Below are 115,343 nucleotides of genomic sequence, written 5' to 3'. Positions count from 1 at the left end.
TGAGCTCCACCAGTTCGCGCAGCGGCGCCGCATCTCCGTCCATGGAAAAGACGGCATCGGTGACGATCAGGGCGCGGCGGTGTCCGGCGTGCTTTTTCAACAGGTGCTCCAGGTGCTCCGGATCGTTGTGGCGGTAGCGGTAATGGCGGGCGCGGCTGAGAATGATGCCGTCGACGATGCTCGCGTGGTTCAGCCGGTCGCTGAACACCGCGTCCTCCCGCCCGACCAGCGCGGCGATTACCCCCAGATTGGCCATGTAGCCGTTGGCGAAGACCAGGGCCGCTTCCCGCTTCTTCCATTCGGCCAGACGTTCTTCCAGATCGGCATACCAGCGGTGATTGCCGCAAATCAACCGGGAGGCGGCCGCTCCCGCTCCCCATTGTTCCGCCGCCTGACGGGCGGCATCGGCGATCCGGGGATCGCCCGCCAGGCCCAGGTAGTCGTTGGAGGAGAGGTTCAACAGCCTCCTGCCGCCAACCGTCAGCCATTTGCCCCCTTCCTCCCCGCGGTCGTCCACGATGCGCAGGCACCGGTTCAGGGACTGCTGCCGGAGCGCGTCCAGCTCCGCTTCCATCCAGTCGCAACGGCCGGTTCTGTTCATCCGCCTCACTCCTGCAGCGCGCAGCGCTCAATCTCGAAGCCGAGATCTTCTATCATCTGATGGTCGGTCGTAATCTCCTGGCCGGGCGTGGTCAGGTAATCGCCGACGAAAATGGAGTTGGCCGCGTACAGGGCCAGCGGCTGCAGGGTCCGCAGGTTGACCTCGCGCCCGCCGGCGACGCGGATTTCCTTGGTCGGACAGACAAACCGGAACAGCGCCAGCACCTTGAGCGCACGCAGGGCCGGCGTTCGCCCGTATCCTTCCAGCGGCGTGCCGGGGATCGCGTTGAGGAAATTGACCGGGATGGAATCGGCGTCCAGCTCGCGCAGCGCATACGCCATCTCGACGATCTCCTCGTCGCTTTCTCCCATCCCGATGATCACCCCGGAGCAGGGGGACATCCCCGACTGCTTCACGGTTTCCACCGTTTCCACGCGCTGATCGTAGGTATGGGTCGACGTGATGTTGCTATAGTTGGCGCGGCTGGTATTCAGGTTGTGGTTGTAGCGGTGGACGCCCGCCTCCGCCAGCCGGGCCGCCTGTTCCCCGCTCAACAGGCCGAGACACGCGCAGATTTTCAGCGGCATGGTGGCGCGAATCTCCCTGACGGCCTCGATCACCTGCTCCAGTTCCTTGTCCGTGGGGCCCCGTCCGGAGGCGACGATGCAGTAGGTGCCGGCCTTGCGGTTCAGCGCCTCACGCGCTCCCGCCAGGAGGGTCTCCTTGTCCAGCAGCGTGTACTTTTGGATCGGCGCGCTGGAGACGATCGACTGCGAACAGTAGCCGCAGTCTTCGGGACACAGCCCGCTCTTGGCGTTGATAATCATGTTCAGCTTTACCTTTTTCCCGTAGTAGCGCTTTCGAACGCGAAAAGCGGCGTGCATGAGCGGCAGGATGTCGTCATCGTCCGCCCGCAGCACGGACAGCGCCTCCTCCCGCGACAGCCCCTCCCCGGCCAGCGCTTTTTCCGCGTAATCCGTCCAGTTGACGGCCGTCCCCACTCGATTCATCGGCAACCCTCTCCTTTTTGCAGCATGCTTTTCTCCACCCAGCCGCGAATGCGCTCCACATCTGCGTGGCGGCGTATCGCCTCGATCACACCGGCCCGGGTAACGTTCCCTTCCAACCAGGGAATCTGCCCGAGCACGGGCACATCGCCGAATCGTTCAATCATGGCCGCGTTGCTTTCCACGCTCCGGTCGCCGTCGCCCGTGCGGCAGCCGTTCAGGATGACCCCCGCCACCGTGATGCCCCGCTGTCTGGCGTACTCCACCGACAGCAGCGTGTGGTTGATCGTCCCCAGACCGGCGCGGCCCACGAGCAAAAGCGGCATGCCGAGGCGGGCGGCCAGATCAATCATCATTTCGTTCCTCGTCAAGGGAACCGCCAATCCGCCCGCGCCTTCCACCAGCAGCGCATCGTGCCGACGTTTGAGCGGCTGACCGGACGAGATGATCCGCTCCAGGGAAAGGCTGACGCCCGCCGCCTCGGCGGCAAGCAGCGGGGTCAGCGGCGCGGGAAAGGAAAACGGGGCGATCTCGTCACAGGCGTCGGCTACGCCCGAAAGCGTGCGCAGGCGGTACGAATCCCGCTCTTCTTCCGTTTCTCCCCCCGATTGGACCGGCTTCCATACCCCCAGATCCAGGCCGTCCTCGCGCAGGGCGGCGGCCAGTCCGCCCGTCACAACGGTTTTCCCCACCTCGGTGTCGGTGCCGGCGACGAACAAGCCGGCGAAGCATCCGTCTACCATCCGTGTCACGCTCCTTTGACCGCGGCTGCCGCGGTTACGTCCTCGATCGATTCCGCCAGAATGCCCACCATCTCCGCCAGTTCGTCCTCCGTGCTGACCAGCGGCGGGATCAGCACGACGACGTTCCCCAGCGGCCGGGTCAGCAGCCCGTTTTCCCGCGCCCGTCGGCAGACCCGGACGCCGATCCGCTCATCCCAGTGATACGGCTCTTTGGTCTGTTTGTCCCGCACCAGTTCGATGCCGACCATAAATCCTTTTTGCCGCACCTCTCCCACGTGGGCAAAATCGGACAGCGGTGCCAGCAGCTTCGCCAGGCGGCGCGATTTTTCCGCCACCCCCTCGACGATCCGCCGCTCTTCCATCAGACGCAAGTTGGCCAGGGCGACAGCGCAGCCGAGCGGATTGCCGGTGTAGGAGTGACCGTGGAAAAACGTCTTCTGCTCCTCGTAGTCGGCGTAAAAGGCGTCGTACACCCGGTCCGTGGTCAGCGTCGCGGCAACCGGCAGATAGCCGCCGGTAATCCCTTTCGCTACCGCCATGATGTCCGGCGTCACGCCTTCGTGCTCGCAGGCGAACATCCTGCCGGTGCGGCCGAAACCGGTAGCCACTTCGTCGGCGATCAGCAGCACGCCGTAAGCCCGGGCCATATCGGCCATCTGCTTCAGGCAGCCGTCGGGCATGATGATCATCCCGCTCGCCCCCTGGACGATCGGCTCCACGATCAGCGCGGCGATCTCGTCCGCCTTCTCGTCCAGCAGCCGCTCCAGACAGGCAAGCGTCTCTTCGGCGGCGGACCGCTCTCCCTCGTGACGATACGGATAGGGGTACGGGATCGTATACGAGGAAAAGAGCAGCGGCCGGTACACCTCGTGGTACAGCGGAATCGCCCCGACGCTGACGGCGCCGATCGTATCCCCGTGATAGGCGTTGTTCATGGTGATAAAGGAACGCTTGCCGGTGACGCCGATGTTCTGCCAGTACTGAAACGCCATTTTCAAGGCGATCTCCACGGCGGTCGCCCCGCTGTCGGAGTAGAACACCTTGGTCAAGCCGTCGGGCGCGATGCGGACAAGCTGCTCCGCCAGCAAGATGGACGGCACATTGGCCATGCCCAGCAGGGTGGAGTGCGCCACCTGCTCCAACTGCTCGACAATCGCCCGGTTCAGCTCCGGCACGTTGTGGCCGTGAACGTTCAGCCAGACGGACGAAAACCCGTCGTAATAGGCCTTGCCGTTCACGTCAATCAGCTTGATCCCCTCGCCCCGCGCGATGATCAGCGGGTCTTCCGCCACGTAGTCCTTCATTTGCGTGAACGGATGCCAGAGGTACTGCTTGTTTTTTCGGGCCAATTCTTCGTAGGTATGCGTATGCGACAACCCGGTCCCCTCCTTCGGCACAAATATTCGGAAAACGATTTGTTAACCACAATTGTATTTTAGTTAACAAATTTCCGCAAAGGATTTTTGGGGACCCCCCCAAAAACAGGACAAAAGACCGGGCTTCTTCCCTCGGGAAGAACTCGGTCTTTCGTCGAAATTCGAACTTTTATTTTTTCTGCAGAATCCGGTACAGCGCCACGACGCAAACCGCACGGGTGGTCGGCTTGTTCGGCTCAAACCTGCTGCCGACCGGGTCGATCAGCCCCAGCCCGACGATGTTGGTAATCGACGAAGCAGCCCAGGCGGGCCATGCCTGCTTGTCGGAGAGCGCCTTGGCCGTCGTCCCCTTTTGTTTCAGCACGCGGTCGAGGATCACGGCCGCTTCCGCCCGGGTCACCGGTTGGTCGGGACGGAACGTCTTGTCCGGGTACCCTTTGACCAGCCCTTTGGAGAGCGCCACCTGCACCGCCCCCTGCGCGTACGCCGGGATTTTGTCCTTGAAGGTGAGCTTCGGCGAGGACGGCAGCTCCCACTCGAACGTCCGGGCCAGCAGCGTGACAAACTGGGCGCGGGTCAGCGGGACCTCGGGGCCGAACGTGGTTTCCGTCAGCCCCTTGACCAAGCCTTTTTGCGCCATGTAGGTGATTTCCGCCTTTGCCGGGTGGTTGGCGATGTCCGTGAAGGCGACGCCGCCTCCGTCCAGGTAGTACGGGATGTACGTGCCGTAGGCGTTCACTTCGTACACCCACTGCCCCTTCGCGTTGACGGTGCCGGGGATCTGGTCAAACGTCTTGTTTGCCTCGTTCACGTACAGCAGGCCCACGCCTTTGCCCGGCAGCCACTGCTTCGGCGTCAGCGTCAGCGTCACCGGCGACGTGGAGATTTGGTCCTGCTGGCCTTCCTTCAAAGCGCCCGGCTTGATGGTAAACGAGTAGTCGGCCGGCACGTAACCGGGGAGCGGCTGCTGCACGATCGAATTGACCTTGATCGAGGCCGACTGCAGGAATGACGCCGTACGCACGAACGAATAGCCGAGGTCCAATTCGGCGCCCAGGGAAAGGGTTCCTGGCGTCTCCGGCGCCACGTCCCTGCCGGACGGCTGACTGCCGGCCGTGCTCGGCAGGAGCAGGGAGACCTCGTCGAAGTAAAGCGTTCCCTTGTCGTGCCGGTTGCCGTCATCGGGGCGGTCAACGACGTAGATGCTCTTCAACTTCAGCGGGTAGGCCGCATTGGCCGGGAAGTACCCCTTGACCTGCTTCCATCCGCTCCAGTCGATCGCCTGGGCCAGGTCGACGTAGACGGTCTTGCCGTTGGCGTCGATGACCTCCGCGCGCAGCCAGTGCTTGCTGTTGTCTCCGTACACCCACAGTCCCATGCCGATCGGTTTGCCCGGAATGGTCACCGGTTGGGACCCGACGCGGCCGTAGGCGATGCGCAGTTCGGTCGCCGGAGCGCCGGAGAAGTTGTAGACCAGCTTGGCTGCCTTGCGGGTGCGGAAGACCGGATCGGATACCGCCGTAAACGATCCGCTGTTGCTGATCGAAGCCGGCACGGCCGCATGGTGCATGCCCGTCTGGTTGTCAAAGGTAAGCCACGGCTGCTCAAACTGCCCGACGACGAACGGCACGCTGGTGGTGACGCCGTCGTACGATACGGTCAGCGTCCCGCTGCCCGGCTCTTGTCCCGCGACGAGCTGCAGCTTGTCGTTTACCGTCGCGGCTGCCGAATTGACGCTGGTCTGGACGCTGAGCGGGGTCGCCTGGAGAAGCTGTCCCTTTTTCGTCTTGATCTTCACGTCCAGGGTAAGCGCCTGTCCGGGCGCGATGGTGATCGGATTGGGCGAGACGACGATCTGCTGCACCTCGCTGCCGGAGATGACGTGCACCTCTTTGCTCGACGCCACGCTGCCCACGCGCGCCGTAACCGACACCTGTCCCGAACGGGTCGGGGTGAAGCGCTGGCCGTTAAACGATCCCGCGTCCCCGGCCTCCCAGACGATGGTGGACGGGTTGACTGCGTACGGCTGGTAGTGGGTGTCGTACGCCTTGGTCGTAAACTCCGCCGTTTGGCCGATCAGCATCTCTGCCGGGCCGAAGATCCGGAAGCCGGCCAGTTCTCCCGGCGGCGCCGTGTTGTACACGGCCAGTCCGGTCGGAACCCGCCGTTCCGCGCCGTCTTTTGGCTGGTTGGCCAGGCTGGCGTGCGTTTCACCCAACATGCGCACGGCCATCGTGGTCGAACCGCCGCCATCGAAGTTCACCGCACGCCAGGACCCCAGTTCGGCCATGATTTTGGCCAGTTCATCCAGATAGACGCCTTTGCTCGCGTCCACGGTCACCATGTACAGCGTCTTGCCGTCGCGGGAGACGCCGACAGCGGTGCGGGCGTTGATCGAGAGAATCGATTTGTCGGCCGGGAACGAGGACAGCGCTTTGCCCTGATCGACCAACAGCACGTTTCCGCCCACTGCTTGCACCCAGTCCTGATTGAGCGGTGTCGTCTGGTACTCGACGGTCGCCCTTGACCCCACCGGGAAGTTTTGCTTCAGGAAGTTGGCCGCCGCGCCGTGTCCCCACAGCACGTAGCCGTTGTACGGTATGTAAAAGCCGGGTTGGTTGACGCGCACTTCCTTGGCCACGTTGTCCACAAACAGCACTTCGACGACGTCCTTGTAGCCGGGAATGGCGCCGAGGCTGGTCTTGCCGAACGCCGGCGTATACAGGTTCAACTGGTTCTCGTGACTTTTCCGCCCTTCGCTGGGATTGTATTCTTCCTTGTTGAGCCCCTGCAGCGGAAACGAATTGCCGTTTTGTGCCGTCACTTTTCCGGTAAAGCCGAATTTTTCGATGGCCGCGTTTTTGTCGCTGGTAATCCCCAGACTGTACCAGTAGGAGATGTGCCCCATCGACGAGATCAACTGCTTGTCCTTCATGACAATGCCAAACGGCGCGCCCCGTTTGGTCATGTTGAAGAAGTCGGCGTTGATGGCCGCAATGGCGCCGGTCTCCCGGGCCATCTGGGTAACCGTCTGCCGCTCGGTCAGCTTGCCGTTGGTGCCGTAGACCGGCTTGACCTCCACGTAGGGATTGTTCAGGTCCACCTTGGTCACCATAACGGTGATCTGCTGGCCTCCGAACGACTTCGTATATTTCTGCAACGTGGTCCCTTCCCCGATCGGGGTCTCCCACATCATCTGCAAGGCGCTTGTTTCCGCCCTCGCCTGTGCCACTTGGACCGCAACCGGCGCAAACGGAACAAAAGCTCCCCACGCTACCGCAGCAGCCGTGAGAAGCGAGACAACCTTCCGCCCTCTCATGTTGGTAACTCCTCTCCTATCTCTCTTGTTTCATACTGTCTCAGCTACATAATAGACGCGCGAGAAAGCGGATAGTTTCATATTTTGGGGCACATTCTTTGCTGGAAATACTGACCATCGGGGAAACCTGCCGCACCGCCCGTTTTAGCGGACAGCAAAAAGGAGGCGTTTCATCAACGCCTCCTTTGCGATCGCGAAAACGGTGTGTGGGTGAGCAGTCCCCCGGCGTCAGGAGCCAGGACGGAACGGTGCCGGCCGCTCCGCTCTGCGTCCGAAGTGGTGCAAAATCGCCTCGACGATCCGGCGGGAAGCCTCCCCGTCTCCGTACGGATTGGCGGCGCGGGCCATGGCGTCGTACGCGTCGGCATCGCGCAGCAGATGATCGGCCATGGCGTACACCTGGTCCTCGTCGGTTCCGGCCAGCTTCAGCGTGCCGGCCGCGATTCCTTCCGGCCGCTCCGTCGTGTCGCGCAGCACCAGCACCGGCACGCCCAGCGAAGGCGCCTCCTCCTGGACGCCGCCGGAATCGGTCAGAATCAGGTGGGCGCGGCGGGCAAAGTTGTGGAAGTCAAAGGCGTCGAGCGGTTCGATCAGGTGAATGCGCTCGTGTCCCCCCAGCACGTCCTGCGCCACTTCCTGCACAGCCGGGTTGAGGTGGACCGGATAGACGACGGCAATGTCGCCATGTTCATCGACCAGCCGTCTGACCGCGCGGAAAATCCGGCGCATCGGCTCGCCCAGGTTCTCCCGCCGATGGGCGGTCATCAGCACCATTTTCCGGCCGGCCACGCGCTCCAACACGGGATGGGTGTAATCGTCGCGGACGGTTGTTTTCAGCGCGTCAATGGCCGTGTTGCCGGTGATGTAAATCGCCTCTTCCGGCTTGTTTTCACGCCGCAGGTTCTCCGCCGCCCCCTCGGTCGGCGCAAAGTGCAGGTCGGCCATCACGCCCGTGAGCTGCCGGTTCATCTCCTCCGGGAAGGGGGAGTACTTGTCCCACGTGCGCAGGCCCGCTTCCACGTGGCCGATCGCCACCTGGTTGTAAAACGCCGCCAGGCTGGCGACAAAGGTGGTGGTCGTATCGCCGTGCACCAGAACGATGTCCGGCTTGACTTCCTTCATCACGCCATCCAGCTCTTCCAGGGCGCGGGTGGTAATCTGCACCAGCGTTTGCCGGTCTTTCATGATATTCAAGTCGATGTCCGGCCGGATGTCAAAGATCTCCAGCACCTGGTCCAGCATCTGCCGGTGCTGGGCGGTCACGCAGACAATCGACTCGATCTGGTCCCCATGCTTGTTCAGTTCGTGCACGAGCGGCGCCATCTTGATGGCTTCCGGCCGCGTGCCGAATACGGTCATCACTTTCAGCTTCTTCATCGGATTCCCTCTCCTACTTCGTCCCAAACAGGCGGTCGCCTGCGTCGCCCAGGCCCGGCACGATATAGCCGTGATCGTTCAGATACTCGTCGATGGCGGCGACGTAGATGTCCACGTCCGGATGCTCGTCCTGCACCAGCTTGATGCCCTCCGGCGCGGCGATCAGACACATCAGCTTCATGTTTTTCGCCCCGCGCTTTTTCAGGGCGGTAATGGCCGCTGCGGCGGACCCCCCTGTCGCCAGCATCGGGTCGATGACAATCAGTTCACGCTCGGCGATGTCGGACGGAAGTTTCACGTAGTATTCCACCGGCTGCAGCGTTTCCGGGTCGCGGTACAGGCCGACGTGGCCCACCTTGGCGGCGGGAATCAGTTTCAGCAAACCGTCCACCATGCCCAGACCGGCCCGCAAAATCGGCACCAGCCCCACCTTTTTGCCGGAAATGACGCGAGCTTTACAGGTCGCCACCGGCGTTTCGATGGTCGTCTCCTCCAAGGGCATGTCGCGGGTAATCTCATATCCCATCAAGGTTGCCACTTCGTCTACCAGTTCGCGAAATTCCTTGGTCCCCGTGTTCTTGTCACGGATATAGGTCAGCTTATGCTGGATCAGCGGGTGGTCAAACACGTATACGCGGCTCATGCATGTTCCTCCGTTTCCCTATCAATACATCCTTATCATCATAGCGAAGGAGCGTGTCCACGTCAATTTGCCCAATCTTCACGATCTTCCCCCTCTTCACGGCCATCCCCCGGCCGGCCGCGGCGTTCCCGCCAAGCGAACAAAAACAGACCTCACGGATCGCTCCATGAGGTCTGCTTCCATTTTTTAATCCCGCCGCCGACGGGGCTGTCAGATCGTCAGCCCTTCGTACATCGGAAAGCGCTGGCACAGGGCAGCGACGCGTTGGCGCGCCTCTTCGTGCTTGGCCGCGTCTTCCGGATGCTTCAGGGTGAGCGCGATAATCGACGCCACTTCCTTCATCGCCTCTTCGTCGAAGCCGCGGCTGGTGACCGCCGGCGTTCCCATGCGGACGCCGCTGGTGACGAACGGGCTTTCCGGATCGTACGGAATCGTGTTTTTGTTGGTGGTGATGTTCACTTCGTCCAGCAGGTGCTCCGCCACTTTTCCGGTCAAGCCGAGGTTGCGCACGTCAACCAGCACCAGGTGGTTGTCCGTGCCGCCGGAGACCAGCGTCAGCCCTTCCGCTTTCAGCGCTTCGGCAAAAGCCTGGGCGTTGTTGATGATCTGCTGCGCGTACGCTTTGAATTCAGGCTGCAGCGCTTCGCCGAATGCGACTGCCTTGGCCGCGATCACGTGCATCAGCGGACCGCCCTGCACGCCCGGGAATACCGATTTGTCGATCGCCTTGGCAAACTCTTCCTTGCAGAGAATCAGGCCGCCGCGGGGACCGCGCAGGGTTTTGTGGGTCGTGGAGGTGACAAAGTGCGCATACGGCACCGGATTGGGGTGGAGTCCCGCCGCCACGAGACCGGCGATGTGGGCCATGTCCACCATGAAATACGCGCCGACCTCGTCGGCAATTTCGCGGAACTTGGCAAAGTCGATCGTGCGCGGGTACGCGCTGGCGCCGGCGACGATCAGCTTCGGCTTGTGCTCCAGTGCCTTGGCGCGGACGTCGTCGTAGTTGATCAGGTGGGTATCCTTGTCCACGCCGTACTCCACGAAGTTGTACAGCGTGCCGGAGAAGTTGACCGGGCTGCCGTGCGTCAGGTGTCCGCCGTGGGAGAGGTTCATGCCGAGCACGGTGTCGCCCGGTTTCAGGATGGTAAAGTAGACCGCCATGTTGGCCTGCGCCCCGGAGTGAGGCTGCACGTTGGCGTGCTCCGCCCCGAACAGCTCCTTGACGCGGTCACGGGCGATGTTTTCCGCGATGTCCACATACTCGCAGCCGCCGTAGTAGCGGCGGCCCGGGTAGCCTTCCGCGTACTTGTTGGTCAGAACCGTGCCCATCGCTTCCATCACGGCGCGGCTGACAAAGTTTTCGGACGCGATCAGTTCAATCTTGTCGCGCTGCCTGCCCAGCTCCAGTCGAATCGCTTCCGCCACCTGCGGATCCTGCTTGCGCAAAAACTCTAGCATGGTTTGTCTCCTCCTCTTTACACTCAGGGATATTGGTAGGAATACCGCTTGCCCGACCTAGGTACAGCTCTCCGACGACGGTGTTCGTTTGTAGACCGCCCGCGCTCCGCCGATCAGCTTGGGCCGCGTCCGCGCTGCGGTGACATGGGCTTCGCCCACCGTCCGGCAGGAGGGGCGAATGGGGACGGCCACGTGTCTCAGGTGCATCCCGATCAGCGTGTCGCCAATGTCGATGCCGGCGTGGGCGCGAACGTGCTCCACCACGACGGGATCGGCCATGTGGGCGTACGCGTGCGCCGCCATCGAACCGCCCGCCTGCGGCACGGGGACGACCGTCACTTCTTCCAGACCGTAGCGCTCCTGCGTCTCCCGCTCCACGACCAGCGCTCTGTTCAAATGTTCACAACATTGAAAAGCCAGCGCAAAACCGCGTTTTTCCTGAACGGCGCGAATGCCCCGGTAAATGGCGTCCGCCACCTCCCGGCTGCCCGCTTTGCCGATCTGCTTGCCCAGCACCTCACTGGTGCTGCAGCCGATGACGAGAAGCTGGCCCGGCCGCAGCTCGGCCAACTCCGCCACTTCAGAGACGAGCGCGCTCACCTGCCGTTCGATTGCGAGCATGTCCACCTTACTTCACTCCCGCATGTTTGGCTTCAATCGCTGCAATTTTTTCCACGCGGCGCGCGTGACGCCCTCCCTGGAACTCCGTCTCCAGCCAGATTTTGACGATGTCCAGCGCCAGCCCCGGACCAATCACCCGTTCGCCCAAGGCCAGTACGTTGGAGTCGTTGTGCTCGCGGGTCGCCCGCGCGGAAAACGTGTCGTGCACCAGTGCGCAGCGGATGCCGGGCACCTTGTTGGCTGCGATCGACATGCCAATGCCTGTCCCGCATACCAGGATGCCGCGGTCAAATTCCCCGGCCGCCACTTTTTCCGCCACCGGCAGCGCGTAGTCGGGATAATCGACCGAATCTCCGCAGGTGCAGCCGAAGTCTTCAAAGGAAATGTTCATCGAGGTCAGCAGCCCCTTGATTTCCTCCTTCAGTTTGTACCCGCCGTGATCGGCGCCAATCGCCACTTTCATCCTGCCATCCCTCGCTTGTGTCGTGATCTTCTGCCATTATACATCAGAATCCGCATCGTAAAAAGTGAACATTTTTTAGTGGGAAACAAAAAATGTTCGCCCTATCATGCAAAAGAAGGCCCTGGCCCACTGCCAGCACCTCATCCCTTCACAATATGCGCCGCAACGTCAGCCTGTGAACTTGTCAAACAGCCGGTCCAGCGACTCTTCGATTTCCTCCGCGCATCGGCGGTAGTCCTCCACCGTACCGCCAAACGGGTCGGCGATGTCGCTCATCCCTTCCACGCCGACAAATTCCCGCAGTGTGAACACTTTTTCCGCGGCACCGGGAAACATGCCCTGAATCATCGCCTTGTGGCCCTGCGTCATGGTCAGGATCAGATCGGCCCAGACCACCATTTCATCGTTCAACCGACGGGCCTGATGATCGTGTTCGATGCCCCGTTCCGCCAGCACCTGCAGGACCTGCGGAGAAGCAGGCTGACCGTCGAACGCGGCCACTCCCGCCGAACGGACTTCCCACTGGCCGTCCGCCGCCTTGGCCCTGAACAGCGCCTCCGCCATCGGACTGCGGCAGGTGTTTCCCGTACAGACAAACAAAATTCTCTTCACGTGTCTCTCCCCCTTTCCGGCGGCGCTGCTGCCTGAACAACCTTCCCGGCGAGCGATTTCAGGATGGCCCGGGAGTTTCCGCGCACCCGCCCGTTTGCCGCTGCCGCCGGCGACCGGCGTCACAGCATGAATTTCAGACCAAAACCAAGCAAAATCAGTCCACCTAATACTTCGCTGTACTCGCCCAGCCATCCTCCCATCCTTCGCCCGATCATCAGGCCGCAGTACGCCATCATGCCGCCCATGACGCCAAACAAGGTGACCGCGAGCAGTTTGTTTACCTCCATCAAGCCAAAGGAAAAGCCGACCGTCATCGCGTCCAGGCTGACGCTTATGGCAAACAGCAGCAGTCCCAGTCCTTTCGTGCGCAGAATGCTCTTTTCCTCGCCCTGCACAAACCCGTTCCACAGCATATGCGCGCCGATGGCCATCAGTACCGCACCGCCGATAAACACCGCAATATCCCCGACCAACTCGGACAAATACACCCCGACGGCGATCCCCACGAGGGGCATGGCTACGTGGAACAACCCGATGGTGATGCTGACTTTGACGATTTCTCTGAGGCGCATGCCCACCATCCCCACGCCCACCCCCAGCGAAAACGCGTCCATGCTCAGGGCAAAGGCAATCACCAGCAGGGTTAAAAATTGTCCCCAATGAAATATGGTCAGGTCCACGCCGCTCCCCCTCCTGTCTCTTCACCTTATGCGGACAAGAGGGAGTTTAGACGTTTACACGGACAGAATTCGTCCGCCCGCCGCTTTTTCCAGACGGTTCATGACCGCCATTCCCAAGCCGGAGCGGGAAAACGTTTCCCCGACGATAAACTGTACCTGCCGCTCGTCGAACTGCCGCAGCACCGCGTACAGCCGTTGCGCCACTTCACCCGGTTCCGCCCGCGATCCGACGGAGAGAACGACGTCGGCTTCGGGACATTCCCGCCAATACGGAGCCGCCTCCGCGCTGGCCAGCACTCCGGTGCGCAGCCCGCGGCGCTTGGCCTCGGCGAGCATATCGCTCATTTTTTCCCGGACGCGCGGCTCTTCTCCTTCGACAAGCCACATCTCGCCCTCCGGTGCGTAGTGGGCGTACTTCATGCCGGGCGAGCGCGGCGTTTCCGCCGAACCGGCGGAGAAGGCAGGGTCCAGCTTCACGGGGCCGATCACCGCTTCCAACTGCTCGCGGGTGACGCCTCCCGGACGCAGGATGATCGGCGGCTCCACCGTAACGTCGATGACCGTCGATTCCACCCCGACACCGGTGGGACCGCCGTCCAGCACGCCGGCGATGCGGCCGTCCAGGTCGGCCAGGACGTGCGCGGCCGTCGTGGGGCTGGGGCGGCCCGAACGGTTGGCGCTGGGCGCGGCCACCGGCACGCCGGCCTGGCGGATGAGCGCCAGCGCGGCGGGATGGTTCGGCATCCGCACGCCGACCGTGTCCAGCCCGGCAGTCACCAGCGAGGCCACCCGGTCCGTCTTGGGCAGGATCAGCGTCAACGGTCCGGGCCAAAACGCGTCCATCAGCCGGCGGGCCTTCTCCGGCACCGCTTCGGCAACCGTCTGCAGTTGTGCTTCGTCGGCAATGTGGACAATCAGCGGGTTGTCGCCGGGTCTCCCTTTTGCCAGAAATATTTTTTCCACAGCGTCGTCCGACAATGCATTCGCCCCCAACCCGTACACGGTTTCCGTGGGAAAGGCGACGACCTCCCCGTCGCGGAGCAGGTGGGCGGCATCCACAATCTGTGAACAACCCTGCCAATTTTCCACAGCGTTCTCCACATGGTTATTCACAGTCCATAGCTTTGTTACCCGATGCTGTTCCATCTTGGCGAATATCCTTTCCTTATGCTCGTTTCACAACAATTTGTGCCTTTAGTATAGAGGTGATGATACAAGTTTTCAACAGGCTGTGGGTAACCTGTGAATAAGTTTCTCTTTTTTCAGAACGTTTCATCGCCGATATGCAAAACGACACCGCGGCGTGACCGGGTGTCGTTTTCTCGTGATCAGGAGAAGAGGGCCGTCAGTTTTTCCCAGAGGAAAAAGCGCACTTCCACGTTCGGCTGAGCGGCCGTCGTCTCCCTGTCGTCTGTCGTCTGCCTTTCTTCGCCGGCCGGCTGCCGCTCCGTTTTCGCGACGTGACCTGCGGCTTCGTACGGATTCGCCGCTTGATCCGCTGCCGGTTGATCCGTTCGGCCGGGCGTTTCCGCATCGCCGAACCAGCGGGCTTCCAGGCGAGCCTGACGCCGTTCCTCGAAGGCGTCCCGTACGGCGTCGACGTCAGCGATCACAGCCGGTAGCGTCGGCTGCTCTGCCGCCGCCTCCGCTCGTCCGTCGGCTTGTCCTGACGGAGCGGGCTCGGTTGGGGACGCGGCGGACGCCGCCTGGACCGCGTCGCCGTTGGACATGTCGATGAAACAAAGCGGCGGAAACAGGACGCACCACCAGTTTTGCCCCTTCGCTTCGCCGATGCGGACGCGGAGCGCCTCGTAGTCCCCGGCGGGGTACACGTACGACCCGTACAGTTTGGTCGGGAACGGAACGCGGCCGAAATCAACCACGGCCGGGTAGGCAAAGCCCCGCTCCCGGATCGTCTTGTCCACAAGCTGCTGCAGTTCCGGCAGCCGGGCCGCCACCACCTGGCGGGCCTCCTCGTAGGAGCGGATCTCCGTGACCCACTCGTTCATCTGTGCGACAATCGCGTCGCGCACTTCCCGTTTCAGCCATTGATCCTGCAGGGAATCGCTGTTGGCGATAATCCGCAGCCGGATCGACTCCTGAGGGATCGGCCCGTTGTCCAGCACATTGGCCGCCGTAAGCTGTCCCTCCCAGCTCATCATCAACATCAAAACACTGAATGCCGCCAACCAGAACCGCTTCATGTTCATCCTACTCCCTTTCTCATACGGATGCTGCGAATCTCTTTTTCTAGCAACCAGTATGGACGGAATCTAGCGAAAACATACGCGGTTCTAACGAAACACATCGCGGTTCGCGACGGTTGCGAAACGAACGGCAACAACAATCGTGCTGCGCAAGTGACACGCGTCTCAGCGCTGAGAGACGGATGAACCCGCCCGCCCGACCACGACCCGCTCGATCCCCGCCAGATCGGGGACGATCTCCACCTCGTCGATCACGCCGGAAGCCTTCATCAGGCCAGCGACGTCACGGGACTGATGAATGCCCACTTCAAACGCGACGAGACCCGGCCGTTTCAGCACCGCAGGCAGCGCCTCGCACAGGCGGCGGTAGCAGTCCAGTCCGTCCGCCCCTCCATCCAGCGCCAGCCGGGGTTCGTACGCCCGCACTTCCGCGTCCAGCGTGTCGACCACGGCAGTCGGAATATAAGGAGGATTGGAGACCAGAATGTCCACCTGCAGCCCCTCCGCCACCAGCGGCTGGACGAGGTCTCCCTGCAAAAAGCGGACGTGGGCGCCCAACTGTTCCGCGTTTTCGCGGGCGATGGCGGTCGCGTCGGGTGAAAGATCCACCGTGCTCACCCGCCAGTGCGGCCGTTCGCAGGCGAGCGTGACACAAATGGCCCCGCTGCCCGTGCCGATGTCCGCAACGGCGAGCGGCTGCTCCGCCGGCCAGATGTCATCGGCCCGCCGCAACACCTGTTCCACCAGAATCTCCGTCTCCGGCCGGGGAATCAGCACACCGGGACGGACGCGAAAGGGACGGCCGTAGAACTCCTGCGTGCCGATCATGTACTGGATCGGTTCGCGGCGCGCCCGGCGCCGGCACAGGCCGATCAGGCGCTCCAGGGCGTCGGCGGGCATCGGTTCGCCCAGGGAAATCAAGTAGCGGGTGCGGTCCCACCCGAGGCAGTGGCGGAGCAGCAGCTCCGCTTCAAACGGCGGATCCGCCACGCCCGCCTCGCGTAAAAAGGAAGAAGCCCGTGCCAGGGCTTCCCGTACTGTCGTCACATCCGGCCACTCACGCTGTGCTTGCATGGCTCTTCAACAGCTCCGTCTGTTCGTGCATGATCAGGTTGTCGATGACTTCGTCCAGTTCGCCTTCCAGAATCGATTCCAGACGGTGCAGCGTCAGACCGATGCGGTGATCGGTGACGCGGCTCTGCGGAAAGTTGTAGGTGCGAATCCGCTCGCTGCGGTCGCCCGTCCCCACCAGGCTCTTGCGGGTGGCGTCCTGCTCCGCCATCTGCTGCTGCTGATAGTAGTCCAGCAGGCGGGCGCGCAGTACGCGCAGCGCCTTTTCCTTGTTGGAGTTCTGCGACTTTTCGTCCTGACAGGAGACCACGATGCCGGTCGGAATGTGGGTCACCCGCACCGCCGACTTTGTGGTGTTGACGCTCTGCCCGCCAGCGCCGCTGGAACAGAACGTGTCGATGCGGATGTCTTTTTCGTTCAGCTCTACTTCCACTTCTTCCGCTTCCGGCAGCACCAGGACCGTCGACGTGGAGGTGTGAATCCGCCCGCCCGACTCTGTGGCCGGAATGCGCTGCACGCGGTGCGCGCCGCTTTCAAACTTCAGCTTGCTGTAAGCCCCGCGCCCGCTGACGGAAAAGACGATTTCCTTGTAGCCGCCGATGTCCGTCGGGTTGGCTTCCAGCACTTCCACCTTGAAGCCGTGCCGCTCCGCGTAGCGGGTGTACATGCGGAACAAATCGGCCGCAAACAGCGCCGCTTCGTCGCCTCCCGCCGCCCCGCGGATCTCCATGATGACGTTTTTCTCGTCGTTCGGATCTTTCGGCAGCAGCAGGATTTTCAAACGGCCCTCAAGCTGTTCCTTGCGCTTGCTCAGATCGGAAATTTCCATCTTTACCATTTCGCGCATCTCGTCGTCCAGCTTTTCCTCCAGCATCGCCTTGGCATCCTCAAGCTGGCTTACGACCGATTTATATTCACGGTAGACGACCACGGTCTCTTCCAAAGAGGACTGCTCCTTGGACAGTTCGCGCAGTCGTTTCGTATCGTTGATGACGTCGGGGTCACAAAGGAGATTGGTCACTTCTTCATAACGCTCTTCAACCGCAGATAAGCGCTCGAACACTGCATTTCACCCCACCGTTAAAAATACTGTCTATTATAACAGATAAATTATAGAGGCAGATGTGGAAAAAGTCAAAACGGCTTCTTTCCAAGGTGATGATTGGAAAAAGCGTGCCGCAGCAGCACGAAAGAAACGGCAAAAGCAGGCAAACAGGCCCGGCATGGCCGAGCCTCCAGACTGAAGAAAGCGATTGCATCGAAGGAGAAGCATGTTTCCAGGCAGAGAAGTTGGTGAGCCCTGCCGGACGGAGCAGCGAGCTGCGGGAAAGAGAAGCGCCACCCTGGCATGGGCTGCGAAACGATGCGGCTGTGGCGATCCCCCGCAACCCGGTGCGGAGCAGGCCGGGCTGGTATCAGGTCCAGCCCGTGACCGGCGCAGCCTCGGACGGGGAATCAGCGATGGTATCCGTCGTTTGAGGTGATGTGAAAATCGTAGCGCGGCACTTTTTGACGCAGGGCGGCGATCACCTGCTGTTCGATGGACCGGGCCTGGGCGGCCGTCACGTTGGGGATCAGATCCAACGTAACATATGCGTTTCCGCCGCTCAGGGTGATTCGCGCGTTTTCCACGCCCGGCACCGATTTGGCCATGGCTTCCATGTTGTCCATATCGATCTGCGTGGAACGCACGTTGGAGTGGCCGATGATCACGTTGGGGTTTTGGTTGCGCCCCATCAAGCCGTCCCGGTCTTCCAGCGGAGACGCTCCGCGGTCGATGATGTCCCCGTCCCGGTCGCTTTTGATGGTCGCGTGCTGCTGTGGATCGTAACTTTGCGCGCCGTAGCTCCGCTCCTGCGGCATCGTCCGGCCGCACCCGGCGGTCAGGGGGGATGCCAACAAAACTGCGGCCAGCACGCCCAGGGTACTTTTCCAAAAGGACTGGCATCGCATAAAAAAGCCACCTCCTGTTTGCCTTATTGTGCGCATCGCAGGCGACGGCCATTCACAGGCAAACAGGGGAGGCCTTCACGACGAGAGCCCTCCAGTGGGGGCCATCCTCAGTACGCAGCCGGCGGGTGGTAGTAGTGGCGGCGGCAGACGCTGCTGTAGGTGTCGTTTCCGCCGATCTCGATCGTCTCTCCGGTGTAAACGGGCCGGCCGTCCTTGAACTTGAGGATGTGGGTCGCTTTTTTGTTGCAGTAGACGCACACGGTCTTGATCTCCTCGATCTTGTCCGCTTCGCACAGCAAATGGGAACTGCCCGGGAACAACTGGTTCTTGAAGTCTTTCAACAGCCCGTACACGATCACCGGGATGTCCAGCTCATCCACGATTTTGACCAACTGCTCCACATGCTGTTTGCCGAGAAACTGGCCTTCGTCCACCAGGACGCAGTGCGGCCGGCTCTCCTCCCCGGCGACGATCGCAAAGATGTCCGTATCGTCGCTGATCGGAATGGCTTCCCGGCTGATTCCCACACGCGAAGCCACCTTGCCGACACCGTACCGGTCGTCGATGGCCGGGGTAAACACCAGCACTTTTTTGCCTGACTGCTCGTAGTTGTGAGCCACCGTCAATAACTGGATTGATTTGGAAGCATTCATCGCCCCATAGCGAAAATAGAGTTGTGCCACCTGTCTGTCTCCCTTTGCGTTCATTTTCCCTTCCGGCGATGCCGCGCGGGCTCCCCCGTCTGCGTCATTCGTCCGGGCTTCTGGCTCTATTGTAGGGGTACATGCCGCAGAACGGAACGTTTTTTGCCGAAAAAGCAAAAACCAGGCAGCGATCCTGCCTGGTTCTTCTTCCCGATTAGGAAAGATTGTATTTGCGTTTGAAGCGGTCTACACGGCCGCCGGCATCTACGAATTTTTGCTTACCGGTGAAGAACGGGTGGCAGTTGGAGCAGATCTCCACGCGCAGCGCTTGCTTCACGGAGCCGGATTCGAATTCGTTGCCGCAGGCACACGTTACTTTCACAATGTTGTAGTTCGGGTGAATGCCTTGTTTCATCCTAATTACACCTCTTTTCCGCCCTGAATCGTTTGCCGAAACAGAGTTATATACAAACACACATACAAGATAGTAGCACGGTTCGGACCGAAATGCAACAGATTCGCGGTTACGCCATGTTTTTCCGGCGGCGCAGCTCCGCCGGCGGCACGTGCGTAAACGAGCCGATCACCACGTCTGGCAGCTCCTGCTGATAGATCTCGATCGCCTGCTTCATCCCGAACACTTCCCCCTTGGCCGGCGGAATCATCGCCAGGTAGCTCTCCGGATCGATGTTGAGATTGCGCAGTTGGATCAGCTTGATGCCGGTCCGGCGGATGAAGTTGATCATCGCCTCCATCTCCTCTTCGCGGTCAAAGACCCCCGGGAAACAGAGGTAGTTGATCGACGTGTACACGCCCTTGGAAGCGGCGTACTCCGCCGAGCGGGCCACGTTTTCCAGCGTGTAGTGGCGCGGCCGGTAGTAGGCGTTGTAGTGTTCGTCGATGGCGCTGATGATGCTGATCCGCATCAGGTCCAGTCCGGCGTCCACGATGCCTTTGATGTGGTCGGTCAGCCCGGCGTTGGTGTTGATGTTGATGTAGCCCATGTCGGTCTGCTCGCGGACGCGGCGCATCGCCGGAATGATGATGGAGGCCATCGTGGACGGCTCCCCTTCGCAGCCTTGGCCAAAGCTGATGATGCTCTCCGGCGTCCGCAGGTGATGGAGCATCACCTCCACCAGCTCGTCCTCCGTCGGCTTGAAGTTCATTCGCGTCTGCGGAGACGGGAAGCCGCTGTCCTCCGGCTGTTCGGAAATGCAGCCGTAACAGCCGGCGTTACAGGTGTAGGAGACCGGCAGACTGCCCTCCCAGCGGTTGAAAAAGTTGTTGGAGGCGGTCAGACACTCGTATTCCAGCGCACAGTGGGAGAGGTGGCGCAAAATCCGGTTGTTCGGAAACAGCTCCAGTGTCCGTTCCACCCGCTGGCGAAGCTCGTCCATCGGAAAGTTGAGCGGGTTCCATTGGTACGGATCATCGCTCTGCCGGCCGGCCACCCAGAAGCCGCCGTCTTTCCACACCACGGCCGTATAACCGAACAGAGGGAGCTTGCTGTTTTTGTCGGTCTTGATGTAGCCCGGCAGAAGCAGCCGGGTAAACCCCTGGGGAATCAAGGCGCCAACCGCCGTGTACCCGTCCAGCTTCACCATCTCGCCCGTGTCCGGGTCCATGCCGATCGGCACCGTGTCCGGCAGGCTGACCAGCGTCGCTCCCTCCGGCAGGGGAATCAGTTCGTCTTCCAAAATCTCCGTCAGGATATCGCCGTTACGTGCCACCGCGAGCAGTCCCGGGTGGTCGTAGACGTTGCCGTTTTCGTCTGCGTATACCAAATACATCGAAAAATCGCCTCGCTTTGTTCGCTCAGCCCATTGTAACGCAACGGCACGTCAAAGTAAATGTGAAGGGTTACCTGCTCAAGTAGCGCAGCGGATTGATCGGCACATCGTCCTGCCGCACCTCGAAGTGCAGATGGTACCCGGTGGAATCGCCGGTTCGCCCCATGTAGCCGAGAACCTCTCCCCGCTCCACATACTGGCCCGGCGACACGAGAATTTTGCGCATGTGGGCGTAGTAGGTTTGCAGCCCGTCTCCGTGATCGAGAATGACCATAAAGCCGTAGCCAGGATGGCCGCCCCCGGCTTCCACGACGACGCCTTCCTTGGCGGCGTGAATGGGGGTCCGTCCCTCGTCCTGGTTCCACATGTCGATTCCCTTGTGCATCTTCCCCCAGCGTGTGCCGAAGCCGCTGGTGACGGTCGCCTGCTTGACCGGCCAATCCAGCGCGCGGGAACGGCTTGACTGGCGGCTGGCCGCCTGCACCACGCCGCGCCGCTTCTGCCACTCCTTCGCCGTCACCGATTGCGAGTCGGTGACAGGGATCTGGATGGTTTGGCCGATGTAGAGGTTGTCCGACATCAGCCGAAGCAGCGGATTGCGCTCCAGCAGCAGTTCCTTGCTTACGCCGTACCGGCGGGCAATATTGTCCAAGGTCTCGCCGCGGCGGACGGAATGGGTCACGTCGCCCTGGCTGAGTTTCAGCTTCATGCCGATTCCCACGAGGTTGGGGTTGGCCATCCTGTTCAGTTCCACCAGTTGTTTCAGGGACAGGCCGTACCGGTGAGCAATGCCGGACAGCGTGTCGCCCGGCTGAACCGTATAGGTCATCACATCGCTCCGGTTGGCCGGGGTCGGCTTGGTCAGAGAGGCGTAGGGATTAAACGCCTGAAACAGCACCTGTTCCGCCACCGCCTGCTTGATCTCTTCCCTTCCGCCCCAATCGGCGGACATCTGCGCGAACTCCACAGCCGCTCCTCCTTTCTGCGGTTCCGCCTTTGCCATGGGCGCGGCGGCCGCCGCACGTTCCAGAAACTCTGCTTTTACCGTATGCCTGGTCCCGAAAAAAAATGACGGCGAGTTGGTTACCCCGCCGTCACGTTTGCTTGTTTTCCGCGAATTTTATTGGGTTCAAACGTCTGCAAAAATTCTTCGTTGGTCTTGGTCTCCGCCAGTCGTTTGAGGAACGAATCGACGAATTCCGGCGTTTCGTTCATGCTTTTGCGAATCGCCCACAGCTTTTCCAGCTCTTCTTTGGAAAGCAGCAGTTCTTCGCGGCGGGTGCCCGAGCGGCGAATGTCGATCGCCGGGAAGATGCGCCGTTCCGCCAGTTTGCGGTCCAGGTGCAGCTCCATGTTGCCCGTCCCTTTGAACTCTTCGTAAATCACGTCGTCCATGCGGGAGCCGGTCTCTACCAGCGCGGTCGCCAGGATGGTCAGGCTGCCGCCCTCCTCGATATTGCGGGCCGATCCGAAAAACCGCTTGGGCCGGTGAAACGCGGCCGGGTCGATCCCGCCGGACAGCGTCCGTCCGCTGGGCGGAATCACCAGGTTGTAGGCGCGCGCCAGACGGGTGATGGAGTCGAGCAGGATGACGACGTCCTTTTTGTGTTCCACCAATCGTTTTGCCCTCTCCAACACCAGTTCCGCCACTTTGATGTGGTTTTCCGGCAGCTCGTCAAACGTGGAGGCAACGACCTCCCCCTTGACGGAGCGCTGCATGTCGGTTACCTCTTCCGGCCGTTCGTCGATCAACAGGACAAACAGGTGAATGTCCGGCCGATTTTCCGTAATGCTGTTGGCGATCTCTTTGAGCAGCATGGTTTTTCCCGCTTTGGGCGGCGCCACGATCAAGCCGCGCTGGCCAAGCCCGACAGGGGCGATGAGGTCCATCAGGCGTGCGGAAATGCGCTCCGGGACGGTTTCCAAAACGAGTTTGTTTTGAGGGTATAACGGTGTCAAGGCGGGGAAGTGAAGGCGTTCGGCGGCTAATTCGGGGTCTTCTCCGTTTACGGCTTCCACCTGCAGCAGCCCGAAATACCGTTCGTTTTCCTTGGGCGGCCGCACCTTGCCGGATACCAGGTCCCCCATCCGCAGATCAAACCGGCGAATCTGCGACTGGGAGATGTAAATGTCCTCCGAGCTGGGGAGGTAGTTGATGGGGCGCAGGAATCCGTAGCCCTCGGGGAGGATTTCCAGCACCCCTTCCATAAACATCAGACCGTCCCGTTCCGCCCTGGCTCGCAGGATGGCAAAGATCAGTTCCTTTTTCTTCAGTTGGGAATAGTACGGGATCTGGTATTCCTTTGCCAGCTTGTACAGTTCGGTCAGCTTCTTTTCTTCTAGTTCGGAAAGTAACATGATTCCACCACTCTTTGTTTTCTCATCATCTATTCTCGTCCGATCGCCGCCTTACAATACCAGGCGGGGTTTGCGCTCCAAGCGGTGGTTTCCTTCGATAAAGCGGACGGTTCCCGTTTTGGCCCGCATGACGACGGAATGGGTCGTGGCGCGCATGCCTTGGAAACGCACGCCCCTGAGCAGCTCACCGTCGGTAACGCCGGTGGCGGCGAAGATGGCGTCATCCCCCTTCACCAGGTCGTCCATGTACAGGACCTGATGGGGATTGGCCAGTCCCATCCGCTTGCAGCGTTCGATCTCTTCTTCGTTTTGCGGCAGCAGCTTGCCCTGAATCTCGCCGCCGAGGCATTTGAGCGCAACGGCTGCCAATACGCCTTCGGGAGCGCCCCCGGATCCAAACAGGATGTCCACACCGGTATCGGGAAACGCCGTGTTGATCGCCGCGGCCACGTCCCCGTCGGAAATCAGCCGAATGCGCGCCCCGGCTTCCCTGATCTCGTGGATGATCCGTTGATGGCGGTCGCGATCCAGCACGATCGCCACCAGGTCGCTGATGTCCTTGCCCTGGGCCTGGGCCACCGCCTTCAGGTTGTCCCTGATCGGGGCGTTGATGTCCACTTTGCCCACCGCTTTCGGGCCGACGGCGATCTTCTCCATGTACATGTCCGGCGCGTGCAGCAGGTTGCCGCGGTCGGCGATGGCGATGACCGAGATGGCTCCCCAGGTCCCTTTGGCGACGATGTTGGTGCCCTCCAGCGGGTCGACGGCCACGTCTACGGCCGGTGCGACCCCCTGGCCCAACCGCTCTCCGATGTACAGCATCGGCGCTTCGTCCATTTCCCCTTCGCCGATGACGACGATCCCGTCCATCGGCACATTTTCAAACTCTTTGCGCATCGCCGTCGTCGCCGCGTCATCGGCCTCGTCTTTTTTGCCGAGGCCCATCCAGCGGGCGGACGCCAGCGCTGCCGCCTCCGTAACACGTACCAGTTCAAGCGTAAGACTGCGTTCCATTCTGGAAGACTCCTCTCCTGGCAATTGGTGAACGTGCGGTTACCGTGGGTGGCGCTCCATGCGGGGCAGACCGATCCGTTTCACATCGGCTCCCAGGCTTTGCAGCTTGCCCACCAGATTTTCGTAACCGCGATCGATGTGTTCCAATCCTTCCAGCTCCGTCGTGCCCTGCGTAGCCAGGCCGGCAATGACCAGCGCCGCGCCCGCGCGCAGGTCCGAGGCGACCACTTTGGCCCCGTTCAGCCGGCTGCCGCCCTCGATGACCGCCGAGCGCCCTTCCACTTTCAGATTGGCCCCCATGCGGCGCAGTTCGTCCACGTGGCGGAAACGGGCGCTGTAAATGTTGTCCGTCACGACGCTGGTGCCTGCGGCCAGCGTCAGCAGGGTCGTGATCGGCTGCTGCAAATCGGTCGGAAAACCGGGATACGGGCTGGTTTTCACGTCGATGGCGCGATAGAACTCCCGCCCGTTCACCTGAATACAGTCGTCCATTTCCAGCACTTCCGCCCCGATCTCCCGCAGCTTGGCGGTGACGGACTCCAGGTGTTTGGGGATGACGTTTTCCAAGGTAACGCTTCCCCGCGTCGCGGCAGCCGCGATCATGTAGGTGCCCGCCTCGATCCGGTCCGGGATGATCGTGTGGCGGCAGCCCCGCAGACGCTCCACTCCCTCGATCCGGATGATGTCGGTGCCGGCCCCCTTGATTTTGGCGCCCATGTTGTTCAGCAATGTGGCGACGTCGACGATTTCCGGCTCGCGGGCAGCGTTTTCAATAATCGTCACGCCCTCCGCCTTGGACGCAGCCAGCATGATGTTGATCGTCGCTCCGACGCTGACCAGGTCCAGGTAGATGCGCGCGCCTTTGAGGCGGCCGTTTTTGGCGCGAATGGTCATGACGCCGTTTTGGTTTTCCACCCGGGCTCCCAGCGCTTCAAAGCCCTTGATGTGCAAATCGACCGGACGCGGGCCGAGGTCGCAGCCGCCCGGCAAACCGACGCGGGCCTCGCCGAATTTGGCCAGAAGCGCTCCCCACAGGTAGTAGGAAGCCCGCAGCTTCTTGATGCGTCCGTTGGGCATCAGCATCAGCTTCATCGGACGGCCGTCCACTTCCATCCAGTCGTCCTCGAACAGCACGTCCGCACCCATTTCCTTCAGCAGCTCACAGTAGATTTCCACGTCCTGAATATGCGGCAGATTTTCAATCACCACCGGCCCGTCTGCCAGGAGCGCGGCAGGAATCAGGGCAACGGCGCTGTTTTTGGCTCCGCTGATGGAAACCGAACCCTCGAGTCGCTTCCCACCGTTGATGATCAGCTTTTCCATGCTTAGCTCTCCTCAGGCGTAATCGGGAAAGAAGCACCTTCCCCAACGGAAAAGGTGCTTAGGCCTTTTACACATTCGTTCTTACTTTTGCATGCTCGCCCAGTCCGCGAGAAACTTCTCCAGACCGCTGTCGGTCAGCGGATGAGCAATCAGTTGTTTGAACACTTTGTAGGGGATTGTGGCGAAATGAGCGCCGCGGCGCGCCGCTTCCGTCACGTGAACGGGGTGGCGAACAGAGGCGGCGATAATTTCCGTCTCCAGACCGTGAACGGAAAAGATTTCGGCAATGTCTTCGATCAACTGCATGCCGTCGTGGCCGATGTCGTCCAGACGGCCCAGGAACGGGGAAACGTAGGTAGCGCCGGCCCGTGCCGCCAGCAGCGCCTGGTTGGCGGAGAACACCAGCGTGACGTTGGTGCGGATCTTCCGCTTGGCGAAGTGCTTGACAGCCTTCAGGCCTTCCGCCGTCATCGGGACCTTGATCACGATGTTCTTGGACAGGGAAGCCAGCTTCTCCCCTTCCTCGATCATGCCCTTGGCGTCCGTGCTGATCACTTCCGCGCTGATCGGGCCGTCCACGATGTCGATGATTTCCTTCAGCGTTTCGATGAAATCGCGCCCTTCCTTGGCAACGAGCGACGGGTTGGTCGTCACGCCGGACACCACGCCCCACTCGTGAATCTCGCGTATTTCTTCGACGTTAGCCGTATCAATCAAAAAGCGCATGATGTGTACCTCCTTGGTTACGCGCGGTTGCTGCTTCCGAACAGGCGCATTTTCCCTTTGACGACTTCCTTGATCGCTTCGCGGGCCGGTCCCAGGTATTTGCGCGGGTCAATTTCGTTCGGCTTGGCAGCGAGGATTTTGCGTACCGTTTCGGTGCATGCGACTTGGCTTTCGGTATTCACGTTGATTTTGCCGACGCCCAGGCTGATCGATTTCTTGATCGCTTCGTCCGGTACGCCGGAGCCGCCGTGCAGCACGATCGGAGCGCCGATGTTGCTTGCCACTTTTTCGATGATGTCAAAGCGGATTTTCGGCTCCCCTTTGTACATGCCGTGTGCCGTTCCGACAGCAATGGCCAGATAGTCTACTTTGGTTTCTTCCCAGAAGCGGATCGCTTCTTCCGGATTTGCCAGGGTAGCGTCTTCTTCATCCACGGACAGGTCGTCCTCTACCCCGCCGATGGTACCCAGCTCGCCTTCCACGGAAACGCCGACCGCATGGGCAGCTTCGACAACCTGTTTGGTCAGGCGAATGTTCTCTTCGTACGGATGGTGGGACCCGTCGAACATCACGGAAGAAAAACCGGCACGGATACATTTCATCACGATGTCAAAGTTGCTGCCGTGGTCCAGGTGCAGGGCAACCGGAACACCTGCGCGCTCCGCCGCCGCCTTGGCCATCGCCACGGTAAACTCGAGCCCCATGTACTTCAGCGCGCCTTCGGATACGCCGAAAATCACCGGGGATTTCTCTTCGATCGCTGCCTCCGTAATCGCTTGCGTGAACTCCAGGTTGTTGAGGTTGAACTGTCCGACAGCGTATTTATGCTTCTTGACGTCTTCGGTAAAAGCGGTCATAGGTACCAGTGGCATTGATAATCCTCCTTAGCAGACTCTGTAACGTGGCCTATTATACCACATGAATCCGCGCGTTAACAGGTACGCTTGTCCGGGGTGTCGATCCCGGGTGTCTCTAACAAGCCAACTGCTGGTGCACGGCCATGCGCAGCTCGTCGATGTCAAACGGCTTCGTGAAGTGAGTCAACGCTCCCAGCTGTGTCGCTTCTTTGATCATGTCCAGCTCGCCGTAAGCGGTCATCATGATCACCTTGATGTCCTGGTTGATCTTTTTGATGTGCTTCAAAATCTCAATGCCGTCCATGCCGGGGATTTTCATATCGAGGATCACCAGATCAGGCGACTCCTTTTCCACGATCTCCAGGGCCATTTTGCCGTTGGCGGCCTGGAACGTTTTGTAGCCTTCCTTGCCAAGCACCTCGTACAGCAGGATGCGAATGCCGTACTGATCGTCCACAACCAACACTTTTTTCTCCCGTTTATCCTGCATGGTTTCCTATCCCCCTGCTCAAAAGACCGTTTTACTTAAATAACCTTGATTCGCCTAAAATCAGGAAAATCCTGCAACGGCAGGTGGAAAATTTCCCGCGCAGCCGCTTTCGAGTATAATGGAGAATGACCATTTTCGACGCATGCAAGGGGACTGAACCCGTATGAATACGGTTTGGCTGATTTGCCTGTTTACGTTTGTAATCCACGCCACGGAGACGCTTTCGTTCGCCATTCGCCTGGCCGGCGTGCAGACGGCGCGGCTGGCCGTCGCGCTGTCTCTGACCGGCATGGTTCTGCTCGTCTCCCGCACCGCCAACCTGATGCAGAGTCCGTTTACCGGCGGACTGATTGACCGGGCGGCCGTCAGTCATGCGGACGTGGCCCCCGACCTTCACATGATCATCGGTGCCGCGTCGCTGGGCACGCTGGCGGCCATTCTCTTGTTTCCCACCTGCATCCAGCTCTCGAAGCGGCTGATCGCCCACCTGGAACTGGCCGGTTCCATCCCGCAGATGCTGCGGACGTCCGTCACGGTCCACAGCATTCGCCACGTCCGGCATCACATCCGCTTCCCCCGCTGGCGGGCGCTGTTGCGGTTTCGCTTCCGGGGCATTCCCAAACGGCTGCTGCTGCTCAACTGCGTCGTCACCGGCATCTACACTTCCAGCATCCTGTCCGTCCTGTACGCGTCGCTGCTCGCGCCCGCCTTCAAGGCGACGGTGCTGATGTCCTCGGGCCTGATCAACGGCTTTGCCACCATCATCATGGCCGTTCTGGTCGACCCGCAGGTGGCGCTGCTGACGGACAAGGCCCTGCAGGGACAAGCCCCGACCGAGTCGATCCGGGACACGTATCTGTGGCTGATGGTGTCCCGTTTCTTCGGCACGATCCTGGCCCAGTTCCTGCTCGTGCCGGCGGCCCACTGGGTGGCCTGGCTGGCCCCGCTGTTCCATTAGCGGTCGCCTGACCGGCGGGACGGGACTGGCGCCGGGCGAAACCGCCCAACGGAAGAACGGTTCGGGCCCAACCGAGACAGCGCTCCCGCCCTTTTTCGGTCCTGGACAAAAAGACGCACCCACGGAGAAGTCTGGTATTATCCCCTTTGAGTAGACAGTAAAAAGCAAGTCCCTTACTGTTAACTCGGAGGGGATTTTCTATGGGGAAAATACGCAAGACGTATCCAATTGAAATAAAGAGAAAAGCGGTACATTTATACCTTGATGGCGACAAAAGTTATAAAACCATCGCAAAGGAACTTGGCATCTCAGATAAAAACATTGTGATGAGATGGGTCAAGCATTTTGAGAATGAAGGGATGAAGGGACTCGAAGAAAAACGAGGGAAAGCGGTTGGACCGAGGAAAGGAAGGCCGAGAAAATGTCTTTTCACCCTAGAAGAGGAAAACTTGAGATTGCGAGCTGAGAATGAATATCTAAAAAAGTGGCTCGGACTCGAAAGGCGGTGAAGAAGCAAAAAGAACAATCAAAATCTTACTCCATCATCCATGAAATGATGGGAACATACTCCGTTTCCTTGCTGTGCTCGGTATCCGGTGTATCACGGAGTGGCTTTTACAAGTGGGTAAAACAGCAGCAGAATCCGTCTCGAAAAATGGTGGAAGACGAGAAATTGAAAGAAATGATTAGGGAATGCCATCAAGAAGTAAACGGCATTTACGGGTACCCGCGAGTAACGGTTTGGCTAACTCAAAGATATGGTATACACGTAAATCGTAAGCGTGTGTATCGACTCATGAAGGAAATGGGGATCCAGGCACGTATTCGCAGGAAACGGAAATTCTTTGGCCGCAAAGAGCAAGTTGTCATTTCCGAAAACAAACTGAACCGTGATTTTATCGCTTCCCGTCCTAACGAAAAATGGGTTACAGATATTACCTATCTGATCTTCAATGGACGTCGACTCTATCTCTCCGTCATTTACGACCTTTTCAACAACGAAGTCGTCGCCTACAGGATAAGTAAACGGAATGACATACGGCTTGTCATGGACACGGTAAAGGCAGCCATAAAAAAAGGAGATGTGAGTGGAGTCCTGTTGCATAGCGACCAAGGATTCCAGTACACATCCCGACAATATCATAACCTACTCAAACAATATAACATTACCGCAAGTATGTCCAGAAAGGGAAATTGTCTGGACAACGCTTGTATGGAGAGTTTTTTCAGCCATCTGAAATCAGAATGCATGTATTTGCACAACTTCAAGACGGATGAAGAAGTACATCACGCTGTTGATCGCTATATTCGTTTTTACAATCACAAACGTTTTCAATCCCGGTTACATAACCTGAGCCCGGTACAATACCGAGCTCAGGCATCTTGAACTAGGGCTTGTTTAAAGTCTGTCTACTTGACAGGGGTAATACCAGTCCGCAGGTGCGTCTTTTTTGTTTGGGTCCGGCCCGCGCCGCTTAGCGCTTGTGAGCCAGCGAAGCCTTCACAAATTCGCGGAACAGCGGCTGCGGACGGTTCGGACGGGAGGTAAATTCCGGATGGAACTGCGTGGCCAGGAACCACGGATGGTCCGGAATCTCCACGATCTCCACCAGACGGCCGTCCGGGGAGGTGCCCGCAAAGCGCATGCCCAACTGGGCCAACTGATCGCGGTACTCGTTGTTCACTTCGTAGCGGTGACGGTGGCGTTCGTACACCAGCGTGCTCTGGTACGCCTTTTCGGCCAGGCTACCCGGCTCCACTTTGGTCGGTCCCAGGCCGAGACGCATGGTGCCGCCTTTGTCCTCGATCTCTTTCTGTTCCGGCAGGAGGTCGATCACCGGGTATTTCGTATCCGGATTGATCTCCGAACTGTTGGCGCCGTCCAAACCGGCCACGTGGCGGGCAAATTCGATGACGGCGATCTGCATGCCCAGACAGATGCCCAAAAACGGCACCTTGTTTTCGCGGGCGTAGCGGGTAGCGGTAATCTTTCCTTCGATGCCGCGGTCGCCGAATCCGCCCGGCACGAGAATGCCGTTTACGTCGCCCAGCAGTTCATGCACGTTTTCCGGCGTCACTTCTTCGGCGCTCACCCACTTGATCTCCACGTTGCTGTCGTTGGCATAGCCGCCGTGGTAGAGCGCCTCCGCGACGGAGAGGTATGCGTCGTGCAGCTCCACGTACTTGCCGACGATAGCGATGCGGGTGGTGTGCGACAGGTTTTTGATCTTGTTGACCAGCGCTTTCCACTCGGTCATGTCCGCTTCCTTGCAGGTGAGTCCCAGGTGGCGGCAGACGTAGTCGTCCAGACCCTGTGCCTGAAGCTGCAGCGGCACGTCGTACAGGGTTTCGGCGTCTACGCATTCGATCACCGCGTTTTTGTCGATGTCACAGAACAGCGCCAGCTTGTCCTTCATCTCCTGGGACAGCGGGTGTTCGGTGCGGGTGACGATGACATTGGGCTGGATGCCCAGGCTGCGCAGTTCCTTGACGCTGTGCTGCGTCGGCTTGGTTTTCATCTCGCCGGCAGCCTTGATATACGGGATCAGGGTGACGTGAATGTACATGACATTTTCGCGGCCGATGTCGCTCTTGATCTGGCGGATCGCCTCCAGGAACGGCAGGCTCTCGATGTCGCCCACGGTGCCGCCGATCTCGGTGATGACCACGTCGGCGCCGGTTTCACGTCCCGCACGGAAGACGCGCTCCTTGATCTCGTTGGTAATGTGCGGAATGACCTGAACGGTGCCGCCCAGATAGTCGCCGCGGCGCTCCTTGGCGATGACGGCGGAGTAGATTTTCCCGGTGGTCACGTTGGAGTTGGCGCTCAGGTTGATGTCAATGAAGCGCTCGTAGTGCCCCAGGTCGAGGTCCGTTTCCGCCCCGTCGTCGGTGACGAACACTTCGCCGTGCTGGTACGGGCTCATCGTCCCCGGGTCGACGTTGATGTATGGGTCAAATTTTTGGATGGTTACCTTCAAGCCTCTGTTTTTCAGGAGTCGGCCCAGAGAAGCCGCAGTAATCCCTTTTCCCAACGAGGATACAACCCCGCCTGTCACAAAAATGTACTTCGTCATGATTTACGTCCCCTCTTTCCCCTGTTCCTTGATGGATGTACTGATAAACAACGATGAAGACGGCTCCAAAAAAAGAAAAAACAAAAGCGGTTCCCACCCCGATACGGCTCGGGCAGGGGGCACTTTTGTTTTGTAGTTTCCCATATTTAATCCTTCTTCATGTGAAGCCCAAGGAGTATTTTATCTGTCTCTCAAGCGGAAGTCAAGATTCTAAAAATCCTCCGCGTCCTCGTCCACTTCCGCGATGGCATCCTCGCTGTCCACGTCTTCGTCTTCAAACAGGTCTTCGTCTTCCACGATCTCTTCTTCATCGTCCAGTTCGGGGTCGAGATCGTCATCCAGCGCCTCGTCGTCCAGGAACTCTTCGTCGTCTTCGAAGATGGCGATTTCGTCCTCTTCGAACTCTTCGACGATGTCTTCCTCGATCTCGTAATCGTCGAAGTCGTCGTCGAGGAGCACCTTCTTCTTCTTGCCGCCCTCCTGGGTTTCTTCCACGGCGTCTGTCGGGTACCACCGTTTCAATCCCCAGGTGTTGTCGCCCAGGCAGACAAACCGGCCGTCGATGTTGATTTCGGTATATACTTGTGCAATAATGGCCATCTTTTGCTCTTCGGTCATTCCGCGCAGGGCAGCCAATTCGTCCATCAGCTCGCGGAAGTTGTACGGGCGATTGGTTTCGCGCAAAATCTCGTACGCGATGTCAACCAATGCCATTTCACTCATTTTTTCACGGTCCATATGTGCAAGCAATTGACTCACCCAGGGCACGTCCTTTCATTGGAAAACTTGGCGTTCAGTCAAGGCTCTCGCCGTACGGCCGAGACCTTGGTCTCGTTCAACGGTAAATAGGCTATCTTACAGTATTCATTATTTTAGACAAAAATGCAAGGAATTCAAACGGTTTTTCTGACGCCCCGAGACGTCACGTCATCATCCGGAAGGACAGGAAGCAGAGGAAAAATCCTGCATAATCATCCAATATGTGGGACATACCTAACATCGTAACTCGCAGGAGCGGAGGGGTGGCAGTGAAAGACGACAGACAGTTGGCCGGCAGCTTCTTCCTGGTGATGGTTTTGGGCGCCCTGATGATTGTCGGGTGGGTCAGCATTTTTGAACTGTATCTCAGTCGGCAGTAGGAAGGAGACAGGACGGTGCAGGGAATTGATTTGCCTCGTTACGAAAAGATCTGGTTGTGGTTCGGCGTCATCACCCTCATCATTTTTCTGCTCGTCACCGGGATCATGGCTTTCGCGATGGACAGGCACCCGGCTGACGGTCACGAGCGGACGGTCGCCCCGGACCAGGTATTAAGCACGGCGCCGTTTGACAAACCGGGCGTCTATCCTGTCGGGGACAAGGAGTATCAGATCGTCATGGTGGCCCGGGCCTTCAACTACCTGCCGGCCGCCCCGACCGTTCCGGCGGGATCCACCGTTCATTTTCGCGTGACCAGCCCCGATGTCATTCACGGCGTTGCCATACCGGGAACCAACGTAAACCTGATGGTCGTCCCGGGGCATGTCACGGAATTTACCTATACCTTCAAGAAGCCGGGAGAGTATTTGCTTTTGTGCAACGAATACTGCGGCATCGGCCATCAGGTCATGATGGCCAAAATGGTGGTTCAATAAAACACGGGTGGAGTTGTTGAAGATGAGTGACTTGCAAACCACCGGCTTTGGCGGTGCCACAGTCGGCAAAAGCGATTTTCGCTTTCAGCGCAATGACCAACTGCTGATTCAGGCCCATATCGGCTTTGCCTATCTGGCCCTGCTGCTTGGAGCAGTGGCCGGCGTGCTGCAGACCCTGCAGCGGACCGGCGTGATTACCTTGCCGTCGGCGCTGGGCTACTATCAACTGCTCACCCTGCACGGGGTAAGCCTGGCCCTTGTCTTCACCACCTTTTTCATCATCGGGTTTCTCTTTTCGGGGGTGGCCAAAACAACGGGAGGGGAGCTGAGACCACGGGAACGGGCATGGGGATGGACAGGCTTCGTCCTGATGGCGGCGGGTACCGTTCTTGCGCTCATTCCCATCCTCACGAATGACGCGTCCGTGCTCTACACCTTTTACGCACCGCTCAAAGCCTCCCCGCTGTTCTACTTCGGCCTGACCGCCGTCGTGGTCGGAAGCTGGAGCAGCAGCGTCACCGTCTTTTCCGCCTTCCGCAGATGGAGGCGCGCTCATCCCGGCGAATCGTCCCCGCTGTTTGCCTACATGGCTGTCGCGACGATGATCTTGTGGGTCATCTGCACCCTCGGCGTCGCGATCGAAATGCTGTTCCAGCTGATTCCCTGGTCGATGGGGTGGACAGAACGGGTGGATGTCAGCCTGAGCCGGACGCTGTTCTGGTATTTCGGTCACGCCCTGGTCTACTTCTGGCTGCTGCCGGCCTACATCTATTGGTACGTCAACATCCCCCGGCTGGTAAAAGGGCACATCTTCAGCAATTCGCTGCCCCGGTTGACGTTTATCCTGTTTATCCTCTACTCCATACCGGTCGGGCTGCATCACCAGTTCAACGAGCCGGGCATTGATTCCGTCTGGAAGTTTGTGCAGACCGTTCTCACCTTTTTCGTGGTCATCCCCTCGTTTTTAACGGCATTTTCCCTTTTGGCCACGTTCGAATTGGCCGGCCGCTCTCAAGGGGGAAAAGGGCTGCTGGGGTGGTTCACCAAACTGCCGTACAAGGACGTTCGCTTTCTCGCGCCGTTTCTCGGCATGATCCTGTTCGTTCCGGCCGGAATCGGCGGGATTATCAATGCCAGCTATCAATTAAACCAGGTGGTTCACAACACGTTATGGGTAACCGGCCACTTTCATCTTACCCTGGCCTCCAGTGTCGTCCTGACGTTTTTTGGCATATCCTACATGCTGATTCCGGTACTTCGCGGCCGGACGCTGACCCGGGCGATGAATCATCTGGGGATCGTCCAGGCGTTTACCTGGGTGATCGGGATGGCGCTCATGTCGGGCGGGATGCACGCTGTCGGGCTCTTGGGGGAACCGAGGCGAATCAGTTACACGACGTACGGCGACCATCCTGTTGCCCAGATGTGGATCCCTTACCGTCAGGCGATGGCGCTGGGCGGGGGCATCCTGTTCACGGGGATTGTGCTGTTTCTGATTATCGCCACATACCTGTGGTTCTTTGCGCCGAAAACGGAAACCCCCAACGAATATCCCATCGGTGAGGTCACCCCTGATCAACCCAAACCGCCGTTCTTTCTGGAACGCTGGTCCATCTGGATCGGTGTGGCCGTCGGCTTGATCCTGTTTGCCTACACGATGCCCTTTGTGCAGTTGTTCATCCACCCCGCTCCCGGCGCGCTGCCGATGCGGACGTGGTAGCAGCTTGGCCCGGCTTTTTACCGGCCGGGCCTGCATCCACGCCGACACTCCCCGGCAGCGGAACGAAAAAAGGCCCGCCGCGCGGAAGCAGCTTGCTTTCGCACAGCGGGCCCACGTTTACATATTCCGCCGATACTGTCCGCCCACTTCGTACAGCGCGGCGCTGATCTGTCCCAGCGAAGCCACCTTCACCGTCTCCATCAGCTCGGCGAAGATATTGCCGCCGGACATCGCCACTTCCTGAAGCCGCTTGAGCGCGGCCGGCGCCTGCTCGCGATGCCGCTCGTGGAAGGCGCGCAGGTTGCGGATCTGCTGTTCTTTTTCCTCTTCTGTCGCGCGCGCCAGCTCGATCTCGTAGTCCTCTTCGGAAGCGTTCGGGTTGATAAAGGTGTTCACCCCGATGATCGGCAGCTCGCCGCTGTGCTTCTTCATCTCGTAGTACATCGATTCGTCCTGGATCTTGCCCCGCTGGTACTGCGTCTCCATCGCGCCGAGCACGCCGCCGCGCGCGTTCAGCCGCTCAAATTCCTGCAGCACCGCTTCCTCCACCAGATCGGTCAGCTCCTCGATGATAAACGAGCCCTGCAGCGGATTCTCGTTTTTCGCCAGCCCCATCTCCTTGTTGATGATCATCTGGATCGCCATGGCGCGGCGAACGGAGTTTTCCGTCGGCGTGGTGATCGCCTCGTCGTAGGCGTTGGTGTGCAGCGAATTGCAGTTGTCGTAGATGGCGATCAGCGCCTGCAGCGTGGTGCGGATGTCGTTGAAGTCCATCTCCTGCGCGTGGAGGGAGCGTCCCGACGTCTGGATGTGATACTTCAGCTTTTGGCTGCGCTCGTTGGCGCCGTAGCGGTTTTTCATCACCGTCGCCCAGATGCGGCGCGCCACCCGGCCGATCACCGTGTACTCGGGATCCAGTCCGTTGGAAAAGAAGAACGACAGATTGGGCGCAAAGTCGTCAATGTGCATGCCCCGGCTCAGGTAGTATTCCACGTAGGTAAAGCCGTTGGCCAGCGTAAACGCCAACTGCGTGATCGGGTTGGCCCCCGCCTCGGCGATGTGGTACCCGGAGATGGAGACGGAGTAGTAGTTGCGTACCTTGTGGTCGATGAAGTACTGCTGGATGTCGCCCATCATCCGCAGCGCGAACTCGGTGGAGAAGATGCAGGTGTTCTGCCCCTGGTCTTCCTTCAGGATGTCCGCCTGCACCGTGCCGCGCACCGTGGACAGCGTGTACGCCTTGATCTGCTCGTACTCGTCCGGCGTCGGCTGCCGTCCCTCCCGCTCCGCGAATTTCTCCACCTGCTGGTCGATCGCCGCGTTCATGAACATGGCGAGAATGATCGGCGCCGGACCGTTGATGGTCATGGAAACGGAGGTGGTCGGCGCGCACAGGTCAAAGCCGGCGTACAGCTTTTTCATGTCGTCGAGCGTACAGACGCTGACGCCGCTGTTGCCGATCTTGCCGTAAATGTCCGGGCGGTAATCGGGGTCTTCGCCGTACAGGGTCACCGAGTCAAACGCCGTGCTGAGCCGCTTCGCCTCGTCGTTTTGCGAAAGGAAGTGAAAGCGCCGGTTGGTTCGCTCCGGCGTGCCTTCCCCGGCAAACTGCCGCTTCGGGTCCTCTCCCTCCCGCTTGAACGGAAAAACGCCCGCCGTATAGGGAAATTGGCCCGGCACGTTCTCTTTGAGCGACCATTTCAAAATTTCGCCCCAGTCTTCAAATTCAGGCAGGCATACTTTCGGGATGCGGGTGCCGGAGAGCGACTCCGTGTACAGCCTGGTGACGATCTCCTTGTCGCGCACCTTGGTGACAAACTGATCCTGCCGGTACAGTTCCTTCAGCTTCGGCCAGTTGTCCAGGATGCGGCGGCACTCGGGATGCAGCTTGGCTTCAAAATGCGCGATCTGCTTATCCAGCACGCGGGCCGCCTCGGCCGCATCCGGTTCGCCCGACGCCAGCAGCGTCTCCTTGGCCCCGTGCAGTTGATACAGCTTGCGCGCGATCGACGACTGCTCCGCGGCGAACGCCCGGTACGCCCGCACCGTGTTGGCGATCTCCTGCAGATAGTTGACGCGCTCCGCCGGGATCAGCGCCGTCTTGTGCGTCTTGACCGGCGTCGCGTCAAGATGTTCCACCGGCCAGTCGACGCCTGTTTTTTCCACAATCTTGCGCATCAGGGCGGCAAACAGCACATTGGTGCCCGGATCGTTGAACTGGCTGGCGATCGTGCCGTACACGGGAATCTGTTCATCCGGCACGTCAAACAGGTTGTGGTTGCGCCGGTACTGCTTGCGCACCTCCCGCAGCGCGTCCTCCGAGCCTTTCCGTTCGAACTTGTTGATCGCCACCAGGTCGGCAAAGTCGAGCATGTCGATCTTTTCCAACTGGGAGGGGGCGCCAAACTCGCTGGTCATCACGTACAGCGCGACGTCGCACACGTCCGTCACCTGGGCGTCTCCCTGCCCGATGCCGCTGGTTTCCACGATGATCAGGTCAAAGTTGGCGGCCCGGGCCACCCGGATCGCGTCCTTGACGGCGGCCGACAGCTCCGAGCCGGACCGGCGCGTGGCCAGGCTGCGCATGTAGACGCGCGGCGTGTTGTTGGCGTTCATGCGGATGCGGTCGCCGAGCAGCGCCCCGCCCGTCTTTTGCTTGGACGGGTCGACGGACAGGATCGCGACGGTCTTGTCGGCATAGGTGCGCAAAAAGCGGCGGACCAATTCATCGGTCAGCGAACTTTTTCCGGCGCCGCCCGTGCCGGTGATCCCCAGCACCGGCACCGTGCGCTCCGGCTCCGGCAACCCGTCCGTGAGCCGCCCCTGCCACTCCGGCTTTTCCACGGCGTACTCCGCCACGGAAATCAGCCGCCCGATCGCCTGGTGCTGCTGCCGGCGCAGCTCCTCCACCTCGCCCGTCAGTTCCTTTACCGTGGGGAAATCGGTCTCCCGCAGCATGTGGTTGATCATCCCCTGCAGCCCGAGGCGGCGGCCGTCGTCAGGGGAAAAGATCTTGCAGACGCCGTACGCCTCCAGCTCGCGGATTTCCCGTGGAACGATGACCCCGCCTCCGCCGCCGAAGACGCGGATGTGTCCCGCTCCCCGCTCGCGCAGCAGATCCACCATGTATTTGAAAAACTCGACGTGACCGCCTTGATAGGAACTGACGGCGATCCCCTGCACATCTTCCTGGATGGCGGCGGTGACAATCTCGTCGACGGAGCGGTTGTGCCCCAGATGGATCACTTCCGCCCCCGACGCCTGCAGGATGCGGCGCATGATGTTGATCGACGCGTCGTGTCCGTCGAAGAGGCTGGCAGCCGTGACAAAGCGAACCTTGTGTTGCGGACGATACACTTCCGTTTCCATCGTTCCACTCTCCCCGAATATCAAGTTAACCATCCTCGTTTACTCGGAGACGCTGACTTCCCTCAAAAGCAAAGCCGTCTGTTTCTCGGTGAACTCCTCCAGCGTGTAGTGCCGCTTCAACGCCCAGCGGCGGAACACCCACATTTCGCCCAGCACCATGATGTTGTCGGCCATCAGCTTGACGTGCTTCTCGTCGATGCCGATGGACCCGTCGGCAATGCCTTTGCGCAGAATCTCCTCGAAAATTTGCGTGATTTCTTCCTCGCGCTGCAGCACGTAGCGCAGCGTCTCTTTCGGCAGCGACTTGGACTCCTGGTAGATCAGCAGGACGCGGTCGCTCATCTGGTCCATCACGCGGAAAAAGCTCTTCAGCGCCAGCTTCAGGATTTTCAGGCCGGTGCCGTTGAACGTGATCGCCTCGCGCAGGCGGCTCTCCACTTCCGCATGGATGGCGTCGCACACCAGATAGAGGACGTCTTCCTTGGATTCGATGTATTCGTACAGGGTGCCGATGCTGAACCCGGACGCACGGGCGATCTCCCGCGTGGTCGTCTTGTGAAACCCTTTGTTGATGAACAGTTCGACGGCCGCTTCAATAATCTGCTCCCGCCGCTTTTCGATCAGCTTGGGGTCCTTTACCAGGGACGGAATGGTTTTTCGTTTCTCAGACACGATTCCTTCCACCTTTCCAACCGACTGAGCGTTTGGTCAGACAACATTTGGAAAAAGAAAGACCGCAGCGCTCTCTTCGTATCATATCCCGTATATTATACGTCGAGAGAACGCCGGACGCCAATCTTTCTTTTCCTCCCGCTCAGGGGGTTGGTCCCCACCACTCACGGACGATGCGGTCGGCTGCGGAGTACGGGTCGGCTTCCCGCGCCGCCACCCGCTCCAGTTCGTCCCGGTACCGGCCTGTCTTGATGCCGCCCAGCAGCCGCTGGTAGAGGGAATCGCGGACGATGTCCAGCACCTCCTCCTGCAGGTGGCGGGAGCGGCGTACCTGCCCCTCTCCGCTCTCCTGCAAAAAGCGCTGGTGCTGCCCCACCTGCTCCCACAGCTCAGCCATTCCCTGGCCGGTCGTGGAGACCGTCTGGACGATCGGCGGACGCCAAAGCGCGTCATGCTTGGCCAGATCCAGCATCTGTTCCACTTCGATCCGCAGCTTTTCCACGCCCGGCAGATCGGCTTTGTTGATCACGAACAGATCGGCAATCTCCATGATGCCCGCCTTGAACGCCTGGACCGAATCGCCTCCCCCGGGGGTGAGCACCACCACGGTCGTATCGGCGATGGTCATCACGTCCAGCTCCGACTGCCCCACCCCGACCGTCTCGATCAGGATGACGTCACAGCCGTACGCGTCCAGCACCCGCACGGCGTCCCGCGTGTTGCGGGAAAGGCCGCCGAGGCTGCCGCGCGTCCCCATGCTGCGGATAAACACGCCGCTGTCCAGCGCGTGGTTCTGCATCCGCACGCGGTCGCCCAGAAGCGCGCCGCCGGTAAACGGGCTGGTCGGATCAACCGCCACCACGCCGATTTTCAACCCCAGTTTGCGCAGGTAGCCGATCAGGCAGTCCACCAGCGAGCTTTTGCCCGCGCCCGGTGTGCCGGTAATGCCGATCAGCTTCGCCCGGCCGGTGTGGGGAAACAGTTCCCGCAGGATCCGCGACCGCTCCGGATAGTCGTTTTCGATGCAGGTGATGGCGCGGGCTGCCCCGCGCGCGTCGCCCGCCAGGATGCGCCGTGTGATCTCGTGCATGAAAAGCCCTCTTCTCGCCCTGTACTTTGCCGCCTCTTACTCTTTCAGCAGGTAGTTGCTGATGACGACCCGCTGAATCTCGTTGGTGCCTTCGTATATCTGGGTGATCTTGGCGTCGCGCATGAAGCGTTCCACCGGATACTCGCGGGTGTACCCGTAGCCGCCGAAGACCTGCACCGCCTCCGTCGTCACTTCCATCGCGATGTCGCCGGCAAACACCTTGGACATCGCCGATGCCTTGCCGTAGGGCAGCCCCTGGTCTTCCAGCCATGCCGCCTGGTAGGTCAGCAGCCGCGCCGCCTCGATTTTCGTCGCCATGTCGGCCAGTTTGAACTGAATCGCCTGCAGCGACGCGATCGGTTTGCCGAACTGGTGCCGTTCCTTGGCGTACGCCAGCGCGTGATCAAACGCCCCCTGCGCGATGCCCAGCGCCTGGGCGGCAATGCCGTTGCGCCCGCCATCCAGCGTCATCATCGCGATCTTGAATCCCTGTCCTTCTTCCCCGAGCACGTTTTCCACGGGGACGCGGACATCTTCAAAGTTGACGGCGAGCGTCAGCGACGAGCGAATCCCCAGTTTCTTCTCCTTTTTGCCCATCGTGAAGCCGGGCGTGCCTTTTTCCACGATAAAGGCGGTGATCCCCTTGTGCTTCAGCTCCGGATTGGTCAGGGCAAAGACGATGTAAATCTCCGCCTCGCCCGCGTTGGTGATGAAAATCTTGGTGCCGTTCAGCACGTAGTGATCGCCGTCGCGCACGGCGGTGGTACGCATCCCGGCGGCGTCGGACCCGGAGCCGGGCTCGGTCAGGCAGTAGGCGCCCAGCTTTTTGCCTTCCGCCAGCGGCCGCAGGTACTTCTGCTTCTGCTCCTCCGTACCGAACTTGTAAATCGGCCAGCTCGCCAGCGAGACGTGGGCGGACAGCGTGACGCCGATGGATGCGTCAACGCGGGACAGCTCCTCCACGGCAAGTACGTAGCTGAGGTAGTCGGCTCCCGCGCCGCCGTACTTCTCCGGCCAGGGAATGCCGGTCAGCCCCAGCTCCGCCATCTGTTCAAAAATGGACCGGTCAAACCGCTCTTCCTCATCGCGCTCCGCCGCTGTCGGCGCCACCTGGTTCTCCGCGAAGTCGCGAATCATTTTGCGGAGCATTTCCTGCTCTTCCGTCAGTTGAAAGTTCATGTTCCCCACTCCCCTGCGTCATGGTTTTTCGTGCGTCCCGTTCCTCATGTGGACAGCAGATGTTTGGCGATCACGATGTGCTGAATCTGGGTGGTTCCCTCGTAGATTTGCGTCACCTTGGCGTCACGGAACAGCCGCTCCACCGGATACTCCCGGGTGTAGCCGTATCCGCCGAAGATCTGCACCGCCTCCGTGGCGTTTTTCATCGCCGCGTCGGAGGCGAACTTTTTGGCCATGGACGCTTCCATGCCGCAGGCAAGCCCGCGGCTGCGCAGGAAGGCGGCCCGGTAGACCAGCAGCCGCGCCGCTTCCGCCAGCGTCGCCATGTCGGCCAGCTTGAAGGCGACCGCCTGCTGCTTGATGATCGCCTGGCCGAATTGCTGCCGTTCCTTGGCGTATTCGGTCGCGTACTGGACGGCCGCTTCGGCGATGCCCAGCGCCTGCGCGGCGATGCCGATCCGGCCGGAATCCAGGTTGGCCATGGCAATCTTGAAACCGCTGCCTTCCTGCCCGAGCAGGTTTTCGGCCGGCACCCGCGCGTTGTCGAAAATCAGCTCCGTCGTATTGGAGCCGAACAGCCCCATCTTCTTTTCCTTTTTGCCGACGATAAAGCCTGGCGTATCCTTTTCCACGATAAACGCGGAGATGCCCTTTCGGCCCTGGGCCGGGTCGGTCACGGCAAACGTGATGTACAAGTCGGCCTCGCCGCCGTTGGTGATGAACACCTTGTTGCCGTTGAGGATGTAGTCATCCCCTTTGCGGACGGCCGTCGTGCGGATATTGCCCGCATCCGATCCCGCCTGCGGCTCGGTCAACGCAAACGCGCCGAGGTATTCGCCGCTGGCCAGCTTGGGCAGGTATCTGCGCTTCTGCTCGTCGCTGCCGAAATACAGGATCGGATTGGTGCCGACAGAGGTGTGCACGGAGAGAATCACGCCCACGGTGGCGCTTACTTTGGAAATCTCGTGAATCGCCAGAATGTACGAGATAAAGTCGGCCCCCGCACCGCCCCACTCTTCCGGAACCGGTATGCCCGTCAGGCCGGTTTCCCCCATCTTTTTCACGATGTGGCGGGGGAACTGTTCCGTCTCTTCCATGACGGGAACGAACGGAGCGATCTCCTTTTGGGCAAAATCGCGCACCATCCGGCGCATCATCTCATGCTCGTCGCTGAAACGGAAATCCATCGCCGTCCTCCCTTTCTGCCGCGTTCGGATTCTAGTTGTAAACGTAAAAGCCTCGTCCCGATTTTCGGCCGAGCCAGCCCGCCTTGACGTACTTTCGCAAAAGCGGACACGGCCTGTATTTGGAGTCGCCGAAGCCCTCGTACAGCACTTCCATGATGTACAGGCAGGTATCCAGCCCGATGAAGTCGGCCAGCGTCAACGGCCCCATCGGATGGTTCATGCCCAGCTTCATCACCTCGTCAATCGCTTCCGGCTCGGCCACGCCTTCGTACACGCAGTAGATCGCCTCGTTGATCATCGGCATCAGCACGCGGTTGGAGACGAATCCGGGAAAATCGTTGACGCTGACCGGCACTTTGCCCATCTGTCTGGCCAGGTCCTCCGTCAACTGGTACACCTCGTCCGCCGTCTGCAGGCCGCGGATGATCTCCACCAGCTTCATCACCGGCACCGGGTTCATGAAATGCATGCCGATCACTTTTTCCGGCCGTTTGGTCACCGCGGCGATTTCCGTAATCGGCAGCGAGGAGGTGTTGCTGGCCAGCACCGTGTGCGCCGGACAGATCCCGTCCAGCTTGCGGAAGATTTCCGCTTTTACGTCCATGTTTTCCGTAACCGCTTCCACGACAAAGTCGGCGTCACGTCCGTCCGCCAGATCGACGGAGAGCGTCAGGCGGGAGAGCACCGCTTCTTTGTCTTCCGCACTCATTTTGCCTTTTTCCACGCTGCGGGAGAGATTTTTCTCGATCGTCTGCCGGCCGCGGTCCACAAATTCCCGCTGGATGTCGTTGAGAATCACCCGGAACCCGGCCTGCGCCGCCACCTGGGCGATGCCGCTGCCCATCTGTCCCGCGCCCACGACCATGATGGTTTGCATGTTCATAAACAGGTCCCCTTCCTCGTGGCAATGCCTTCGTCGATTTTCTTCACGCGCCTAACACATCCGGGTCCCCGCATGGGGCTAGAACACCTTGATCAGAATCGCGTCTCCCTGGGCCGCTCCGCTGCAAATGGCGGCAATGCCCAATCCGCCGCCGCGGCGCCGCAGTTCGTACACGAGGTGCATGACGATTCGCGCCCCGCTTGCCCCGATCGGATGGCCGAGCGCGATCGCCCCGCCGTTGACGTTTACCTTTTCCTCGTCCCAGCCGACGATCTTGCCGCTGGTCAGGATGACGGCGGCGAACGCTTCGTTTACTTCGAACAGATCGATCTCGTCCAGCCGCGTGCCGGTCTTCTCCAGCAGCTTTTGAATCGCCAGACCCGGCGTGGTGGCGATGTACGGCGCCTCCGCGCCCACCTGCGCGTGTCCCAGAATGACAGCCAGCGGGTGAATCCCCAGCTCGGCCGCCTTTTCCTCCGCCATCAGCACCATCGCTGCCGCGCCGTCGTTGATGCCGGGCGCGTTGCCGGCGGTAATCGTGCCGTCCTTTTTGTACACCGGCGGCAGTTTGGCCAGACCCTCCAACGTCGTGTCGGGACGCGGCGCCTCGTCTTTGGCTACGATGACCGGTTCGCCCTTTTTCTGCGGAACCGGCACCGGCACGATCTCTTCATCGAACAGTCCGGCCGCCGCCGCCCTGGCCGCCCGCTGCTGGCTGCGCATCGCCCAGCGGTCCTGCTCCTCGCGGGTGATGCCGTACTCCTCCGCCACGTTGCTGCCGTGGACCGCCATCGGCACCTGGTCAAACGGGCAGGTCAGCCCGTCGTGCATCATCAGGTCGCGCACTGCCGCGTCGCCCATGCGCAGGCCGTACCGCGCGTTCGGCAGCGCATACGGCGCGCCGCTCATGCTCTCCATGCCGCCGGCCACGATGATCTGCCCGTCTCCGGCGCGGATGATCTGGTCGGCCATGGTGACCGCCCTCATCCCGGAGGCGCACACCTTGTTGATTGTCTGGCTGGCCACGTTCCACGGCAGTCCCGCCTTGCGGGCCGCCTGACGGGAGGGCACCTGCCCCGCTCCGGCCTGTACGACCATGCCCATGATCACTTCGTCCACCTGCTCGCCGGACACGCCGGCCCGCCGCAGCGCTTCCTTGATCGCAATGGCACCCAGATCAACCGCGGAAACGTCTTTCAGCGCGCCGCCAAACTTGCCAAACGGGGTGCGTGCCGCCCCCGCAATTACCGTTTTCATGTCGGCTCCTCCTCGCTGCATGGCATTCATTTTAAAATGATCGAGCGATCGCTCACTTTTGCTTACCTTCATTTTGCCGTCTCCCGTCAGAATAGTCAATGAAATACGAAAAAAAGGACGCCTGACTTTTCTTGTCAGTCAGGCAACCATTCGTCACTGGACGGGTATCCTGCTTACCTTTCTGACGATGTATGGGAGCGCAAAACCCAAGGGGCTGTTTGTTCCTTAATGCATTGCATTCAATCAGAAATGAGTTTTTGACGAAGTTGCTGTAAAAACTTTGTTTTACAAACATTGACCCGTTTCTGTGAAATGTTAAGTTGCTTCGCCACTTCTCTTTCAGGTATGCCTTCAATCACCACCTTTTGAAGGATAAAACGTCCTCGATCAGGAAGGCTACTGAGTAACTCCTTAACAAAAAGGTCTGAATCTACGTACCCCATTTGTTCTTTTGTCCATACATCCTCAAACACGCTTTCATGACGAGCAACTTTTTTTGCTTGGTACTGCAATCTCCATGCAATCCGTTTTAACATTTGACGATAGTTATGAATCATAGACTGATTTTCCATCGAATCCCCCCTACTCTCTAGGTAAATTTCCTGTCAGTAAAACATCCGTTTTTGTGAATGTTTCCGCATGATAGATGTGCGTTTTTCCAAATATGAAACTTATTGGAATTTTGCTCGTCCAATATAGTATCTAAACAAAGGCCGATGGAAAGGTGTGCCGCATACATGAAAAAATGTATTCTTTTACTCATTTTGCTCGGGATCGCAAGTGGGTGCAGTGCCGTTTCTTCCCAGGGAGAACATCATCATGAACAGGTACCGGCACCACAGTCTGAGGATTCACAAGCCGCTGAAGTGGAAAAGCTTGTGGTGCAAAGAGGGCATGATCGTTTTGTTTTCGAGAAACCTTGGCGCTGCATGGGAATTCTTGTAAATGCCGAAGATTTCTACAGGTTTGCTTATCGAAGAGTCGGCGAGGAATTGGGGGTAACAAACGAGCGAGAACTGCCATTCCTTCAAGAAAAACTGGAAGAAGGAACAAGTCAATATGACGATACGTACATAAGAATTGTCCAGAAGCCCTTCATTCCGGAAAGTGGAGTCAATGAATTTCCTAGAAAGGATATCGTGATTTATCTTGATCCGCAAAATCCAACCGACGCCTTTGTCGGTGTGCAAGATCCGCATAATCTGGATGAATGGAAGATTTATCAGGTAAAAGATTATGGCGACTGGGTAAAAAAGGATATTGATTTATATTTAGCTCTACACACGGGACTATAACAAAGAAGCACCATATATGGTATTACCCCTGTCAAGTAGACAGACTTTAAACAAGCCCTAGTTCAAGATGCCTGAGCTCGGTATTGTACCGGGCTCAGGTTATGTAACCGGGATTGAAAACGTTTGTGATTGTAAAAACGAATATAGCGATCAACAGCGTGATGTACTTCTTCATCCGTCTTGAAGTTGTGCAAATACATGCATTCTGATTTCAGATGGCTGAAAAAACTCTCCATACAAGCGTTGTCCAGACAATTTCCCTTTCTGGACATACTTGCGGTAATGTTATATTGTTTGAGTAGGTTATGATATTGTCGGGATGTGTACTGGAATCCTTGGTCGCTATGCAACAGAACTCCACTCACATCTCCTTTTTTTATGGCTGCCTTTACCGTGTCCATGACAAGCCGTATGTCATTCCGTTTACTTATCCTGTAGGCGACGACTTCGTTGTTGAAAAGGTCGTAAATGACGGAGAGATAGAGTCGACGTCCATTGAAGATCAGATAGGTAATATCTGTAACCCATTTTTCGTTAGGACGGGAAGCGATAAAATCACGGTTCAGTTTGTTTTCGGAAATGACAACTTGCTCTTTGCGGCCAAAGAATTTCCGTTTCCTGCGAATACGTGCCTGGATCCCCATTTCCTTCATGAGTCGATACACACGCTTACGATTTACGTGTATACCATATCTTTGAGTTAGCCAAACCGTTACTCGCGGGTACCCGTAAATGCCGTTTACTTCTTGATGGCATTCCCTAATCATTTCTTTCAATTTCTCGTCTTCCACCATTTTTCGAGACGGATTTTGCTGCTGTTTTACCCACTTGTAAAAGCCACTCCGTGATACACCGGATACCGAGCACAGCAAGGAAACGGAGTATGTTCCCATCATTTCATGGATGATGGAGTAAGATTTTGATTGTTCTTTTTGCTTCTTCACCGCCTTTCGAGTCCGAGCCACTTTTTTAGATATTCATTCTCAGCTCGCAATCTCAAGTTTTCCTCTTCTAGGGTGAAAAGACATTTTCTCGGCCTTCCTTTCCTCGGTCCAACCGCTTTCCCTCGTTTTTCTTCGAGTCCCTTCATCCCTTCATTCTCAAAATGCTTGACCCATCTCATCACAATGTTTTTATCTGAGATGCCAAGTTCCTTTGCGATGGTTTTATAACTTTTGTCGCCATCAAGGTATAAATGTACCGCTTTTCTCTTTATTTCAATTGGATACGTCTTGCGTATTTTCCCCATAGAAAATCCCCTCCGAGTTAACAGTAAGGGACTTGCTTTTTACTGTCTACTCAAAGGGGATAATACCATACATGGTGCTTCTTTCCAAACTACAGATTGCTTCGTCTGCGGAGTGTTTCCAGATAACCCATTACTTCATGTCAACGCCGACTTTATTTTGACCCACCATCGCTGAACTGCTCCCCAAATGGTAGACAGAGGAAATTGACCCATTTGGTCGAATTTCGACTTAAAGGGGAGTGAGCGATAATGACTTATGAAAATCATACGATTGAATGTAAGCTGGAAGTTGTAAAATCTATATTGGAAGAAGGTTTGTCCTATCGAGAGGCAGCCAAACGGTTTGGCTTTAAAACTCACTCTAACGTGAAAAATTGGGTACATGCATACAAAATCCATGGAGTAGAAGGATTGAAAGACCGGAGAGGACAGGGGCTTAAAAAGGCTTTGTCAAAAATCCCTTCTAATCTCACTTTGGAACAGGAAAACAAGTGGCTACGAGCTCAAAATGCATTTTTAAAAAAGTTATTGAAAACCGAAAGGAGAGATGCTCCAGACACGGAAAATACGCCGTTATTCAAGCACTAAGCAGCCAATTCCCCGTATCTTTGCTGTGCGCTGCCGCAGGAATTGCCAGGAGCAGCTATTATAAATGGCTTAAAACTGGGATAAAGCAAAAAGATGCTGCTGTTTGTGAAATCATATCCTTTGAGCATCGAAGACTGGGCGGCATTTATGGTTATCGTCGTATGAAGGCTATACTGCTCACAAAATACGGTTTGCATCTCAATCGTAAGCGTGTGTATCGGCTGATGAAGCAAATGAACATGCAGGCGATCATACGGCGTAGACGTTATCCACGGATTCAATACAAAAGACATACCCTGGCGCCCAATCTTCTGGATCGGCATTTTCAAGCAGCTCATCCCAATCAAAAGTGGGTTACTGACATCACGTATTTGCAAGCTGGAAAAAAACGATATTTTCTTTCCGTCATCTTGGACCTTTTCAACAATGAAGTGGTCTCATACCGCTTAAGTGACAGTCTTGACGTCCAGTTTGTGCTAGAGACGGTACAAGAGGCCGTCCAAAACCGTTCGACGCATCAACTGCTGATTCACAGTGATCAAGGAATGCATTACACAACAAAAGCATATTACCGCTTGCTGCGAAAGCATGGGATTATTCAGAGTATGTCTCGAAAAGGGAATTGTCTGGATAATGCCTGCATCGAATCCTTTTTCGGCCACTTGAAAGCAGAACTGCGCCCGCATTTGTTTGATGAAGCCGTCGATGTGGGAACAGCAATCAAGAAGTATATTGAATTTTATAACCACGAAAGGCCACAAATGCGATTGAACGGCATGTCGCCAAGCGAATTCCGAAACCTTTTCCTCCAAAGTGCCTGATGGGTCAAAATCAATCAGTCCACAAAATGGGGGTCAGATCACGCCGGTTTAGAATTGACCCACCCGGCGATTTTTTGTTGGTTAGGTGGTAGAGGGGGAGCCGTAGGCTCCAGTCCTCATCTTCTCACGAAGTCGGTAACTATTCCCCCTAATATTGACGATGTGGGAATGGTGTAAGAGCCGATCCAGGATAGCCGTAGCAAGTATCGGATCGCCCATCAGTTCCCCCCATTCACCGAAACTCTTGTTGCTGGTCAACAGAATACTCCCTCTCTCGTATCTTGCACTTACTACCTGGAAAAAGAGGTTAGCTGCCAAACTGTCAAACGGTAAGTAACCAATTTCGTCAATAATCAGGAGCTTTGGTCGAATATAGATGCGTAGGCGTTTATCCAGCCTGTTTTCCGTGTAAGCTTTTCGCAGATCTTCGATGAGTTGCGAGAGACTGACAAAGTAAACGGATATCCCTTGCGAGATGGCTTCTACAGCCAACGCCACCGCCAGATGACTTTTTCCTACTCCGGGAGGCCCTAAGAACAAGACATTCTCGTGTCGGGTTACAAAAGTCATCGTGGCCAGCTCTCGAATCAACCGTTCGTCAATGCTGGGTTGGAAAGCAAAATCGAACTCCTCCAGCGTTTTTCGGTAAGGCAAGTGTGCGAGTTTGGTGCGTACCTCCATATTCCGTTTTTGACGTTCCGCTATCTCTGCATCTAGAAGCATGTTGAGAAAGGACAGATAGGTGGGCTGTCCATGACTTGCCGCTTCCAAATGGGCATCCAAGAGTAGAGCCGCTTGCTGAAGCCCAAGTTCCTCAAGACGTAGCCGTGCCTGTTCCAGTTCGATCATGCTCCCACCCCCGTCAGCTGCTCATAGACATCCAGCGAACGCACTTCCACTTGCTGCGATGAAATCTGTCGGGCTTGCGGACGTGGATAGGCATATCCTTGAGCAGTCGTAAGACCTGCATACTGGTTTTCACAAAAAACAGTTGCACGGGATCGATAGACCTTTTGGTGTCGAGCAATACATGTGCCGTCGGCCCAGATTTCCACCCACCCATTCACTTCTCGCACGGTACCCTCACGTCCACTGTACCTCCATGGAACCCCATATCGTACACCATCGTAGCTAACAAATCCGTCTCGGCTGACCTGTCTCGGTTCATGCAAGTATTTTTCCCATCGTTCAGCTGAAGGGATAGGCGACAGATTTTCCTCACGGAGTCGGTCGATGGGACGTTCGCCGGTTGTTCCATGAATACGGCGGTTAATCCGCTCGCACCAGTGTAGGGCTTGTTGATTGAGATCCTGTAAATCAACGAAGCGTTTGCCAGGAAGAAAGTTGTTTTTTACGTATTGAACGCCTCGTTCCACTTTTCCCTTTGTTTCGGGGCGTCGAACTTTGCATACTTTTGGAACAAGCCCAATCGCTGCAGCAAAGTCGGCAAAAAGCGGATGCCAGCGAGGTTTTCGATCATCTCCCATGCCCAGTACGACGGTTTTCATCTGGTCGGTCAGCATTACCTTTGGGATGCCCCCAAAATATTCAAAAGCATGAATCAAGCAACGAAGAAAGCTGTGAATGTCACAACGCTTAGTGAACTCTATATAGGTGGAACGAGAGTACCCCAATACCATGACAAATACCGGCACTTTTCGGACTGTACCGTCCAAATCTACGTAATCACACAGTCCCCAGTCGACCTGTGCGTATTCACCAGGGGTCGTCTCGTAACGAAGAACAGCGGGAACTTGTTTGGGAGGACGGAACTCCTTCACATAGTCTTTCAAGATGGTACGTCCCCCGGTATACCCCTTTTCTCGTAGAAGATCGAATAAAACCTCGCAGTTATAGATACCTTCTTGAAGACGTTCCTGCAGGAACGGTTTATACGGATCAAGCTTGGAACCACGAGATTTACGGGTTCCCTTTTCGGGGGAGAATTCACCCCGGAGATATCGGCGAACTGTATTTCGAGAATGCCCCGTTAGACGGGCAATTTCACGAATACTCTTGCCTTCTGCCCTCATGGTATGTAACGATATCACTATCCCACTCCTTAGCATGTGTCTCCCTCCGAAGATTAACTTGGCCGTTAATTACGAAGGGGATATATTCGCTATGGGTGGGTCATTTTCTTTCCGGCGAACCTGGGTCAATTATATCCCGGCGGTGACACTTCATCATAGTATTGATCATGGTCGGAGCCGCCATACCCGGCATCCGCGATGTATCGTATGCATTTTTCTGAACTGGGGTTGTTTGTGCTTTTCAAATAATTGATTAACGCAGAGTATCGGTTATTTTCTTTAAAGAACCGCCCAAAGGAGTTAGCATGGGTACTGCGACCGATAAAAGCAGCCCATCCGCCTTCTCCTTTGCCATAGTTTCCAGGTGGATTGGAACTACTTACATATTTCATGTTTGACCAATTTTGATTGTTTCGTTGTGTTTTACTAGTACCCCATCCTGATTCTCCCCCCCACATAGCGAGGATTACCTCAACAGGCAAGCCATAGCATTCATCGCTAGCATCTTCGGCAACTCGTTTGAACGCATCAACGAAAGCTTGTACTTTATCATTGGGATCGGTATTTGGATTCAAGTCTACATACGTATCTCGAACACCATCAACTTTAACAGGTTCTGTTGGAATTGGTATCAACGCCATAATATTCTCTCCTTTAGCAAGTAGATAAACGACTTTAGACCGGTCATTGTCGTTTTCACTTACTAGGTAAAAAAGAGGAACGAATGATACCCCCAATTATTGCGTTTTATGATCGAGTAGGAGGGGGCGACTAACCCCCGTCCTCTCACACCACCGTACATACCGTCCGGTATACGGCGGTTCATCAAGCTTGACGAAGTGCGAAATATCGCTGCACCAAACTCATGAGCCCTTGTTGTTGCCAGTAGGTAATACCAAGGGCTTTGTGAATGTGCGGAGATTTGCTTGTTCGCCATGCACCCTTGCGGGTATTTGCAATCTCCAGTGCTTTGCTGTGGGGAAGACCGAGGGAACGAAGTTCGCGGTATCGCGTACGGATTCGTTTCCATTGCGTCCACAGGCAGAGACGGAGCCTTCGGCGAATCCATTCCTCAATCCGCAGGAGGTGGGTTTTCGCCTCAGCCAACGCAAAATATCCGATCCATCCCATGAGGTATTGGTTGAGTTTTTGAATTCGCTCCTGTATAGGGATGCTCCAATGCGGGTTGGTCAGTTGGCGAATTCGTTCTTTTAACCGGATGATCGATTTGGGATGCAGGCGTATCCGTGCCTCTTTTCCCGGAGCAAAGCTAAAGCCGAGGAACTTTCGATTGCACGGCCGATCTACCGCACTTTTCTGTTGGTTTATCTTGAGTTTGAGCACCCTGGTCAAGTATCGCTCCACGCTCGCCTTTACCCGTTCCCCCGCGCGTTTGGTGCGGACATAGATGTTGCAGTCGTCCGCATAGCGGCAGAAACGGTGTCCCCTCCTTTCCAGTTCCTTGTCCAAGTCGTCCAGCAGAATGTTGGCCAACAACGGACTCAGGGGGCCACCTTGCGGTGTACCCTCTTCCGTTGAGACGCACACTCCGTTGACCATAACTCCGGATTGCAGGTAAGCGCGGATTAGTTTAAGGAGACGCTTGTCCTTCACCTTGCGGGCTACCCGGCTCATCAGGATGTCATGGTTGACCCGGTCGAAGAACTTCTCCAGGTCGATGTCGACCACATACCGGAATCCTTCCTTGATGTACTGTTGCGCTCTCTGCACAGCATTGTGAGCGCGGCGACCCGGGCGGAATCCGAGGCTTGAATCGGAGAATTCTGGGTCAAAGATGGGAGTCAATACCTGCAGGATGGCCTGCTGGATGAAGCGATCTACCACGGTAGGGATGCCTAGCAACCGTATTCCCCCGTCAGGTTTCGGGATTTCGACCCTGCGAACAGGAGTCGGTTTGTAGGTTTCCGTCTCGATTTGCGACCGGATGGTCGCCCAGTGCAGGCGAAGGTAGTCGCGCAGTTGTTCAGTTGAAACACCGTCGACTCCCGCAGCGCCTTTGTTGGCTTCCACTCGTTTGAGGGCGGCCGTGAGGTTGTCCCGAGACAGAACCTTCTCCAGCAGATCCATAACGATACTCCTTCCTCCGCGCACATGTCGCCAAGCTTGCCGTACGATGCTCAGCCCTTCTCTGTACCCTCGGGGCTTCACCCCTACTCTCCAGAGGAAGTTCCAGTTCTGAATTCTGCTTCGACACACCGTATCGAAAGAGGTTGGGACATATGCTGACTTGATGTTCGGCCCTTCCCCCTCAGGCGTCCCCGATTGGGGTACTATGGCCTCTGCTGACTTCTGCATGTTCAACGCCCCCTCACGGAGGCGGTTGCCAACGATAGTAGGCGTACCATGCAGACCTCCCCGGGTAAGAGCGGTAGCCTTCGTCCCATGTACCTGCCCAATTTACTGTTGTACCCTTTGGCTGTATGGGGCTTCACCTTGTGCGGCAGGCTCGCCCAAGTACAACAGCCTCAAATCGGGTTCGTGTACCTCAGGTCGGGACTTTGCCGCCGGCTTCCTTCAGATTCCGCCTCGCGGCGGACACCCTTGCCTTAGGCTAACGGTTGGTACAGCCAACCCCCGTTCGGGACTTTCACCCTATAGCTACCGCCCATGCCGGGCGCACCACAAAAAATCCCCGCCCTTTTGACAGGGCAGGGATTGGCATACCAAAAACTCTTCCCTTCGAAATCACAAGGCATCGGCGAGAATCTCCGCAATGTCGCGGGTTTTGACCTGATCCTCCATCTCTTTCATCTTGACGCCGTCGCTCATCATCGTCAAACAGTACGGACACGCGCTGGCAATGGCCGTCGGATTTACTTCCAGCGCCTGCTCGGTGCGGGCCACGTTGATGCGGGTGCCTTCGTGCTCCTCCATCCACATCAGGCCGCCGCCGGCACCGCAGCACATGCTGTCGCAGCCGCTGCGCTTCATTTCCACGATCTCCACGCCCGGGATCGCCGTCAGGATCTGACGCGGCTTGTCGTAGATCTCGTTGTAGCGGCCCAGGTAACAGGAGTCGTGGTAGGTGATGCGCTCCTTCACTTCCTTGGTCGGCTTCAGGCGCCCTTCCTTGACCCACTGGGCGAGCAGCTCGGAGTGGTGATACACTTCCGCCTCCAGGCCGAACTCGGGGTACTCGTTTTTAAAGGTGTTGTAGGCGTGCGGGTCGCAGGTGACGATCTTCTTCACGCCGTAAGCCTGGAACAGTGCGATGTTCTCCTGCGCGAGCTGCTGGAACAGAAACTCGTTGCCGATGCGGCGGGCTGTGTCGCCGGAGTTTTTCTCCTCGCTGCCGAGAATGGCAAAGGTCACCCCGGCTTCGTGCATCAGCTTGACAAACGCCTGCGTAATCTTCTGGCTGCGGTTGTCAAACGAGCCCATCGAGCCGACCCAGAACAGGTACTCGAATTCCTCCACCTGCTGCACGGTCGGCACGTCGTACTGGCCGTTCAGCCCTTCGATCCACTTCAGGCGGTCCTTGCGGTTGATGCCCCACGGGTTGCCCTGCCGCTCGATGTTGTTCAGCGCCCGCTGCGCCTCCTGCGGCATGCTGCCCTCGGTCATCACCAGGTAGCGGCGCATGTCGATGATTTTGTCCACATGCTCGTTCATCACCGGGCACTGGTCCTCACAGTTTCGGCAAGTGGTGCAGGCCCACAGCTCCTGCTCGGTAATCACGTCGCCGATCAGGTTTTTCTCGTAGGCGACCGCCGCCGCTCCCTCGGCCGCCGCCGCCACTTCCGACGCCTGCAGCGCCAGTTGGTTGGCGGTCGTGCCGGCAAAGGCGAAGCTCGGCATCCACGGTGTGCGGGACGTGATCGCCGCCCCTTTTTCTGTCAAATGATCGCGCATCTTGGTGATCAAATCCATCGGGGAGAGCATCTTGCCGGTGCCGGAGGCGGGACACATGTTTGTGCAGCGGCCGCACTCCACACAGGCGTACAGGTCGATCAACTGCGTCTGGGTGAAATCCTCGATCCGGCCGACGCCGAACACTTCCTGCGTCTCGTCTTCAAAGTCGATGCTGGACAGCTTGCCGGGCGGGTCCAGTTTTTTGAACCAGACGTTGACGGGCGCAAAAATCAGGTGAGCGTGCTTGGACTGCGGCACGTACACGGCGAATGCCAGCAGGATCAGCAGGTGCAGCCACCAGAACACGTAGAACAGCGCGGCCGCCGCCGTGTCGGAGATGCCGGCGAACGCCATCGCGATCAACGACGAAATCGGCGCGTAGCCGGACGGCTCGTGCCCCAGCCAGAGCTGCTCAAACGCGAGCGACAGCAAAACGGTCGCCATCAGCGTGGAGATGAACAGCAGCACCAGTCCCGATTTGAAGCCGCGCTTCAGCCGCTTCAGCTTTTCGATGTACCGGCGGTAGAACGCGAAGCCGACCGCCACGAGAATCAGAAAGACGGTGATCTCCTGCATCAGGCTGAAGTACTTGTGAGCGCTGCCAAATGGCAGTTCAAAGCCCTTCACCAGTCCTTTGACGATCAGTTCGATGGCGCCAAACTGCAGGATAATGAAGCCGTAAAACATGACGACGTGCATGATGCCGCTCTTTTTGTCCTTCAACAGCTTTTTGTGAAAGACGACGTTTTCCAGCAGCAGATTGAGGCGCGTGCCGAAGTCGTCCTTGACGTCCGGCTTTTTGCCCAGTTTGATAAACAGATACCGGCTGTACAGGACGTGGCAGACCAGGTACAGACCGTAAGCGAGCACCAGGAAAAACGCGATCAGATTGAGCAAGGCCAGCAAGGTGTTCAGCTCCCCCTTTTTCCATGTTCGTCCGTTGTTTTCTATCTTATCAGAATCGAAAGAAAAAATGAATGACTATTCACTCATTATGTTGATTCCTGCACAAACGCGCTTGTCGAACCGCGGCAGCCTGTCCAGACTGAGCGTTCGTTCAGAATCGTATGCCCTGATCTTAACACAGATTGGTCCGCTTCGTCACCTGCAAATCTCCCCCACGCAAACAGCCGCCGGGGTATGCCAGCAGTCCCTGGTTTCCCCGGCGGCCTTGTCAGCCCTGCGGTCCATCCGGCCTATTTGCCGGACACCTCTTTGTGTTCCTGTTCCCCCTGCTCTTTCTTTGCTTTTTGTTCCTGCCGGATGTCCGCCAGCGATTTGACCTTGGTCGCCTTGATCCGCTTGTTGCGCGGCAGGTCGGCCGGCTCCAGGTTGTCGGCTTCGTCCTTCATCAGCGCGGCGATGCCGACGGCTTTGCCCTTGGCCGCCCGGCAGTACTCACAGTTCTCCTCGTCGTGGGCATGGTAGTTTTTCGGCTCCGGATACGAGGTGATCACGCCCTCAAAGTTGCGCAGCACCACTTTGTCGGCCGACTGCGAAATGATGTAGTTGGGCATGACGGGAATCTTGCCGCCGCCGTGCGGAGCGTCCACCACGAACGTCGGCACCGCATAGCCGGAGGTATGGCCGCGCAGGTGTTCGATGATCTCGATCCCTTTGCTGACCGGCGCGCGGAAGTGGCCGATCCCTTCGGACAGGTCGCACTGGTAGATGTAGTACGGCCGGACGCGAATCTTGACCAGCTCGTGCACCAGCTTTTTCATCGTATTGGGACAGTCGTTGATGCCCGCCAGGATGACCGCCTGGTTGCCGAGCGGCACGCCGGCGTTGGCCAGCATCTCGCAGGCCTGCTTCGCTTCCGGGGTTATCTCCTTCGGGTGGTTAAAGTGCGTGTTGAGCCATACGGGATGGTATTTTTTCAGGATGCTGCACAGGTTTTCCGTGATCCGCTGCGGGAATACCACCGGAGCGCGCGTGCCGATGCGGATGATCTCCACGTGCGGGATGGCCCGCAGGTTGCTCAGGATGTACTCCAGGATGCGGTCGTTGATCAGCAGGCCGTCGCCCCCGGAGAGGAGCACGTCGCGCACTTCCGGCGTGCGGCGGATGTAGTCGATACAGGCGTCGAGCTGCTTTTTCGGCACGCCCATGCCGATCTGGCCGGAGAAGCGGCGGCGCGTACAGTAACGACAGTACATCGAGCACTGGTTGGTGACCAAAAACAGCACCCTGTCCGGGTAGCGGTGCGTCAGGCCCGGCACCGGCGAATCAGTGTCCTCGTGCAGCGGGTCTTCCATGTCGTATTTGGTCCGAACCATTTCAGTGGAAAGCGGAACGGACTGCATGCGGACCGGATCTTTCGGATCGTCCGGGTCCATCAGCATGGCGTAATAGGGCGTGATGTTGAGCGGGATGGTCTGGTTGGAAATGCGTACGCCCTCTTCCTCCTCCGGTGTCAGGTTAATCACCTGTTTCAACTCATCCACGGTCCGAATGGTGTGGGTGAGCTGCCACATCCAGTCGTTCCACTGTTCCTCGGTGACGTCTTTCCACAGTTCAATCTGGCGCCAGTCGCGTTTGGCCGCTACGGTCATCCTTGTCATCCCCCTTTGCGTTGTGTGAAGAAACGCGTGTATTCCTCTCCAACAGAGGGATGCAACACTCATGCCAACCAAATCAAAAGATTTTGAATATAGAAAACAAAGCGACAACAGGCGTTTTCTCCATCTGCGGGAGGGTTTGTGCTGCCGAAAATCCGGCACTTACCGTTCGCCCGCTCCCCGCTGCGAGAGCTTGTACTGAAGGGTCTGCCGGGGAATGCCCAAGAGCCGGGCCGCCCTCAGCACGTTGCCGCCGGTCGACTTCAGCGCGTCGGCGATCATCCGCTCCTCCACCTCCCGCAGCACCTCCGGCAGCGTGCGCTGTTCCGCCGCCCACGCCTCGACGGGAGGAACGCCCGATCCGATCTCCCCCGGTCCGGTCTCGCCCGGACCGCTCTCGCCCGGACCGCTCTCGCCCGTCGCGTTCACCGGCGAACGCTCCGCCAGATGCGGCGGCAGGTGTTCCCGTTCAATGACCGTTCCCTCCACCATGTTCATCGCCGCCTCGATCACATGCTCCAGTTCGCGGACGTTGCCGGGCCAGTCGTACTGCCTGAACAGGTCGGCCACCTCCGGACTGATGCCCTGCACCTGCATCTGAAAGCGGCGATTGTACTTGTCGAGAAAATGGCGGACGAGCAGATCCACGTCCTCCCTGCGCTCCCGCAGCGGCGGCAGCTCGAAGGAGACCACGTTGATGCGGTAGTACAGGTCCATCCGCAGCGCGCCGCGCCGAACCAACGCCAGCGGCGGTTCATTCACGGCGGCGATGACCCGCACGTTCACACGCGCGGCGATGCTGCTGCCGATCCGCCGGATTTGCCCGTCCTGCAGCACGCGCAGCAGTTTGGCCTGCAGGTCGAGAGGCATGCTGTTCAACTCGTCGAGAAACAGCGTCCCGCCATCCGCCAGTTCAAACAGCCCCGGTCTGTCGTCGGCTCCGGTAAAGCTGCCCTTGGTCGTGCCAAACAGCAGGCTTTCGAGCAGCGAAGCCGGCAGGGCCGCGCAGTTTTGCGCGATAAACGGCTTGCCGCTGCGGGACGACGCCTGGTGGATCGACTGGACGAACAGTTCCTTCCCCGTCCCCGTCTCCCCGTAGATCAGCACCGGCGACGAGGTGCGGGCCGCCTTCCGCGCGCGGTCTTTCAACCGCATCATCCGCTCGTTTTGCGTCAGGATGTCGGCAAACTGAAAGGAGAGCCCGTCCCACTCGCCCGGCCTGCTCCGCTTGGCCCGCTTCGGCTTGCTGATCTGCGCCTGCAGGTCGAGCAGCCGCTCCGACAGTTCTTTCAGCTTGCGGATATCCTTGGCCACCTCTACCGCCCCGACCAGCCGTTTGCCCACCCGGACGGGCAGCGTCGTGTTGACCGTCTCCACCCGCATCCCTTTCCAGTTGGTGTAGGTCTGCGGCTGGTTGTAGATCGGCTCGCCGCTCGCAATGACCCTCAGCAGTGTGCTGGAGTGGCGGTCCAGCGAGGGAAACACCTCCAGCAGCGGCTTTCCCAGCACTTCGTCAGGCGTCAGCCCGTCCAGTCTGGCCGCCACGTGATTGTAGTAAATGGTGATGCCGTTCGCATCGACGACGTGGATGCCCTCATCGATCGTTCCCAGGATGGCCTGCAGCATTTCCACCGTTTCGGACATCGGCATGGGGAGTAAACAGCCTCCTTTCGAACATGCTGCCAAAAAATCATCACTGTGCCGAATTTTCGGCAGTTACCGCTGCCGTTCCACCTGCACCGCGATCATCAGCGTGTAGAGCAGATGGCCCAGCAGCCAGAGGAAAAACGCGGCCCACGACATGGCGGCGCCGCTGAGCAGACTGAACGGCAGATAGGCCGCGGCAAAGGCGAGCAACCAGTACAGCAGGTATTTGAGCCTCCGCTCGCCGCGGATTCGGGGATAGAAGTACATCATGAAAAACGCGACGACCACGCTGACCAACAGGTGGATCAACAGCTCGACAACGGACGGCATCCCCTCCAGGCCGGGGACATAGCTGACGTCGATCAGGACGGCAAGCGTCGACGTTTGAAACAGGCCGTCTCCCAAAGCCAGAAACGCGGCCAGAACGAGGCCGGCCATGCCTCCGGTTGCGAGCGCAAACCTCATGATGCCCCTCCCCTTTCCTGCCGTGAATTACCCTTATTGTACGAAAAAACCACCCCGACCGGCTACAGCCTACGCATCGCCGGGGACACCCCGCCGCCGTCCGCGCCAACGCCCGCCCGTTTCGGCCAGAACCGCCGGACAGCCACCGAACGCGGCGGCACCCCAACACAAAAACCGCCCTGACATCAGGGCGGTTCCGCCGATTGTCATCCGCTCGCGGAGGGCCACTCCACGTTCAGCGTCAGTTCGTGCTCGCCGACGTACTGGCCGTTCAGCCACAACTGGTAGGCCACCCAGACCTGGGCCGGCCTTCCCTGTTCGTGCCGGATGCGCAGTTTGCGCGTGTGGGTCTCCATCGAAAACAGCCCGTAGGGACTCCGGTAGGTCGTCTGGTGGCTCGTGCCCTGCTGAAACTGCTGTTTCGTCTGCACGTCGCCTTGCCTCAGCAGCGTGACCGTCCCGTCGCCCAGCTTCAGCGTCGTGCTCACCTCGCCGGCCCCTTCCATCTGCTCCTTGTAGGTCAGATACCAGCCGCCTGTCTTTTCCACGCATCGGCCCGCATAGCGGTAGACGGTTTCCTCCCAATCTCCTCCCGTGCGCTGTCTGGCTGTCAGGGTGATGTGCACGTCTTGCATGGATCGTCCTCACTTCCCGTTCTGCTTGTACCCGTCCATTGTACGCCTCATCGCTCTTCGGTTGCAACCGCCGTCTGACCGGCCGCGTCGTGCAGCAGATAGCGCATGGTTCCCACAATCCCCGCGGCGGCGAGCAGCAGCAGCCCGGCGAGCACGAGGTACCCCATCCCGGCCCCGGTCCGGTCAATCATCCACGTAAACACGCCGATCAACAGCAAGCGCATCATCATCCCGATGGAATTGAAAAAACTCATGACCCGCCCCATGAATGGCTTCGGCACGACCGTCATGTACAGCGACTGCCGGATCAGCCGGACGGAAGCATTGCACCAGCCGAATATCATGTATGCGCCAACCAGGGCCCATCCGTAGGGCAGCGCCACCATGACCGCCATGACGAAGGCAAACAGCAGCGTGCTGCCAACCATCGCCAGCAGTTGGCCGAACTTCCTTGCCACGGCGGAGACAAGCAGCCCGGCCGCCACCGCACCGATGGCGTATGCCGTTTCCCCGAGCGAAAACACCGTCACGTCCGCTTTCAAGGTCTGATTCACGTAGACAGGCTTCAACAAGTTGCCGGCCATCACCGCGATAAACGGCATCAGCGCCGCGATGCCAAAGAGGAGAAAGCCTCGTTTTTCCCGAATGTAACGCCAGCTTTGGAGCAGTTGGCCCACCCAGTTGACCCCCCTGTTGTTCCGGGCTTCCCGCTCCAGGGTAAAGGTGTAGGCCATGGTGGACAGGAGACCGCAGGCAGCCAGATACGTGCAGGCGTTGATCAGCAAAACGACATGCAGCCCGTATGCCTCCAGCAAAAATCCCGCCATCCCTCCGGCCAGCACGGACGCCGTCTGTCCTTCAATCTCCAACAGGCTGTTGATGTCGTTGTAGTGCCTCGGCTCAAACCCTTCCTGGACAAGCGCCGACTGCGCCGGGTAGTGAATCTGGAACATCAGGGTCGTCACCAGGTAGACGGCGATCAGCATCCATTCGGCGTACGGCCCGATAAAGCCCCACACCGCGAGGGCGGCAAGCACGGCAAAGCCGATCGCGTGCTCCGCCAGCAGCATCCGCTTGCGGGAAAAACGGTCGATCAACGTGCCGATATACGGGCCGACCACAAACATCAGCACGGCCGAGACGAACATGGTGGAGCCGAGCAGCTCCGCTGACCCGGTCGTTTCCACCAAATGCCAGGCAATGCCGATCATGGTCATCCCCTGGCCAAAGCCGGAAAACAGGTTGGAGAAAAACAGCTTGCGAAACTGACGGTTGGCAAACACTTCTCTCATGGGACGCGGCCCCCTTGGAATGTCGCAAGGATTCGGTATTATCATACGGAATATTTTAAATTTTGTAAATAAAAATGTTTCATAATAAGGCCCAGAAACCGTCCTCCCCCGGGTGTGCTTCCGCCCAACCGGACAAAAAAACGCCCCCGGCGCAAAACCGGGGACGCTTGTGGTACCGTCTGTTATTTTACAAAGCCCAAAATCAGCTCGCGCACGATCTTGGACGCCACAATCTGGGTCATCTCGCTGTGATCGTAGACCGGCGCCACTTCCACCAGGTCGCAGCCGATCACGTTGGCGCCGTTTTTCGCCATGTAGTGGATGGTCTCCAGCAGTTCGCGGGAGGTGATGCCGCCCGCTTCGGTCGTGCCGGTTCCCGGCGCGTGCGCAGGGTCGAGCACGTCGATGTCGATCGTCAGGTAGATCGGACGGTTGCCGATCGTCGGCAGCACCTGTTTGACCGGCTCCAGCACGTCGTACTTGTACAGGTGCATGTTTTCCTTCGCCCACTCAAACTCTTCCTTCATTCCGCTGCGGATGCCAAATGAGTAGACGTTTTTGCCGCCGATCAGATCGCACGCCTTTTTAATCGGCGTGGAATGGGAGTACGCATACCCCTCGTAGTGGTCGCGCAGGTCGGTGTGCGCGTCAAAGTGGAAGATGACCAGGTCGCTCTTGTACTTTTCATAGACGGCCTGGATCACCGGCCAGGTCACCAGGTGCTCGCCGCCCAGACCGATCGGGAACTTGCCGTCCGCCAAAATTTTGCTGACGAACGAGCGGATGGCATCCAGGCTGCCCTCCACGTTGCCGAACGGCAGGGGAATATCCCCCGCGTCGAAGTACTTCACTTCTTCCAGCAGCCTGTCCAGGTACGGGCTGTACTCTTCCAGGCCGATCGAGACCTCGCGGATGCGGGCCGGGCCGAAACGGGAACCGGGACGGAAGCTGACCGTCCAGTCCATCGGCATGCCGTAGATGACCGCCTGGCTCTCCTCGTAGTTGCCGTGGCTGCGGATAAAGACGTTGCCGGAATACGCTTCGTCAAAACGCATGGTGTTCCTTCCTCCCAGTCCTTAGTCGCGGGTCAGCTCAGCCACGAAGTTGGGCAGCTTGAACGCGGCGTAATGAACCTCCGCATTGTAGTACTTGGTGTTCAGATCCTTGATCTTGCTCGCATCCACTTCCAGCGGATCGTACTGTTTGGAGCCGATCGTAAAGCTCCACAGACCGGACGGGTACGTCGGGATGCTGCATGTATACAGACGGGTTACCGGGAAAATCGATTTGATATCCTTGAACACACGTTTGATCAAGTCGCGGTTGAACCACGGGGACTCGGTCTGAGCCACCATGATCCCGTCCGGTTTCAACGCGTCGTAAATGCCTTGGTAAAATCCTTTTTCAAACAGGCCCACAGCCGGTCCGACCGGCTCGGTGGAGTCGACCATAATCACGTCGTACTCGCCTTTGTGGTCGTGAATGTGCTTGATTCCGTCGATCACCTGCACGTCCACTTTCGGGTTGCCGGACAGTTCGCTGGCGATGGCCGGGAAAAACTTTTTGCAGGCCTCGATCACGCCACCGTCAATTTCCGCCAATACGGCTTTTTCCACGGAGGGGTGTTTGACGATTTCGCGAATGGCACCGCCGTCGCCACCGCCCACGACGAGCACCTTTTTCGGGTTCGGGTGGGTGTTGAGGGCAACGTGGGCGATCATTTCGTGATAGACAAACTCGTCCACATCAGTGGTCATGACCATGCCGTCGAGAACGAGCATGCGGCCGAACTGTTTGGTGTTGATGATGTCCAATTGTTGGAATTCGGTTTTCTCGCTGTACAACGTCTCGGTGATCTTTGTCGTAATACCGTGATTTTCCGTTTGTTTTTCGGTGTACCACAGTTCCATGTTCATGATTATGTACCCTCCTTAACTAACCGCATTGGTTGGAAGAACCCGGCCGACGCCGGTTTGGCAGGAGATAGCGGGCAGTCCCTGCCGAAATGGTCCAGACCGCTGCCATTCGTATCTGCCAAGAAAATTATAGTGGCTGCCTCTCAAAATGCAAGCAATTTTTGCGAGACTCGCTGCTCGGCGCGGACGTCAAGTTTATCCAGCGCGACTTTGTCCCATACTAGACAGTAACCCTATCGTTTGGTTAGTATGTCCCAATTCGGAAAAAAATGAGGGGAAAGGACTAGAGAGGACATGGAAGTGATCCGGGAAGCCCCGCTGCTCCGCTATTTGCGTTGGGCGAAGAAATTCGTAAAATTGCTCATACTCAGCCTATTGTGCTGTTCCTTTGCCATCCTGCTGCTGATTCTCTACCTCCGTTCGCAGCCGCTGCCGGCGGTCTCGATCAATCAGACGACGACCATTTACGCCGGAAACGGCGAGGTGCTGGATACGCTGCACCGCGGCCAGAACCGGTTTGTGGTCCCGCTGAAGGACATCGCCCCCTCCCTGGTGCAGGCGACGATCGCCATCGAGGACCGTTCCTTCCGCGAGCACTACGGCATCGACTGGCTGCGTCTGGCCCGGGCCGCCTACGTGGACGTGATCCACATGGAAAAGCTGCAGGGAGCCAGCACGATCACGCAGCAATTGGCGCGAAACCTGTATCTCACGCTGGACAAGACCTGGGAGCGCAAGATCAAGGAGGCGCTGTTGGCCATCCAGTTGGAGCTGAATTACAGCAAAGACGAGATTCTGGAGATGTACATGAACCAGATCTACTACGGCCATTCCGCTTACGGCGCCCAGGCCGCGGCGCAGACGTACTTCGGCAAGGACGCCAAGGATCTGACGCTGGCGGAAAGCGCCTTGTTGGCCGGCATCCCCAAAGGCCCGTCGTACTACTCTCCCTTCGTGGACTTTGACAAGGCCAAATCGCGGCAGCAGGTGATCCTCCAGGCCATGGTGCGCTCCGGCTACATCACGCCGGAACAGGCGGAGCAGGCGTATGCCGCGCCCATCAAGCTGAAAGAGCGCGGCACCGAAACCGCCACCGAACAGGCCCCCTATTTTCGCGATTACATCGCCAACCTGGTGAAGAACAAATACGGCATCGACGAAGAGACCTTTATCCACGGGGGGCTGAAAATCCACACGACCCTGGACCCGGTGATGCAGAAAAAAGCGGAGGACATCATCGCCAAGGTGCTGCCGAAAGACAAGCCCGACCTGCAGGTGGCACTGGTCGCCATGGACCCGGCCACCGGCCAGATCAAGGCGATGGTGGGCGGACGGGACTACCGCAAGAGCCAGTTCAACCGGGCATTGGGCATGCGGCAGCCGGGCTCCTCGTTCAAGCCGATCCTGTACCTGACCGCCCTGCAAAACGGTTATACGCCGCTGACGCTGATGAAAAGCGAACCGACCGTGTTCACCTACGACAACGGCAAGACCTACATCCCGAAAAACTTTGGGGAGCGCTACGCCCACGCCTATATCAACATGCGGGAGGCGATCAAGACCTCGGACAACATCTACGCGGTCAAGACGATCGACCACCTCACCCCGCAAAAAGTGGTGGAACAGGCCCGCAACCTGGGGATCACCAGCAAGCTGCAGGCCGTTCCCTCGCTGGCGCTGGGCACGTCGCTCGTCTCCCCGCTCGAATTGAACACCGCCTACGCCGCCATCGCCAACAAAGGGGAACGGGTCAAGCCCATTGCCATCACCCGGATCGAAGACAGCCAGGGCAACGTGCTCGTCGAGGAAAAAACGGAGAAAACCAGAGCCGCCGATCCGGTGGCGTCGGCACTGCTGATCAACTTGATGCAGAGCGTGTTTGAACCGGGCGGCACCGGCTACCGGGTGGCAGGCGAACTGAACAGGCCCGTCGCGGGCAAAACCGGCTCCACCGATTACGACGCCTGGCTCAGCGGATTCACGCCGCAGTTGGTCACCACCGTCTGGCTGGGGTACGACAAGAATCAAAAAGTGGACGATGTGACAGAAGGCTATCTCTCCAAAAAAATTTGGGCGCAGTTCATGGAAAGCGCGCTGAAAGATCAGCCTCCCGCCTTGTTTGACATGCCGGCAGGGGTGGTGTCGGTGTACATCGATCCGGCATCGGGCAAGCTGGCGACGGAGCACTGCCCCAACCCGCAGTTGTTCTACTTTGCCAAAGGAACCGAGCCGCAGGAGTACTGCACCGATCACCTCCCCAACCATGAAACGCCCACGCCGCTCCCGCCACCGGACACTCCGTCGTTCTGGCAGCGCATGGGCAGTTGGTGGAAACCGTCGGAGTAGGCACGAAAAAAGGGCTGTCCCACAAGGCAGATCGATTCTGCCGGGGACAGCCCCTTTTTGCCGTCAGCGGGCCGATTCGTCGCCGCCGCCCACGACGCCGCTGCCGTCGGCGAACACGTGGTCGTTGCAAATGGTGATCAACCCGGCGCTGTCAAGCTGCTCCAGCACTTCAAACAGGCTCTCCCGTTTTCCGGCCGGCAGCTTGCGGACAAAGTCGTTGATTTCCTGGGGAGACACGTGCGTGCGAAAATGGACGCCGCCGTGTCGCACGAAATGGTCGTCATCTGCCTGAGCGTCGTTCCCCGGCAGGTCTCCCCCCTGTATGCGGTCGGTCATCTTCAACGCCCCTTCCGTCAACAGTTTGGCCGTACCTTCCTAGTCTCCCGCGTCCGCGGACAGGGAATGCGCTGAAAAATGCCCCAACAACGTCATGGACCAGCAGCGAACACAACCCAGCAAGCGTTTTCGTAAAAAAAGACAAACAGGAAAAGAGTGACGGGCTCTTTCCCTGTTTGCTGACCTAGTGTACATGTACACAGCTATGGAAATAAGTTTACCTGACTTCAATACGGCTAACAATTGATTTCACAATTTGTTCACAATCCGTTCAAGATTTCCTGCTTCGCCCAAACAAACGGCAGGATGGGCGGAACCATTTGGCTCAACCATGCGCTTGCACTGCGTACTTTTTAGGCCAACGCCTGCTTCAGTTCCTCGCTGGAATTCTCCCACATCGTCGGGTTGTGTTCCATCAACAGCTTTTTCAGCGCCGCTTTTTCCGTGTCGTTCAGCTCCGACACCATGATGCGCCGTTTCATCGAGTAGTCCATCCGGTTGACATGGTCGGCCAAAATCTTGTATCCGCGCCGAGCCTCCCGGTCAATCTCCATGTAGCAGGCGGTTACCCCTGCGTAATACGGTCCCGATTCGTTGCGGTCGACCGTCACCCAAACCACCCAATACGGCTTGCCGTTGGGGACCTCCTCCTTGTTCGTCGTCCACTTGATGCCTTTTTCCACGGCGCTTTTCGCATGCAGTGCGCCCATGTCGATGTAGGCCTTGTCCCCGTCAATGATGACGGAGGAGACGGCGCTCAGGTCAAGCACCCCCTGCCCAAAACCGCCGTGCACGTCCGTTTTCCCGCTCATGATCGTAAAACCGCCTGATTTGCTGTCAAAAATGTCCACGTGATCCACCTCTTCTGACCCGAATCTTCTTACAGCATATTCTACCCGGAAACGGTGTGAGGCGCAATTTTACGACGCGCCCGGCCGTTTGGGCCCCTCTCTGTTTGGGCCCCCTCTCCACTGTCCTTCACATGGAACGGACGCAAACGGGAGACACTACAAACGGAGCTTCTCTCGAGGCTTCTCTCGGTAAACGCCGCTTGCAGCCATCCGAATTTTCCTGAAGCGAATTCCGAAGCGAAAAGGAGTGACCGTACGGATGAACGATCGTCCGAGAGATCGGGACATTCAGCTCAACAGAGAGCGTCAATTGCAGGAACCGTATCCCGCTGCCGCACGGGTGGTGGATCAGGTCGTGCGCGCGAAGGCGGCGGAGTCTCCGGCCCCTCTTGTTCCGGAGGAAGCTGCCGGCGGCGTCGACGGAATGAAGACCGGCGTTCCCAGCAATTACGAAGCCAGTTTGGGCGGCGAGCCCGCGAGCCTGACCGCTTTTGAAGTGAAAAAGTCGCCCGGCCGTTTGTAGCTCATCTCAAAGCTCAAAGGGATTCTGTGGACGGTGTAGCCGACGACCGGCCCTTCATGAGTCTTTCATGAGTCTTTCATGAGTCCTTCCGTCTCTTTCCTTTCAGCGCTCGCACCGCCCTGCCGATCAGCCAGATCAGCAGAGCCGTGCTCCAGGCGCTGTGAAACGCCATGCAGGCGATGATCGGCCAGGAATTGAACATGGTGTACTCGGAAAAGCGCAGGTGGAAATAACAAAAGGTCACAAGAAAGGTAACCGCCATGATCAGCCAGATGCGGATGCCGAAAAGAAAGCTCAGGTATCCGGAAATCAGCAGACCGATCAAGGGTCCCCCGAATTCCCAGGCGGGAATGATCAACATAATCAGGATGAGTATGCCGTCAACGCTCATCGTTTTCTACTCCTTCCACATCTTCCAGGCGGTCTTCAACAAGCCGGAACAGTCGGCCTGTTTCCTGCCGATCCTGGGAATCTTCCGATGAAAACCGCTGGATCAGCAGCTTGGCCGAGGAACTGCTCCGGGAATGCGGCAGTTCCTGAAAGAGCGGCTTCTCTCCGTCCAGCACGTGAACCACCACGATGTTGCCGTGGTACTCGACGCGCAAGTCGTCCCACACCTCTTTTTTCTCGGGGGTAATCCGCATGGACCTGCCGGACTTGTTGACGATCACTTCGGGAAATTCACCGTCTTCGCGGGACAGGATGTAATAGAGGTAGGAAGAGGTTTTCTGCGGAGTCCGCCGCATCCCGTTCTGCACATCCTCAATGCCGATCAGCAGATGGCCCACCTGCTGGATGACGTACGGATTAACCGGCAGCTTGGCATGTTCCTCCTTGACGTAATACTGTTTCTTGATGTCTTTTTGGGCGTAGTTGGCGCTCAGGTAGGGAACCGTTCCATCCCCCACCCCGGGGTCAAAATACGGTACCAACTGACGGGAAACGGGATTCATGACATATCCCAGCAGGGTCGTTTGTCCATGTCCGACGATGGAATACTGAGGGACATTGATTGTCTTGTTGTCCCACTTTTCATGCAATTGTCCCGCGTTTTTGACCAGCGGGTCATAGTCAAGGCGGATCTCCCGGTCTTGCAAAAATTCTTCATAGGAGTACGGGTGAACCACGTCTTTTTTGAGAAACGCAACCGTGTCGAAGTACTTTCGGGAAGGAAGCAGTTCGTATACAGCGGGAGCGTATGCGGAGATGACTTTCCCCGTTTCTTCGTGCAGGAAGGGGATGCCGAAGTTGTAGCCGTATTTGATCGCCTGATATGCGCGGGGCGATCCCAAAAACGGGGTGCCCATGTAAATGATACGCTTTACTTTTGGCTGATAGGATACGTTGGACAGGAGCGTCTCCCGGACCAGCAATCCGCCCATGCTGTGGGCGACCAACTGTACCTGGCTGGCTCCGGACTCCTTCAGGGCCTCGTCTATTTTCTGCTTTAAAAATTTGGCGTTGTCCGCGTTGCTGTACCGCCAATCGTAGGGCATGGCAAAAAGCGTCCGGTTTTTCCTGTACCCCATTTTCTCCAGATGCTTCGCCATGCTTGCATACTGCTCCACTTGTTTCTTGATGACATCCAGGTCCAATTTGGTATACGAAAGATATTCAATGGCGCGAAACCCACCATCCGCCCGTTCCGGAAACACTTTGATACCCGGTTGGCGGGGCTGTACGTTTACGCTGCCGTTCTTGACGGGTTCCAGCGACAGAATCCTGCGATGCCGCGGGTCTCTGATGCCCACGCCCATATCCCACAAGCCCAACCATATTTCCGAAGTCTTCCCGTCCTCCTCCACCTCCAGCCGGGAACCGCCGATACCCGGAATCAGGATGACCGGAATCGTAGCGTTCGAGATCGACAGCTTGTAGGCGTGCGGCTTGAGGGCGGAACGGCGGCTGGCCGAGACTTTTACGAAGTAGGTGCCGGGGTCGCCGTTGTACACGATCAGCTCGTCCGCATTCCTGGCCTTGTCCGATTTGGCCACCAGCTTGTTCTCCTGGTTGTACAGGTACAAATCCAGGTCCATCCCCTCGGGAATATCGCTGAGCGCTGCCCGGATGGTGGAAGACCGCTTTATCGTTACGCGGTAGAAATCGACATCCTCAAGCTGATGCAAATTGGCCACGATGCTTCCTTGCACCATCGGTTCGCGGGCGTCTTTCGGCGTGTCGTTCGGTTCGTACTCGTCCGGCTTGCCTTCCGATCCGGCAACGAAATCCGCCCTCAGGCGATAGTGAAAGGTCTTGTTGAATGTCCCCCGGCTTCCCTCCACTTTCACGTAGTACCACTTGTTTTTTTCGACGGCGACGTCTTCCACCCGCTGCTCGTCACTTCCCGGATGGTCGGAACGACCCAGCTCGCGCTCTTCGCCGTCGAACACGTACAGGTAATAATCTGTCTGGTAGGGGATGTCGAAGAGCGAGAACGCGATCGCCCCGTTTTCGGGAGCTTTGATTTTCCACACATCCACGTCACCGCTTTTTCCAATCCGGCCGTACGCGTCCTTTCCGGTAAACATCCAGTCCGCTTTGGAAAAGGTGTCATTGGGCTCCAGTTCATACGTCGCGGGCAGCCCCCGCAGCGCCGCTTCCGGCGGCTTCACCCTGCCGGAAAAGCGCCGGTAAAACGTCTCTTCCTGCTCCTGCAGGTCGCTGTCCGCCTGCTCGTCCGGCTCGTTATTACCATCTTCGACCTCTTCGCCCTCATTCCCTGCGTCCAACTCCTCCTCTCCCGTCACTGGATCGGAGTTTTCCACTTCCATTCCTTCCCCCGTATGCGGGTCTTCCCCACCGTCGTCCTCCTGTTCTTGCAGCGCGATCCATTCGCTCTCGCGGGGCTTGTCCCCCGCCTCATCCGCAAGCGCAGCGCTCTGTTTGGCCAAACCGGCCGGAACCACGCTGCTCAATAGCAGGACAGCCAGCAGCAGCACATGTGCCATCCGGCGCAACGTCTCCCCCATAAAAATACCCCCTTGCCTGTTTCTTCCTATACGGTAGGAAAAGACAGCGAGGGGGAGCAAGTAAATTTACCGCGTGGTATGGTTGCGAATGCCCTGGCGTTCCCAGGCGTTGGCGATAATGCGGAACGGTGTCCGATAGTCCGCCTGATCATGCCCGGCGAGCGTCTGTTTGTTCGGGAAGGCAAAGCCCTTCACCGCTCCGAACCGAAAATGAACGTGAAAGTAAACGGCGTAGCTGGCATCCTTCTGAAAGCCGCGCTGTTTGTCTCCCATCAGGGGCGTATCGACGCCGGTTTCCCTCATGCCCAGTTTGGGTACCATGTAGGACGCCCCCTGCCATGCCGTCGGCGACGACTGCTGCAGTCCCAGGGTGGACTGAAGCGGCGTGTTTCGCCTCCCCGTTTCCGATATCCATGCTTGCGCCGCGGTAATCTCCGGATAGTTGCCGCTGACCGGATGGCGGTGACGCGTTTCCAGGACGAGACTGGTCAAGATGCGCTCGCCGGCGTAAAAATCATCGGGACGACTTTCCGGATATCGGTCCCGCCCGTGGTACTCCGCCCATTCGGCGGTGTGGCGCAGCAGCCCTTTGGCGTTGGGTTCGAACACCTCAAACTCGCGCTCCCCGCCTTTTACCGTGATCGTGTAACGTCCCGTCATGTTTTGGGTCAAGCTGTGCGGCTCGCACGTTTCGTTCCCGTCGTCGTCCTCCGTGCAGCTCTCATACGACACGTCAAACCGGATGTGGTAATCCATCGTGATGACAAACCCGTTTATCTCGACTTTGTATTTTTGCGCGTTTAGCACCTGCCGCCACGTCGTTTGCGTCGGGACAACGGTTCCGGTGTAGAGATAGTCTCCGCCGGTTCCCGCGCTGCTCACCTGCCACTGTTGGGGTGTGCCGGGACCGGTCACCTTCAGGTCCAGCATGGCCGGGTTGTACACGGCGAGGCTTTTCGCGTCCGCGATCCATCCGGGCGTCGCCGTCACGGTTACGCCTTTGATTCCGTCACCGCTGATCGACTGCTCAAGCTGTGACTTGTACAAGGTGATGTTTTGGTTGATCTCCTGCTTCACGCGATCAAAGCCCTGATTGATTTTGGTCTGGTCAATCTCGACGCGGATCCTGGCCGGTTCGCGTTCCCATACACCGTCGGCATTCACCTGCAGCTTCTGCAGCTCGCGGCCGTCGCTGTCGAAAATCTTGAGGCCGATCTCGCCGCCGTCAAAGCTGCCTCCTCCTCCCGGCGGGGCGGGAATGGTTCCTCCTCCGCCTCCGGTCACCTCGACCGGCCATTGAGCGCGGTTGTCCGGCCAAATGGTTTCGTCAGCCGGCCTGTCTTTGTTCGGGTTGATGTTGGCGATGAAATCCTCCGACTGCTGCGGGTATTGGGTCGGCACGGTAATTTTGCGGACTTCCCCCGGCTTGAAGTTGTTCACGTCCAGCATGGTGGCCGTCGGGGAGCTTTCCCAGCGAACCGCCAGTTTTGTATCGTGTTCCAGTTTTCCGGCGTTCTTCACGTCAAACGTGATGGTTGCGGTCGTCCCTGGAGCCTGCGGATCGTTTGGTGTAATCTTGAAGCTGCTTTTGATGATCAGCAGGTTTTCCCCATCCGGATTCGGGTTGGGATTTCCACCGTCTCCAATGCGAACAAAGAAGAAGCCGTCACATTGGTCAGAATCACTGTTTTCATCATAGAACTCGATTCTGTAGAATCCCGGTAACGGCAACCCCGTTGGTCCACTGCTATCACGGGGGAACGAAATGCTGTGATGGTTCTGCGCTCGTGACGATGCGCTCAGCCATTTTCCGTCACGCTGTTTTTCCCAGGTGTTCGTTGCGGGATTGAGCCATGTGAGCGAAAAATGCGTGTCCGTGCTGGTAAAGAGACGGAAGCCGTGATACCCGTCAATCCAGTCTTCGGGCTTCAACTCAAGGATTTCACCGCGTTCGACGTCCTTCTCCCAAACGACCTGTCCTGTCGTGTGTTCGATAGAGGCGGTTAGTGTGTAACACTTGCGATCGGACCAGATTGGCAGTTCCAACTCCCGAATGCAGCCCGTCTCGGAAATAAAGACCAGCGTGACGGTGTCCCCTGCCTCCACATCGTATGGCAAGAACAGGTGGAACTTTTCTTTCGCTGCCAATTTTCCTGTCAAGGGTGTCTGGCTGCCGTTGTATTTCAGGTACCACGTGCCTGGTACGTCTGCGGCTACTCCCAAGTGGGTGTCGTATTCACTTCCGGTATCCGTGAAGTGTTTGAAGTACAGCCCTTCTTCAAGCAGCGTGTCGTCCAGCAGCTCGCCGCCGGGCGAATAACCGACAGGCGGTTCCCCGTACGCGTAAAACTTGATCCGGTCCTGCTCGTCTATTGTGCAGCTCGTATCCCGGACTTTGATGGTGATGGACCAGGCGCATTCCGGCCGGCTGGCAGCATCAAAGTTCGTATGCTCCAGGTTGAGTCTCAGTTGGTACGTCTTTCCCCGTTCCAGAGGAACTATGTCTTTCCTAGCGTATTCGTAGGGCAATGTGAGCTTGTCCGACTCGTACGGTCCGACCTTCCCCTTATCGTTCTCTGCCAGCGGCACGGTCACTAGTTTCCCATCCGGCAGCGTCACTTCCCAATAGACATTCAGGGGCTGCACGTCACCATATCGATCCGTGTACTGCACACGAAAGTTCAGCTCTTCCCCTGGTGATACCTCGATGGTTTCCCCGTTTCTCACCGTACTTCCCGACAGTTTTACGATGGGGCACTTGTCGAGGCGGTCTCCTTTCTTTAGCACAAACATCGTTTTTACCCAACAGTCAGCCCCGTCATCGCTTTCGTACTTGATCTGTATTGGTCCTTCGTCGAATGGGGCGTCCAGCACACCAACCCTGGCGTTGTTCCCGGGCCCTTTCTCCATTGGCACGCCGTTGGCCGTGAATCTTCCCGACTTGGCTGCCGTAATGATGATCCGGCTGCCCGGTTCGACATAGATGGTTTCCCCGCCGCTGGGAACGCTCTGTAATTCCCGATCGCTTTTCTCTTCCTCGATTCGAATATCCAGCTTGGTTTGGGTGGAAGAGATGCTGCACGTCGCGGGCGGTGGCGGTTCATTTCCCCCACCTCCACCCGGAGGAGGCGAAGGAGGGCTGCCAACAACGAAAGGTGCTGCATACGCAACACCTTGACCTCCCACTGCAGGGGCGTTTTTCGTATTTCTATCATGTGTATCGGTGAAAAGGATTCTTGCTTCGTAGTTTCCGGCTTTCGAGGGGACCCACGTTTGTTGCGGGAAATTTATCGCTGCACCGCTCCCGTCCCCCTCGCCACTGATCGGGTATTCTTTGATCAACGAGGAAAACGTATACTCTGTCTTTCCGGTATCGACATTGTAGATGTAATAGTTGAAGACTTTTAACCCGCGATTGTAAATACTGTAGTCCTTCCCGGAAGCATCAATCTTGACGGTGTCCCCAACATTATACTGGCTCTTATCGGTGCGAATCGAACCATCCGGTCTTTGAGTGGTCAAGAAATTTACAACCATAACCCAAGAGCCTTTTTCACCACTATTTGCTGGTCTGAAATAGAAAGGCAAGCCCTTTCCTCCAGACATTTCGGCAACTTTCGCGAGAAGGTATCCAGTATACTCTTTTCCTCCGCCTTCGCTAATGATACCCCCGTATAAACCGTTCGCGTTCGTCATAAATGATGGATTTCCGTTGAAGAGTCTTGCCCAATCCTGTGCTTCACTTATATCGACAATTGGGTAACCGTTGTCAGCGGTAGACGTTGCCCTGGAATAGATTGCAACCTTTCCAGATCCACTTGTTGCTCCACTGTACTTAACATCCCCAAAAGTCATGTACATGCTTTCATTGGTGAAACCGAACCCAGATACAGAGTTTTCAATGCTGTCCTGTACCTTCTTGTTATTATCCAGCCACCCTGGTGTTCTTCCACGAACATCCGGATATGATGTAGATGCGTCTGAAACAAAAGAAAAGATCGCATAGCTATTGATTGCAATTACAGCGGACAAAAATATCTTGCTGCATCTTTTCCAAAATGATCTCATGAATTTACCCCCAATTAGCGGGTATTTTTACGAATCAGATTGGTTCCGCTGTCGTAAGTATATCTCGCCAAAGATTTAGATTCCCCGGAATTTTTTACTGTGAATTCCATGAATTTGACTTGACTGGCATTCACCATAAAATCTCCCGAAAAATATGAAACAATTTTTCCGTTTTGGAACTGTATGAGGAGTCTGATGTCTTTTCCTTTAACAGTCGGAACTTTTCCTTTTAGGTTTCCTCCAGATACCTTGAGAGAATTATGGAACTGTAAAGCGATATTTTCTGCAGCCTTTGTACCAATTGCATCGTTATGAAGAAGGTAGAGAGCAACTGCCTCCTCTCCCCGACTTACATTACCAAGTCCATCATAAGCAGTTGTTGACACACCAGTAACAAATTTACCGGATTTTTTCGGGAGCCATCCACTGGTTACAGCAATGTCAGAGTAAACCTGACGTTTGTTTTGATACGCTTTAAAGATGTTTTTCCATGCATTGTTCATTAGCAACGCGGCTTCTTCCCGATTGAGAACTTTGCTAGGATTAAGAGTGACACCATCAAGAATCCCGTCCTTTTTAGCCCGTTCATAGTATACCTTTGCCCAGTGGTTCGCAGGAAGCCCAGTAACCTCCGTACCGATTGTCAGAGCTTTTGCGTTCACCAACCCAGCAACAAGATCCGCTTGTGTAACCGGCTGCTCGGGACGGAAATTCCCATCAGGGTAAAGCCACATCAGTTTATTTTTGACCACATATTCGATCGCTGCACGGTTCGGGTGGTTTTCATAGTCTTTCTGCACCGTTTGCGCTTGCGCAGTAGAGGGATGGGCCGCCGCGAAAAGACCGCTTAATGAAAGAACGGTTCCCAACACACTGGAGAGAAAAAAATACATTCGTTTCAAGTGCCTACCTCCTCCAAAATCAACATTTCCTCTATTCGAAATATTGAAATTATAAGGAATTGATACCATTCGCATCGACGCAATCACGTTTGCCAGGTCGTCCATGTGATGCTTCTCCGCCCGTTCACCACCTTTTCTCCTACGACCATTTTACCCACCCCCATCTTTTCCAGAAAGAGGTTTTGTTAGATGTTTCTGCAAAAATCTTCGCAAAGCCGGTGCCGGCACATCTCCTTCCAGCTTGCCCGCCACCGCCCCGTCTTGCACGACAAAGACGGTGGGTGTTGCTTCCGCTCCCAGCCGTTCGGCTTCGGCCAGATCCCGTTTGTCGTGAACGTCCAGCCGCTCCACCTGCCATCGCGGAAACTCCTTGATCACCTGCTCGAACGTAGGCGTAAACGTGGTGCAGTACCCGCAGCTCTCGCTGAACACGTACACCACTTTCGTCTGATTGGCACTGGCACCGGCCCACAACACCATCGCCGCGACCGCGCAGCCAAACAGCGACGCCGCCCACATCCAGCGGCGTTTGATGCCACCCTTCATTTCCGTACCTCCTCATGCGCTTCCCAATGCGTAATTTGGCAGATCAGGCGTGTCCATATGGAATTGTCAAGGAACGGTGCCTTCATTATGCCGCTCCCTGTTGAGACAAAAAAAGGACCGGCATCACGGCCGGTCTTTTTCTTGCATCCCCACTCTATCATTTTCTATCATGACAATACCATCAATAATCAGTGCTCGGGCGCGTCGCTGTCGGCATTCATCAGCGCACGCAGCTCCTCGATAAACGCCATGCCTTTGAGAATCTCCTCTTCGGTATAACGCTGTTTGCTTTTAAAGGTAAAAATTTTGGCCTTCATTTCATCATAGGGAAGATTGCTGAAATACAGGATGGTGGAGACCAATTCGAGAAAGCGGGAGTTTTCCTCGTTCATCCGTCGGATCAGCCGCTCGCCAAGGCCGAAATCCACCTCGTGGAAACGGAGAAAATCGCGGCCCGCTTCGTTCAGGGTGTACCGATACAATTGAATGGCCCCCTTGCTCTCCATCTGCTCGTCCAACAAGCCCATGTTGCACAGCTCGTCCACGCGCAGCGTCAGTTCCTCGGAATAGGGGCCGTACATGTGAAATTCAAACCGCTCGTCGAAGTCCATGTTCAGTTGTTTCGCTATGTATACCATCTTTTGCAACTTTTTTCGTCCGCTCACTTCGCCGGCAATCTCGATCAAGCGTATGATTTTGGCGTGACGACTAAGCATCTTCCATCACTCCCAGACGTTCTCGTATCTTTCCGGAGACGTCCTCCGGCAAAGCCAGCACCTTATCCATTGGAAAGTACAGCTTGTAGTCAAACCGGCGCTTGCCGCTGATCGCCTCCACAATCTCCGATCTCTGCGACAGCTCTACCAGTTCTCCGGACGGCATCAGGAGCATGATGGGAATACGCTCCTCTTCCTCGCCGGCACGATAAAAATCATACGGAAGATCGGAGGTGGTGTCTACTTCCAAATAATACATCGGGTCGATGCCCGCCGCTTGGAACTCTTCTTTCAGCTCTGCCAGCAAGCGGTAATCCCTCGGATTGTATTCGACGTATTTAAAGAGATTCCTGTCCAGAAAACGGGCGCACAAATCTTTCAAAATGGGATCGCTCTCCTGGCGCCACATCTGCATGTAAAAGAGAATCACAGACTCGTCAAGGGACAGGTAATCCGACAGGCTCACCTTGTCCGTCAAGAACGGCAGCAGCAGCACCGGCTCCTGCGCGAACGAGTAGCCTTGGGCAAACAGTTCCTTGGCCCGCTGGAAAATCTTGCGGAGCACCACTTCCGCGCTGCGCGTGACCGGGTGGAAATACACCTGCCAGTACATCTGGTAGCGGGACATGATGTAGTCCTCGACGGCGTGCATCCCGCTGAATTTAAACACGATGCCATCCTCGTGGGGGCGCATCACCCGCAGAATCCGTTCGATTTCAAAGTTGCCGTAGTTGACGCCGGTATAGTAGGCGTCGCGCAGCAAATAATCCATCCGGTCGGCGTCGATCTGGCTGGAGATGAGGCTGACAATCAGTTTGTTATCGTACGTTTTGGCGATTACCTCTTCCACCCGTTTGGGGAAATCGTCGCCCATCCGGCGCAAAATGCGGTTGATCTGCGTGTCGCCGAGCAAAATCGCTCGGGTCCAATCCTCGTGATGGTAGCGGAACACCTTTTCAAACGAATGGGAAAACGGCCCATGACCCACGTCGTGCAGCAGCGCGGCGCACAGGCAGAGCAGTTTTTCCTCGTACGACAGGTGAATCCGCCCTTCAAACGTCTCAAGAATGCGCCGCATGATCTCGTACACGCCGAGCGAGTGGTTGAACCGGCTGTGTTCCCCGCCGTGGAAGGTAAAAAAGCTGGTGCCCAGTTGCCTGATCCGGCGCAGCCGCTGAAACTCCGGCGAGTTGATCAAGTCCCAGATCAGTTTCTCCCGGACGTGAACGTACCGGTGCACCGGGTCCTTGAACACCTTTTCTTCATGAAGAAGCTGGGGCTGTTGCATCCTGGACACTCCTTTCCTGGTTTACGTCCCGTCGTCATGTCCCGATCGGGCTTTTGGGTCCATCATACCATAACGTCAGCCGGCTGGAAAACGACGGCATGTCTGCCAGCGGAGAGAGCTGCCGCCCAAGACGGAGGAGTTGACCTCGAAATGCCGAATGAAATCCTACGTTCCACTTGTAAAAAAGAGGAAGGATTCGTCTCAGATTGGGAAATATCCCGTTTACACAGTCGTTTACCTTCATGCCAACGCTCCGCTCTGTCTTTCTGCCCTATATCTCAACACGAAGGAGGGTTTGCCCAGTGATCCGCACTTGCCGTTCCTTTGCCGAAGCCTCCCGTTTCCTGCCGTTCGTCTGCCTGGTTCCCCGCGACATGATCGACAACTGGGACATTACCGAGATCCGTATCCGTCCGGAAGGAGAGAAGTGGGCCACACTGTGGTATCGCGTCCAGGCGAAAACCGGTGCTTTTCGCGTCAAACAATTTTTTCTCGACCTTATGGAACCCTCCTACCCCGACACCTGCATCTTCCAGGCCAAAGGGGAATGTCATGCGGTGGACGGGATTGTGTTTTGGCGCGGAACCAACTACAAACAACGCGACAGCTACGTCCTCTCCTTGTGGAAAACGCAAATCGAAATCTCGATCGACTCCGGCCGGATAGATCTGGAGGAAATGGGCCGCTTCATCGCCGGGCTGCAGCCGGAGGATCCGCTGCGGGCGGAGGAGATTGTGAACAATCCGTTCCATGCGCTCAGTTTTCACACCCGAACCGGGAAGGGACAGGGAGAAATCAGCCGCTGCCGCCGCTGGACGTCTCCGAATGCTGCCGGCTTCCACCCACTCCCCGTCACGCTGCCAGGCACGTGGATCCTGGAATCGGTAGGGGCGGCTGACGACGAGACCCAATACGTGTATTGGGATGAACGTTCAAAGACGTATGCCCTATGGGCCATCCGCACCAAAGCGGGCGGCTATTATCCCGCCGCCTCCTGGACCCGCAATTACTCGCCGCCTGTCGTGATCGGCCGACGCGAGTTCTACCAGCATCCCGCCCGCGGCACGGTTGTCCACGAACGGTTGGATGATGAACAGATCTCGTACGTGTTCAGAGGACTGCCCGCCACGACGCCGCAAGACGTGGACAGCATGTTTGGGCTCAGCCCTTCTTCCCCGGGCGGGTTAACCGGTTGATCTTCACAAAGAACCCCCTCCGCGCGTGCGGAAAACACCCGGCTTTCCGGTTCGGCACGGAGGGGGATCCCCACCTATCGTTGCAGCGTTTACTTTATGTCCAGCATGCTACGTGTTCATCTCCGCCTCCGGCCCAAACAGGTCGGGGCGCTTGGCAGCCTTTTTCGCCAGCCGCTTCCTTTTGCGCTCCGCCAGCACCGTGTAGAAGGACGGCACGACGATCAGCGTCAGCATGGTGGAAAAGAGCAGCCCGAAAATAATCGTGACCGCCAACGGCTGGAACAGCACGTCACCGGAGATGGCGAGCGGCATCAAGCCGGCCACGGCCGTCAGCGAGGTCAGCAGAATCGGCCTCAGCCGCGCTTCTCCCGCCTGGATCACCGCCTGCTTCAGTTCCGCGCCGTCACGCCGCGCTTCCTCGATAAATTCGATCAGGACGATCCCGTTGCGGACGACGATCCCGGAGAGTGAAATCACGCCCATCATCGTCATGAAACCGAGCGGGGTCTGGGTGACAAACAGCCCGATCAGGCTGCCCGCAAACGCGAGGTAGACCGTGCTTAACACCAGCACCGGAATGCTGAGCGAATAGAACTGCATGGCGATCAGGATCAGGATGAGGAACACCACCACGACGGACAGTTTGCCCATGTCGATGAAAATGTCCGTCTGCTCCGACGTCTCCCCGCCGATCTCCCAGCGATAGCCGTCCGGCAGGGGGAATGCCTGCAGCATCGGCTTTATCTCCTGCATGACCTCGGTCGCTGTGCGCCCTCTGACGTCGCTGGAGATGGTGACGCAGCGGGACAAGTCGCGGTGCGGAATCGCCTGCGTGCTGAAAGACGGCTTGACTTCCGCCAACTGGGACAGCGGAATCTGTTCGCCCCGGGCGTTGGCCACGGTCAGCCGTTGAAAAAGCAGGGACGGGTCCTCCTCCCCTTTTTGCAGGAACAGCTTGATGTCGAGCAGATCGGTCCCGTTGTCAAACTGGCTGACCGTAATCCCTTCGCTGACGAGGCGCAGCGTCTGAGAAAGATCATTGTAGTTGACCAGCTTTTGTTCCATGACTTCCTTGTTGACGACAAATTCCAGCGTGTAGCGCTCGATTCCGAAGTCGTCCTGCACATCGTACGTTCCCGGAATTTTCGCCACCCTGCTCTTGACCTGCTCGGACAAGGTGCGCAGCGTCGCCACATCCTCCCCGTACAGCCGGATCACCACCGGCTTGCCAACGGGCGGACCCGCTTCCAACTGCTTGGGCAGGATGCTTGCTTCCGGGTACAGCTTCTTGAATTCCTCCCGCCACGGTTCCACCATGTCGTCGATTTTTACTTTCTCCTCGTCAAAACGGACGACCAACTGGCCGACGGTGATGCCTTCGCCGGCACCGGTGTCGCCGCTGAACATTTTCGGCGCGCTGCCGCCGGCGTACGAGGCGACCGATTCGATGCCCGGCTGCTTCATGATCCAGTCGGAAACCCCTCTGACCACACGATCCGTCTCGTCGATGCTGCTGCCGACCGGCAGGCGGATGTCCACCAAAAACTGCGGGCGATCATCGTTGGGAAACAGTTGAACCGGGGTGAACGGAATCAATCCGTAGGCGAGCGTGCCGATCAGCACGCCGACCATCCCGGCCAACAGCGGGCGCTTCAAAATCCTCGGCATCAGCCGGTTGGCGTACCATTTGGTCAACTGCTGCAGCTGCTTGCCCAACAGTCCCGCCGGTTTGCGGTAGCCTTCCACTCCGGAGCGGCGGCGCTGCTCATACCATTGGCGGAAAATCGGAATGATCGTCAGCGACATGATCATCGACGCCAGCATGGTCAGTGAGATGATGACCGGCACGGGACGGATGAATTGGCCCGCATTGCCGTTCAAAAACATGAGCGGACCAAATGAGGCAATCGTCGCCAGCGTGGCCGTCACGATGGAGATGGACACTTCATTGGCGCCGTTGATGGCCGCCTGCAGCGGCTTTTCGCCCAGAACCGAGAGGCGCCGTTCGATGTTGTCGTTGACGACCACGGCGTCGTCCACCAAAATCCCCAACACGATGATCAGTGAGACGATGGAGATCATGTTCAAGGTAATGCCCAGCGGGGGCAGGAACAACAAGCCCACGGCCAGCGAGATGGGAATCGCCAGCGCGACGACAAACGAGGTGATCAGGTTCAGCCCCAGCGTACACACGAGCAAAACGGCGGCGATGGCAATCCACATCTCCCGCGACAGGTCGTCAAACAGCTCATCCACACGTTCGTTCTGCGTGTAAATGGAGTGCTTCTCGGCCCACGCCGGCAGCGACTTTTCCAGCGTCGCCATCATCTCGTCCACCCGCCGCTGCAGCGAGGGAACGTCGCTGCCCGTCTCGGCGTTGATGCTCAGGGAGACGGACGGTTTCCCGTTGTAGCACGAATACGATTTGACCGTCTCCGTGGTCAGCTTCACGGTGCCGATATCTTTCAGATAAATGGGGTAGCCTTCCGCAGTGCGCGAGATGATCACCTGGTTCAGCGCATTCACATCGTAGTTCTCTGCCAGTTTGAGCTGGTAGGTCCGGCTGTCGGCGGTCAAATCCCCCAGCGGGACGCGTTCGTTCTCCTTTTTCACCGCCATCATGACCTGGCCCCAGGTGAGGCCGTACTGGCTCAGCTTCTGCGTATCCACCTCGATATGTACTTCCTCTTCGGGCAGGCCCTCGATGGAAACGTCCGCCACATTGGGAATGGTACGCAGTTGATCTTTCCACGACTTCAACAGCGAGCGCAGACTGTAGAGCTGCTCCCGCGTGTCGGCGGTAATCGCCAGCGTCTGCACAAACGTGCGGTTCAGATCGTCGTTGATGATGGGCTGTTTCGCGTCGGCGGGCAGGTCCGCTTCCGCGTCTTTCACTTTCTTGCGCAGTTCATCCCATTTTTGCTTGGGGTCGTTACCGCTCTTCGTCTCCACGACGATCGTCGACACGCCCAGGCTGGAACGGGACGAAATGTAGCTAAGCCCCTGCAGCTCGTTGATTTTCTCTTCCAGCTTTTTCGTGACGGTCTGCTCCACCTTTTCCGGTGAAGCCCCCGGGTAGATGGTCGTGACGGTTGCAATATTGATGATGATGTCCGGTGACTCCTGCTTGGGAAGCTGAAAAAAGCTGAGAAATCCAACCAGCACGACCATCACGAAAAACATCAGCGTGATTTTCCGTTTGCGGACGATGTATTCGATCACTGTGGCTGACCCCCTGCCGCTTCGATTGGGTCGCCGTCAAACAACCGGTCCACGCCTTTGACGATCAGTTGGTCGCCCTCTTTCAGACCGCTCAGGATCTCCAGTCGGTTGCCGTTGATCGCTCCGATAGACACGGCTGTTTTGACCGCCTTTCCGCCGACGTTGACAAAGACGTGCGCGTCTCCCTGCCCGCGGCTGATGACGGCCTCGACCGGCACGAAGATGCCTTCCTTGCCCTGGATCGTTTTTCTCGCTTTCACCACCTGGCCGGCAAACCAGTCATGCCTGGGATTGGCGACGTGAACCTCCACCCCGATCGTCCCCGTTCCCTGGTTGGTCGCCGGATAGATTTTCACCACCTTGCCGTCGCGCTTTTGGCCGTAGAGATCCATGGCGACGGTCTCTCCTTCCTTCCAGGCAAAAATCTCCCGGTCGGGGACAGGCAGCACCACTTTCAACGTGTCGATGTTGCCCACGCGGTAGACCGGCGTTCCCACACCGACCAGCGAACCGGTGGAGGACAGCTTGGCGATGATGGTCCCGCTGATGGGCGCACGGAGCTGCGTTTTGGCCAGCGTGCTGGCGGCGAGCTCCTTGGAAATCATCGCCTGGTTGTAGCTGGCCCGGGTCAGCTCCCTGTCCTCCGCCCGCGCCCCCTGCGTGACCAACGAGTACGCCTGCTGCGCGTTCTGCAGGTCTTTCTGGGCGACGGCCAGATAGTTTTGGGCATTTTCGTACTCGCTTTGGGAAATCGCTTTTTCCTGGTACAGCCGCTCAATCCGTTTGAAATCGTCTTGCGCCTTCCGGTAGGCAATCGTCGCTTTTTCCACCTGCAGCCGCGCCTGCGTGACCTCCTGATCGCGCGCCCCGTTGTTTACCTTTTCCAAATTGGCGGCGGTCTGCTGGACGGACGCGTTTGCCGACGCCACCTGCAGCGAGTAGTCGCTGCCGTCCAACCGGGCGAGCAGTTCGCCTGCCTTGACGTTGTCCCCTTCTTCCTTGGCCAGTTCGACCACCCGGCCGCCCACTTCAAACGAAACAAGCGCCTCTTCCAACGGCTGCAGTGTGCCGGACAATTCTGACACCTGGGTCGCCTGTTCCTTTTTGACCGCGGTGATTTCCACTTTCTTGACCTCGGCAGCCGACACGGCCGGAGCCTCTGTCTGCTCCTGTCCGCTGCAGGCGGTCGTGGTCAAGAGGCCGGCCATGAGTGCAGAAACCAACCATTTGCTGTTCATGTCACCCTCCGCTCCATTTCCTTTCATTTCAGAAGATTGATCCATCTGTTACATACGGAACAGAAATCGGTCAAATTTCACATATTGGACATTCCGCCCGGCAAAATTTTCCGCGGCGTTTTGAAACAGGCTCCTCGTTTTCCACATGCAGATGCTGCCTGTTGTTCGTACCATAAACGGGAAAGCTGCCCGACCGAATACCCGCAGCTTTCCCTCCGGATTCCCCCCTACAAACGAAGCCGGGTCACGAGGCTCGTCATGTCCTCAGGCATGCGGGCGGTGCACACAATCTCGTCCCCGCTCACCGGATGCGCAAACGAAAGCCTCCAGGCGTGCAAGGCCTGTCGCCGCAGCAGCCTGCTGTTTCCGCCGTACATGGCATCGCCCACCAGGGGATGTCCGATGTGCTGAAAATGGACGCGTATCTGGTGGGTGCGTCCCGTCTCCAGCCAGACACGCACCAGCGTTGCCTCCTCGGCCCGCGCGATTACTTCATAGTGGGTGACGGCAGGATCGCCGCCATCGATCACGCGCCGTCTGGTCGGGTGTCGCGGGTCGCGGCCGATCGGGGCCGTAATGGTGTCCGCCTCTTTCTCCACCACACCCGAAGCGACGGCCAGATACTCCCGCTTGATGCCCCCTTCGCGCAGCAGCCGGTCAGCCAATTGGTGGCCGTACCCGCTTTTGGCCAACAGGATCGCGCCCGAGGTCTCCTTGTCCAGCCTGTGCACCGGATGTACGCCGGCCTGTTCTCCCTTATCCCGCAAATAGGCGGCAAGGGCGTGGACCAGGGTGCCGTTCTGCCCTTCCCGAACGGGGTGAACCAGCATGCCCGCCGGCTTGTCGGCCACCAGCAGGTGCTCGTCTTCGTAGAGAATGCTGACCGGTATGCGGGCAGCTTCCCGGGCCCCGTCCGCTTCCGACGTCCCTTCCCTCTGCTGCTGCCGTTCCGCCACCCGGACAAGCACCCGGTCGCCCGCCTTTACCTGCCTTTGCAAATACGGAGACTTGCGGTTCAGCAAAATCCCTTTGCTCCGCGTCAGCCGCTGCAGCATCCGGCCCGATACGCTCAGTTTTTGCCGGGCGATCTGCTCGACGGTAAGCCCCGCATCTTCTTGTGTCACGACGTACTCCAACCATCCCTTGCGACTCACGTTTATCCCTCTGTTTCACGCTTTTCTCCCCATTGTACTGAAAAAGCGGGCCGGTATGCCAGCGCTCCCCCCGCCGCGAAAAGGGGAAAGCGTCCGCGTCCCGTATCAGGAGCGGACGATCATCGCCTGCAAATCGCCGTCAAAATCCGCAATCGCTTCCTGCTGGCCCATCTCCAGCAGTTGTGTCACATACCCCTCATCCGCGTACAATTCCCGTCCCAGCAGCTTCCCGGCAAACATCACATGCAGCCGACGTTTCCACCCCAAATGGATCATGGCAACATCCCCCTCACTTACCATACTTTATTGTATGTTAAGTATAGTATAGGGCGGGGGCATTTGTAAACATTTTTGTTTAAAAAATAAGGAAATCGTACCTTTCAGGAGCTATTCCAGGCACGCCCTTGATCTTTTCCGAAAAAAAAAATTTCCCCCATATTGAGAGTGTGCATCTCAATGTGGGGGAAGCTGTTTTCAGACACTCAACTGATTTAGTCCCAGTCAGGTTCCGCGCCGTAATATTTGATGAGATTATTTTGCCCGCTTTGATTTGAGAATGTTGCGGGCAAGACACTTGTAGTGAACAGGAAAGCAAAGGCTACAATCGCCATCAGTTTTTTCATTGAATTTCACCTCCTTGTACCACACTAGTATCATTATGGCAAATATTTGAAATTTTTTCCATATATTCGAATGATAAATTTTTTTGTTCAGTCTATGATTTTCTATAACAAGGCTGATGCATTCTGTGACCTTCTGAAAGTCTCCCAACTGCCGATAGTACAAAATACTTTGGAGAAGACTGTTGAAACCTTCGTCAACCTGACCAATCGCGAATTGACACAAGCCCTTTCGCTTGTAATACCTCGCTGCCTGTTTGATCCGATACGGATGGGTGAGTATGTCTTCAGGCAAAAATTGATCTTCCAATTCGATCAACTCTTTGATTAAATCGTATCTGCCGATCTCCAGGTAGACCTCCAGAAGATCGCTGACAATGGAGATACGCCCTTCCCGACTTGTATCATTGAGACACTTTTTATAAAGACTTGCTGCTTCGGCATACTCCCCTTTCTTCGCATACAGCAGCGCCCGGAGGTGGTTTTTGCGAAAGTCCGCATATTCGCTTTTTTCATACTTTTTCAGGTAAAGCTCGGCAAGAATGAGATCGTTCAGGCGCAAGTACGCGTTGACGATGGCAATCAGAGCGGAAGCTTTCTGTTTGCTGTCGGTTTGGTCTTCACGAATTCCCTTGCTGCACAGGTCAATGCATTCCTGATAATAATCCAGGATGTAGGCGTGTACGCCCAAACGATAATACGCGGAGATTCGCTCAAACGGGTGCAGGTATTCGATGTAGTGCAGCAGTTCCTTTCCTCTGCGGTAGGTCTCCTCGAATTGGGTGAAGTGGTCGCGTTCGATTTCATACCGTTCCAGAAGCCCTTTTGCCAGATAGTAAGGAATGCCGCGTCTCCTGGTATAGTCGATCAAAACGTCATACAAGGCCAGTTTGATTTCCGCCTCTTCTTTCTCTTTTGCGACCTGCAGCAGCGTATCCAGGGCAAGAAACGTGTCCATTTTAGGGGTCTCCAGCAACTTTTGGGCCGCTTTCCGAACCAGCGACCTGTTATTCAGGGAGACAGCTTCTTCCAGGAGAAATTTCAGCATTTCCGCCCGCTCGGTCACGTCCAGGTACGAGCTGACAAGCGATGCGTAGGGAATTTGCAGTGCGCGCGTTATTTTTTTGCAGGTGGTAAATCCGGGCCGTTTCGTTTCCCCGGATTCGATCCGTGACAGGACGCTTTTGCTGACACCTGTCCGCTCCGCCAATTCGCTGATCGTGATGTTCTCCTGGCGCCGATACCTCAGAAGCATCTCTCGAACGTCCTCTACCATAGCAGAAGCCCCCTACAAAAATCTTTATCCTTTTTAACTTTTTTAATAGATTATCACAAGATTTGATCAACTGTAAATATTTTACTGCCTTTCCCGGTATTGTCCGCCCCAACAAAAAAAGACCCGCTTGGATAAGCGGGCCAGACCGTCCATGGTTCGCGTTGTTCAGCCTTTCAACCTGTCCGGATTGAGCGCCTCCAGCTCCGGCAGGACGAACAGGCCGTCTTTGCGGATCAGCACGTCGTCAAACCAGATTTCGCCGCCGCCGTACTCCGGACGCTGGATGTTGACCATGTCCCAGTGCACCTGGCTGCGGTTGCCGTTGTCCGCGTTTTCGTAGGCGCGCCCGGGCGTGAAGTGAAAGCTGCCGGCGATCTTTTCGTCAAACAGGATGTCGTTCATCGGGTGCAGGATGTACGGGTTGACGCCGATGGCAAACTCGCCGATGTATCGGGCTCCTTCGTCGCTGTCGAGAATCTCGTTCAGCTTCTTGGTGTGGTTGGCCGTCGCCTCCACAATCCTGCCGTTCTCAAACGTGAGCCGCACGTTTTCAAACCGGGTACCCAGATACGTGGTGGCCGTGTTGAACGTAATCGTACCGTTGACGGAGTCGCGCACCGGCGCGGTGTAAATCTCCCCGTCCGGGATGTTCGCCTCGCCGGAACAGATGACGCTGGGAATGCCTTTGATGGAGAAGGTCAGGTCGGTTCCCGGCCCGATCAGGCGCACGTTGTCCGTCCGCTCCATCAGCGCTTTCAGCGGCAAAAACGCCTCGTGCATCTTTTGGTAGTCCAGCGAGCAGACGTCGAAGTAAAAGTCTTCGAACGCCTCGGTGGACATGTTGGCGCTTTGGGCCATCGCCGGCGTCGGGTAGTTCAGCAGCGTCCAGCGCACATGGGAGGTGATGTAGTCGTGGAGCGGCTGCATCACCGTCTGATGGGCCCGGCGGCGCTCGATCGGCACGTCGGCTGCCTCGCTGTCGTTGGTGGGGCCGTTGATCACGATAAACGCCTGGATGTCTTTGAACATCGGCTCTTCCCACTTGACCAGATACCCGGCCCGTTTTTCGTCAGCCCCCATCATCAATTCGCGCTGAATGGCCGGGTCGATGAACCGCACAAACGGATACGCTCCCTTGGCGTACGCCTGCCTGATCAGTTCCTTCGCCAGCGCATGTCCTTCCCCGCGCACTTCAATCAACAAACATTCCTTTTCCTGCAAACGAACGGAGTGGTTCAACAGGGTTTCCGCCAGCTTGACGATGCGTGGATCCAGCATCCTAACTCCTCCCCAAGGTGCATTAAATAAAAAATATTTTATCGAATGGACAGATATTTTTCAATTATGGAACCACTCATTGTTTCATCCGATGTCACGGAGCGCTATCCGGCCACGATCAGCGCACGGCCGTGACCGCGGTCAATCAAAAAAATTTCTTGCATGTTTTCACAGCCTTGGAGTATTCTAGTCATCAAGAGTTGATCTGTACGAACGTTTTGAATGAACACGCAAAGGATGGGAGTGTTGGTTCATGGCGAATGCTGCAGTTTTTCTGGCATAGGACGGGGACCTTGTGCGAGGGGGCTCCGCCCCTTTCACATCCCTGTCTTGCAAGAAGCTGCAGGACGCCTGAACCACTTCCGTCCGTTTCGATAGGGGGCCGGCCTGGACTGCCGAAACCATCGGCTGTCAGGGCACGGGCAGCGGAAAACGCGCCGTTTTCGCACCCGCCCGATTCCCCGTATCCGTACCCGGCCTTGTCGATCAAGCGCATGCGGAAGAGGTTTCGCTTCTCTCCCGTTTGCGCTTTTTTGGTCCCGTCTTTTCGCGTTTGCGCGCGGGTGGGAGGCGCAGCGGGCAAGGCGCCTGCAGGCAGCGAACCATCGAGAAATCGGAGGGATCCTTGTCATGCATTGGCGTTCATGGGACGTGAACTTGAAAGTCAGGCTTTTCGGCGAACTGATTACACATACGTTTTTCTGGATGTACTTTCCCTTTATGGCGCTTCATTTCAGCGACGCGTTCGGCAAAGAGGCGGCCGGACTGCTGCTGACCATTCCTCCGCTGCTGGGGATGTTCGCCAACCTGGCCGGAGGATACCTGGCCGACCGGATCGGTCGACGGACGACGATGCTGCTGTCCATCGCGCTGTCCTCGACGATGTTCGGGCTGTTTGCCTTTTCTCCCTCGCCCTGGGTTGATTATGTCGCCTTTATCGGCATCGGGATTGCCGGCTCCCTGTACTGGCCGGCCAGCTCGGCGATGGTGGCCGACCTGACGACGGAAGAGGATCGGCGCCTGGTATTTGCCACCTTTTACACCGCGATGAACATCGGCGTCGTCGCCGGGCCCGTTCTTGGCTCCTTCTTTTTCGTGCACCACCGGTTTGAACTGCTGGTCACCTGTATGATCGTCGAGCTGTTGTTTGGCCTCGCGATATACGCCTGGGTCAAGGAGACGCTGCCGCCGCGCCAGGCAGGAGCAGCTCCCCAGGCGTTCTCGCTGAAGGAGCAGTTTCAAAGCTATGCCGTGATCTTTCGCGACAAGCCGTTTGCCGTCTACATCGGAGCGGGTGTCCTGGTCGCGATCGCCTTCATGCAGCTCGATTTGTACATGGCGCTGTACGTCAAGGAACACGTGCCCAGCCAGCCGCTTGTCTGGTGGGGCGACTGGTCGTTTTCGATCGGCGGCACATCCGCGTTCGGCTGGCTGATGGGACTGAACGGCTTTTTGGTGGTGCTGTTCACGCTGCCGGTCACGCGCCGGTTTGAAAACTGGAGCGACCGCAACAGTCTCGTGCTGTCGTCCGTCCTGTACGGTTTCGGTCTGTTCCTGATGGGCTTTACGGTCAACATCTGGCTCTTGTTCGGCTGCATGGTCATCCTGACGCTGGGCGAGCTGATTCGCACGCCCGTGGCTCAAAGTTTCATCAGCAAATACGCGCCGGACGATGCGCGCGGCCAGTACATGGGGGCGTCCTCGCTGCAGTTTTCCATCGGCCGGTTCCTCGCGCCGCTGACCATCGGCTTATCAGAGCGGCTCTCCCCTCTCGGCGTCTTCTCCGTCATTTTCGGGATCACGCTGGTGAGCGCGCTGCTCTACGTGTACATGTTCCGGCTGATTCCAGAAGAGCGAAGAAAGGAAGCGAGTGTTCGACAGCCATAGGCAGATGCTTCGCCAGCCACCCGCTCGGGTAAGACATGTTTCCTCTGCTCATTGATCAAGGGGGGCCTGCACGCAACATACCCCTTCACGTCATCTTCGGTTTCCCCTGAGGGGCTTCCAATGACAGCGTGAAGGGGTGTACGTTTTCCCTTGTGGGGCATTGAAGGTATCAGGTTCGATGGTGTCTCCACCATTCAAACACATAGAAGAAAACCAGCAAGACCAGGCTTGTCCACCAATGATCAGGGCTAATGTGATAGAATATAACACAAATCGCCCCTCCATTGATCGGCCGGAAAATCCACTTCCTTTTAAAAATGTCATACAGGGAAGTGACAAGGATCAGTACAAAAAGGATAGACACAAAATTATTTGCAATCATGACCACTTCCTCTGTTATCTAGAGTAAATTGCAGATCCACCACTATACACTCGAATAATAACACCATTACCTTTATTTCGGTTACTTAACACAGAAGCTGCGGTACCAGCAATAACAGAGCATATTGTAGCGGAAGCGGCAGGAAGTGATTGACCGAAAAGCCCCAAAACTAAGTAAAGCCAGTCACCCACATCCCAGTTAGGCCCTTGATAATAATAAGTTTTTTTATCCTTTCCTGTATAGTGGTTCCACCAGTACCAGGATCCGGTGCATTGACGATTGGGCCAGGAGAATTTAGAATATTGAATACAATTGCGATATTACAAATCTTTTCCACAAAAGTCAACAGTTTCCTTTTCCTGATTTCAATTTCGTTTGGTAACTTGTCTTATACATAGGACAGCTCTTTTCCCTTCATGAGGTGGAAAAACCGCTTCAGTCGGTACAACCAAAAGAAAACGTGAGCTCTATGCGCTCACGTAAGTCCGCTGCCAAAACACCCAAATTACACCAATTGGTTATAATCGTTGAAGTGTTAAGGTCTTCATGAATTTCTGGTGCGAGTCCACCGACAAACCTCCGCGGCTGTCATCACCACGGAGGTTTGTTGTTTCCCGTTTCCAGCGTGGTCGGGCCCTACGGCATCTCCTCCGGCAGATAATACTCCTCCCGGTCAAAACGGCCGCGCATCCACTTGTAGGTGTCGTCGTAGATGCCCCGGATCACCGGGTCGTCGCTGTTGGCCGCTTCCAGCAGCGTTTTGGAGCCGAAGTAGTAGGCGTGGATCCGGTTTTTGTCCATGCCCAGCTTGTGGGCCGCCACCAGTTGGTTGTAGTAGATCTGGTAAAACTTCGGATCGCGGTACATCCGCTCGTCCCCTTCGATTTCCACGCCCATGTCGTACTTGCTCACCACGTCCAGGGTGCCTTCGAAGCGGTCGAGCTGCACCGGCTTGTCGTTGTAGTAGTTGGGCTGGAGGAACGCGTAGTCAAAGTAGAGCGATTTCCACTCGGCCAGCCCCGGCGCTCCGTAGTACGGGATCCAGTAGAAGCGCAGCGCGTCGTCGTGCACGATGCCGGCCATGTGACGAATCAGCTCCCGCTCCTTGGGCGCGCTGTCATCGATCAGCTCGTGGAACCAGTAGATGCCCTCCAGCTTCAGATAGGCAAAACCGGCTTTGTCCCAACGCTTTTTCAGCTCCCGGTAGTACCACTCCAGCGCCTGCTTGCGGTTTTGGTACGCCTGCTCCTCGCCCACCTGACCGGCGTTGAAGGAGAGGGACGGCTGCTTGTCGTCCAGACTGCCGAAGTCCGTCTGGGCCGGATTGGGGTAAGGAAGGGCGAGCACGACGTTTTCCACCGTCGGCGTGCCGTACAACGTGCCCCGCAGGCGGTTGAACTCGCGCATCGCGTCGTTCAGCGCTTCCAACTGCTGGCCGGAGCGGAACAGGTCATTCATGTATTCCTTCCATCCCTCTTTGGTGGCAGGCAGGATTTGATACGGCAAAAAGAGCACCGTGTCAAACATCTGGTCCACCATGTATCCGTCCTTGGTCCGGTAGCCGACCATCGGCAGGAAGTCTTCCTTCCGCCAGATGCCCCGCTCGCCGTATGCGCCGGAATAGGCCAGCAGCATGTTTTCCACGCGGCGGACCGTTTTTTCCTCGACGACGGTCTGCTTTTGGTTTTCCGGCGGCAGCAGGACGGACGGGCTCTCTCCCTTGCTCAGATCGGTCCCCCACACTTCCAACTGGCGCGCAAAGGCAAACACTTTTACCGGGAACGACACGCGAACGTAGCGCGCCTCCACTTTCGGCAGCGTCACGGCCAGCGTGCGCACCACCACCGCTTCCTCCGCCGGCGACACGTCATGCTTCGCTTTACCGGCGTAGTACCAGGCCCTGCCGTCGCGGGAGACCTCCACGTCCATCCATTCCGGCATGGTGATGCCCGCGCTTTTTTGCTGCTTAAACGTCAGCGTCACCCGCTCCAGCCGCTTTACCTCATGCAAGGCGACGGTCACTTTGCGCCCAAATTGGCGGTTGTAGCCGGTCCAGGTCTCCGACGGGGTAACCAGTCCGCCTACCGGGCCGGGGTACTGTTTTTCCAACTGGGTGAAATAGGCATCGGCCTTGCCCATTGTTTGGACAGAGGTAAAGCTGCCCGGCGCGAAGTTGACCAGGCCTTCCTCCTCGGCAGGTTGTGAGACCGGCTCTGTTTCGTGCCCGGCCTGATTGGGTTTTACGGGTGCGGTGTCCGTGCCGGCCTGATCGCCCTTGTCCGAATCGGCGGTTTCGGCCGGTTTGTTGGCTTCGCTAACACCATTTTCTGCCTTCTTCTCCGCATCCGGAGCCGCCGTTTCCGCCGCCTTCGCTTCCGATGTCCCTCCGGTTGCAGCCGCCGCCTCCGGCTGTTCATTCGGCTCAACCGCATCCTGCGGCTGCTGCGGCTCCGGCGCAGCGGTAATTTCCACGGGAATGTCCTTCGTGCGATACCCCAGCGTCACGGTCAACGTGCCCTTGCCGGGTGTGGGGCCGGCGACAAACGTGCCGTCCGGCAGCACCGTTCCCAATTCCGGCCGGTCAAAGGCAAAGACGGGGGAAAACGGCAGGGTCCCGCCGGCTGGTGTCACTTCCACCCGTGTGCTGGTGCCGGCCATCACCGACAGCTTGGCCGCATTGAGCGTAAAATCGGCCTGTTCCGCTTGCTGGTAGCGGGCGTTCAGCACGCGCTCGGCGATGATCGCGGCATCTCCCCGGGTCACCGTCCCCTGCGGGCGGAAATTGCCGCCAGCCCCCTGCATCCAGCGCTGGGCGGTAACGGCGGTCACTGCCTCCCGGGCGTAGTCGGCAATCTCCTCCTCATCCGCATACGCCGGTACGGCTGCGCTCTGCATCTGGCCGCCGCCCGCTTTCCACAGCCGCGTCAGCAGAACGGCCAGCTCCTGCCGGGTTAACGGGTCGGCCGCTCCCAGCGTGCCGTCGCTGCGCCCGTGAAGCACCCCCAGCTCCGCCAGTCCGTAGACGTACGGGGCGTACGGGCTGTCCGCCGGCACGTCGGCAAACACCGCTTGGTTCGGCTGTTTCGGCTGGACGCCCATCACCTTGGCCAGCAGCACCGCCACGTCCTGCCGGGACATCGGCTTTTGCGGATAAAAGCGGTCCCCGCCCTGGCCGCTGATCAGATGAACCGCAGCCAGCCGGTTGACGGCCTCCCGGGCGTAGCTGTTTTGCAAATCGGAAAAGGTCACGTTCTGCTCGTTGGGCAGCACCCCGCCCTGTTTCTCCGCTGCCGGGGCCGTCGCGGAACCAGCGGCCGCCGCGGCCTGGGTAAACAGCATCGACAGCGCCAGACAAACGGTCATCGTCCTGGCTGCCATACGTTTCAACACCATGTTTCCTCCTTCAACGTACTGCTTCTCTGTATTACGCATCCGGCGCAACCGCCGCCGGACGAGGCGGTTTCGGGCCGAAAAACTGGTAGTAGTCCACCTTGATGTTGCCGTTGTACAATTTCCGCTTCTTGCTGGCCGTCCGGCCGAAGTGCTTCTCAAACTGCTCGTCCGACGTCAGCACGTAAAACGACCACGTGTCCAGCGCGGAAAAGACCTCGCCCATGTCGCGGTACAACCGGCTTATCTGCTTCCAGTCGCCCAGACGTTCACCGTACGGCGGGTTGCAGATCAGATAGCCGTATTTGCGTTTGGTGCGGACGTCGCGCACGTCCATGCGCTGGAAGTGAATCTGATCCTCCACGCCCGCTTCGGCCGCGTTGCGCCGCGCGACCCGAAGAATCTCGTCATCGATGTCCGTGCCGATGATCTCCAGCTTCTGGTCGTAGCGGGCCAGATCGTGTGTCTCCGCCCGGGCTTCCCGCCACACGGTCTTCGGGATGGTCGGCCAGCTCTCGGAGACGAATTCGCGGTTCATCCCTGGGGCGATGTTCTGCCCGATCAGGGCCGCCTCAATCGGAATCGTGCCGGAACCGCAGAACGGATCCATCAAGATGCGGTCCGGCTTCCAGCGGGACAAGAGGATCATCGCCGCCGCCATCGTCTCTTTCAACGGAGCCGCGCCGATCAAGCCGCGGTATCCCCGCTTGTGCAGCCCCGGTCCCGACGTGTCGATGGTCAAGGTGGCGACGTCCTTCAACAGGGCCACCTCGATCTTGTACATCGGTCCCTGCTCCTCGAACCAGTCCCGCTTGTACGTTTCTTTCAGGCTTTCCACCACCGCTTTTTTCACGATCGCCTGACAGTCGGGCACGCTGAACAGCGTCGATTTCACCGATTTGCCTTCCACCGGAAACGCTGCGTTTTCCGGGAGCCAGTCCGACCAGGGCAGCGCCTTGGTCTTTTCAAACAGCTCGTCAAACGTCGTCGCCCGAAACTCCCCCATTTTAAGACGCACGCGATCCGCCGTTCGTAACCACAAATTTGCCCGCGGAATCGCGGAAATGTCTGCCGTAAACGTCACCTTGCCGTTGTCCACCTTGACGTCCTCGTAGCCCAGCGCCCTTACTTCCTGGGCTACCACGGCTTCCAGGCCAAACGTCGCCGTGGCGATCAATTCCACTTTTTGCATGATACAATCTCCTGTCGTTCGGAAATGGCAGGGTGAAACCCCTCTACTATATTACCCGATTTGGCATACGCGTTGGTAAGGTTCGTCAAACAAAAGTCCCGTCTCCCAAATCGGGGACGGGTGACGCCTCGCATGCCGGCAGGAGGCCCAGTCGCTCAGCCGCCCTGCTCCATCGGGCGGATCATGTACACCTGTTCGGTGCCGGACGGCTGAAATCCGGCCTGCTCCAGCACGCTCACCACCAGCTTGCGGGAGGCCGGCAGATTGAAGGTGGAACGCGTGCAGGCCAGCTCCAGCGGCGCCCACACATGGGCCAGCGCAAAGCGAACGATCGCCTCCGCATCAGCCCGTCCGGGCAGGACAGCACACTGCCGCAGCACGATGGCGGTCGGTTTGCCCGACTCGTCCAGCGTCCGTTTGTAGAAGGCGTAGCCGACCGTCTCGCCGTACCCGTCTTCCACGAAGACCGCCTCTCCGTCGCGAAGGCTGGGCCACTGGTTTTGCCACGGCACGTCTGCCTCGTAAAAGGAGAGCGAGGCCGCCTCCTGGGGAATGCCGCGCCGCAGGCGGTACGGGGCAGATGTGACGTCACCAAACGGCCGATCCGCCAGCGCGTCGGTACGCTGCCAGAACAGCAGCCGGTCCGTCACCTCGTACCCGAGCTGCCGGTAGAGGGCGATCGCCTTTTCGTTTTGTCGGAGCGCTTCCAGCGTGGCCAGCTCGACGCCTGCTTCCCGGTACAGCGCAAGCGTCTCCTCCATCAATCGGCGTCCCACGCCCTGCCGGCGGTACGCCGTGGCGACGCCGGTGCCTCCGTTCCAGGCCACCTTTTTCCCGTTGATGGTGCGAACGCCGCTGGCGACCAGACCGATCGGTTCCCCGTCCGCGAACGCGACCACAGACAGGGATGGCGCATACTCCTCCCGTCCCAGCCGCTGCAGCAGACTTTCCTCCGTCATCGTCACCGGAACAAAATAGCCCTCAAATCCCCGGTTCCACGCCAGCGTGACCTCGGCCAGCGTGCATTGGTTCATGCGCTTGACGACAATCATCGTTTCACCTTCCCGCATTTGGTAAAAATATTTTAATCGACCGAATCCAAAACATTCAATCATTTTCATCGGCGGCATTTTGGGCGATGACGGCCGGCACGATCCGCGTCGACGGCCGGATATGCGGCAGGCGAAAAACGGACGGCGGCATCTTCATTGGCGAATCGGGGCGGTTCCATGGTATTGTGAAAGGGAGAAAAACGTGGCGGTCGCGGGTCGGTTGGAAGGCTGCTCCAACGCCTCCGGCACGCTGCGCTTCGCCGCCACCGGACGGATCGGCGGCGGTACGGGGCCGGACTCGCTGATCGAGGAGGACGGGGCCCGCTCCCAAGGGAACTGTCAGAGGAAGACAAACGCAATCGACACGGAATGAGGAAGAAACCATGAGCAAACCAACGCGAATCATCCTGTTTGCGGGAGGCAGCCTGGGCGACTGGGCGCTCGCCGAAGTGCGGGAGGGCGACTGTCTGGTCGGCGTCGACCGGGGAGCGCTGTTTCTCGTCCGCCACGGCCTTCGCCCCCGCCTGTCCATTGGCGATTTTGACTCGGTCACGCCCGAGGAATGGGCGGAAATCCGCGCGCACAGCGAGGAAGTGCGTTCCTGCGACCCGGTCATGAAAGATTTGACCGACACGGAGATGGGCTTTGCCTGGGCGCTGGAGCAGGGCGCGCAGGAGATTGTCCTGGCGGGGGCGCTGGGGTCCCGTTTCGACCACGCGCTGGCCAACGTCCACCTGTTGTGGAAAGGGCTGCGCGCCGGCGCACGCTGCCGGATCGTCGACGCCACCAACGAAATCATGCTCGCCGACCGGGAGCTGACCCTCGGCCCCAGCCGCTTTCCCCACGTCTCGCTGCTGCCGCTCACCCCGGAAGTGACCGGCATTACCCTGTCCGGGTTTCAGTATCCGCTGGAACATGCGACGTTGCGCCTCGGCGACACGTTGGGCATCAGCAACGTGCTGACGGCGGACAGCGGGACGATCTCGGTCGCAAGCGGCTGCCTGATCGTCATTCGCAGCAGGGATTAACGAAAACGCGCCTCGCCTACTGCGCCCTCGCGGCGGTCAGTTCCGCCTGCAGGGGAAGCTGCCAGTCGATTTCGCCCAGGCCCTGCTCCCGCAAAAAGCGGTTGGCCCGGGAAAACGGCCGGCTGCCGAAAAAGCCCCGGTTGGCCGAAAACGGGCTGGGGTGCGGGGATTGAATCACGCAGTGTTTCCTGGTGTCAATAAACGACGCTTTCTCCTGCGCGTGACGCCCCCAGAGAATAAAGACCATCGGCGTTTCCCGCTCGTTCAGGACGGCGATGACCCTGTCGGTAAACTGCTCCCAGCCCATCCCCTTGTGCGAATTGGGGCTGCCCGCCCGCACGGTCAGCACTGTGTTGAGCAGCAGGACCCCCTGTTTTGCCCAGCTCACCAGATAGCCGTGATCGGGGATGGCACAGCCCAAATCGCTCTGCAGTTCCTTGAAGATGTTTTGCAGCGACGGCGGCGGCGTGACCCCCGGTTTGACGGAAAAGCTGAGACCGTGGGCTTGTCCCGGTCCGTGATACGGGTCCTGACCGAGAATCACCACCTTGGTTTCCCGGTACGGCGTCAGATGGAGCGCGTTGAAAATGTCGTACATGTCCGGATACACGGTGCGGCTTTGGTATTCCGCCTTCAGGAACTGCCGCAACTGCCGGTAGTACGGTTTCTCGAATTCGTCCGCCAGCAGTTCGGCCCAATCGTTGCGCAAAATAGCCATGTCCTTCACACCTTGCTTTTTCTTCTCCATTGTCTACTGTATCAAAAAGAGACGGGTCCGGCGATAACTTTCCCGAACCGGCCGCCCTCCTTTTCCTCCACAACCGCAGAAAAAAAGGCGAACGACGCGTGCTGTCTGCCGCCCGGCAATCGGAACAATCGAACGCGAAAGGGCACCCCTGGACGATCAAGGGCGCCCTGTTTCCCTTCCCCGCCGGACAATTCCACCGCTACACAGGGATCGGCGTATTGCGGGAAGAAGTGTCGGTCTCGCTTTTTTGCTGACGCTGTTTTAACACGTACTGAAACAAGCCGAGCATGGTGATCCCGAGCAGGATATAGAGGCCGCTCATCATCCAGGACGGCACAAGCACCCCGACCAGGATGCTGGCTGCGCCCAGAAGCCTTCCCCCATGGCCAACCAGTCCGTACACCGCCATGTAGGACCCCCTCGCCTCATCGTTCACCAGATCAGCGATCACGGACTGGTATACCGGCGTCATCACCAGTTCGCCGCATGTCACGACAAACACCGCCACGAGCAGAATCCACAGCATGTTGCTGCTTCCCATGGCGGCGAAGCCGATCATGTACAAGCACGCCCCTGTTCGCAGGACAAGGCTGTCGGAAAACCGTTTGATCCACTTCGTCACGAGCAGCATGCCCATGGCGACCAGGATGGTGTTTTCCGTCTGCATGATGCCGACCATTTTGATCCCGTTGATCTCGAGCGAAAACCAATTCGCCACGGATAAGAGCTGATTGCCGAACTCCTGCTGAAGACGGACGGCAATGTAATAGGTTTTCTGATTGAGCAGGGCGTTGCCCAGCAAGACCGCGAGGCAAAAGAAGAGAAAGGTTCGGTCCTTTGCCACGAGCCGATAGCTTTGCAGCAGTTCCTTCCAGATCGCCACGTTTCTTCCCTGTTCATTCCGCTTCGTTTGGTGCGATTCGGTCATGAACCAGACAAACATGATCAGCGTGAACAAATGAACGCCCGTCAGCACCAGAAACAATTCAAACCGGTGCGATTGAAACAGGAAGCCGCCCCCCAGCGCCCCAATCGACATCGCCAGGTTGATGGACCAGTAATTCAAGCTGTAAACATACCGGCGGTTCTCCTGATTCGTCACGTCGATGATCATGGCGTCCACGGCAGGAAACAGCATGCCGGTGCCGACGCTTTGCACCAGCAGCATCGCATAGGTGAGCCAGGCCGAATCGAGCCAGTCGGAGTTGGCGATGGTCATGACGGTGTACGCCCCCACCAGAACCGATTGCGACATGATCATCACTTTCCGCCGCCCGATCTTGTCGGCCAGAAATCCGCCGTAAAAGCTGATGATCACCGTGGTCAATACCGTCGACAGCATGAGAACCCCGGCGATCGCCTGCCCCAGCTTTTCCGTGAAATAAATCGACATAAACGGAAAAATCGTCGCACCGACGATGATGCTTAAAAATCTCGTCAGCAGACGCACCTTGATGTTGATGTGAAGATCGCGAAATCTCATCGTTTCCTCCCTTTTCCAAATTTTATACAGACATTATACACTAATATATGGGAATTTCACCTTCATTTTCATATCGAAAGGCGCACCTGCTGACGTTCCGGCTCCACGACAAAAACCTCCTGACATGAATCAGGAGGTTCTTGTGTGTAGATGCCAGCGCGCCGAACAACCCGGCCCGGTCAAACGAGGCGTACTCGCGAACATACGCATCAAACGCTTCCGCCGGCAGTTTGTACCCGTATCGACCGTCCTCTTTTGGCTCCAGTTCGCTCTCCGCCAGACCGGCCGGAACAGCGTGCGCTCCATAGGATGCCTCCGTCAGAACGGCAGGATGACCAACAACACAGCCAAAACAAGAATGACGATCGAGAGAAACTCAACCCGCCGGTGTCCAGCACGCTGCTCGGCACTGCCGACAGCTTCAGCGCCGGCATCTTGCAGCCGCGTTTTCAGTGTCTGATCGATCGATAACTTTCCAAGCAGAGCCACTAAGATTGTAAGGATCAGACCCACATGCCACCAGGAAAAAGCCAGACCCGTAACGATACGCACAAGATCAACGACCGCCACGACAATGGCCGCCCATAAGGCAAATCGGTTGTATCGGTTCCACGCGTTGATCGAGAGCCCCTCAACGGTTTCAGCCAAAACCGGTTGTCCCGGCTTCGCCAAAATGGACAGAAGGAGAGGACGGACACCAGCGGCCATGACAACCCCTCCGCCGACGATCACAGTCAGTGCCAATCGTTCCATTGCTGCCAGAACCAGATTCAACATGATAACACCTCCATTATTTTTTGGTTGTATGACCAACCAATACAGAAGAAACCTGCACTCCTAACACCTACACACATACCTTCCAAGCCTCGCAGCGGCACGACCCGTGTCATGTCCGCTCACGTTCCGATTGCGTTTGCAAGAATTGTTTGACCATTTGACCAAGGATTCGGTAAGCACCTTCAAGGTCAAACTCCGAATCAACGAAAGACTGCAAGGCCAGTCCTTCAAAACAGGCGAACAAAATGGCGGACATCTCAGCCCCATTTGGCAGCGGTTTTCCTGCCACCGTTTGGATTGTCTCTTCGATTCCCTCTCGTCCCCTTGCGAAAAGCTCTTTCACCCCGGACTGAATCGCGGGATTTCGCAAGCCAAGAACATACAATTCATATCGCAGCTTGTACCAATCCGCCTTGCTCTTCGTTCGCTCCATCGACTCCGCCAGCGCAGCGTCGGCTAGTTTGTCTTCAGCGACTGTTTCCCGTATATGTCTCATCTGTTGGCAGTACTCATTTGCCGCTTCTTTGACAACAGACACCAAAAGGTCTTCCTTGTTTGCAAAGTGGTAGTGCACCAAGCCGGGCGACACGCCTGCCTCACGAGCAATGTCCTTGACGGAGCAGTTTTCGTATCCCTTTTCGGCGAGAACCTTGTAAGCCGCTTCAAATCGAGCATATCCGGCAGGTCGAACCTCTCTCGTTCCACAATCACGCTGCTGAGATCGGGGGGAAACGTGTATGCAGACGGTATGTACATGTTGACTTATCACTCTGCGTTGTCTATCCTAATAACAACAGAAACTGCATAAACTAACACGAACGCCGGTGTTGCCGCACCGACGGTCGGTACAATAGACGTTCCCCACAAGGGGGCGGCTCATGTAATTGCGAGTAGACCACCTTAGCCTACCAAGTCCAAGGGTGGTCTACTTCTTTTTGTGGAAGGAAAGTGAGACTGGTTCAGCTCTCGTCAAAGCTCAGCTTCCGAACGGCCACCCGCTTGATTTTCACCAGGTACACCAGATACATCGCTCCAATCGCTGTCCAAACCAAGCCGAGCTGCATCGACCTGGCCTCCAGGTGGACCCATAAAAACGCGACAAAGCCGGCCCCGATCAGCGGGGAGACGAAATAGCTCCACCAGCCCGACAGCCCGCGCCGTTTGCCGGTGTAGTGGGCGATTACGCACAGATTGACAAAGGTAAACGCGATCAGCGCCCCAAAATTGATGAACGACGTAGCGGTGAGCAAATCCAAAAACAGTGCGCTCAGCATCAGTGCCCCGATCAGCAGCACGTTGAGCAGAGGTGTCTGCAGGCGGGGATGGACGTAGCCGAACCACTTTTCCGGAAGGTACCCGTCCCTCCCCATGGCGTACAGCAGCCGGGTCACGCTGGTTACCGACACGAGGCCGGACGCCAGCGTCGACGAGAGGGCCGCCGCCAGGAAGACGAGTTGAAACACCGCACCGCCGATGTGCAGCGCAATCTCGGCCGAGGCCGCTTCCGGGTCGGCGAAGACGCTCACGTCGGGAAACAGCGACTGCGTGAAGTAGGAAGCCGTCACAAACAGCGCACCCCCGGCCAGCGCCACGAGGATAATGCCCCGCGGGATGGTGTTGGCCGCGTCCTTCGTCTCCTCCGCCAGCGTCGTGACGGCGTCAAAGCCCAGAAACGAGAAACAGAGAATGGACGCGCCCGCAAGCAGGGCGGCGGCGGACATGTCCGGCGAGTAAAACGGCTGGACAGCAAACACCTGGCCGATCCCCTCGCCGTGCAGCAAGCCTCTGACCGCCAGCGCGGCGAAGACGGCCACGACGGACACCTGAAACAAGACCAGGAGCGAATTGACGGTGGCCGTTACGGTCACCCGCATCACGTTCAGCGCGGTGATCAGGATGACAAACCCGACGATCCACAGCCGCGCCGGTATTTCCGGAAACACCGCCGACAGGTAGACACCGGTCAACAGGGCGTTGATCATCGGCAAAAACAAATAGTCCAACAGCGACGCCCACCCGACCAGAAAGCCCACGTAGGGGTGAAACGTCTGCTGCGCGTACGTGTAGGCGGAACCGGCGGAAGGAAACACCCGGACCATTTTGCCATAGCTCGCCGCCGTAAACAAAATGGCCAGCAGGGTGAGCAGATAGGCGGCCGGGACGTGACCGCCCGTCTCCTCCGCGACGATGCCGTACGTGTCAAACACTGCCATCGGCGCCATGTATCCGAGGCCGATAACGACGATGTGCCACAGTTTTAAACTGCGGTGAAGCTCTGATTGCTGTTGCATGGGCAGTCCCCCTCCGAAAGATGACATGAATTATTATACAGTTAGATGAAAAAATATCCACACTTTTCGGACTGCCCCTCTCAAAAAAATCCCCCGCCCAGGTGAGCGTCTGCTGCACCCGGCGGGGTCCCCAAGAATATGGAAAAAGCTGTTAACCGCGTTAACAGCCTTTCCACTTATGCTCGAAATTATCCCTGCTTCGGCAGTTCAAACGAACTTTTCAGCGAAACGATCCGGTTGAACACCAGTTTGTCCGGGGTCGTGTACTTCGGATCGACGTTGAAGTAGCCGTGGCGGAAGAACTGGAACTTGTCGTGCGGCTTGCTGTCCTTCAGGTTGGGCTCGACAAAGCCGTGCAGCGTTTCCAGCGAGTTGGGATTGATGTTTTCCAAGAACGAATCGCCGTCCTCCTGCCCGTCCAGAATGAGCGGTTCATACAGGCGAAACTCCGCCGGAACGGCGTGCTTGGCGTCCACCCAATGGATGGTCCCCTTCACTTTCCGGCCGGTGAACCCGGTGCCGCTCTTCGTCTCCGGGTCGTACGTGCAGTGCAGTTCCACCACGTTCCCCTGTTCGTCCTTGATCACGTCGTGGCACTTGATGAAGTAGGCGTGCTTCAGCCGCACTTCGTTGCCCGGGAACAGGCGGAAGTACTTGCTCGGCGGATTTTCCATGAAGTCGTCCTGCTCGATGTAAATCTCGCGGGAAAACGGGATTTGTCTGATGCCCATCGCGGGATTTTCCGGGTTGTTTTCCGCGTCCAGCATCTCCACCTGGCCTTCCGGATAGTTGGTGATGACCACTTTCAGCGGGCGCAGCACGGCCATCGTGCGCGGCGCCTTCAGCTTCAGGTCTTCGCGGATGAAATGCTCGAGCATCTTCGCGTCCACCACGCTGTTGCTGCGGGAGACGCCGATTTCCCGCGCAAACGCCCGGATCGCTTCCGGCGTGTAGCCGCGGCGGCGCAGTCCGGCGATGGTGGGCATCCGCGGGTCGTCCCATCCGTCCACGATTTTTTCGTCCACCAGCATTTTCAGCTTGCGTTTGCTCATCACCGTGTTGGTCATGTTCAAACGGGCAAATTCATACTGGCGCGGCACGTGCTCCATCTCGCACTCGCGAATGACCCAGTCGTAGAGCGGACGATGGTCTTCAAACTCGAGCGAGCAGAGCGAGTGGGTCACGCCTTCGATGGCGTCTTCCAGCGGGTGGGCAAAGTCGTACATCGGGTAGATGCACCACTTGTCTCCCGTGTTGTGATGGGTGGCATGGGCGATCCGGTAGAGCACCGGGTCGCGCAGGTTGATGTTCGGCGAGCTCATGTCGATTTTGGCGCGCAGCACTTTTTCGCCGTCCTTGAACTCGCCGTTGCGCATCCGCTGGAACAGGTCCAGGTTTTCCTCCACCGAACGGTTGCGGTACGGACTCTCCGTGCCCGGCTCCGTCAGCGTCCCCCGCGTTTTGCGGATTTCCTCGGCGGAGAGGTCGTCGACGTACGCCTTGCCTTTTTTGATCAGCAGCACCGCGCGATTGTACATTTCCTCAAAGTAGTCGGAAGCGAAATACAGACCGTCCCACTCAAAACCCAGCCATTTGACGTCTTCCTTGATCGCTTCCACGTACTCGGTGTCTTCTTTCAGCGGATTGGTGTCGTCAAAGCGCAGGTTGGTTCTGCCCTTGAACTCGTCAGCCAGCTCAAAGTTCAGGCAGATGGATTTGGCATGCCCGATATGGAGATACCCGTTCGGTTCCGGAGGGAATCGGGTAACGACTTCTTTCACTCGTCCCGCCTGCAAATCCTCGATGACGATGTTGCGGATAAAGTTGGATGATGCCGACTTGTTTTCCAATTGAATCAACCTTTCACTTCACCTTTACATTCAATAATACTGATTCCTCATCGAGAGTTCAACAAATCGGGCCGTCCCCCGTCCCGCCGCACACCGCCGGGACACTTACCGCTGCAGCAGACGGTCGTAATAAATGTTCACGATGGAATCCAGCGGCTTGCGCTGTTCGACGACGGCCTGAATCTTTGCCAGATGCTGCGGGCGCACCAGATGGGCGAGCGGCTGCGGAACGCGGGCAAACTGGCGGAACGCTTCGCGGGCCAGGTCATCCCAGTACGCGTGATAGCGCAGCAGGTCGTCCGGCATGACCCTGACCCGGTCGGTGCCCGTTTCCGGCAGGCAGTCGAACGGTTCGTCCAGATTGAGCGTTCCGTAGTCGTCGGTAAGCTGTTCGCCGGGCTGAATGTCCCGGGCCGCCAGTTCCAGATCGTAGGCCGTGCCGACGCAGTTGACGTGAAAGCTGTGGTTGACGAAGCGGGCCTTATCCCAGCAGAGAATGTACGCTCCATGCTGATTGCGAAACGAGTATTTCAACACGTCCTGCTTGCGCAGCGGATCAAGCGATTCCACGTAAGACGGGTCCAATACCTGATCGAGATCGTCCAGCACCCAGACGATGGTTCCCTTGGGAATCAGCTTGGTGGCAAAGACTCCGTACCCGATTTCATCATGAATATACCTCAGTTCCGTATCCGGATGCATCATCGTCTCATTTCCCTCCTTGGCGAAGCTGCTCTGTTTTCTACATCATAATCAGTCCGGCCGGCTCGGGTGTGTGCGAAGGTGTGTGCGAAGAAAAAAGATTTGCTGCCTAGGAAGAGGAACCGGACGATGGTCACAAATACAACAGAATTTTTTCATTTTGTTATTAAACATCGGGACGTTTTTACCGATCTAATGAAAGGAGACGTGATTTTACCAAGTCCATTGGACTGCTTGCACCGCGGGATGAAATGAAGATGGTCTCATTTCCCGTTTTCTGAATTCCACAAGACCAGGCATTGATATCGAAACGGCAAACCCGGGGAAACCCGGCGGCGCAAAGCTACAGGGGCTACCTCCGCCGCGTGCGGACACGCCAGCCAGTTACCGAAGTATTGATGTAGGACAGACCGATGATCCTATGTCATCGGTCTTTTTATGGAAACAAGCGGTTGCAGGCCATAGGGGGAGGTGAAGCGCCAGACGTACGGACCATCCATCGCAACTCGCTTCTACAACAAGACAAAGGAGGAACGATTGTGAAAAAGTTCTGGACAAAACTCAGCGCTCTGGGTCTGGCCGGCGTTTTAAGCCTGTCCGCCTTCGCATCGGCGGGAAATGCCGCCAACCGTCCAACCTCCATGTCGCCGAACGGCATGGTTACCTCGCCGCACTACCTGGCTACCGCCGCTGCACTGAAGACGCTGCAGGAGGGCGGAAACGCGGTAGATGCCGCGATCGCGGCGGCTTCCACGCTGACCGTCGTCTATCCCCATTACACCAGCATCGGCGGAGACAACTTCTGGCTGATCTACAACGCAAAAACGAAAGAACTGCGCGCCCTGAACGGCAGCGGCCGTGCCGGGGAGAAAGCGACCATCGAGTTCTACAAGAGCAAAGGGTACGATAAAATCCCGTCCCGCGGTTACCTGGCCGCCAACACCGTCCCCGGAGTCGTTTCCGGCTGGTGGGAAGCGTACAACTACGCCCACAAGGAGATGAGCGGCAGCAAGATCCCGTGGAGCAAACTGCTGGAGCCGGCGATCGAATACGCGGAAAAAGGCTATCCCGTCTCCCCTAACCAGGTGTACTGGACCAAGTACGCGACCGATCCGACCGACAACGAACTGAAAAATCTGCAGCGCTTTGAAGAGTTCCGCAAAATCTACCTGAAGCCCAACGGCGAACCGTACCAGGCCGGCGAAATCATGAAGCAGAAAGACCTGGCGGAAACCTTGAAAGTGATCGCCAAAAAAGGGGCGGACGGATTCTACAAAGGCGAAATCGCCAAGAAAATCGTCGACGACGTGCAGAAAAACGGCGGCTTGCTCACCCTGAAAGACTTTGAAAAACACACCGCCACGTGGGCAAAACCGATTTCCGTCGACTACCGCGGATACAAGGCGTACAACGTGCCGCCCAACTCGCAAGGGATGGCCTCGCTCTCCATTCTCAACATCCTGAACAACTTCGATCTGAAGAGCATGGGCGAAGGCACTCCCGACTACTACCATGTGATTGTGGAAGCGACCAAGCAAGCCTTTGCCGACCGTGACAAATGGCTGACCGACCCCGAGTTTGCCGACATTCCGGTGGATTACTTGCTGTCCAAAGAGCACGGTCAAGAACTGGCCAAGCGGATCGACATGAAAAAGGCAGCCCAAACGGTGGAGCCGCTCGATCCAAAAGGGGACACTGTATGGCTCGGCGTCGTCGACAAGGATGGCAACGCCGTTTCGATGATTCAAAGCCACTACTTCGACTGGGGCTCCGGCATCGTTGCCAAAGGCACCGGCGTACTGCTGCAAAACCGCGGCAGCTACTTCTCCCTGGATCCGAACCACGTCAACCGCTTGGAGCCGGGCAAACGCTCCTTCAACACCATCAATCCGGCGATGCTGTTTAAGGGAGACAAGCCCTACCTCCTCTATGGAACCCAAGGCGGAGAAGGACAGCCTCAGACTCAGGCCGCCCTGGTGACCCGCATCGTCGATTTCGGCTTCAGCGTACAGGACGCGATCGAAGCGCCGAGATGGCTGCACGGACGCAACTGGGGCGCTTCTTCCAACAACCTCAAGGTGGAAAGCCGGATTCCGCAGGACGTTCTGGACGAACTGATCAAACGCGGTCACCCGGTTGAAAAACTGGAAGCCGCCTACACCGATCAAATGGGCCAATCCGGGGCAATTCTGATCGATCCCGTCACCAACGTGAAGTTTGGCGGCGCCGATCCGCGCGGAGAAGGTGCAGCAATCGGATATTGATTCACTCCAGACTGCCGGGAATGTTCCCGGCAGTCTGAATGCTTTCACGCTTCAGACGTTCGAACAGGCCTGATTATAAAAGGAGGAATTCCTTCGTGTTTGTCTTCGGCAAGCTTCGAAACAAACTGATTGTTTGGTTTCTAGTCGTAGCGATCATACCACTCATCGGCACCTCCCTGTACATCACCACCAGCAGCTCAAAAATCATCACGGACAAACAGCGGCAGTCCTACATCGACCTCGCCAAAAGCACCGCCGTCGCGATGGATCAATACCTGGACAGACGGATGACGGAGATTCAGGTGCTGGCCCGTTCATCTGACATTCAATCGACGGACGCTGCCGCGAAAAACCTGTTCATTCGCTCGTTCACCGAGGAAATGAAGATCTTCGACGGCAACACCTTCATCTCTCCGGACGGGAAAGTGTCCGCCGACACGTTTCCGAAAAGCGTCGGCATCGACTTGTCCGAACGGCCGTTTTTCAAGGACGGGATGGCCGGAAAATCCAGCTATTCCGATATCGTGATCGCCAAGACGACCGGCAAGCGATCCATCGTCGTCGCCTCCCCCGTCAAGAGCCAAAGCGGCCAAATTCTTGGCGTCCTGACTGGTCTCGTCAACGTTGACCAGTTTACCGAAACCTTCCTGCAAAATCTCAACCTGGGCAGCGGCGGGTACGCCATTCTCGTGGACAACAAAGGGCTGATTCAAGCCCATCCCAACAAAGAGCTGATCGGCAAAGCGGTGGATGAAGCCGGTCTGCCGCAGGGATTGGCCGAGATCCTCAAGAAAGGCGGCAGCGAGACGGCCTCCTATACCTACAGCTACGCCGGCAGCGAGTACATGGTCGCCTATGCGCCTATTGCGAAAACGAAGTACGGCTTGTTCCTGCATATCCCCGTCCAATCCATTACGTCGGCCGTGACCGCTCTCAACAGCAACATCGCCGTCATTGTGGTCATCGTCAGCGCTCTTGTGATCGCGATCGCATTCGCCGTGTCGCTCCGGATCACGCGGCCGATCAAGGAAGTGGCCACCGTGACCAAACGCATCTCCGATGGAGAACTGACGGTGGAGCCGCTCCGCATCCGCACGCAGGATGAAATCGGCCAACTGTCCCGGGCCGTAAACGCCATGGTGGAAAATCTGCGCACCATTATCCAGCAGGTGAACGCCAGCGCCGAAAATTTGGCTGCGTCCGCGGAAGAGCTGACCGTAAACGCCGAACACACGAGCAAGGCCACCGAGCAGATCGCCACGACCATCCAGGAGGTGGCGTACGGCGCGGAGCGGCAGGTGCAAAGCGTGGAGGAAAGCGTCCGCGCGATCCAGGAGGTGTCCTCCGGGGTTCAGCAAATTGCCGCCAGTGCGGAAAACGCGGCAGATTCCGCCCTCAGGGCTTCGCAAATCGCGATCGACGGCAACCAGACCATCCAAACCGTCGCGCAGCAAATGCAGTCCATCAACGAGACGGTCAACCAGATCGCCCGCATCGTCAAACGTCTGGGTGACAGTTCCCAGGAGATCGGTCAAATCGTCCAGGTGATCACCGACATCGCCGAGCAGACCAACCTGTTGTCGCTCAATGCCGCCATCGAAGCGGCGCGGGCCGGCGAACAGGGACGCGGATTTGCCGTCGTGGCGAACGAAGTCCGCAAACTGGCGGAACAATCGGCCCAGTCCGCCCAGCAGATCGAACAGCTCATTCTGGCCATCCAGCAGGAATCGGACCTGGCCGTTCAATCCATGGAAAAAGGGACAAAAGAAGTGGCGCTCGGGATCGAGGTCGTCAACGAAGCCGGCAAGTCGTTTGAACAGATTCAGGATTCCGTGACCCACACGGCCGACCAGATCCAGAAAGTAAAAGACCACTCCCGCCAGATGACCGCAGGTACGGAACAGGTCGTCCAGTTGGTCACCCAAATCGCCGAAGTGGCGGAAAATTCCGCAGAAGGAACGCAAAGCGTCTCCGCCGCCACCGAGGAGCAGTTGGCCTCCATGGAGGAAGTCACTTCTTCCGCCAGCTCGCTGGCGAGAATCGCCGAAGAGCTGCAGGCCCACGTCAAACGCTTCAAGATATAAGCCAAACGGAAAAAGGCACCCGTGCATGGTATTATCCCCTTTGAGTAGACAGTAAAAAGCAAGTCCCTTACTGTTAACTCGGAGGGGATTTTCTATGGGGAAAATACGCAAGACGTATCCAATTGAAATAAAGAGAAAAGCGGTACATTTATACCTTGATGGCGACAAAAGTTATAAAACCATCGCAAAGGAACTTGGCATCTCAGATAAAAACATTGTGATGAGATGGGTCAAGCATTTTGAGAATGAAGGGATGAAGGGACTCGAAGAAAAACGAGGGAAAGCGGTTGGACCGAGGAAAGGAAGGCCGAGAAAATGTCTTTTCACCCTAGAAGAGGAAAACTTGAGATTGCGAGCTGAGAATGAATATCTAAAAAAGTGGCTCGGACTCGAAAGGCGGTGAAGAAGCAAAAAGAACAATCAAAATCTTACTCCATCATCCATGAAATGATGGGAACATACTCCGTTTCCTTGCTGTGCTCGGTATCCGGTGTATCACGGAGTGGCTTTTACAAGTGGGTAAAACAGCAGCAGAATCCGTCTCGAAAAATGGTGGAAGACGAGAAATTGAAAGAAATGATTAGGGAATGCCATCAAGAAGTAAACGGCATTTACGGGTACCCGCGAGTAACGGTTTGGCTAACTCAAAGATATGGTATACACGTAAATCGTAAGCGTGTGTATCGACTCATGAAGGAAATGGGGATCCAGGCACGTATTCGCAGGAAACGGAAATTCTTTGGCCGCAAAGAGCAAGTTGTCATTTCCGAAAACAAACTGAACCGTGATTTTATCGCTTCCCGTCCTAACGAAAAATGGGTTACAGATATTACCTATCTGATCTTCAATGGACGTCGACTCTATCTCTCCGTCATTTACGACCTTTTCAACAACGAAGTCGTCGCCTACAGGATAAGTAAACGGAATGACATACGGCTTGTCATGGACACGGTAAAGGCAGCCATAAAAAAAGGAGATGTGAGTGGAGTCCTGTTGCATAGCGACCAAGGATTCCAGTACACATCCCGACAATATCATAACCTACTCAAACAATATAACATTACCGCAAGTATGTCCAGAAAGGGAAATTGTCTGGACAACGCTTGTATGGAGAGTTTTTTCAGCCATCTGAAATCAGAATGCATGTATTTGCACAACTTCAAGACGGATGAAGAAGTACATCACGCTGTTGATCGCTATATTCGTTTTTACAATCACAAACGTTTTCAATCCCGGTTACATAACCTGAGCCCGGTACAATACCGAGCTCAGGCATCTTGAACTAGGGCTTGTTTAAAGTCTGTCTACTTGACAGGGGTAATACCATGCAGCGGTGCCTTTTTCTGCTCCCCGGCTGTCCCGACGCAAACCGCAGCCGTGAGGACAATTCCTCACGGCCGCTGTGATTCGATGCTCAGCGAAGGGCCAGCATCCGGTCCGGATGGTTGGTGCAGATTTGCACCTGCGGATGCCACTTCATGATCGTGCGGATCGCCTCCGGGTCGTCCACCGTCCAGGCGATGACGCCAAACCCCTGGTCGATCGCCTCGCGGGCCAACTCCCGGGTGAGAAACGGATAGGACATGGAGAGCATGTCCGCTCCCGCCTGCCGCAGTTGTTCCAGGATCATGACCGGCCGTCCGTATACGATCAGCCCGGTCTTGACCTCGGCGTCCAGCCGCCGCACCTGCCGGATGAGCTCGTGGTCAAACGAGGTGAGGTACACATCCCTCTTCATCCCGTGCCGGTCCAGCAGCGTCAGCACGCGTTCCGCCAGTCCGGGATGCATGTCGGCCGCCGTTTTCAGCTCAATGTTCAGCGTGCATCGTCCCTTCGCGGCAGCCAGCACCTCTTCCAGCGCGGGAATCCGCTCGCCGGCAAAGCGCTCGTCAAACCAGCTCCCCGCGTCAAGCTGGCGCAGTTCCGCCAGCGTCAGATCCTGCACCCGTCCGCTGCCGTTGGTCGTCCTCTCCAGCGAAAAATCGTGGAACAGGACCGGCACGCCGTCCTTGGAAAGCTGTACGTCCACCTCAATCGCGCGAATGGCCGGTTCCGCCAGCGCGAGCCGAATGGCCGTCATGGTGTTTTCGGGCGCCTTGCCCGACCAGCCGCGATGCGCCATGCAGACGTTCATGCAACGTCACCTCGCTACTTTTTCAGCAGTTTCTCTCCTTTTTCCACAACCTTGGCAATCGCTTCGTCTACGGTCGCCTGTTTCAGCACGGCCCGCTGGATCTCCGTCATGATGACTTCCTGCAGTTCCTTATAGCCGGGGACCATCGGACGCGGTTGGGCGTACTCCAGTTGTTTGACCGCCACCTGGAAGTTCGGCTCTTTCTGGTATGCTGCTTTCATCTCGTCCGACTCGACCGCTTCCTTCGTCACCGGCATGTACCCGGTTTCCAGCGACCAACGAATCGTCTGCGGGGTGTCCGTCATCCATTTGATGAATTCCCATGCCGCCTTTTTCTCCTCATCCGAAGACTTGGCGAGCATCACCAGGTTGGCGCCGCCAGTCGGCACCCCGTAACGCTTGTTGGCCGGCAGGAAAGCCGCCCCTACTTCAAACGTGGCGTTCTCCTTGAGCGCGTGCAGGTCTCCTGTCGATGTAAAGATCATGGCCACCTGCTGGTTGAGGAAATCCTGCTTGGCCACGTCCCAGGCGTTGTATTTTTCGCCCGGCGGAGCCTTCATCACACCTTCCTGCAGCAGGCTGCTCCAGAACTCCAGCGGCGCTTTTCCCGCTTCGTTGTCGAGCGCCACGCTCTTGCCGTCTTCGCTCAGGATGTTTCCGCCGCTCTCAAAGACCAGCGCTTCGTAGAACCAAATGTCGATCGGCGTGGAGAAGCCGTAGGTCGTCGTCTTGCCCCCCTCTTTTTTGGTCAGGGCCTTGGCGTACCGGCGCAGTTCCTCCCAGGTCTTCGGACCGTCGGGATCCAACCCGGCCGCTTTCAGCTTGTCGCGATTGACGTACAAGAGCGGGGTGGAGCGGTTGAACGGCACGGCGTACAGCTTGTCGTTCCAGTAGGAGTTGCCCATCAGGCCGGGAATGTATTTGTCTTCCTCCCCGTTCGCGTAGGGCCCCAGGTCCTGCAGCACCTTGGCGTCGGCAAACGCGCCCACCGAAGCGATCTCCACCATCGTCACGTCGGGCTGGTTTCCGGCTGAGACGGCGGCCAGCACCTTGGCGTGGTTTTCATAGTAGCTGCCTTGATAGGACGGCTTGACGACGATGCCTTTGTGCGTGTCGTTGAATTGTTTGACCATCTCTTCGATCACTTCGCCGTTGCGGCCGCCCAGCGCGTACCAAAAGTCGATTTCCACGGGCTTTCCGGCATCGGCTGTCTGCTGCTGGCCGCCGCTTCCGGAACCGGACTTCTGTCCGCCAGCCGCCTCCTGCTTGCCGCTGCACCCGGCCAGTACGGCCGTCACGGTCAAAACGCACGCCAGTATGGATACTCGAACCTTTTTCACCATGCATACCTCCTTTTTCTGATCGGGAAGAAACGCGGGTGTTCCCCTTTATTTGGATGAATAGACAAATGCGCTGATGATGTGCCGCTGGGCGATGAAAAAGATGGCCAGGACCGGCAGCACGAGGATCATGTTGCCCGCCATGATGACGTTCCAGAGCTTGCCGCCTTCCGCCGCCTTCAGCATGGAGATGCCGATCGGCAGCGTCCGCACAGCGTCGCTGTTGGTCATGATCAGCGGCCAGAAGTAGTCGTTCCAGTGATAGATGAAGCTGAACAGCCCGAACGTGACCAGCACCGGCTTGGCCATCGGTACCATGATCGTCCACATGATTGTCCACTCGGAGGCATTGTCCAGCCGGGCGGCTTCGATCACCTCGTCGGGCACCTGCATGAAACACTGGCGGAGCAAAAAGATTCCGAAGGCGCTCGCCCCGTACGGCAGAATCAGCGCCCACAGCGTATTCACCAGCCCCCACTGGCTCATTTCCACATACACCGGCAAAAAGACCACCTGGGGGGGAATCATCAAAGCAATCAGGGTCAGGCCAAACAGCAGATTCCGCCCGCGAAACCGGTAGCGGGCAAAGGCGTACGCGGCCGGCACGCCGGTCAAGAGCTGCAGGACGAGAATGCCCGCCGCCACGAGAAAGCTGTTCCAGACGTAGGTGAGAAACGGGCCGGATTCCCACGCGATGCGGAAGTTCTCCAACTGCCACGACTCCGGCCACCAGGTGGGCGGGAACCGGTACACCTCCGGCATCGTCTTGAACGCGGTCACAAACATCCAGAGAAACGGAAACACAAAGATCAGGGAAACGACGGCGAGAAGCCCCCACTCCACCGCTTTCCACGCCGCACGTCCCGCATGTCTCATACAACCTCCTCCTTCCTCCCGGCGAACCTGTGTCGAATTCGCTTCCATACCTGGCCGGATCAGGGGCCCGTCAGCGGTAGTGGACCCGTTTTCCCATCAGGCGGAAATGCAGCAGCGTCAGCAATCCGACCATCCCCAGCAGGATGACGGATGCGGCGGAAGCGATGCCGCCGTTGTAGAAATCCATGCCCTGCTCGTAAATGTAGAAGACCAGCATGTTGGTGCTGTTGACCGGACCGCCCTGGGTCATGATGTAGATCGTGTCAAACACCTGAAACGATGAGATCGTGTTGATCACCAGCAAAAAGAACAGCGTGGGCGACAGCATCGGAACCGTGATGCTGACCAGGGTGCGCCACCACGGAGAGCGGTCCAGGGCGGCTGCCTCGTATATGTCGCGGGGAATGCTTTGCAGCCCGGCGATGAAGACCACCGTGTTGTAGCCGACCCCTTTCCAGAGGCTTACCACGATCAGCGACACCAGCGCGCTTTTCGTGTCGGTCAGCCAGGTGTACGCCGGCAGTCCGACGAATTCCAACAGGGCGTTGAGCAGACCGTACTGCGGGTCCATCAGCCACATCCAGAGCATCGCGACCGAGACGAGCGAGACGATATGAGGACTGAACACGGCCGCCTGCACCAGCCCGTACACCCTGGCCTTGCGGTTGAGCCACAGCGCCAGGAAAAAGGCGATGACGATGCCGAGCCCCACCGTGGCGAGCGTGTACATCAAGGTGTTGGCGAGCACCTGACGAAAATCGGCGTCTTCCCACAGCGCGGCAAAGTTGTCCAGCCCCACCCACTCGATCTCCTCCAGGTTGAGCAGCGACCAGTCGTGAAAGGACAAGTAGATCACATACGCGATCGGAAAGAAGAAAAAGACGGCAAAGAACAGCAGGGCGGGCGCGATGTACAGGTACGGACGAATCCGCTCGGCGAAGGCAAACCGGGCCGCCGGCAGCGCCCCCGCCGATTGCGCGTTCGCCACCTCTTGGACGGCAATGGCTTTACGCATCAGACCACCCCTCCCGCCAGCGAATGGTTCCGGGTCCGTCCCTCCAGCCGTCCCAGCCGCTTCCCGGTCGCGCGGTCAAATACGTGGATGTGCGCCAGCGGCACCGACACCAGCACCGTCGCGCCGATCTCCACCATCGTCTCCGTTCCCGCCTTGACCACGACGTGTCCTCTCTCCGTTTCCACGTGGTACAGCGCGTCCGAACCGAGAATTTCCCGTGACATGATGGTGCCGCCGAGCGACCACGCCGCTTCCGCCGGGACGGCCGACGCGCCGCCCGGCAGGAGGACCGCCATTTCCGGGCGAAACCCCCACAAGTGTTCGGCCCGCCCATCCGCCGGGACGACGTTCATCGCCGGCGAGCCGATAAACTGGGCGACGAACAGGTTGGCCGGCTCCCGATACAGCTCCATCGGCGGCGCCACCTGCATGATCGTACCCTCGCTCATGACGACGATCTGATCGCCCATCGTCATCGCTTCCACCTGGTCGTGGGTGACGTAGATAAAGGTGGTGCCGAGCCGTTTGTGCAGGCTGGTCAGCTCCACCCGCATCTGGTTGCGCAGCTTGGCGTCCAGGTTGGACAGCGGTTCATCCATCAGAAACACCTGCGGCTTTTTCACCATCGCGCGGGCCAGGGCGACGCGCTGCCGCTGTCCGCCGGAGAGCTCCGAGGGCTTCCGCTTGAGATACGGTGTCAGCCCGACCACCTCCGCGATTTCTTCCACCATCGTCCGGCAGTCTTTTTTCGAGTACCCCCGGTTGCGCAGGCCGAACGCGATGTTGTCGTAGACGTTCATCGTCGGATAGAGCGCGTAGTTTTGAAACACCATCGCCACGTCCCGTTTGCCGGGCGGCAGATGATTGACCGGTTGGTCGCCGATCAGGATTTCCCCGTCCGTGACGCTCTCCAGCCCGGCAATCATCCGCAGCGTGGTCGATTTTCCGCACCCTGACGGCCCGACCAGCACGGTAAAGGAACCGTCCGGTATGACCAGGTTCAGCCCTTTGACCACCGTCTGGCTGTGAAATGTTTTGGTTACCTGCTTCAATATCACTCGTGCCATCTGGCTCCATTCCCTCCCAGTGCCCTGACGGCCAGCATCTCTTCGGCAAAGGTCTGAAAATTGGCAAAGCGCAGGTCAGGAACGGCGGACGTCCACTCTTCCGCGCCGTACCACTCCAGCACCGCCGACTTGACGCCCGCTCCTGCGGCCGCCAGTACGTCGTAGCGGCTGTCACCGATCATCAGGGCCTGCTCCGGCCGCATCTGAAGCAGGCGGAGCGCCTGTTGAACCGGTTCGGCGGACGGCTTGCCGCGCGACACGTCGTCGATGGTGACGACAACCTCAAAGAACTCCACCAGTCCCGCCAGTTCCAGCCCCGCGACGGCAAACTCGCGCTGCTTGTTGGTCACCACGGCCATCCGGTAACCGGCCGCTTTCAGCCGCTCCAGCCCTTCGCGTACGCAGGGAAACAGGCGGACGTGCCGGTCGTGATGCTCCCGGACGTAGGCGGCGTAGCTTTTCCTTACCGCCTCGCGGTCGTACGTCTCCCCGGCCGCCGCCGCGAGAAAGTCGTC

100 protein-coding genes, 1 pseudogene and 1 riboswitch (2 of these 102 cut by a window edge) are annotated in these 115,343 nt (G+C 57.7%); of the genes and pseudogenes, 18 read left to right on the top strand and 83 right to left on the bottom strand.

The features are described from left to right. The 27 genes from bioF to A6764_RS02560 form a co-directional block, all read right to left on the bottom strand. Positions 1-601, bottom strand: the 5' portion of a protein-coding gene (bioF, locus tag A6764_RS02690) for an 8-amino-7-oxononanoate synthase (protein ID WP_065067436.1). It extends 599 nt beyond the left edge of the window; the window shows 601 of its 1,200 coding nt (coding positions 1-601); its start codon is at positions 599-601; its stop codon lies off the left edge, out of view. Between the two features lie 5 nt (positions 602-606). Beyond that, positions 607-1,611, bottom strand: a complete 1,005-nt coding sequence (bioB, locus tag A6764_RS02685) for a biotin synthase BioB (protein ID WP_029100379.1) — start codon at positions 1,609-1,611, stop codon at positions 607-609. Then, positions 1,608-2,351, bottom strand: a complete 744-nt coding sequence (bioD, locus tag A6764_RS02680; protein WP_065067437.1) for a dethiobiotin synthase — start codon at positions 2,349-2,351, stop codon at positions 1,608-1,610. Before bioD ends, bioB begins: the two co-directional genes overlap by 4 nt. Before the next feature lie 5 nt (positions 2,352-2,356). Next, positions 2,357-3,727, bottom strand: coding sequence for an adenosylmethionine--8-amino-7-oxononanoate transaminase (gene bioA, locus A6764_RS02675; RefSeq protein ID WP_035296108.1), 1,371 nt, complete (start codon positions 3,725-3,727; stop codon positions 2,357-2,359). A gap of 169 nt (positions 3,728-3,896) precedes the next feature. Continuing rightward, positions 3,897-7,046, bottom strand: coding sequence for a phosphodiester glycosidase family protein (locus A6764_RS02670; RefSeq protein WP_065067438.1), 3,150 nt, complete (start codon positions 7,044-7,046; stop codon positions 3,897-3,899). Between the two features lie 228 nt (positions 7,047-7,274). After that, positions 7,275-8,423, bottom strand: coding sequence for a non-hydrolyzing UDP-N-acetylglucosamine 2-epimerase (gene wecB, locus A6764_RS02665; protein WP_044898627.1), 1,149 nt, complete (start codon positions 8,421-8,423; stop codon positions 7,275-7,277). 13 nt (positions 8,424-8,436) lie between these two features. Then, a complete protein-coding gene (gene upp, locus A6764_RS02660; protein ID WP_029100384.1) occupies positions 8,437-9,066 on the bottom strand; it encodes a uracil phosphoribosyltransferase in 630 nt (209 codons plus the stop codon). 210 nt (positions 9,067-9,276) lie between these two features. Beyond that, a complete protein-coding gene (gene glyA / locus A6764_RS02655) occupies positions 9,277-10,527 on the bottom strand; it encodes a serine hydroxymethyltransferase (protein ID WP_029100385.1) in 1,251 nt (416 codons plus the stop codon). A gap of 57 nt (positions 10,528-10,584) precedes the next feature. Further along, complete coding sequence (locus A6764_RS02650; protein WP_065067439.1) at positions 10,585-11,154, bottom strand: TIGR01440 family protein; 570 nt, start codon at positions 11,152-11,154, stop codon at positions 10,585-10,587. Position 11,155: 1 nt separating this feature from the next. After that, positions 11,156-11,611, bottom strand: a complete 456-nt coding sequence (gene rpiB, locus A6764_RS02645) for a ribose 5-phosphate isomerase B (RefSeq protein ID WP_029100387.1) — start codon at positions 11,609-11,611, stop codon at positions 11,156-11,158. Between the two features lie 168 nt (positions 11,612-11,779). Further along, positions 11,780-12,223, bottom strand: a complete 444-nt coding sequence (locus A6764_RS02640) for a low molecular weight protein arginine phosphatase (RefSeq protein WP_035296117.1) — start codon at positions 12,221-12,223, stop codon at positions 11,780-11,782. A gap of 119 nt (positions 12,224-12,342) precedes the next feature. Beyond that, on the bottom strand, positions 12,343-12,903 hold the full coding sequence (locus A6764_RS02635) for a manganese efflux pump MntP (protein ID WP_065067440.1): 561 nt from the start codon (positions 12,901-12,903) through the stop codon (positions 12,343-12,345). A 54-nt stretch (positions 12,904-12,957) separates the two neighbouring features. After that, positions 12,958-14,049, bottom strand: coding sequence for an L-threonylcarbamoyladenylate synthase (locus A6764_RS02630; protein WP_264622384.1), 1,092 nt, complete (start codon positions 14,047-14,049; stop codon positions 12,958-12,960). 182 nt (positions 14,050-14,231) lie between these two features. Further along, positions 14,232-15,107 (bottom strand): stage II sporulation protein R, encoded by an 876-nt coding sequence (spoIIR, locus tag A6764_RS02625; RefSeq protein WP_264622383.1) that lies wholly within the window; start codon positions 15,105-15,107, stop codon positions 14,232-14,234. Positions 15,108-15,275: 168 nt separating this feature from the next. Next, the gene (gene prmC / locus A6764_RS02620) at positions 15,276-16,184 is read right to left on the bottom strand and encodes a peptide chain release factor N(5)-glutamine methyltransferase (RefSeq protein WP_264622382.1); all 909 of its coding nucleotides are present in this window, start codon (positions 16,182-16,184) and stop codon (positions 15,276-15,278) included. Beyond that, the gene (gene prfA, locus A6764_RS02615) at positions 16,168-17,244 is read right to left on the bottom strand and encodes a peptide chain release factor 1 (RefSeq protein WP_065067442.1); all 1,077 of its coding nucleotides are present in this window, start codon (positions 17,242-17,244) and stop codon (positions 16,168-16,170) included. Before prfA ends, prmC begins: the two co-directional genes overlap by 17 nt. Positions 17,245-17,636: 392 nt before the next feature. Next, on the bottom strand, positions 17,637-18,134 hold the full coding sequence (locus tag A6764_RS02610; RefSeq protein WP_029100394.1) for a sporulation protein: 498 nt from the start codon (positions 18,132-18,134) through the stop codon (positions 17,637-17,639). A gap of 107 nt (positions 18,135-18,241) precedes the next feature. Continuing rightward, a complete protein-coding gene (locus A6764_RS02605; RefSeq protein WP_029100395.1) occupies positions 18,242-18,817 on the bottom strand; it encodes a thymidine kinase in 576 nt (191 codons plus the stop codon). A 175-nt stretch (positions 18,818-18,992) separates the two neighbouring features. After that, positions 18,993-19,193, bottom strand: coding sequence for a 50S ribosomal protein L31 (gene rpmE, locus A6764_RS02600; RefSeq protein WP_029100396.1), 201 nt, complete (start codon positions 19,191-19,193; stop codon positions 18,993-18,995). Positions 19,194-19,302: 109 nt separating this feature from the next. Beyond that, positions 19,303-20,568, bottom strand: a complete 1,266-nt coding sequence (locus A6764_RS02595; RefSeq protein ID WP_044898631.1) for a radical SAM family protein — start codon at positions 20,566-20,568, stop codon at positions 19,303-19,305. Positions 20,569-20,638: 70 nt separating this feature from the next. Further along, the gene (locus tag A6764_RS02590; RefSeq protein WP_029100398.1) at positions 20,639-21,535 is read right to left on the bottom strand and encodes a peptidoglycan DD-metalloendopeptidase family protein; all 897 of its coding nucleotides are present in this window, start codon (positions 21,533-21,535) and stop codon (positions 20,639-20,641) included. Positions 21,536-21,651: 116 nt separating this feature from the next. Beyond that, positions 21,652-22,926 carry a transcription termination factor Rho gene (rho, locus tag A6764_RS02585; RefSeq protein WP_029100399.1) on the bottom strand — a complete coding sequence of 425 codons (1,275 nt, stop codon included), beginning with the start codon at positions 22,924-22,926 and terminating at the stop codon, positions 21,652-21,654. Positions 22,927-22,977: 51 nt separating this feature from the next. Continuing rightward, positions 22,978-23,940, bottom strand: a complete 963-nt coding sequence (glpX, locus tag A6764_RS02580) for a class II fructose-bisphosphatase (RefSeq protein ID WP_029100400.1) — start codon at positions 23,938-23,940, stop codon at positions 22,978-22,980. Positions 23,941-23,979: 39 nt separating this feature from the next. Continuing rightward, a complete protein-coding gene (locus A6764_RS02575; RefSeq protein WP_029100401.1) occupies positions 23,980-25,263 on the bottom strand; it encodes a UDP-N-acetylglucosamine 1-carboxyvinyltransferase in 1,284 nt (427 codons plus the stop codon). 81 nt (positions 25,264-25,344) lie between these two features. Then, on the bottom strand, positions 25,345-25,989 hold the full coding sequence (fsa, locus tag A6764_RS02570; RefSeq protein ID WP_029100402.1) for a fructose-6-phosphate aldolase: 645 nt from the start codon (positions 25,987-25,989) through the stop codon (positions 25,345-25,347). 17 nt (positions 25,990-26,006) lie between these two features. Continuing rightward, the gene (gene fba, locus A6764_RS02565; RefSeq protein ID WP_035296127.1) at positions 26,007-26,861 is read right to left on the bottom strand and encodes a class II fructose-1,6-bisphosphate aldolase; all 855 of its coding nucleotides are present in this window, start codon (positions 26,859-26,861) and stop codon (positions 26,007-26,009) included. A 100-nt stretch (positions 26,862-26,961) separates the two neighbouring features. After that, positions 26,962-27,336, bottom strand: a complete 375-nt coding sequence (locus A6764_RS02560) for a response regulator (protein WP_029100404.1) — start codon at positions 27,334-27,336, stop codon at positions 26,962-26,964. A gap of 163 nt (positions 27,337-27,499) precedes the next feature. Here A6764_RS02560 and A6764_RS02555 point away from each other — a divergent pair, with 163 nt between their 5' ends. From A6764_RS02555 to A6764_RS02545, 3 genes are all read left to right on the top strand, one after another. Next, positions 27,500-28,294, top strand: coding sequence for a lipid II flippase Amj family protein (locus A6764_RS02555; RefSeq protein WP_065067444.1), 795 nt, complete (start codon positions 27,500-27,502; stop codon positions 28,292-28,294). A 200-nt stretch (positions 28,295-28,494) separates the two neighbouring features. Then, positions 28,495-28,803 carry a transposase gene (locus tag A6764_RS02550; RefSeq protein ID WP_065068441.1) on the top strand — a complete coding sequence of 103 codons (309 nt, stop codon included), beginning with the start codon at positions 28,495-28,497 and terminating at the stop codon, positions 28,801-28,803. Further along, positions 28,800-29,681 carry an IS3 family transposase gene (locus tag A6764_RS02545; protein ID WP_264622263.1) on the top strand — a complete coding sequence of 294 codons (882 nt, stop codon included), beginning with the start codon at positions 28,800-28,802 and terminating at the stop codon, positions 29,679-29,681. Before A6764_RS02550 ends, A6764_RS02545 begins: the two co-directional genes overlap by 4 nt. Positions 29,682-29,769: 88 nt before the next feature. Here A6764_RS02545 and A6764_RS02540 read toward each other — a convergent pair whose 3' ends face one another. Both A6764_RS02540 and rpoE read right to left on the bottom strand, forming a co-directional pair. Beyond that, the gene (locus tag A6764_RS02540; protein WP_029100406.1) at positions 29,770-31,371 is read right to left on the bottom strand and encodes a CTP synthase; all 1,602 of its coding nucleotides are present in this window, start codon (positions 31,369-31,371) and stop codon (positions 29,770-29,772) included. Positions 31,372-31,581: 210 nt separating this feature from the next. After that, a complete protein-coding gene (rpoE, locus tag A6764_RS02535; RefSeq protein WP_029100407.1) occupies positions 31,582-32,130 on the bottom strand; it encodes a DNA-directed RNA polymerase subunit delta in 549 nt (182 codons plus the stop codon). 395 nt (positions 32,131-32,525) lie between these two features. Between rpoE and A6764_RS02530 the strand changes: the two genes are divergently transcribed. Further along, entirely contained in the window at positions 32,526-33,005 is a 480-nt protein-coding gene (locus A6764_RS02530; protein ID WP_319800797.1) for a cytochrome c oxidase subunit II, read from the top strand. A 22-nt stretch (positions 33,006-33,027) separates the two neighbouring features. Continuing rightward, the gene (locus tag A6764_RS02525) at positions 33,028-34,725 is read left to right on the top strand and encodes a b(o/a)3-type cytochrome-c oxidase subunit 1 (protein ID WP_065067445.1); all 1,698 of its coding nucleotides are present in this window, start codon (positions 33,028-33,030) and stop codon (positions 34,723-34,725) included. A 117-nt stretch (positions 34,726-34,842) separates the two neighbouring features. Here A6764_RS02525 and icmF read toward each other — a convergent pair whose 3' ends face one another. From icmF to A6764_RS02485, 8 genes are all read right to left on the bottom strand, one after another. Then, positions 34,843-38,094, bottom strand: a complete 3,252-nt coding sequence (gene icmF / locus A6764_RS02520; RefSeq protein WP_264622381.1) for a fused isobutyryl-CoA mutase/GTPase IcmF — start codon at positions 38,092-38,094, stop codon at positions 34,843-34,845. Between the two features lie 39 nt (positions 38,095-38,133). Further along, positions 38,134-38,766 (bottom strand): TetR/AcrR family transcriptional regulator, encoded by a 633-nt coding sequence (locus tag A6764_RS02515; RefSeq protein WP_065067448.1) that lies wholly within the window; start codon positions 38,764-38,766, stop codon positions 38,134-38,136. 142 nt (positions 38,767-38,908) lie between these two features. Then, positions 38,909-39,856: a methylmalonyl Co-A mutase-associated GTPase MeaB gene (gene meaB / locus A6764_RS02510; protein ID WP_029100412.1), complete on the bottom strand. Its 948-nt coding sequence runs from the start codon at positions 39,854-39,856 to the stop codon at positions 38,909-38,911. Positions 39,857-39,892: 36 nt separating this feature from the next. Next, entirely contained in the window at positions 39,893-41,035 is a 1,143-nt protein-coding gene (locus tag A6764_RS02505) for an acyl-CoA dehydrogenase (protein WP_035296139.1), read from the bottom strand. Positions 41,036-41,079: 44 nt separating this feature from the next. Then, the gene (locus tag A6764_RS02500; RefSeq protein WP_065067449.1) at positions 41,080-42,222 is read right to left on the bottom strand and encodes an acyl-CoA dehydrogenase; all 1,143 of its coding nucleotides are present in this window, start codon (positions 42,220-42,222) and stop codon (positions 41,080-41,082) included. A 31-nt stretch (positions 42,223-42,253) separates the two neighbouring features. Continuing rightward, positions 42,254-43,105, bottom strand: coding sequence for a 3-hydroxybutyryl-CoA dehydrogenase (locus A6764_RS02495; RefSeq protein WP_065067450.1), 852 nt, complete (start codon positions 43,103-43,105; stop codon positions 42,254-42,256). Between the two features lie 78 nt (positions 43,106-43,183). Further along, a complete protein-coding gene (locus tag A6764_RS02490; RefSeq protein ID WP_065067451.1) occupies positions 43,184-44,362 on the bottom strand; it encodes an acetyl-CoA C-acetyltransferase in 1,179 nt (392 codons plus the stop codon). Between the two features lie 239 nt (positions 44,363-44,601). Continuing rightward, complete coding sequence (locus A6764_RS02485) at positions 44,602-44,934, bottom strand: sigma factor-like helix-turn-helix DNA-binding protein (RefSeq protein WP_065067452.1); 333 nt, start codon at positions 44,932-44,934, stop codon at positions 44,602-44,604. A gap of 165 nt (positions 44,935-45,099) precedes the next feature. Here A6764_RS02485 and A6764_RS02480 point away from each other — a divergent pair, with 165 nt between their 5' ends. Then, the gene (locus A6764_RS02480) at positions 45,100-45,657 is read left to right on the top strand and encodes a hypothetical protein (RefSeq protein ID WP_065067453.1); all 558 of its coding nucleotides are present in this window, start codon (positions 45,100-45,102) and stop codon (positions 45,655-45,657) included. Positions 45,658-45,719: 62 nt separating this feature from the next. Here the strand turns inward: A6764_RS02480 and A6764_RS02475 are convergent, their stop codons facing one another. Together A6764_RS02475 and A6764_RS02470 are read right to left on the bottom strand one after the other, a co-directional pair. Beyond that, the gene (locus tag A6764_RS02475; protein ID WP_264622263.1) at positions 45,720-46,601 is read right to left on the bottom strand and encodes an IS3 family transposase; all 882 of its coding nucleotides are present in this window, start codon (positions 46,599-46,601) and stop codon (positions 45,720-45,722) included. Then, the gene (locus A6764_RS02470) at positions 46,598-46,906 is read right to left on the bottom strand and encodes a transposase (RefSeq protein ID WP_065068441.1); all 309 of its coding nucleotides are present in this window, start codon (positions 46,904-46,906) and stop codon (positions 46,598-46,600) included. The genes A6764_RS02475 and A6764_RS02470 overlap by 4 nt, the downstream gene beginning before the upstream one ends. 249 nt (positions 46,907-47,155) lie before the next feature. On the opposite strand from A6764_RS02470, the gene A6764_RS02465 reads away from it, so the two are divergent. Then, a complete protein-coding gene (locus tag A6764_RS02465) occupies positions 47,156-47,494 on the top strand; it encodes a helix-turn-helix domain-containing protein (protein WP_065068431.1) in 339 nt (112 codons plus the stop codon). Then, positions 47,398-48,315 (top strand): IS3 family transposase, encoded by a 918-nt coding sequence (locus A6764_RS02460; RefSeq protein WP_141669828.1) that lies wholly within the window; start codon positions 47,398-47,400, stop codon positions 48,313-48,315. Before A6764_RS02465 ends, A6764_RS02460 begins: the two co-directional genes overlap by 97 nt. A gap of 81 nt (positions 48,316-48,396) precedes the next feature. Here the strand turns inward: A6764_RS02460 and istB are convergent, their stop codons facing one another. The 12 genes from istB to speE form a co-directional block, all read right to left on the bottom strand. Continuing rightward, complete coding sequence (gene istB / locus A6764_RS02455; RefSeq protein ID WP_008409491.1) at positions 48,397-49,164, bottom strand: IS21-like element helper ATPase IstB; 768 nt, start codon at positions 49,162-49,164, stop codon at positions 48,397-48,399. After that, on the bottom strand, positions 49,161-50,384 hold the full coding sequence (gene istA / locus A6764_RS02450; RefSeq protein WP_264622380.1) for an IS21 family transposase: 1,224 nt from the start codon (positions 50,382-50,384) through the stop codon (positions 49,161-49,163). The genes istB and istA overlap by 4 nt, the downstream gene beginning before the upstream one ends. Positions 50,385-50,473: 89 nt before the next feature. Beyond that, positions 50,474-50,989: a glucosaminidase domain-containing protein gene (locus tag A6764_RS02445; protein ID WP_264622379.1), complete on the bottom strand. Its 516-nt coding sequence runs from the start codon at positions 50,987-50,989 to the stop codon at positions 50,474-50,476. Positions 50,990-51,173: 184 nt separating this feature from the next. Next, complete coding sequence (ltrA, locus tag A6764_RS02440; RefSeq protein WP_264622378.1) at positions 51,174-52,436, bottom strand: group II intron reverse transcriptase/maturase; 1,263 nt, start codon at positions 52,434-52,436, stop codon at positions 51,174-51,176. 618 nt (positions 52,437-53,054) lie between these two features. Next, positions 53,055-55,127 carry a heterodisulfide reductase-related iron-sulfur binding cluster gene (locus A6764_RS02435; protein ID WP_065067454.1) on the bottom strand — a complete coding sequence of 691 codons (2,073 nt, stop codon included), beginning with the start codon at positions 55,125-55,127 and terminating at the stop codon, positions 53,055-53,057. 290 nt (positions 55,128-55,417) lie between these two features. After that, complete coding sequence (gene ablA / locus A6764_RS02430; RefSeq protein WP_065067455.1) at positions 55,418-56,776, bottom strand: lysine 2,3-aminomutase; 1,359 nt, start codon at positions 56,774-56,776, stop codon at positions 55,418-55,420. A gap of 168 nt (positions 56,777-56,944) precedes the next feature. After that, positions 56,945-58,432 (bottom strand): sigma-54 interaction domain-containing protein, encoded by a 1,488-nt coding sequence (locus A6764_RS02425; RefSeq protein ID WP_264622377.1) that lies wholly within the window; start codon positions 58,430-58,432, stop codon positions 56,945-56,947. Between the two features lie 66 nt (positions 58,433-58,498). Beyond that, positions 58,499-58,894 (bottom strand): hypothetical protein, encoded by a 396-nt coding sequence (locus A6764_RS02420; protein ID WP_065068427.1) that lies wholly within the window; start codon positions 58,892-58,894, stop codon positions 58,499-58,501. 206 nt (positions 58,895-59,100) lie between these two features. Further along, entirely contained in the window at positions 59,101-59,529 is a 429-nt protein-coding gene (locus A6764_RS02415; protein WP_029100423.1) for a YwiB family protein, read from the bottom strand. A gap of 47 nt (positions 59,530-59,576) precedes the next feature. Then, entirely contained in the window at positions 59,577-60,821 is a 1,245-nt protein-coding gene (locus A6764_RS02410) for an MFS transporter (RefSeq protein ID WP_065067456.1), read from the bottom strand. Between the two features lie 182 nt (positions 60,822-61,003). Further along, positions 61,004-61,876, bottom strand: coding sequence for an agmatinase (gene speB / locus A6764_RS02405; RefSeq protein WP_029100425.1), 873 nt, complete (start codon positions 61,874-61,876; stop codon positions 61,004-61,006). Between the two features lie 21 nt (positions 61,877-61,897). Further along, positions 61,898-62,731 carry a polyamine aminopropyltransferase gene (gene speE, locus A6764_RS02400; RefSeq protein ID WP_029100426.1) on the bottom strand — a complete coding sequence of 278 codons (834 nt, stop codon included), beginning with the start codon at positions 62,729-62,731 and terminating at the stop codon, positions 61,898-61,900. A gap of 300 nt (positions 62,732-63,031) precedes the next feature. Between speE and A6764_RS02395 the strand changes: the two genes are divergently transcribed. Then, a complete protein-coding gene (locus A6764_RS02395; RefSeq protein ID WP_029100427.1) occupies positions 63,032-65,083 on the top strand; it encodes a transglycosylase domain-containing protein in 2,052 nt (683 codons plus the stop codon). Positions 65,084-65,146: 63 nt separating this feature from the next. Here A6764_RS02395 and A6764_RS02390 read toward each other — a convergent pair whose 3' ends face one another. Beyond that, positions 65,147-65,419, bottom strand: a complete 273-nt coding sequence (locus A6764_RS02390; protein WP_065067471.1) for a hypothetical protein — start codon at positions 65,417-65,419, stop codon at positions 65,147-65,149. Between the two features lie 353 nt (positions 65,420-65,772). Next, positions 65,773-66,270 carry a YwhD family protein gene (locus tag A6764_RS02385; RefSeq protein ID WP_065067457.1) on the bottom strand — a complete coding sequence of 166 codons (498 nt, stop codon included), beginning with the start codon at positions 66,268-66,270 and terminating at the stop codon, positions 65,773-65,775. Positions 66,271-66,529: 259 nt separating this feature from the next. On the opposite strand from A6764_RS02385, the gene A6764_RS02380 reads away from it, so the two are divergent. Beyond that, on the top strand, positions 66,530-66,793 hold the full coding sequence (locus A6764_RS02380; protein ID WP_065067458.1) for a hypothetical protein: 264 nt from the start codon (positions 66,530-66,532) through the stop codon (positions 66,791-66,793). A 76-nt stretch (positions 66,794-66,869) separates the two neighbouring features. Here A6764_RS02380 and A6764_RS02375 read toward each other — a convergent pair whose 3' ends face one another. From A6764_RS02375 to A6764_RS02345, 7 genes are all read right to left on the bottom strand, one after another. Then, complete coding sequence (locus A6764_RS02375) at positions 66,870-67,184, bottom strand: hypothetical protein (RefSeq protein WP_065067459.1); 315 nt, start codon at positions 67,182-67,184, stop codon at positions 66,870-66,872. Further along, positions 67,174-69,762: a lipase/acyltransferase domain-containing protein gene (locus A6764_RS02370; RefSeq protein WP_065067460.1), complete on the bottom strand. Its 2,589-nt coding sequence runs from the start codon at positions 69,760-69,762 to the stop codon at positions 67,174-67,176. The genes A6764_RS02375 and A6764_RS02370 overlap by 11 nt, the downstream gene beginning before the upstream one ends. A 66-nt stretch (positions 69,763-69,828) precedes the next feature. Continuing rightward, positions 69,829-73,830: an ABC transporter permease gene (locus tag A6764_RS02365; RefSeq protein ID WP_141669713.1), complete on the bottom strand. Its 4,002-nt coding sequence runs from the start codon at positions 73,828-73,830 to the stop codon at positions 69,829-69,831. Between the two features lie 14 nt (positions 73,831-73,844). Continuing rightward, the gene (locus tag A6764_RS02360) at positions 73,845-74,837 is read right to left on the bottom strand and encodes an S-layer homology domain-containing protein (protein ID WP_083989843.1); all 993 of its coding nucleotides are present in this window, start codon (positions 74,835-74,837) and stop codon (positions 73,845-73,847) included. Between the two features lie 45 nt (positions 74,838-74,882). Then, positions 74,883-75,278, bottom strand: a complete 396-nt coding sequence (locus A6764_RS02355; protein WP_065067463.1) for a thioredoxin family protein — start codon at positions 75,276-75,278, stop codon at positions 74,883-74,885. Positions 75,279-75,466: 188 nt separating this feature from the next. Next, on the bottom strand, positions 75,467-75,994 hold the full coding sequence (locus A6764_RS02350) for a YwgA family protein (RefSeq protein WP_065067464.1): 528 nt from the start codon (positions 75,992-75,994) through the stop codon (positions 75,467-75,469). Next, positions 75,987-77,282, bottom strand: a complete 1,296-nt coding sequence (locus tag A6764_RS02345; RefSeq protein ID WP_065067465.1) for an HD domain-containing protein — start codon at positions 77,280-77,282, stop codon at positions 75,987-75,989. Before A6764_RS02345 ends, A6764_RS02350 begins: the two co-directional genes overlap by 8 nt. Positions 77,283-77,584: 302 nt before the next feature. On the opposite strand from A6764_RS02345, the gene A6764_RS02340 reads away from it, so the two are divergent. Then, positions 77,585-78,478: a hypothetical protein gene (locus tag A6764_RS02340; protein ID WP_065067466.1), complete on the top strand. Its 894-nt coding sequence runs from the start codon at positions 77,585-77,587 to the stop codon at positions 78,476-78,478. A gap of 108 nt (positions 78,479-78,586) precedes the next feature. Here A6764_RS02340 and A6764_RS02335 read toward each other — a convergent pair whose 3' ends face one another. The 6 genes from A6764_RS02335 to A6764_RS02310 form a co-directional block, all read right to left on the bottom strand. Then, positions 78,587-81,700, bottom strand: a complete 3,114-nt coding sequence (locus tag A6764_RS02335; protein ID WP_065067467.1) for an efflux RND transporter permease subunit — start codon at positions 81,698-81,700, stop codon at positions 78,587-78,589. Next, on the bottom strand, positions 81,697-82,938 hold the full coding sequence (locus A6764_RS02330) for an efflux RND transporter periplasmic adaptor subunit (RefSeq protein WP_029100438.1): 1,242 nt from the start codon (positions 82,936-82,938) through the stop codon (positions 81,697-81,699). Before A6764_RS02330 ends, A6764_RS02335 begins: the two co-directional genes overlap by 4 nt. A 227-nt stretch (positions 82,939-83,165) precedes the next feature. After that, complete coding sequence (locus tag A6764_RS02325; protein ID WP_065067468.1) at positions 83,166-84,092, bottom strand: RluA family pseudouridine synthase; 927 nt, start codon at positions 84,090-84,092, stop codon at positions 83,166-83,168. 105 nt (positions 84,093-84,197) lie between these two features. Further along, positions 84,198-84,368 (bottom strand): hypothetical protein, encoded by a 171-nt coding sequence (locus A6764_RS02320; protein WP_176703313.1) that lies wholly within the window; start codon positions 84,366-84,368, stop codon positions 84,198-84,200. Between the two features lie 255 nt (positions 84,369-84,623). Then, on the bottom strand, positions 84,624-85,988 hold the full coding sequence (locus A6764_RS02315; protein ID WP_264622376.1) for a helix-turn-helix domain-containing protein: 1,365 nt from the start codon (positions 85,986-85,988) through the stop codon (positions 84,624-84,626). 165 nt (positions 85,989-86,153) lie between these two features. Then, positions 86,154-87,266: an aminopeptidase gene (locus A6764_RS02310; RefSeq protein ID WP_065067469.1), complete on the bottom strand. Its 1,113-nt coding sequence runs from the start codon at positions 87,264-87,266 to the stop codon at positions 86,154-86,156. Positions 87,267-87,896: 630 nt separating this feature from the next. Between A6764_RS02310 and A6764_RS02305 the strand changes: the two genes are divergently transcribed. Next, entirely contained in the window at positions 87,897-89,153 is a 1,257-nt protein-coding gene (locus tag A6764_RS02305) for an MDR family MFS transporter (RefSeq protein ID WP_065067470.1), read from the top strand. Between the two features lie 1,018 nt (positions 89,154-90,171). Here the strand turns inward: A6764_RS02305 and A6764_RS02300 are convergent. The 3 genes from A6764_RS02300 to A6764_RS02290 all read right to left on the bottom strand — a co-directional run bounded on the left by A6764_RS02300 (position 90,172) and on the right by A6764_RS02290 (position 95,169). After that, positions 90,172-92,928, bottom strand: a complete 2,757-nt coding sequence (locus A6764_RS02300) for a DUF4855 domain-containing protein (RefSeq protein ID WP_264622375.1) — start codon at positions 92,926-92,928, stop codon at positions 90,172-90,174. Between the two features lie 31 nt (positions 92,929-92,959). Next, complete coding sequence (locus A6764_RS02295) at positions 92,960-94,117, bottom strand: THUMP domain-containing class I SAM-dependent RNA methyltransferase (protein WP_065067473.1); 1,158 nt, start codon at positions 94,115-94,117, stop codon at positions 92,960-92,962. A 155-nt stretch (positions 94,118-94,272) separates the two neighbouring features. Further along, positions 94,273-95,169 carry a GNAT family N-acetyltransferase gene (locus tag A6764_RS02290; protein WP_044898564.1) on the bottom strand — a complete coding sequence of 299 codons (897 nt, stop codon included), beginning with the start codon at positions 95,167-95,169 and terminating at the stop codon, positions 94,273-94,275. 202 nt (positions 95,170-95,371) lie between these two features. On the opposite strand from A6764_RS02290, the gene A6764_RS02285 reads away from it, so the two are divergent. Both A6764_RS02285 and A6764_RS02280 read left to right on the top strand, forming a co-directional pair. Beyond that, a complete protein-coding gene (locus A6764_RS02285) occupies positions 95,372-95,542 on the top strand; it encodes a hypothetical protein (protein WP_156110381.1) in 171 nt (56 codons plus the stop codon). 10 nt (positions 95,543-95,552) lie between these two features. Beyond that, positions 95,553-96,197 carry a thiamine diphosphokinase gene (locus A6764_RS02280; RefSeq protein ID WP_065067474.1) on the top strand — a complete coding sequence of 215 codons (645 nt, stop codon included), beginning with the start codon at positions 95,553-95,555 and terminating at the stop codon, positions 96,195-96,197. A gap of 16 nt (positions 96,198-96,213) precedes the next feature. Here the strand turns inward: A6764_RS02280 and A6764_RS02275 are convergent, their stop codons facing one another. From A6764_RS02275 to A6764_RS02245, 8 genes and pseudogenes are all read right to left on the bottom strand, one after another. Then, positions 96,214-96,915, bottom strand: coding sequence for a uracil-DNA glycosylase (locus tag A6764_RS02275; protein WP_044898569.1), 702 nt, complete (start codon positions 96,913-96,915; stop codon positions 96,214-96,216). Positions 96,916-97,144: 229 nt separating this feature from the next. Further along, positions 97,145-98,428: an MDR family MFS transporter gene (locus A6764_RS02270; RefSeq protein ID WP_065067475.1), complete on the bottom strand. Its 1,284-nt coding sequence runs from the start codon at positions 98,426-98,428 to the stop codon at positions 97,145-97,147. Between the two features lie 318 nt (positions 98,429-98,746). Beyond that, positions 98,747-99,205: a hypothetical protein gene (locus A6764_RS02265; protein WP_065067476.1), complete on the bottom strand. Its 459-nt coding sequence runs from the start codon at positions 99,203-99,205 to the stop codon at positions 98,747-98,749. Between the two features lie 109 nt (positions 99,206-99,314). Further along, the gene (locus A6764_RS02260) at positions 99,315-99,743 is read right to left on the bottom strand and encodes a TetR/AcrR family transcriptional regulator (RefSeq protein ID WP_255309716.1); all 429 of its coding nucleotides are present in this window, start codon (positions 99,741-99,743) and stop codon (positions 99,315-99,317) included. Between the two features lie 6 nt (positions 99,744-99,749). Next, positions 99,750-99,974, bottom strand: a pseudogene (locus tag A6764_RS22330) (TetR/AcrR family transcriptional regulator); the annotation flags it as partial. 190 nt (positions 99,975-100,164) lie between these two features. Further along, positions 100,165-101,496 carry an APC family permease gene (locus A6764_RS02255; RefSeq protein ID WP_029100451.1) on the bottom strand — a complete coding sequence of 444 codons (1,332 nt, stop codon included), beginning with the start codon at positions 101,494-101,496 and terminating at the stop codon, positions 100,165-100,167. Positions 101,497-101,684: 188 nt separating this feature from the next. Then, positions 101,685-103,355, bottom strand: coding sequence for a glutamine--tRNA ligase/YqeY domain fusion protein (locus A6764_RS02250; protein WP_370512122.1), 1,671 nt, complete (start codon positions 103,353-103,355; stop codon positions 101,685-101,687). Positions 103,356-103,451: 96 nt separating this feature from the next. Next, the gene (locus A6764_RS02245; RefSeq protein ID WP_065067477.1) at positions 103,452-104,051 is read right to left on the bottom strand and encodes an SET domain-containing protein; all 600 of its coding nucleotides are present in this window, start codon (positions 104,049-104,051) and stop codon (positions 103,452-103,454) included. Between the two features lie 299 nt (positions 104,052-104,350). After that, positions 104,351-104,440, top strand: a riboswitch (cyclic di-GMP riboswitch). A gap of 249 nt (positions 104,441-104,689) precedes the next feature. On the opposite strand from A6764_RS02245, the gene ggt reads away from it, so the two are divergent. From ggt to A6764_RS02225, 4 genes are all read left to right on the top strand, one after another. Then, the gene (gene ggt, locus A6764_RS02240; protein ID WP_255309717.1) at positions 104,690-106,312 is read left to right on the top strand and encodes a gamma-glutamyltransferase; all 1,623 of its coding nucleotides are present in this window, start codon (positions 104,690-104,692) and stop codon (positions 106,310-106,312) included. 95 nt (positions 106,313-106,407) lie between these two features. Continuing rightward, positions 106,408-108,396 (top strand): methyl-accepting chemotaxis protein, encoded by a 1,989-nt coding sequence (locus A6764_RS02235; protein ID WP_065067479.1) that lies wholly within the window; start codon positions 106,408-106,410, stop codon positions 108,394-108,396. Between the two features lie 94 nt (positions 108,397-108,490). Further along, positions 108,491-108,799: a transposase gene (locus tag A6764_RS02230; protein WP_065068441.1), complete on the top strand. Its 309-nt coding sequence runs from the start codon at positions 108,491-108,493 to the stop codon at positions 108,797-108,799. Next, positions 108,796-109,677, top strand: coding sequence for an IS3 family transposase (locus A6764_RS02225; RefSeq protein WP_264622263.1), 882 nt, complete (start codon positions 108,796-108,798; stop codon positions 109,675-109,677). The genes A6764_RS02230 and A6764_RS02225 overlap by 4 nt, the downstream gene beginning before the upstream one ends. 133 nt (positions 109,678-109,810) lie before the next feature. Here A6764_RS02225 and A6764_RS02220 read toward each other — a convergent pair whose 3' ends face one another. The 6 genes from A6764_RS02220 to A6764_RS02195 form a co-directional block, all read right to left on the bottom strand. After that, positions 109,811-110,530 carry a glycerophosphodiester phosphodiesterase gene (locus A6764_RS02220; RefSeq protein WP_065067480.1) on the bottom strand — a complete coding sequence of 240 codons (720 nt, stop codon included), beginning with the start codon at positions 110,528-110,530 and terminating at the stop codon, positions 109,811-109,813. Between the two features lie 14 nt (positions 110,531-110,544). Next, entirely contained in the window at positions 110,545-111,873 is a 1,329-nt protein-coding gene (locus A6764_RS02215; RefSeq protein WP_065067481.1) for an ABC transporter substrate-binding protein, read from the bottom strand. A 45-nt stretch (positions 111,874-111,918) separates the two neighbouring features. After that, a complete protein-coding gene (locus A6764_RS02210) occupies positions 111,919-112,746 on the bottom strand; it encodes a carbohydrate ABC transporter permease (protein WP_035296301.1) in 828 nt (275 codons plus the stop codon). Positions 112,747-112,816: 70 nt separating this feature from the next. Continuing rightward, positions 112,817-113,761 carry a carbohydrate ABC transporter permease gene (locus A6764_RS02205; RefSeq protein WP_083989847.1) on the bottom strand — a complete coding sequence of 315 codons (945 nt, stop codon included), beginning with the start codon at positions 113,759-113,761 and terminating at the stop codon, positions 112,817-112,819. After that, complete coding sequence (locus tag A6764_RS02200; RefSeq protein ID WP_065067482.1) at positions 113,761-114,828, bottom strand: ABC transporter ATP-binding protein; 1,068 nt, start codon at positions 114,826-114,828, stop codon at positions 113,761-113,763. Before A6764_RS02200 ends, A6764_RS02205 begins: the two co-directional genes overlap by 1 nt. Next, a protein-coding gene (locus A6764_RS02195; RefSeq protein WP_065067483.1) for an HAD-IA family hydrolase crosses the window boundary here: on the bottom strand, positions 114,816-115,343 show its 3' portion. 147 nt of this gene lie beyond the right edge of the window; the window shows 528 of its 675 coding nt (coding positions 148-675); its start codon lies off the right edge, out of view — the gene reads right to left on this strand; its stop codon occupies positions 114,816-114,818. Before A6764_RS02195 ends, A6764_RS02200 begins: the two co-directional genes overlap by 13 nt.

Source organism: Brevibacillus sp. WF146 (assembly GCF_001673705.2).
In the GTDB taxonomy this organism is placed as follows: Bacteria; Bacillota; Bacilli; order Brevibacillales; family Brevibacillaceae; genus Brevibacillus; species Brevibacillus thermoruber.
This window is presented reverse-complemented; position numbering and strand designations above follow the sequence as displayed.

Bases quoted from the DNA above. Each gene is read 5' to 3' on its own strand.
- A6764_RS02330 (WP_029100438.1), bottom strand. From the start codon at position 82,938: ATGAACAGCAAATGGTTGGTTTCTGCACTCATGGCCGGCCTCTTGACC.
- A6764_RS02360 (WP_083989843.1), bottom strand. From the start codon at position 74,837: ATGGACGACCTGGCAAACGTGATTGCGTCGATGCGAATGGTATCAATT.
- speE (WP_029100426.1), bottom strand. From the start codon at position 62,731: ATGGAACTGTGGTACACCGAAAAACAAACGGAAAATCACGGTATTACG.
- A6764_RS02255 (WP_029100451.1), bottom strand. From the start codon at position 101,496: ATGCAACAGCAATCAGAGCTTCACCGCAGTTTAAAACTGTGGCACATC.
- A6764_RS02525 (WP_065067445.1), top strand. From the start codon at position 33,028: ATGAGTGACTTGCAAACCACCGGCTTTGGCGGTGCCACAGTCGGCAAA.
- A6764_RS02355 (WP_065067463.1), bottom strand. From the start codon at position 75,278: ATGAAGGGTGGCATCAAACGCCGCTGGATGTGGGCGGCGTCGCTGTTT.
- A6764_RS02670 (WP_065067438.1), bottom strand. From the start codon at position 7,046: ATGAGAGGGCGGAAGGTTGTCTCGCTTCTCACGGCTGCTGCGGTAGCG.
- A6764_RS02245 (WP_065067477.1), bottom strand. From the start codon at position 104,051: ATGATGCATCCGGATACGGAACTGAGGTATATTCATGATGAAATCGGG.
- fba (WP_035296127.1), bottom strand. From the start codon at position 26,861: ATGCCACTGGTACCTATGACCGCTTTTACCGAAGACGTCAAGAAGCAT.
- A6764_RS02470 (WP_065068441.1), bottom strand. From the start codon at position 46,906: ATGGGGAAAATACGCAAGACGTATCCAATTGAAATAAAGAGAAAAGCG.
- A6764_RS02265 (WP_065067476.1), bottom strand. From the start codon at position 99,205: ATGTTGAATCTGGTTCTGGCAGCAATGGAACGATTGGCACTGACTGTG.
- glpX (WP_029100400.1), bottom strand. From the start codon at position 23,940: ATGGAACGCAGTCTTACGCTTGAACTGGTACGTGTTACGGAGGCGGCA.
- A6764_RS02345 (WP_065067465.1), bottom strand. From the start codon at position 77,282: ATGCAACAGCCCCAGCTTCTTCATGAAGAAAAGGTGTTCAAGGACCCG.
- A6764_RS02445 (WP_264622379.1), bottom strand. From the start codon at position 50,989: ATGGCGTTGATACCAATTCCAACAGAACCTGTTAAAGTTGATGGTGTT.
- rho (WP_029100399.1), bottom strand. From the start codon at position 22,926: ATGTTACTTTCCGAACTAGAAGAAAAGAAGCTGACCGAACTGTACAAG.
- A6764_RS02315 (WP_264622376.1), bottom strand. From the start codon at position 85,988: ATGGTAGAGGACGTTCGAGAGATGCTTCTGAGGTATCGGCGCCAGGAG.
- A6764_RS02350 (WP_065067464.1), bottom strand. From the start codon at position 75,994: ATGCTTAGTCGTCACGCCAAAATCATACGCTTGATCGAGATTGCCGGC.
- bioD (WP_065067437.1), bottom strand. From the start codon at position 2,351: ATGGTAGACGGATGCTTCGCCGGCTTGTTCGTCGCCGGCACCGACACC.
- meaB (WP_029100412.1), bottom strand. From the start codon at position 39,856: ATGCACGAGATCACACGGCGCATCCTGGCGGGCGACGCGCGCGGGGCA.
- A6764_RS02390 (WP_065067471.1), bottom strand. From the start codon at position 65,419: ATGACCGACCGCATACAGGGGGGAGACCTGCCGGGGAACGACGCTCAG.
- A6764_RS02500 (WP_065067449.1), bottom strand. From the start codon at position 42,222: ATGGATTTCCGTTTCAGCGACGAGCATGAGATGATGCGCCGGATGGTG.
- A6764_RS02630 (WP_264622384.1), bottom strand. From the start codon at position 14,049: ATGGAACAGCATCGGGTAACAAAGCTATGGACTGTGAATAACCATGTG.
- A6764_RS02365 (WP_141669713.1), bottom strand. From the start codon at position 73,830: ATGAGATCATTTTGGAAAAGATGCAGCAAGATATTTTTGTCCGCTGTA.
- A6764_RS02275 (WP_044898569.1), bottom strand. From the start codon at position 96,915: ATGGCTATTTTGCGCAACGATTGGGCCGAACTGCTGGCGGACGAATTC.
- speB (WP_029100425.1), bottom strand. From the start codon at position 61,876: ATGCGTTTTGACGAAGCGTATTCCGGCAACGTCTTTATCCGCAGCCAC.
- A6764_RS02395 (WP_029100427.1), top strand. From the start codon at position 63,032: ATGGAAGTGATCCGGGAAGCCCCGCTGCTCCGCTATTTGCGTTGGGCG.
- A6764_RS02210 (WP_035296301.1), bottom strand. From the start codon at position 112,746: ATGAGACATGCGGGACGTGCGGCGTGGAAAGCGGTGGAGTGGGGGCTT.
- A6764_RS02415 (WP_029100423.1), bottom strand. From the start codon at position 59,529: ATGCAAGACGTGCACATCACCCTGACAGCCAGACAGCGCACGGGAGGA.
- A6764_RS02575 (WP_029100401.1), bottom strand. From the start codon at position 25,263: ATGGAAAAGCTGATCATCAACGGTGGGAAGCGACTCGAGGGTTCGGTT.
- A6764_RS02420 (WP_065068427.1), bottom strand. From the start codon at position 58,894: ATGAGGTTTGCGCTCGCAACCGGAGGCATGGCCGGCCTCGTTCTGGCC.
- wecB (WP_044898627.1), bottom strand. From the start codon at position 8,423: ATGAAGAAGCTGAAAGTGATGACCGTATTCGGCACGCGGCCGGAAGCC.
- A6764_RS02410 (WP_065067456.1), bottom strand. From the start codon at position 60,821: ATGAGAGAAGTGTTTGCCAACCGTCAGTTTCGCAAGCTGTTTTTCTCC.
- A6764_RS02280 (WP_065067474.1), top strand. From the start codon at position 95,553: ATGAGCAAACCAACGCGAATCATCCTGTTTGCGGGAGGCAGCCTGGGC.
- A6764_RS02230 (WP_065068441.1), top strand. From the start codon at position 108,491: ATGGGGAAAATACGCAAGACGTATCCAATTGAAATAAAGAGAAAAGCG.
- fsa (WP_029100402.1), bottom strand. From the start codon at position 25,989: ATGCGCTTTTTGATTGATACGGCTAACGTCGAAGAAATACGCGAGATT.
- A6764_RS02485 (WP_065067452.1), bottom strand. From the start codon at position 44,934: ATGGAAAATCAGTCTATGATTCATAACTATCGTCAAATGTTAAAACGG.
- ggt (WP_255309717.1), top strand. From the start codon at position 104,690: ATGTCGCCGAACGGCATGGTTACCTCGCCGCACTACCTGGCTACCGCC.
- A6764_RS02305 (WP_065067470.1), top strand. From the start codon at position 87,897: ATGCATTGGCGTTCATGGGACGTGAACTTGAAAGTCAGGCTTTTCGGC.
- glyA (WP_029100385.1), bottom strand. From the start codon at position 10,527: ATGCTAGAGTTTTTGCGCAAGCAGGATCCGCAGGTGGCGGAAGCGATT.
- istB (WP_008409491.1), bottom strand. From the start codon at position 49,164: ATGATCGAACTGGAACAGGCACGGCTACGTCTTGAGGAACTTGGGCTT.
- A6764_RS02425 (WP_264622377.1), bottom strand. From the start codon at position 58,432: ATGCCGATGTCCGAAACGGTGGAAATGCTGCAGGCCATCCTGGGAACG.
- A6764_RS02300 (WP_264622375.1), bottom strand. From the start codon at position 92,928: ATGGTGTTGAAACGTATGGCAGCCAGGACGATGACCGTTTGTCTGGCG.
- A6764_RS02610 (WP_029100394.1), bottom strand. From the start codon at position 18,134: ATGCGATGCCAGTCCTTTTGGAAAAGTACCCTGGGCGTGCTGGCCGCA.
- rpiB (WP_029100387.1), bottom strand. From the start codon at position 11,611: ATGAAAGTGGCGATTGGCGCCGATCACGGCGGGTACAAACTGAAGGAG.
- A6764_RS02310 (WP_065067469.1), bottom strand. From the start codon at position 87,266: ATGCTGGATCCACGCATCGTCAAGCTGGCGGAAACCCTGTTGAACCAC.
- prmC (WP_264622382.1), bottom strand. From the start codon at position 16,184: ATGCAAGCACAGCGTGAGTGGCCGGATGTGACGACAGTACGGGAAGCC.
- A6764_RS02220 (WP_065067480.1), bottom strand. From the start codon at position 110,530: ATGAACGTCTGCATGGCGCATCGCGGCTGGTCGGGCAAGGCGCCCGAA.
- spoIIR (WP_264622383.1), bottom strand. From the start codon at position 15,107: ATGAAGCGGTTCTGGTTGGCGGCATTCAGTGTTTTGATGTTGATGATG.
- istA (WP_264622380.1), bottom strand. From the start codon at position 50,384: ATGCTAAGGAGTGGGATAGTGATATCGTTACATACCATGAGGGCAGAA.
- upp (WP_029100384.1), bottom strand. From the start codon at position 9,066: ATGAGCCGCGTATACGTGTTTGACCACCCGCTGATCCAGCATAAGCTG.
- A6764_RS02560 (WP_029100404.1), bottom strand. From the start codon at position 27,336: ATGCAGGATAAACGGGAGAAAAAAGTGTTGGTTGTGGACGATCAGTAC.
- A6764_RS02295 (WP_065067473.1), bottom strand. From the start codon at position 94,117: ATGCAAAAAGTGGAATTGATCGCCACGGCGACGTTTGGCCTGGAAGCC.
- icmF (WP_264622381.1), bottom strand. From the start codon at position 38,094: ATGGAAACGGAAGTGTATCGTCCGCAACACAAGGTTCGCTTTGTCACG.
- A6764_RS02505 (WP_035296139.1), bottom strand. From the start codon at position 41,035: ATGAACTTTCAACTGACGGAAGAGCAGGAAATGCTCCGCAAAATGATT.
- ablA (WP_065067455.1), bottom strand. From the start codon at position 56,776: ATGACCGTAGCGGCCAAACGCGACTGGCGCCAGATTGAACTGTGGAAA.
- A6764_RS02370 (WP_065067460.1), bottom strand. From the start codon at position 69,762: ATGGGGGAGACGTTGCGCCGGATGGCACATGTGCTGCTGCTGGCTGTC.
- A6764_RS02320 (WP_176703313.1), bottom strand. From the start codon at position 84,368: ATGATCCATTTGGGGTGGAAACGTCGGCTGCATGTGATGTTTGCCGGG.
- A6764_RS02540 (WP_029100406.1), bottom strand. From the start codon at position 31,371: ATGACGAAGTACATTTTTGTGACAGGCGGGGTTGTATCCTCGTTGGGA.
- A6764_RS02595 (WP_044898631.1), bottom strand. From the start codon at position 20,568: ATGTATTTGGTATACGCAGACGAAAACGGCAACGTCTACGACCACCCG.
- rpmE (WP_029100396.1), bottom strand. From the start codon at position 19,193: ATGAAACAAGGCATTCACCCGAACTACAACATTGTGAAAGTAACGTGT.
- A6764_RS02290 (WP_044898564.1), bottom strand. From the start codon at position 95,169: ATGATTGTCGTCAAGCGCATGAACCAATGCACGCTGGCCGAGGTCACG.
- A6764_RS02490 (WP_065067451.1), bottom strand. From the start codon at position 44,362: ATGAAAACGGTAATTGCGGGGGCGGCACGCACCCCGTTTGGCAAGTTT.
- A6764_RS02215 (WP_065067481.1), bottom strand. From the start codon at position 111,873: ATGGTGAAAAAGGTTCGAGTATCCATACTGGCGTGCGTTTTGACCGTG.
- ltrA (WP_264622378.1), bottom strand. From the start codon at position 52,436: ATGGATCTGCTGGAGAAGGTTCTGTCTCGGGACAACCTCACGGCCGCC.
- A6764_RS02480 (WP_065067453.1), top strand. From the start codon at position 45,100: ATGAAAAAATGTATTCTTTTACTCATTTTGCTCGGGATCGCAAGTGGG.
- A6764_RS02270 (WP_065067475.1), bottom strand. From the start codon at position 98,428: ATGAGATTTCGCGATCTTCACATCAACATCAAGGTGCGTCTGCTGACG.
- A6764_RS02495 (WP_065067450.1), bottom strand. From the start codon at position 43,105: ATGAACATGCAAACCATCATGGTCGTGGGCGCGGGACAGATGGGCAGC.
- bioB (WP_029100379.1), bottom strand. From the start codon at position 1,611: ATGAATCGAGTGGGGACGGCCGTCAACTGGACGGATTACGCGGAAAAA.
- A6764_RS02550 (WP_065068441.1), top strand. From the start codon at position 28,495: ATGGGGAAAATACGCAAGACGTATCCAATTGAAATAAAGAGAAAAGCG.
- A6764_RS02465 (WP_065068431.1), top strand. From the start codon at position 47,156: ATGACTTATGAAAATCATACGATTGAATGTAAGCTGGAAGTTGTAAAA.
- A6764_RS02205 (WP_083989847.1), bottom strand. From the start codon at position 113,761: ATGCGTAAAGCCATTGCCGTCCAAGAGGTGGCGAACGCGCAATCGGCG.
- A6764_RS02375 (WP_065067459.1), bottom strand. From the start codon at position 67,184: ATGAGCGTTGACGGCATACTCATCCTGATTATGTTGATCATTCCCGCC.
- A6764_RS02200 (WP_065067482.1), bottom strand. From the start codon at position 114,828: ATGGCACGAGTGATATTGAAGCAGGTAACCAAAACATTTCACAGCCAG.
- A6764_RS02555 (WP_065067444.1), top strand. From the start codon at position 27,500: ATGAATACGGTTTGGCTGATTTGCCTGTTTACGTTTGTAATCCACGCC.
- A6764_RS02380 (WP_065067458.1), top strand. From the start codon at position 66,530: ATGAACGATCGTCCGAGAGATCGGGACATTCAGCTCAACAGAGAGCGT.